Annotated in this window: 87 protein-coding genes and 2 pseudogenes; 46 read left to right on the forward strand and 43 right to left on the reverse strand. The window is 49.5% G+C overall.

Translation table 11 applies throughout. The features are described from left to right. Positions 1-805 (forward strand): RHS repeat-associated core domain-containing protein (locus ACO0LD_RS27030; RefSeq protein WP_423011804.1); only part of this gene is annotated, 805 nt, incomplete at its 5' end. 121 nt (positions 806-926) lie between these two features. Beyond that, the gene (locus ACO0LD_RS27035) at positions 927-1,274 is read left to right on the forward strand and encodes a hypothetical protein (protein WP_423011806.1); all 348 of its coding nucleotides are present in this window, start codon (positions 927-929) and stop codon (positions 1,272-1,274) included. Between the two features lie 258 nt (positions 1,275-1,532). On the opposite strand, the gene ACO0LD_RS27040 is transcribed toward ACO0LD_RS27035, so the two are convergent. From ACO0LD_RS27040 to ompR, 3 genes are all read right to left on the reverse strand, one after another. Beyond that, positions 1,533-2,474 (reverse strand): retroviral-like aspartic protease family protein, encoded by a 942-nt coding sequence (locus ACO0LD_RS27040; protein WP_423011808.1) that lies wholly within the window; start codon positions 2,472-2,474, stop codon positions 1,533-1,535. Positions 2,475-2,634: 160 nt separating this feature from the next. Next, positions 2,635-3,996 (reverse strand): ATP-binding protein, encoded by a 1,362-nt coding sequence (locus ACO0LD_RS27045; protein ID WP_423011810.1) that lies wholly within the window; start codon positions 3,994-3,996, stop codon positions 2,635-2,637. 50 nt (positions 3,997-4,046) lie between these two features. Then, entirely contained in the window at positions 4,047-4,814 is a 768-nt protein-coding gene (ompR, locus tag ACO0LD_RS27050) for a two-component system response regulator OmpR (protein WP_423011812.1), read from the reverse strand. Positions 4,815-5,046: 232 nt separating this feature from the next. On the opposite strand from ompR, the gene ACO0LD_RS27055 reads away from it, so the two are divergent. After that, positions 5,047-5,409 carry a hypothetical protein gene (locus ACO0LD_RS27055; protein WP_423011814.1) on the forward strand — a complete coding sequence of 121 codons (363 nt, stop codon included), beginning with the start codon at positions 5,047-5,049 and terminating at the stop codon, positions 5,407-5,409. A gap of 19 nt (positions 5,410-5,428) precedes the next feature. Here ACO0LD_RS27055 and smpB read toward each other — a convergent pair whose 3' ends face one another. After that, the gene (smpB, locus tag ACO0LD_RS27060) at positions 5,429-5,878 is read right to left on the reverse strand and encodes an SsrA-binding protein SmpB (RefSeq protein ID WP_110253677.1); all 450 of its coding nucleotides are present in this window, start codon (positions 5,876-5,878) and stop codon (positions 5,429-5,431) included. Positions 5,879-5,989: 111 nt separating this feature from the next. Here smpB and ACO0LD_RS27065 point away from each other — a divergent pair, with 111 nt between their 5' ends. Together ACO0LD_RS27065 and ACO0LD_RS27070 are read left to right on the forward strand one after the other, a co-directional pair. Next, the gene (locus tag ACO0LD_RS27065) at positions 5,990-6,421 is read left to right on the forward strand and encodes a type II toxin-antitoxin system RatA family toxin (protein WP_423011961.1); all 432 of its coding nucleotides are present in this window, start codon (positions 5,990-5,992) and stop codon (positions 6,419-6,421) included. Further along, positions 6,414-6,710, forward strand: a complete 297-nt coding sequence (locus ACO0LD_RS27070) for an RnfH family protein (RefSeq protein ID WP_423011817.1) — start codon at positions 6,414-6,416, stop codon at positions 6,708-6,710. Before ACO0LD_RS27065 ends, ACO0LD_RS27070 begins: the two co-directional genes overlap by 8 nt. A 10-nt stretch (positions 6,711-6,720) precedes the next feature. Here ACO0LD_RS27070 and ACO0LD_RS27075 read toward each other — a convergent pair whose 3' ends face one another. Then, on the reverse strand, positions 6,721-7,233 hold the full coding sequence (locus ACO0LD_RS27075) for a DUF4124 domain-containing protein (RefSeq protein ID WP_423011819.1): 513 nt from the start codon (positions 7,231-7,233) through the stop codon (positions 6,721-6,723). Positions 7,234-7,338: 105 nt separating this feature from the next. Here ACO0LD_RS27075 and guaB point away from each other — a divergent pair, with 105 nt between their 5' ends. From guaB to guaA, 3 genes are read left to right on the forward strand one after another with little or no spacing between them, the layout of a single operon-like run. Beyond that, positions 7,339-8,799 (forward strand): IMP dehydrogenase, encoded by a 1,461-nt coding sequence (gene guaB, locus ACO0LD_RS27080; protein WP_423011821.1) that lies wholly within the window; start codon positions 7,339-7,341, stop codon positions 8,797-8,799. 55 nt (positions 8,800-8,854) lie between these two features. Further along, positions 8,855-9,904, forward strand: a complete 1,050-nt coding sequence (locus tag ACO0LD_RS27085; protein WP_423011823.1) for a GGDEF domain-containing protein — start codon at positions 8,855-8,857, stop codon at positions 9,902-9,904. Between the two features lie 3 nt (positions 9,905-9,907). Beyond that, positions 9,908-11,500, forward strand: coding sequence for a glutamine-hydrolyzing GMP synthase (gene guaA, locus ACO0LD_RS27090; protein WP_423011825.1), 1,593 nt, complete (start codon positions 9,908-9,910; stop codon positions 11,498-11,500). A gap of 455 nt (positions 11,501-11,955) precedes the next feature. On the opposite strand, the gene ACO0LD_RS27095 is transcribed toward guaA, so the two are convergent. Further along, positions 11,956-12,837 (reverse strand): LysR family transcriptional regulator, encoded by an 882-nt coding sequence (locus ACO0LD_RS27095; RefSeq protein WP_423011827.1) that lies wholly within the window; start codon positions 12,835-12,837, stop codon positions 11,956-11,958. A gap of 106 nt (positions 12,838-12,943) precedes the next feature. On the opposite strand from ACO0LD_RS27095, the gene ACO0LD_RS27100 reads away from it, so the two are divergent. From ACO0LD_RS27100 to ACO0LD_RS27150, 11 genes and pseudogenes are all read left to right on the forward strand, one after another. Continuing rightward, complete coding sequence (locus tag ACO0LD_RS27100; RefSeq protein ID WP_423011829.1) at positions 12,944-13,876, forward strand: NADP-dependent oxidoreductase; 933 nt, start codon at positions 12,944-12,946, stop codon at positions 13,874-13,876. Between the two features lie 140 nt (positions 13,877-14,016). Continuing rightward, positions 14,017-14,886 (forward strand): SDR family oxidoreductase, encoded by an 870-nt coding sequence (locus ACO0LD_RS27105; RefSeq protein ID WP_423011831.1) that lies wholly within the window; start codon positions 14,017-14,019, stop codon positions 14,884-14,886. Between the two features lie 173 nt (positions 14,887-15,059). Next, on the forward strand, positions 15,060-16,127 hold the full coding sequence (locus ACO0LD_RS27110; RefSeq protein ID WP_423011833.1) for an alkene reductase: 1,068 nt from the start codon (positions 15,060-15,062) through the stop codon (positions 16,125-16,127). A gap of 50 nt (positions 16,128-16,177) precedes the next feature. Beyond that, a pseudogene (locus ACO0LD_RS27115) lies at positions 16,178-16,435 on the forward strand (GMP synthase (glutamine-hydrolyzing)); the annotation flags it as partial. Positions 16,436-16,516: 81 nt separating this feature from the next. Further along, positions 16,517-16,877 (forward strand): annotated as a pseudogene (locus ACO0LD_RS27120) (tyrosine-type recombinase/integrase); the annotation flags it as partial. Continuing rightward, a complete protein-coding gene (locus tag ACO0LD_RS27125; protein ID WP_423011835.1) occupies positions 16,855-17,796 on the forward strand; it encodes a hypothetical protein in 942 nt (313 codons plus the stop codon). The pseudogene ACO0LD_RS27120 and the gene ACO0LD_RS27125, both read left to right, overlap by 23 nt. Before the next feature lie 256 nt (positions 17,797-18,052). Continuing rightward, on the forward strand, positions 18,053-18,670 hold the full coding sequence (locus ACO0LD_RS27130) for a hypothetical protein (protein WP_423011837.1): 618 nt from the start codon (positions 18,053-18,055) through the stop codon (positions 18,668-18,670). 308 nt (positions 18,671-18,978) lie between these two features. Further along, the gene (queE, locus tag ACO0LD_RS27135) at positions 18,979-19,614 is read left to right on the forward strand and encodes a 7-carboxy-7-deazaguanine synthase (protein WP_423011839.1); all 636 of its coding nucleotides are present in this window, start codon (positions 18,979-18,981) and stop codon (positions 19,612-19,614) included. Positions 19,615-19,620: 6 nt separating this feature from the next. Continuing rightward, positions 19,621-20,064 carry a 6-carboxytetrahydropterin synthase QueD gene (gene queD / locus ACO0LD_RS27140; protein WP_422941532.1) on the forward strand — a complete coding sequence of 148 codons (444 nt, stop codon included), beginning with the start codon at positions 19,621-19,623 and terminating at the stop codon, positions 20,062-20,064. Next, positions 20,064-20,624, forward strand: a complete 561-nt coding sequence (gene tadA / locus ACO0LD_RS27145; protein ID WP_423011841.1) for a tRNA adenosine(34) deaminase TadA — start codon at positions 20,064-20,066, stop codon at positions 20,622-20,624. The genes queD and tadA overlap by 1 nt, the downstream gene beginning before the upstream one ends. A gap of 8 nt (positions 20,625-20,632) precedes the next feature. Further along, positions 20,633-21,538, forward strand: coding sequence for an LD-carboxypeptidase (locus ACO0LD_RS27150; protein ID WP_423011843.1), 906 nt, complete (start codon positions 20,633-20,635; stop codon positions 21,536-21,538). Positions 21,539-21,614: 76 nt separating this feature from the next. On the opposite strand, the gene ACO0LD_RS27155 is transcribed toward ACO0LD_RS27150, so the two are convergent. Continuing rightward, positions 21,615-23,279, reverse strand: a complete 1,665-nt coding sequence (locus ACO0LD_RS27155; protein ID WP_423011845.1) for an MFS transporter — start codon at positions 23,277-23,279, stop codon at positions 21,615-21,617. A gap of 395 nt (positions 23,280-23,674) precedes the next feature. Between ACO0LD_RS27155 and ACO0LD_RS27160 the strand changes: the two genes are divergently transcribed. The 11 genes from ACO0LD_RS27160 (at position 23,675) to ACO0LD_RS27210 (ending at position 34,260) form a co-directional block, all read left to right on the forward strand. Then, complete coding sequence (locus tag ACO0LD_RS27160; RefSeq protein WP_423011847.1) at positions 23,675-24,853, forward strand: acetyl-CoA C-acyltransferase; 1,179 nt, start codon at positions 23,675-23,677, stop codon at positions 24,851-24,853. Positions 24,854-24,943: 90 nt separating this feature from the next. Next, a complete protein-coding gene (locus ACO0LD_RS27165) occupies positions 24,944-26,761 on the forward strand; it encodes an acyl-CoA dehydrogenase (protein WP_423011849.1) in 1,818 nt (605 codons plus the stop codon). 108 nt (positions 26,762-26,869) lie between these two features. Next, entirely contained in the window at positions 26,870-27,652 is a 783-nt protein-coding gene (locus ACO0LD_RS27170) for an SDR family oxidoreductase (protein WP_423011963.1), read from the forward strand. Beyond that, a complete protein-coding gene (locus tag ACO0LD_RS27175) occupies positions 27,649-28,116 on the forward strand; it encodes a PaaI family thioesterase (protein WP_423011851.1) in 468 nt (155 codons plus the stop codon). The genes ACO0LD_RS27170 and ACO0LD_RS27175 overlap by 4 nt, the downstream gene beginning before the upstream one ends. A gap of 137 nt (positions 28,117-28,253) precedes the next feature. Next, positions 28,254-29,504 (forward strand): serine hydrolase domain-containing protein, encoded by a 1,251-nt coding sequence (locus ACO0LD_RS27180; RefSeq protein WP_423011853.1) that lies wholly within the window; start codon positions 28,254-28,256, stop codon positions 29,502-29,504. A gap of 7 nt (positions 29,505-29,511) precedes the next feature. Further along, entirely contained in the window at positions 29,512-30,522 is a 1,011-nt protein-coding gene (locus ACO0LD_RS27185) for an NADP-dependent oxidoreductase (RefSeq protein ID WP_423011855.1), read from the forward strand. A 35-nt stretch (positions 30,523-30,557) separates the two neighbouring features. Continuing rightward, on the forward strand, positions 30,558-31,490 hold the full coding sequence (locus tag ACO0LD_RS27190; protein ID WP_423011857.1) for a glutathione S-transferase family protein: 933 nt from the start codon (positions 30,558-30,560) through the stop codon (positions 31,488-31,490). Positions 31,491-31,551: 61 nt separating this feature from the next. Continuing rightward, the gene (locus tag ACO0LD_RS27195) at positions 31,552-32,451 is read left to right on the forward strand and encodes an SDR family oxidoreductase (protein ID WP_423011859.1); all 900 of its coding nucleotides are present in this window, start codon (positions 31,552-31,554) and stop codon (positions 32,449-32,451) included. 32 nt (positions 32,452-32,483) lie between these two features. Beyond that, the gene (locus tag ACO0LD_RS27200; RefSeq protein WP_423011861.1) at positions 32,484-33,380 is read left to right on the forward strand and encodes an alpha/beta fold hydrolase; all 897 of its coding nucleotides are present in this window, start codon (positions 32,484-32,486) and stop codon (positions 33,378-33,380) included. Between the two features lie 5 nt (positions 33,381-33,385). After that, entirely contained in the window at positions 33,386-33,829 is a 444-nt protein-coding gene (locus ACO0LD_RS27205; protein ID WP_423011863.1) for an acyl-CoA thioesterase, read from the forward strand. Next, positions 33,826-34,260 carry a GNAT family N-acetyltransferase gene (locus ACO0LD_RS27210; RefSeq protein ID WP_423011865.1) on the forward strand — a complete coding sequence of 145 codons (435 nt, stop codon included), beginning with the start codon at positions 33,826-33,828 and terminating at the stop codon, positions 34,258-34,260. Before ACO0LD_RS27205 ends, ACO0LD_RS27210 begins: the two co-directional genes overlap by 4 nt. Before the next feature lie 110 nt (positions 34,261-34,370). On the opposite strand, the gene ACO0LD_RS27215 is transcribed toward ACO0LD_RS27210, so the two are convergent. Next, positions 34,371-34,703, reverse strand: a complete 333-nt coding sequence (locus ACO0LD_RS27215) for an Mpo1-like protein (protein ID WP_423011867.1) — start codon at positions 34,701-34,703, stop codon at positions 34,371-34,373. 435 nt (positions 34,704-35,138) lie between these two features. Between ACO0LD_RS27215 and ACO0LD_RS27220 the strand changes: the two genes are divergently transcribed. The 4 genes from ACO0LD_RS27220 (at position 35,139) to ACO0LD_RS27235 (ending at position 39,813) form a co-directional block, all read left to right on the forward strand. Continuing rightward, positions 35,139-36,884, forward strand: coding sequence for a methyl-accepting chemotaxis protein (locus ACO0LD_RS27220; protein ID WP_423011869.1), 1,746 nt, complete (start codon positions 35,139-35,141; stop codon positions 36,882-36,884). A 62-nt stretch (positions 36,885-36,946) separates the two neighbouring features. Then, positions 36,947-37,651, forward strand: a complete 705-nt coding sequence (gene cysC, locus ACO0LD_RS27225) for an adenylyl-sulfate kinase (RefSeq protein ID WP_423011871.1) — start codon at positions 36,947-36,949, stop codon at positions 37,649-37,651. Between the two features lie 20 nt (positions 37,652-37,671). After that, the gene (locus ACO0LD_RS27230) at positions 37,672-38,682 is read left to right on the forward strand and encodes a hypothetical protein (protein ID WP_423011873.1); all 1,011 of its coding nucleotides are present in this window, start codon (positions 37,672-37,674) and stop codon (positions 38,680-38,682) included. Positions 38,683-38,742: 60 nt separating this feature from the next. Then, positions 38,743-39,813 carry a sulfotransferase family protein gene (locus tag ACO0LD_RS27235; RefSeq protein WP_423011875.1) on the forward strand — a complete coding sequence of 357 codons (1,071 nt, stop codon included), beginning with the start codon at positions 38,743-38,745 and terminating at the stop codon, positions 39,811-39,813. 125 nt (positions 39,814-39,938) lie between these two features. Here the strand turns inward: ACO0LD_RS27235 and ACO0LD_RS27240 are convergent, their stop codons facing one another. From ACO0LD_RS27240 to ACO0LD_RS27250, 3 genes are read right to left on the reverse strand one after another with little or no spacing between them, the layout of a single operon-like run. After that, positions 39,939-40,562 carry a LysE family translocator gene (locus ACO0LD_RS27240; RefSeq protein ID WP_423011877.1) on the reverse strand — a complete coding sequence of 208 codons (624 nt, stop codon included), beginning with the start codon at positions 40,560-40,562 and terminating at the stop codon, positions 39,939-39,941. Between the two features lie 5 nt (positions 40,563-40,567). After that, complete coding sequence (locus ACO0LD_RS27245; protein WP_423011879.1) at positions 40,568-41,374, reverse strand: alpha/beta fold hydrolase; 807 nt, start codon at positions 41,372-41,374, stop codon at positions 40,568-40,570. A gap of 1 nt (position 41,375) precedes the next feature. Further along, on the reverse strand, positions 41,376-42,686 hold the full coding sequence (locus tag ACO0LD_RS27250; protein WP_423011881.1) for an O-acetylhomoserine aminocarboxypropyltransferase: 1,311 nt from the start codon (positions 42,684-42,686) through the stop codon (positions 41,376-41,378). 177 nt (positions 42,687-42,863) lie between these two features. Between ACO0LD_RS27250 and ACO0LD_RS27255 the strand changes: the two genes are divergently transcribed. The 3 genes from ACO0LD_RS27255 (at position 42,864) to ACO0LD_RS27265 (ending at position 44,660) form a co-directional block, all read left to right on the forward strand. After that, positions 42,864-43,313 carry a CBS domain-containing protein gene (locus ACO0LD_RS27255; protein WP_162041529.1) on the forward strand — a complete coding sequence of 150 codons (450 nt, stop codon included), beginning with the start codon at positions 42,864-42,866 and terminating at the stop codon, positions 43,311-43,313. Positions 43,314-43,395: 82 nt separating this feature from the next. Continuing rightward, positions 43,396-43,593 (forward strand): hypothetical protein, encoded by a 198-nt coding sequence (locus ACO0LD_RS27260; protein ID WP_423011883.1) that lies wholly within the window; start codon positions 43,396-43,398, stop codon positions 43,591-43,593. A 74-nt stretch (positions 43,594-43,667) separates the two neighbouring features. Then, positions 43,668-44,660 carry an NAD(P)/FAD-dependent oxidoreductase gene (locus ACO0LD_RS27265; protein ID WP_423011885.1) on the forward strand — a complete coding sequence of 331 codons (993 nt, stop codon included), beginning with the start codon at positions 43,668-43,670 and terminating at the stop codon, positions 44,658-44,660. 23 nt (positions 44,661-44,683) lie between these two features. Here the strand turns inward: ACO0LD_RS27265 and ACO0LD_RS27270 are convergent, their stop codons facing one another. The 6 genes from ACO0LD_RS27270 to ACO0LD_RS27295 all read right to left on the reverse strand — a co-directional run bounded on the left by ACO0LD_RS27270 (position 44,684) and on the right by ACO0LD_RS27295 (position 52,879). Further along, on the reverse strand, positions 44,684-45,157 hold the full coding sequence (locus ACO0LD_RS27270; protein ID WP_423011887.1) for a cupin domain-containing protein: 474 nt from the start codon (positions 45,155-45,157) through the stop codon (positions 44,684-44,686). A 129-nt stretch (positions 45,158-45,286) separates the two neighbouring features. Next, the gene (locus tag ACO0LD_RS27275) at positions 45,287-47,074 is read right to left on the reverse strand and encodes an ABC transporter ATP-binding protein (RefSeq protein ID WP_423011889.1); all 1,788 of its coding nucleotides are present in this window, start codon (positions 47,072-47,074) and stop codon (positions 45,287-45,289) included. 85 nt (positions 47,075-47,159) lie between these two features. Continuing rightward, positions 47,160-48,701: a lysine--tRNA ligase gene (lysS, locus tag ACO0LD_RS27280; RefSeq protein WP_423011891.1), complete on the reverse strand. Its 1,542-nt coding sequence runs from the start codon at positions 48,699-48,701 to the stop codon at positions 47,160-47,162. 91 nt (positions 48,702-48,792) lie between these two features. Continuing rightward, positions 48,793-49,897, reverse strand: a protein-coding gene (gene prfB, locus ACO0LD_RS27285) for a peptide chain release factor 2 (RefSeq protein WP_423011893.1) whose coding sequence is annotated in 2 segments (ribosomal slippage) — positions 48,793-49,815 and positions 49,817-49,897 — 1,104 coding nt in all. Because the reading frame shifts where the segments join, the coding sequence is not laid out codon by codon here. A 197-nt stretch (positions 49,898-50,094) separates the two neighbouring features. Then, complete coding sequence (locus ACO0LD_RS27290) at positions 50,095-50,376, reverse strand: hypothetical protein (RefSeq protein WP_423011895.1); 282 nt, start codon at positions 50,374-50,376, stop codon at positions 50,095-50,097. A gap of 175 nt (positions 50,377-50,551) precedes the next feature. Further along, positions 50,552-52,879 carry a YgiQ family radical SAM protein gene (locus ACO0LD_RS27295; protein ID WP_423011897.1) on the reverse strand — a complete coding sequence of 776 codons (2,328 nt, stop codon included), beginning with the start codon at positions 52,877-52,879 and terminating at the stop codon, positions 50,552-50,554. 312 nt (positions 52,880-53,191) lie between these two features. On the opposite strand from ACO0LD_RS27295, the gene dcd reads away from it, so the two are divergent. Both dcd and ACO0LD_RS27305 read left to right on the forward strand, forming a co-directional pair. Beyond that, complete coding sequence (gene dcd / locus ACO0LD_RS27300) at positions 53,192-53,758, forward strand: dCTP deaminase (protein WP_186945400.1); 567 nt, start codon at positions 53,192-53,194, stop codon at positions 53,756-53,758. A 37-nt stretch (positions 53,759-53,795) separates the two neighbouring features. Further along, complete coding sequence (locus tag ACO0LD_RS27305; protein WP_423011899.1) at positions 53,796-54,716, forward strand: glutaminase; 921 nt, start codon at positions 53,796-53,798, stop codon at positions 54,714-54,716. A 61-nt stretch (positions 54,717-54,777) separates the two neighbouring features. On the opposite strand, the gene ACO0LD_RS27310 is transcribed toward ACO0LD_RS27305, so the two are convergent. From ACO0LD_RS27310 to ACO0LD_RS27405, 20 genes are all read right to left on the reverse strand, one after another. Beyond that, a complete protein-coding gene (locus ACO0LD_RS27310; RefSeq protein ID WP_423011901.1) occupies positions 54,778-56,229 on the reverse strand; it encodes a DUF1501 domain-containing protein in 1,452 nt (483 codons plus the stop codon). A 12-nt stretch (positions 56,230-56,241) separates the two neighbouring features. Then, positions 56,242-58,728 carry a DUF1800 family protein gene (locus ACO0LD_RS27315; protein WP_423011903.1) on the reverse strand — a complete coding sequence of 829 codons (2,487 nt, stop codon included), beginning with the start codon at positions 58,726-58,728 and terminating at the stop codon, positions 56,242-56,244. Positions 58,729-58,942: 214 nt separating this feature from the next. After that, a complete protein-coding gene (locus tag ACO0LD_RS27320) occupies positions 58,943-59,851 on the reverse strand; it encodes a flagellar brake protein (protein ID WP_423011905.1) in 909 nt (302 codons plus the stop codon). Positions 59,852-60,034: 183 nt separating this feature from the next. Beyond that, the gene (locus ACO0LD_RS27325; protein WP_423011907.1) at positions 60,035-62,305 is read right to left on the reverse strand and encodes an Orn/Lys/Arg decarboxylase N-terminal domain-containing protein; all 2,271 of its coding nucleotides are present in this window, start codon (positions 62,303-62,305) and stop codon (positions 60,035-60,037) included. A gap of 325 nt (positions 62,306-62,630) precedes the next feature. After that, the gene (locus ACO0LD_RS27330; protein ID WP_423011909.1) at positions 62,631-63,419 is read right to left on the reverse strand and encodes a MipA/OmpV family protein; all 789 of its coding nucleotides are present in this window, start codon (positions 63,417-63,419) and stop codon (positions 62,631-62,633) included. 21 nt (positions 63,420-63,440) lie between these two features. Next, a complete protein-coding gene (locus ACO0LD_RS27335; protein WP_423011965.1) occupies positions 63,441-64,010 on the reverse strand; it encodes a DUF4337 domain-containing protein in 570 nt (189 codons plus the stop codon). A gap of 7 nt (positions 64,011-64,017) precedes the next feature. Then, positions 64,018-64,500, reverse strand: a complete 483-nt coding sequence (locus ACO0LD_RS27340; RefSeq protein ID WP_423011911.1) for a dihydrofolate reductase — start codon at positions 64,498-64,500, stop codon at positions 64,018-64,020. 17 nt (positions 64,501-64,517) lie between these two features. Continuing rightward, positions 64,518-65,312, reverse strand: coding sequence for a thymidylate synthase (locus ACO0LD_RS27345; RefSeq protein ID WP_423011913.1), 795 nt, complete (start codon positions 65,310-65,312; stop codon positions 64,518-64,520). Positions 65,313-65,464: 152 nt separating this feature from the next. After that, positions 65,465-67,078 carry a sensor histidine kinase gene (locus tag ACO0LD_RS27350; RefSeq protein ID WP_423011915.1) on the reverse strand — a complete coding sequence of 538 codons (1,614 nt, stop codon included), beginning with the start codon at positions 67,076-67,078 and terminating at the stop codon, positions 65,465-65,467. A 269-nt stretch (positions 67,079-67,347) separates the two neighbouring features. Next, positions 67,348-67,542 carry a Fe-S cluster assembly protein IscX gene (gene iscX, locus ACO0LD_RS27355; RefSeq protein WP_423011917.1) on the reverse strand — a complete coding sequence of 65 codons (195 nt, stop codon included), beginning with the start codon at positions 67,540-67,542 and terminating at the stop codon, positions 67,348-67,350. A gap of 70 nt (positions 67,543-67,612) precedes the next feature. Then, complete coding sequence (fdx, locus tag ACO0LD_RS27360) at positions 67,613-67,951, reverse strand: ISC system 2Fe-2S type ferredoxin (RefSeq protein WP_423011919.1); 339 nt, start codon at positions 67,949-67,951, stop codon at positions 67,613-67,615. Positions 67,952-68,030: 79 nt separating this feature from the next. After that, the gene (gene hscA / locus ACO0LD_RS27365) at positions 68,031-69,896 is read right to left on the reverse strand and encodes a Fe-S protein assembly chaperone HscA (RefSeq protein WP_423011921.1); all 1,866 of its coding nucleotides are present in this window, start codon (positions 69,894-69,896) and stop codon (positions 68,031-68,033) included. Between the two features lie 73 nt (positions 69,897-69,969). Next, complete coding sequence (gene hscB / locus ACO0LD_RS27370; RefSeq protein ID WP_423011923.1) at positions 69,970-70,473, reverse strand: Fe-S protein assembly co-chaperone HscB; 504 nt, start codon at positions 70,471-70,473, stop codon at positions 69,970-69,972. Positions 70,474-70,484: 11 nt separating this feature from the next. Further along, entirely contained in the window at positions 70,485-70,808 is a 324-nt protein-coding gene (gene iscA, locus ACO0LD_RS27375; protein ID WP_110253627.1) for an iron-sulfur cluster assembly protein IscA, read from the reverse strand. Between the two features lie 68 nt (positions 70,809-70,876). After that, positions 70,877-71,272, reverse strand: a complete 396-nt coding sequence (iscU, locus tag ACO0LD_RS27380; RefSeq protein ID WP_186951509.1) for a Fe-S cluster assembly scaffold IscU — start codon at positions 71,270-71,272, stop codon at positions 70,877-70,879. A 70-nt stretch (positions 71,273-71,342) separates the two neighbouring features. Next, positions 71,343-72,596: an IscS subfamily cysteine desulfurase gene (locus ACO0LD_RS27385; RefSeq protein ID WP_423011925.1), complete on the reverse strand. Its 1,254-nt coding sequence runs from the start codon at positions 72,594-72,596 to the stop codon at positions 71,343-71,345. A 16-nt stretch (positions 72,597-72,612) separates the two neighbouring features. Continuing rightward, on the reverse strand, positions 72,613-73,095 hold the full coding sequence (gene iscR / locus ACO0LD_RS27390) for a Fe-S cluster assembly transcriptional regulator IscR (protein WP_423011927.1): 483 nt from the start codon (positions 73,093-73,095) through the stop codon (positions 72,613-72,615). Between the two features lie 104 nt (positions 73,096-73,199). Next, complete coding sequence (locus ACO0LD_RS27395) at positions 73,200-73,496, reverse strand: helix-hairpin-helix domain-containing protein (protein WP_423011929.1); 297 nt, start codon at positions 73,494-73,496, stop codon at positions 73,200-73,202. A 135-nt stretch (positions 73,497-73,631) separates the two neighbouring features. Further along, on the reverse strand, positions 73,632-75,143 hold the full coding sequence (locus tag ACO0LD_RS27400; protein WP_423011931.1) for an aldehyde dehydrogenase family protein: 1,512 nt from the start codon (positions 75,141-75,143) through the stop codon (positions 73,632-73,634). Between the two features lie 144 nt (positions 75,144-75,287). Further along, entirely contained in the window at positions 75,288-76,379 is a 1,092-nt protein-coding gene (locus ACO0LD_RS27405) for a saccharopine dehydrogenase C-terminal domain-containing protein (protein WP_423011933.1), read from the reverse strand. Positions 76,380-76,542: 163 nt separating this feature from the next. Between ACO0LD_RS27405 and ACO0LD_RS27410 the strand changes: the two genes are divergently transcribed. Beyond that, positions 76,543-76,989: an Lrp/AsnC family transcriptional regulator gene (locus ACO0LD_RS27410; protein WP_423011935.1), complete on the forward strand. Its 447-nt coding sequence runs from the start codon at positions 76,543-76,545 to the stop codon at positions 76,987-76,989. Between the two features lie 50 nt (positions 76,990-77,039). On the opposite strand, the gene ACO0LD_RS27415 is transcribed toward ACO0LD_RS27410, so the two are convergent. Together ACO0LD_RS27415 and ACO0LD_RS27420 are read right to left on the reverse strand one after the other, a co-directional pair. Continuing rightward, entirely contained in the window at positions 77,040-77,378 is a 339-nt protein-coding gene (locus tag ACO0LD_RS27415) for a hypothetical protein (protein ID WP_423011937.1), read from the reverse strand. Positions 77,379-77,499: 121 nt separating this feature from the next. After that, complete coding sequence (locus tag ACO0LD_RS27420; protein WP_423011939.1) at positions 77,500-77,814, reverse strand: hypothetical protein; 315 nt, start codon at positions 77,812-77,814, stop codon at positions 77,500-77,502. A 226-nt stretch (positions 77,815-78,040) separates the two neighbouring features. On the opposite strand from ACO0LD_RS27420, the gene ACO0LD_RS27425 reads away from it, so the two are divergent. Together ACO0LD_RS27425 and ACO0LD_RS27430 are read left to right on the forward strand one after the other, a co-directional pair. Further along, positions 78,041-80,110, forward strand: coding sequence for a hypothetical protein (locus ACO0LD_RS27425; protein ID WP_423011941.1), 2,070 nt, complete (start codon positions 78,041-78,043; stop codon positions 80,108-80,110). Positions 80,111-80,257: 147 nt separating this feature from the next. Next, a complete protein-coding gene (locus ACO0LD_RS27430; RefSeq protein WP_423011943.1) occupies positions 80,258-82,747 on the forward strand; it encodes a TonB-dependent receptor in 2,490 nt (829 codons plus the stop codon). Positions 82,748-82,782: 35 nt separating this feature from the next. On the opposite strand, the gene ACO0LD_RS27435 is transcribed toward ACO0LD_RS27430, so the two are convergent. Genes ACO0LD_RS27435 through kbl form a run of 3 tightly spaced genes read right to left on the reverse strand, consistent with a single transcriptional unit; the run spans position 82,783 to position 86,397 of the window. Further along, positions 82,783-84,165, reverse strand: coding sequence for an L-serine ammonia-lyase (locus ACO0LD_RS27435; protein ID WP_423011945.1), 1,383 nt, complete (start codon positions 84,163-84,165; stop codon positions 82,783-82,785). A 36-nt stretch (positions 84,166-84,201) separates the two neighbouring features. Then, positions 84,202-85,182 carry an NAD-dependent epimerase/dehydratase family protein gene (locus tag ACO0LD_RS27440; RefSeq protein WP_423011947.1) on the reverse strand — a complete coding sequence of 327 codons (981 nt, stop codon included), beginning with the start codon at positions 85,180-85,182 and terminating at the stop codon, positions 84,202-84,204. A gap of 9 nt (positions 85,183-85,191) precedes the next feature. Beyond that, a complete protein-coding gene (gene kbl / locus ACO0LD_RS27445) occupies positions 85,192-86,397 on the reverse strand; it encodes a glycine C-acetyltransferase (RefSeq protein ID WP_423011949.1) in 1,206 nt (401 codons plus the stop codon). A gap of 206 nt (positions 86,398-86,603) precedes the next feature. Between kbl and ACO0LD_RS27450 the strand changes: the two genes are divergently transcribed. From ACO0LD_RS27450 to thrC, 4 genes are all read left to right on the forward strand, one after another. Continuing rightward, on the forward strand, positions 86,604-87,176 hold the full coding sequence (locus ACO0LD_RS27450; protein ID WP_423011951.1) for a helix-turn-helix domain-containing protein: 573 nt from the start codon (positions 86,604-86,606) through the stop codon (positions 87,174-87,176). 132 nt (positions 87,177-87,308) lie between these two features. Beyond that, positions 87,309-89,615: an FdhF/YdeP family oxidoreductase gene (locus ACO0LD_RS27455; protein WP_423011953.1), complete on the forward strand. Its 2,307-nt coding sequence runs from the start codon at positions 87,309-87,311 to the stop codon at positions 89,613-89,615. A gap of 11 nt (positions 89,616-89,626) precedes the next feature. Continuing rightward, on the forward strand, positions 89,627-90,742 hold the full coding sequence (fdhD, locus tag ACO0LD_RS27460; RefSeq protein ID WP_423011955.1) for a formate dehydrogenase accessory sulfurtransferase FdhD: 1,116 nt from the start codon (positions 89,627-89,629) through the stop codon (positions 90,740-90,742). 119 nt (positions 90,743-90,861) lie between these two features. Next, complete coding sequence (gene thrC / locus ACO0LD_RS27465; RefSeq protein WP_423011957.1) at positions 90,862-92,322, forward strand: threonine synthase; 1,461 nt, start codon at positions 90,862-90,864, stop codon at positions 92,320-92,322. Positions 92,323-92,430: 108 nt separating this feature from the next. On the opposite strand, the gene ACO0LD_RS27470 is transcribed toward thrC, so the two are convergent. After that, a complete protein-coding gene (locus ACO0LD_RS27470; protein ID WP_423011959.1) occupies positions 92,431-92,901 on the reverse strand; it encodes a DUF6265 family protein in 471 nt (156 codons plus the stop codon). Positions 92,902-93,360 lie beyond the last annotated feature (459 nt).

Raw genomic sequence — 93,360 nt, forward strand, 5'->3', positions numbered from 1 at the left:
CGCAGTGACGGCCAATACACCGAAGGCGTATGATATTCATGCGGATCATCTCAATACACCGAGGGTGATTACGGACGCGACAGGAACAGAAGTCTGGCGTTGGGATAGTGCGCCGTTTGGGGAGACGTTGCCGAATGAGCAGCCGCAAGGCAATCAACAAACCAAGTTCACTTTCAATCAGCGGTTTCCGGGGCAGTACTTTGATGCGGAGACGGGGCTGCACTATAACTACTTTAGGGATTATGATCCGCTATCAGGTAGATACGTTCAGTCTGATCCGATTGGATTGAGAGGTGGGATTAATACTTTTGGCTATGTGGGTGCCGATCCATTAAGTGGATTTGACCCAAAAGGACTTATTAAATGGGAAGGAACAATGCTGTTTGGTACATTTAATTTGATGAAAGGGGGGCCGGGCGGCGGAATAATTTCCGGCGGTATGTATTCGGCTGAGTTTACTCTTGTTTCGGCTTGTCTAAGAGGTCAAAAATGGATTGTGGTCGTAGGGTCAGATGGATGGGGCTTTGGTGCTGGTAGTGGTATGACGGGAAGAGGTTCTGGAGGATTGACAACAACAAATCTAGATGATGGACTTGATTATATTAATCCGTATGTTTTTAACGGGCGATTCGAATATATCACTGCTGGTGGTTTTCAATATAGCCCCTATGCTGCCTACAATCTTGGGGAAGCCGCTGGGGATGCTAGTGGGTGGGGACTATCTACAGATAAGTATGGGTTAGGTGTATATTCGGGCATGGCACGTGTGAAAAGCGCAAAAGTGGTTAAATGTGATTGTAAATAATTATTCTTTAATAATTAACGAATTGCTTGGTCATAACTAAGGTGTTTTTAAAATCGCAAGCATTTTATTTATATATGCACAGCACAATTTCATATATTACCGTTATTCTTGGATCATCTAAATGATAGAACTAAACGTTGTTACGGCAGTCCCCATAGGCTCATTTGCCGCAGCGATATGGGCGGTTGTACTTATCCGCAGATTCTTACGTTCTTCCAAATTTGATTGCCTTTCTAGTAAGCAGCGTTTGATGGTGTGGGGTGTAGCTTTATTTGTATTTCTCCCGGCATTATTTGTATCTTTTATGTGTGCAGTAGCGCTGTCAGCAATTACAGTTAAACCAGGTTCGAATCATAGAGCGCTTGCTCTTACTGTTATTTTTAGTTTAGGTATATTTGGAAGTACGATTACCTGGGCTCTGGCGAAATTTGTAGCGTTTATTATTACAAAGCGCAGAATAAACGAATAAATAGCAAAAAGAATGGGTACACCCGCGTAGCTCCGATTAACGAAGTGTAATCGGAAACATGGCTTGGGCGTACCGTTCCCGGTAGTCAAGTAGCCGAACAACATACTTGCAACACACTGCGATAAGCTCATCTACTGGAATTGGCGTACTACATTGTTCTTAATCCAGCGCGTGCCGGGATGGTTGCTTTGCCAGAGCAATGACATCGGAGTTTTATTATTTCTGCGTGCGCCATGCTTAGCGCATGTGCAGCAACCTCTACCGCAATTCCAAGGTCAAAAACTCCACACCTTGCGTCTTGGATGACACCATATTGAATTGCGACAGTGAACCCTGGCCCAACAGGGGTTTGCAGGTCTTGCATACGACTGCAGTGACTTTGCGTAATTCAAATGGGCCTACCTTCATATTGTCGATGGTGACAACACGAGCTTGTACATTTCGTCCATCAGCAGTTTGCATATTCACGAGAGGCTTTACCACCTTGTAGCTTGCTTTGGAGTCGCTAAGCATATCCTCGTTGAGCGTAGTTTTGGTGGCACCAGTGTCGACCATGAAAGCTTCTATCTTGTTGTCGCCAAGTTTAACTGGCGCGTAAAAATGCTCTTTCGTTTTTGGCAGACGCATGCTTTTTGCAGTCGCGGTGATGGTTTGTCCCTGGCGTTCCAGTGACGATTCTATGGCGATGCGTTGGCCATCAAAATAATGACCGTGGCCCTGTGCTTCCAGCGATGAATCGAAAGAAGCGAGCAGGGTCAGTGCTTCGAATTCACGTTTGCGCATGACCAGGTATTTGGCGACATCGCCGCGCACGTTGACCAGATTGGGCAGTATGGCCAGGGTTTTATAGCCCCAGTCTATGGCTTCTTCTATGCGGCCAGTTTTTGCCAGACTTTCGGAATAAGCTGCGAACAGGTCATAGGTGCCTTCACCCATGCTGATAGCTTTTTCAGCTTGAATTATGCTGGCTTCTGGTTTGTCTGCCCAATGGTAGGTGATCGCCAGACTGGCGATGGCTTTTGCATCGGTAGGACGCATTTTGATGTACTGGTTCCAGTTTTTTTCTGCGCAATCATAGCTGCGTACTTGCATGCACTTTACGGCACCATCTTTATAGGCTGAGGGTGGATAGGTTTCTGCAAAAGCGGGCAGGCTGATGGCGACACAGGCCGCGAACAGGACTTGGAATTGGTTACGCATGAGTTTATTTGTCTTTAAAAGCCCTGAAATTGGCGGCAATTGTAACATTTAAATTTTTTTGTAACAGCTGACTTTTATCAATGAAAGCGAGGCATGTCGGCCACATTGAACCTGTTTTTAATGCGGGTGAGTCAGGCACATTGAGGTCTGTGCATCAGGTTCAAGCTTCCTTCGCTTCCTGCAACGCAATCACGATAACAAACCCACCCTCAGCGTGATTGTAGATACGCAATTTGCCACCATGGCTTTTGATGATGCGGTCGACAATGGCCAAGCCCAGGCCGGAGCCATTGGCCTGGCTACGAGAGGCATCGCCGCGGGTGAAAGGGCGCAGCAGGCGGACCAGGTCCTGTTCTGCCACACCTTGTCCGTGATCGCGGAAGCTGATTTGTATGGACAGCTTCCTATCCTTGTTCTTGCGCGAGCATTGCACGTCCAGTGTGATGACGGGTGAGCCTGGGGTTTTGCCGTAACGGCAGGCGTTTTCTACTATATTGTTGAACAGGCGCCTGAGTTCAGTCAGGTTACCATTGACATAGATGTCAGGCTTGATGGCAGTGCGCAGGCGCAAGTTTTGAAAACGGAATGCTTCATCCATGACCTGTTGTATGACTTCGCTGACATTGATGCGCTCGAATTCGACTTTGTCCAGCGGTTTGGCATAGTCAAGAAATTGGCTGATGATGTCATCCATCTGCTGCAGGTCGGATTGCATGCCAGTTCTGGCATCGTCATTAAGACTGGCCATTTCAACTTCGAGTTGCATGCGTGCCAGCGGGGTACGCAAGTCATGCGAAATACCGGCCAGAATGATGGAGCGGTCAGTTTCTATCCTGACCAGATCTTCCATCATGGTATTGAAGCTGACGTTGGTTTCGCGGATTTCTTTTGGGCCCTTTTGTGGCAAAGGCGGCGGCTGCTTGCCCATGGCGACAGCGCGGGCAGCATTGCTGAGACGTGACAATGGGTCATTAATCAGCTTGGAAATGATGGCCGCACCTAGCAGCGTCAAAAACAGGGTGAGAATAGCCCAGCTGAACAACTGCTGGCCTATGGGTGGGTCCAGCCTGTCTTGTTCGAGTCTTAGCCAGTAATGATCATCTTCAATATCAAAGCTGATCCAGAATCCACTTATATTATTCAACTTGCTGGCAAAACGGGTGGTTTTGCCCAGGCCGCGCAACATCAGGGGTTTGGATTCGAGAAAGAAGGGTGTGGCTTCGGGTTCTTCGATGTGGTCGGTATCTTCCAGAAGGTAAATCTGTACACCTTCTTTATTAGCCAGGTCACGCAAGAGTTCCTGGCGTTTTTCAGGTGCAGAATGGGTGAGGGCGGCGCGGGTGATGGTGACGATGGAGACGATTTGTGCCGCCATCTGTTGTGCTCTTGGTGCTGTCTCAAGTGTGCGGAAGTTGGACATCCACGCCAGCATGCTGGCGGTGACAAGCACGGCCAGCATGAGGAAGGTGCGCCAGAACAGTCCGCTTTTTAGCCATTCCAGACTGTTGAGGTAGTCACGCATTCAAATTTTGCAAAGAAAACAATTAGGAAAGTGCAAAAGTATTTCAACTCTTAATGCGACTGACCGTCAGGGATGAACACATAGCCCAGTCCCCATACCGTTTGTATGTAGAGCGGGTTGCTGGGGTCGGGTTCTATCAGTTTGCGCAGACGTGAAATTTGTACATCCAGGCTGCGGTCAAATACTTCATATTCGCGACCGCGTGCGAGCTCCATGAGTTTTTCTCTGGAGAGTGGTTGGCGGGCATGACGGGCAAAGACTTTTAATACTGAAAACTCACCTGTGGTCAATGAGATATTGTCATTGTGCTTTTTCAGGGTGCGGGTGCCTAAATCAAGTACGAAGTCGCCAAAGGCGAAGGTTTGTGGTCCATCAGATGGTGCGCCTGGCAATTCGTCCGGCGCTTTGCGCCTGAGTACGGCATTGATGCGGGCAACAAGTTCGCGTGGGCTGAATGGTTTTGGCAGGTAATCATCCGCACCCATTTCCAGGCCAATGATACGGTCGACTTCTTCACCTTTGGCGGTCAGCATGATGATAGGTGTCTTGTCGCCAGCGCCACGCAGGCGGCGGCAGATGGCCAGACCATCTTCTCCAGGAAGCATGAGGTCAAGCACCAGCATGTCGTAGCGTTCACGTATCCAGAGTTTGTTCATGGCCTGGGCGTTTTCTGCACTAACGACCTGGAAGCCTTGTTCTGTCAGGTAACGGCGCAGCAAATCGCGCAAACGCAGGTCATCATCAACAACAAGGATTTTGGCCTTGGGGTTGCTGGTAGTGGTGTTAGTTGAGTCTGGGGTAGGGGGCGTAGTGTTCATGGGCTTAATAGTACTGTCATAGAGTGAGCTTGCAAACAAAATTAATATTCTGGATTACAAACTGTTACACACTTTACGGAATGGGACTGCGCATTTGTTGCGGCTATCGTAAACTAATTTCATACAATTTGATGCTAGCAAGCCATAGGCATTTACGCATAGAATTGCAATCCATTTATATGTTTTTGCTTGCCTCATTGTTTTGCTCGCAAGTCCATTCGTTTTCAAGTCGATGAATATACCGTACAAAAAAATTTCTGTCCTGATGTTGTCGCTGGTCGTGGCTGGCAGCGCTATGGCAGATAATAAGGGTAACGGTGGTTCGGCTCTGTGGGGACGGTTCAATAATAACAATGCGCAGCAAAAAAATGATGCAGTGCGCAAAGAAGAAAAACAGCGCGAACGGCAACTCAACAAACAAGCTGAAAAAAACAGTTTGCTTGAACGCTGCAATGACACGCGCCATATAGGTGAACGGGCTTGCGGCACTGCTGAAGATAGTAAAAAAACTGGTCGACTTACGCCAGAAGAAAAACGCGCTTTGCGCCGTCAGATTCAAGACGTCGGTCACGAATTGTACCGTCCGGCTCGCTAGTTCCTCTCCTTCCCAAATATCAGCGTCTGTTCTGCTTCATGATTTTTTGTTGCTCACGCTGCCAGTCTTTTTCTTTCTCGGTATCACGCTTGTCATGCTGCTTTTTACCTTTGGCCAGGCCGATCTGGCATTTGATACGACCCTTGGTAAAGTGCAGGTTGAGCGGCACCATGGTGTAGCCAGAACGCTCCACTTTGCCTATTAGTTTGCTAATTTCCGCCGCATTTAACAATAATTTACGTGTTCGGACAGAATCGGGATGAATGTGAGTGGATGCCGTTGGCAGGGCACCAATATGCGCGCCGAATAGGAAGATTTCGCCATTCTTGACGATGACATAGGCCTCTTTCAGCTGCGCGCGGCCTGCGCGTATGGCTTTGACTTCCCAGCCTTGCAGGACGATGCCGGCTTCGTATTGTTCCTCGATAAAATAATCGTGGAATGCTTTTTTATTATCAGCGATGCTCATGTAGGATGAAAATTGGTCAAATTAGAGTGTGGAAATGCATGAATGCATTTTGGTACTGCCTATGACTCGGTTAAAATGCGAACCTGTGATTCTACCAAATGGTTCTTCTTGATGGCAGTTGTACATAAAACAGTTTTCGTAGCTTACAGCACAGAGCAAATGTTTGCTCTGGTTGATCAAGTAGAAAATTATCCTCAATTTTTGCCTTGGTGCGGTGAGGTCAGGGTGGCTGAGCGCACTGAACATGAATTGGTTGCTACACTTTCCATCAATTATCATGGTTTAAAGCAACAATTCACGACCCGTAATAGTAATCAGCGTCCCCATTCAATTGAGATGAGTCTGGTCGAAGGGCCTTTCAAGCAATTGTCAGGTTGCTGGAAGTTCACTGAATTAAGAGTGGATGCCTGCAAAATTGAATTTGAGCTGAACTATGAATTTTCCAGCAAATTGCTTGAGCATTTGATCGGACCAGTTTTTTCCAAGATTGCCAATAGCTTTGTCGATTCTTTCTGCGCCCGTGCCGAGGCATTGTATGGCTGAACAGACTAACATGCATGTCCAGATTTGTTATGCCGGGCTGGATACAACAAGTTTGCTGGATTTGCAGGTGGCTCTTGATGCCACGGTGCTGCAAGTGATACAGCAAAGCGGCATCATGGAAATTCATCCTGATATAAATGTCGGCCTTCTCAAGGTCGGCGTTTTTGGCAAACTAAAGGCACTTGATAGCGGTTTGCATGCAGGGGACAGGATAGAAATTTACCGTCCCCTGATCGCTGACCCTATGGAAGCGCGCAGGCGCAGGGCCAAAAAACAGGCGCAAACCTGAATCTTTTTTGCTACTTGCAATCGGTCAGGGCTTTTTTCACTTCACTTGCTTCCTGTTGACGCTCGGCATCAGAGAGTATGGATCGCTCGCCATTCTTATCAGTACGGCTGAGACGCGCACCAGAATTCAGTGATTGTTGATAGTTGCGGGCTCTTTCGCAATTCTTTGCCTTATCTGCGGCGGCCGTTTTTTCTTCTTCTGCTTTCTTATCTTTTTCAGCCTGTTCAGCACGGCGCTTGTTGAAGTCCTCATTCTTGGTGGTTGTCGTTACCACCTTTTCCAGTTTGGGTGCAGGCTGGCTGGCGGAAGCTGCCTTGTCATCTGCTGTTGGCGCAGGTGCAACTTTGTTGCCACCTGGAGCTTTAAGGATCTTATCCTTAGGCACTGATTTGGGCGGCGGCATGTCTGAAAACTGCTTGTTGCCTTTTTCATCGATCCATACATATTGAGCATGTGCCACAGCGCAGAATGCGAAAGACAGCAGAAGTGCAGAGCTTAGTCGTGATATTCGTAAGATGGACATAATTTGCTTTCAAGAAAAACATGGGATTATGCAAGAGTTTTACACGGAGCAAGACGACTTCGCAAGTTTTCTGTATAATTCGGTTTTGCGCCTATAGGAAATACTATGCGTTTACTCCAAAAAGCACTCACGTTCGATGACGTGCTACTCGTCCCTGCATACTCGAACATACTCCCTAAAGATACCTCTCTTGCGACTAAATTGACTCGCAACATCAATCTGAATATCCCTTTGGTATCAGCTGCGATGGATACGGTCACTGAAGCGCGCCTGGCAATTGCCATGGCTCAAGAAGGTGGTATCGGTATTATTCACAAAAACTTGACGGCAAAAGAGCAAGCCCGCGAAGTCGCCAAGGTCAAGCGTTTTGAATCTGGCGTATTGCGTGATCCTATCACCATCCCGCCTGGCATGAAAATCCGCGAGGTCATTGCGCTGTCACAGCAACACGGCATCAGCGGTTTTCCTGTGGTTGAAGGTAAAACGGTGGTTGGTATCATTACTAACCGCGATTTGCGTTTTGAAGAAGAATTGGACGCAGAAGCCCGCGCCAAAATGACGCCACGTGAAAAGCTCGTCTACGTTAATGAAACAGCAGATCTGGCAGAAGCCAAGCGCCTGATGAACAAGCACCGTCTGGAACGTGTGCTGGTTGTCAACGAGGCATTTGAGTTGCGTGGCCTGATTACTGTCAAAGATATCCAGAAATCAACAGAGCATCCTTTTGCATCCAAAGATGATCAGGGCAAATTGCGCGTAGGCGCAGCTGTTGGCGTAGGGGTTGATAATGAAGAGCGCATCGACTTGCTGGCAAAAGCCGGTGTTGATGTCATCGTTGTTGATACTGCTCATGGTCATTCCAAAGGCGTGCTGGATCGCGTGCGTTGGGTGAAAACCAATTATCCCCATATTGAAGTCATAGGTGGCAATATTGCTACTGCTGCTGCTGCACTGGCGCTGGTTGAGCATGGTGCAGATGCAGTCAAGGTTGGTATCGGCCCCGGGTCTATTTGTACTACACGTATCGTTGCTGGTGTTGGTGTGCCGCAAATTACTGCGATTGCGAATGTGGCCAATGCGCTTAAAGGTACTGGTGTGCCTTGTATCGCTGATGGTGGCGTGCGTTTCTCTGGTGATGTCTCCAAAGCCCTGGCGGCTGGTGCCTCAACAGTCATGATGGGTAGTATGTTTGCCGGTACTGAAGAAGCACCTGGTGAAGTGATCCTGTTCCAGGGACGTAGCTATAAGTCATATCGCGGCATGGGTAGTCTTGGCGCGATGGCTGATGGTTCTGCTGACCGTTACTTCCAGGATGCTGCCAATAATGCAGATAAATTGGTGCCTGAAGGCATTGAAGGCCGTGTTCCCTACAAAGGCAGCGTTCTCGCTATCTTGTATCAACTGGTTGGCGGTGTTCGTTCTTCCATGGGTTATTGTGGTTGTGCTTCGATAGACGACTTGCATACCAAGTCTGAATTCGTTGAAATTACTTCTGCTGGTATGCGTGAATCACATGTCCATGACGTGCAAATCACTAAAGAAGCGCCAAATTACCGTGCTGACTAATGCTTGAGAAGTGCTTGAGAAGCATGGCCCGAATTGAGGATGCCTGGAGAGTGGAATGTCAACGAACTTAGATCGTTCAGGCCCAACGACAACGACACCTATCAGTTCGGGTTTTGAGCGCATGGTTTCCGAAAAGATGGAATTGCGCATAGGCCGCTTTGAACGACTTGGTATCAAGTTGTTCAAAGTAGCCAATTGCCTGGTCAGTTTCGGCAGGCTGGTACCAAGGTTTGATCATCTGGTGCATTCCATTACCAATATGGAAGCCGAGTTCTGTGATGCTATTCCACCAGTGGACGAAATCCTCGTCATACCTGACCTGCGCCTGCATGAACATCTGGGCAAGCATCCCCTGGTCGCTGGTCCTGCGTCCATGCGTTTCTTTGCTTCTCACCCCATCTTTGATCATGGCAACCAATTGATTGGCAGTGTCATCCTGATCGATTATCAGCCGCGTGATCTCGATGATGAAGAAAGACAATCTCTCGCCGATCTTGCCTCCATGGCTGAACGCGAAATGGCGTTCAGTGCACTGTATCAATCGCAACTCGAAGTCATCAAGCAAAACCGTAATCTTAAACGTGATTCACTGATTGACCCCTTGCTGGGCACCTGGAATAAATCGGCCATCATCCGTTCTTTGAAGCTGGAAATGGAGCGCTGTGCCAAAGCCATGAAACCACTGGCCTTACTGATTGCCAGCGTGGATCAGATGGAGCATTTGCGTGAATTGCATGGCATCGCCATCACCGACATGATCCTGGTGAAGACGGTTAGCCGCGTTCGTTCTTGCGTGCGTCCATTTGATGCGCTTGGGCGCTTTGGTACTGACTTGCTGTTGGTGGTATTGCCCGGTGCCTCGCATCTGGTAGTAACGGCAGTAGGGGAGCGCATACGTGCCTCTGTACTCATGCACCCAGAAAAAATGAATGACGTGGACACGCCATTAACCATCAGCGCCGGTACTGCATCGACCGATCTTTTCCCGGATGCTGAACCAGAAACTTTAATTAGCCTCGCAGAAAAAGCCCTGCTTTCCGCCAGAAATGCAGGAAACAATTGTGTTGTCCAGGCCTCGCCTGCACAACCTGACATGATAATTTGATTTATGCACTCAAAAATTCTTATCCTTGATTTTGGTTCCCAAGTCACGCAATTGATCGCCCGCCGCGTTCGTGATGCAGGTGTTTTTTCTGAAGTTCATCCATATGACGTCAGTGATGAATTCATCAAAAATTATGGCGCAGCCGGCATTATTTTGTCGGGTGGCCCCAGCAGTGTGACCGAAGGCGATACCCCACGCGCACCTATGGCTGTGTTTGAAGCCGGTGTGCCAGTACTGGGTATTTGCTACGGCATGCAAACCATGGCCGAACAACTCGGCGGCAAGGTTGAAAACGGTCATGTACGCGAATTTGGCTATGCCGAAGTTCGTGCCCGTGGCCATACTGCACTGTTCAAAGACATTAATGACTTCGTGACCTCAGAAGGCCACGGCATGCTCAAGGTGTGGATGAGTCATGGCGACAAGGTCAATGAAATGCCGCCAGGTTTTAAACTGATGGCATCTACAGACAATTGCCCTATTGCTGCCATGGCAGATGAAGAGCGCCGCTTTTATGCCGTGCAATTCCACCCTGAAGTCACACATACATTGAAGGGCGAAGCCATCATCAGTCGCTTCGTTCACGAAATTTGCGGCTGCCAATCTGACTGGAACATGCCTGACTACATCTCAGAAGCTGTCGCGTCCATACGCGCCCAGGTCGGTGATGATGAAGTCATACTTGGCTTGTCCGGCGGTGTCGACAGCAGCGTTGCTGCTGCCCTGATACACCGTGCCATAGGTGATAAACTCACTTGCGTATTCGTAGACCATGGCCTGTTGCGCCTGGATGAAGGCAAGATGGTCATGGAAATGTTTGCCAACAACCTGGGCGTCAAAGTCATCCATGTTGATGCAACTGCACAGTTCATGGGTCATCTGGCGGGTGTTTCTGATCCAGAAGCCAAGCGCAAGATCATAGGCCGCGAGTTTGTCGAAGTTTTCCAGGTTGAATCTGGCAAACTCAGCAATGCCAAATGGCTGGCACAGGGCACGATTTACCCTGATGTCATCGAAAGTGCCGGCAAGGGTAAAAAAGGTTCGCACACCATCAAGAGCCACCACAATGTCGGCGGCTTGCCGGACACACTGAACCTGAAGCTGCTGGAGCCTCTGCGCGAATTGTTCAAGGATGAAGTGCGCAAACTGGGCGTTGCCCTGGGCCTGCCGCACAGTATGGTCTATCGCCATCCTTTCCCCGGCCCGGGCTTGGGTGTACGCATCCTCGGTGAAGTGAAAAAAGAATTCGCCGATCTGCTGCGCCGTGCCGACGCCATCTTCATCGAAGAATTGCGCAACACCTTCGTTGACCCGCAAGCAGAAAAACCGCAAAGCTGGTACGACGCCACAAGCCAGGCATTCGCCGTATTCTTGCCAGTCAAGTCAGTCGGCGTCATGGGCGATGGCCGCACTTATGAATACGTCGTTGCTTTGCGCGCCGTACAAACCCAGGACTTCATGACTGCCCACTGGGCGCATCTGCCGCATGAGTTGCTGGGCAAGGTCTCTAACAGGATCATCAATGAAGTGCGCGGTATTAATCGCGTTGTCTATGACATCTCGGGCAAACCGCCTGCGACGATAGAGTGGGAGTGATTTAAGGTCCTTCAGGGTCTATCGTTAGTTATCGAAAGACAGATGTAGCGTATTGTTTTTTAAGAAATATGTCACGGAAGCTATCGATGACTATCGACTGCCAGCGGGACCGGTTGGCGGTAGGCGTCGGTAGTTCGATCACGTCCCTCCTGTTTTATTGTCGTCCAGACCAATCCGGTCTTTGACGTTAAATGTCTCCTCGAGAAAGCCTGTTCTGTGCGGATCTCCCAGCATCAGCAGCCTCCTGACTGCTGACGGTATGCGCGCGCGAAAAACTTATCGATGCCAAGAAGGCCGTAGCCCAGGGCAAGTGTCCCGCGCTAGAAAAGCAGCGCGAGAAGTGTTCTCTGACCACAGCCATGACCTTTGGTGATGGCTGGCCGGTGAACAGCGCGTGGACCATCTACAGGCTAATTTCTCGCATCGGCGTTTTGTTCGTCTCGCAGCAACAAAAGTTAAGATTGAACGACGAATGATCCATTTGGATACTGGGCACACATGAATTCCACGAAGGCCCGAACTTTGGGACTCTGCAAGCGGCGAGAGGTGTGCAGAACCCACAACTCAACTTCATTGCCGGAAATACCCCATGAGACCAATGTACCCTTTTCAAGCATGTTTCCAATGATGGATTGCGGCAACATCGCGGCCCCCGCGCCGGCAGCAATGGCATCGCGTACCATCAGCAGCGAAGACAGACGCAGGACAGGCTGTGGCTCAATGGTGAACTGACCATTGTTGACGGACCAAACATCTCCTTCGCGATAGGATGGCGTAACGACTGCCGGAACCTGAAAAGGTGTGTCTTTGGGCCCCATCGGCATCTGAACGGATGGTGCGGCAGCAAGCACCATCCTGTCTTTGGCAAAACACCTGCCAACCAAGGCGCTATCCTTCGGGGGATTAATGCGGATGGAGACATCAAAATGTTCTTCAACGAGATTGACGAGGCGATCTTCCGCCACGGCTTCAATTTGTACTTCTGGATAGTTCGTCACGAACTGTGCAGTAATCCGCCCTAGTGCCAGTTGAGAAAATAGCAGTGGTGCTGCAACACGCAAACGACCTCTCGGCGTTGCAATGCTGTCTCGCGCCGCCGCGACTGCTTCGGCAACCTCGTGCATCGGCCCCTCCGTTCTGCGCAGTAGCAAATGGCCGGCTTCTGTCAACTCCAGACGCTGGGTACCTCGCTCGATAAGCCGAATGCCCAGTGCCTCCTCAAGATCGGCGACACGCCGTGACAGGGTGGCCTTGGACCGGCCGCTGGCGCGGCTGGCCTTTCCAAAACCGCCGTGAGTTGCCACTAGCTGAAAGTCCCCAAGGGCATTTAGATCCATAGCGTCTCAATTTTGATACGATAAGTCTCAATTTTAGAGTCTTTTCATGAAATATGAAACACATTATTGTGAGGTCTTACTCAACCACACATCAAAGGTGTTTCTTATGAATAGCATTCGTGCATTGGTACTTAACGAATACGGTGGCCCCGACGCCCTCAAGGTTTCGTCAGTCGCGCCGCCGGTGGCCGGGGCAGGGCAAGTGCTCGTTCGTGTCCATGCTGCCGGCGTCAATGGACTGGACTGGAAGCTGCGTGAAGGCTATCTCCAGAAGGCTTTTCCGTTGCAATTACCGACCGTTCTGGGCATCGAACTCGCTGGCGTCGTCGAAGCGGTGGGCGCGGGTGTTAATCGGCTGCGCGTAGGTGACCGTGTCATGGGGGCGATCGGTGGCTTGGGCGCTTATGCCGACCTGGTGGCGGTGAATGAGGCCAATCTCAGTCTGGTGCCCGACGCGTTGAACTTCGTGGAAGCAGCCGCTTTGCCCATCGCTTCAGTCGCTGCGTGGAAAAGCCTCCATTTTGTTAGTCCCGTTCATGCCGGACAGCGCATTTTGATTCACGGCGCGGCCGGCGGTCTGGGCGGTTTCGCGGTGCAGTACGCACATCAGGCTGGCGCCGTGGTGTATGCCACAGTCCGGAGCAATAACATCGACTATGTTCGTGGTCTTGGTGCAGATCACGTCGTCGCCTATGACCAGCAACAGTTCGAAAACCTGGTGAGCGATATTGATCTCGTGCTCGACTATGCTGGTGGCGAAGTGCTGAGTCGCTCGTGGGCCGTGCTCGCCAAAAATGGCACCATTGTCAGTACTGCGTCTCCCGATATTGTGGCAAACACCCCTGTGGGTCGTCGCGGTCTCTGGTTCCAGAACACGCCGGATGCAGCAAGGTTGCAAGCGATTGCCGAGGACGTGTCACACGGTCGCTTGCAGTCCAGGGTCAGCGCTGTTGTGCGCCTTGACGAACTGCCCGCGGCAATCGAACGCTACCGAACGCATCCACACATCGGCAAGACCGTAGTGACGCTTTTCGACTAAATCAACGTTTCAAAGGGCATTGACCATGAGCATAACTTGCTCCAGTCACGCCTGCGATGAGTTGCTCGGCAGATGTTAAGAGATCAACCGTAGCTTCTTAATTTAATAAAAAATTCATACTCCAACGAAGGATTATCATCATGACCATACTCGTAACCGGATCTACCGGCGCTGTCGGCCGTCAAGTTGTAGAACAACTCGTCAAGCGCGGTGCCGATGTGCGCGCTCTTGTCCGCGACCCGGCGAAGGCCAACTTCCCGGCTGGCGTTGGTATCGTCCAAGGCGACATGCTGGATGTCGACTCACTGCTTAGCGCTTTCTCAGGCGTTTCGACGCTGTTCCTGCTCAACGCCGTGGTGCCCGACGAATACACCCAGGCACTGATCGTGCTGAACGTCGCCCGTGAGGCCGGCATAGAGCGGATCGTCTACTTGTCGGTTATTCATAGCGATCGCTACCTGAACGTACCGCACTTTTCGGGCAAGTTCGGCGTTGAGCGGATGATCGAGCAGATGGGGCTCAACGCCACCATCCTGCGTCCAGCCTACTTCATGAATAACGATCTCACGGTCAAGGACGTGGTGACCGGATACGGCATCTATCCCATGCCGATCGGCAGCAAGGGCCTGGCGATGGTCGATACGCAAGACATTGCCGAGGTTGCGGCAATTGAACTCATCCGTCGCGAACATGCTGCTGTTCCGCTTCCCATCGACCGCATCAACCTTGTCGGTCCCGACACGCTGACCGGCGCGGATGTTGCCGCGATCTGGACGGAAGTCCTGGGGCGCCCGATTACCTATCCAGGTGATGACACCGCCGGGTTCGAGGCGAATCTCCGGCAGTTCATGCCGAGCTGGATGGCTTTCGACATGCGCTTGATGAGCGAGCGTTTCCTCACCGAGGGAATGATCCCCGAGGCTGGTGACGTCGAGCGCCTAACCGCACTTTTAGGCCGTCCCCTGCGTTCCTATCGCGACTTCGCCTCCGAAATAGCGGCTTCAGCCTGACCGTCTAGCGACACCAAGAACCACGACAGTGAACATGCAAGGCGGGCAGGCGTAGTTCGGTAGCGACAAGGGTTGCAAGACTTCATGTCAACGCAGAAACGCACTCGCTAACGGCACGCTCCGAAAACGGGTGTTCCCCTTTTCTCCAAATAATGTATCCAAGGAAATATGAAATGAATAATATCTGGTCCCCCATTAACGTCGGCACCATGCAACTGCCTCATCGACTTGCCATGGCCCCGATGACCCGCAGCCGGGCGAAGCCTGACGGAACTCCTAGTGATTTGGCGCCGGAATATTACGCCCAGCGCGCTACCATGGGCCTTCTGATCACCGAGGGCACCCAGCCCTCCGACGACGGGCAGGGCTATCTTGCCACGCCCGGCATCTACACCGACGAACATGTCGCCGGTTGGCGCAAGGTTACGGATGCGGTTCATGCCGCCGGCGGCCGCGTGTTCGTGCAACTGATGCATGTGGGACGAATATCGCACCCGGAGAACACGCCGCATCGTCGGCAACCTGTCGCGCCTTCGGCGATCGTACCCGGGGTGGACATGTTCACGATGAAAGGCACGCAGGCCATTCCCGAGCCGCGCGAACTGACGAATGCCGAAGTCAAGCGAACCATAGCCGACTTCGCTCATGCTGCCGCACGCGCTATCGAAGCGGGCGCGGATGGCGTGGAAATACACGGGGCGAATGGATATCTGGTACACCAGTTCCTCGCTCCCGATGCCAATCAGCGCTCCGATGAGTACGGCGGTTCTATGGAAAACCGTGCGCGCTTTGCAATTGAAGTAGTTCGCGCGGTCGCTGATGCCATTGGTCCCGAGAAGACCGCTATCCGCGTATCGCCAGGAGCACTCACCGGCGGTATCGCCGAGGGAAGGAATAATGATAATCTTTACCGCTACCTCGCGGCTGAGTTCGCCAAAATGGGTATTGCTTACCTGCATGTCCTCCATGCGGGCAACGAGGCGCTCCTGGCGGACATCCGCAAGTTGTTCGGCGGCGTGTTGATCGTAAACCGTCCAGGTCGCAAGCGCGAGCAGATTGGCTCGGACGTGGCCGGAAGCCTTGCCGATATGGAGTCTCTAGGTGTAATGGCGCTGGCCAATCCGGACCTCGTCGTGCGTTTGAAAACGGACGCGTCGTTTAACGAGGTGCGGTCGCAACTGTTCTATGCGGGCGGTGGCACGGAAGGCTACATCGACTATCCCACTGCCGAACCCGCTTAACGGTCCGGAGGGTGCACGCGGGCATGCTCCTTGGAGAGCGCCTGGTCTGATACGACGCCACCAGTCAGGCATTCGCGGTATTTTTGCCAGTCAAATCTGTAGGCGTCATGGGCGATGGCCGTACCTACGAATGCGTGGATGCTTTACGTGCCGTACAAACCCAGGACTTCATGACAACCCACTGGGCACATTTGCCACATGAACTGCTGGGCAAGGTATCCAACCGTATCATCAATGAAATGCGTGGCATTAACCGCGTAGTCTATGACATCTCGGGCAAGCCGCCTGCGACGATAGAATGGGAATGATTTCAGGTCTGGCAATAGCAGGCAACTGAAGGCACGAAACACTTTTAAAGCCCGCGTCATTGCGGGCTTTTTTTTGCATTTTTGACCAACGCCACCTGGAGTAAGATTAATTTTACTGATCGCGTTTGGACCATAGTTAAAGAAGCGCATGAAAAGACGTAATCCGCACCTGGTCTTTCTGTCTAACCAGATAATGGATATTCTTATCGCTCTCAAAACATTCTCTGGTGGTTCAGGTTATGTTCTTCCGTCTCGCTATGATTCTGACGCAACTATGAGTCAGGCCACGCTTAACCATGTGTTGTCGTTGACATATATGCTGGCGCAGAAGGATGGCAAAGACTTGCAAAATTTGGCACGCAACAAAGCTGAGTACCGTGAACAGCACACGGCTATGTTGCAGGATTGGGCAGATATGATTGACGGGTGGACAAGGAAGTAAATTAGGTGTATTGCATTATTTGCATTGCTCAACTACGTTAAATTTCATAACAAAGTTTGCATGTAAAAACATTGAAATAGGAATTGCTCATATGGAATTTGTTGATATCTACCCTTCACTTACCATCACTGGAATGTTTGCTGGTGCGCTATGGTTGTGCAAAGACGTTATTTCTACGCGACTTAAAAAAAGTGTAGAGTATGAATTTAACAAGAAGATCGAAACTGTTCGCTCTCAAATTCGGGATAGTGAAGAGCGGCTTAAGGCTGAGATTCGTATAAAAGAAGTCGAAATTGCAGCGTTGAGAAGTGGTGCATTGTCAGCATTGGCAAGTCGACAGATTGCACTAGACAAGAGACGACTCGAAGCTGTTGATCAACTTTGGGAATCGGTTACGGCACTTGCGCCTGCTCGCGGCTTAGTCGGATTACTTTCGACTATTTCATTTGAAAAAGCCGCTAATGAAACTGAGCGAGATCCCAAAGCGAAAGAAGCAATTGCTATGATGGGCAATACTTTTGATTTATCAAAACTAAATTCTAGCGGAGCGTCAAAAGCACGACCATTTCTAACTCCAATGGTATGGGCAACATATTCAGCTTTGCTTGCGGTGGTTACTCATTCCACAATGCTTTGGTTTATGCTAAAGAGCGGTCATGGAAATAAAGATTTTACAGATAATGAGGCTGTTTTTAAACTTATAAAGGTGGCTTTACCTCATTATTCAAACTACATAGATGAATTTGGATCAAGTGTGTACCATTACGTTTTACAAGCGCTTGATGACCAATTGCTTTTGGAAATTCAAATCATGCTTTCTGGTGAGGAGATCGATAGAGCGAGCATTGATAGGGCTGCTGAGATACTCAAGCAATCCAATATAGTGAGTTCTAAAATTACAGATATAAATGCAGGCTAATTTTTTTGCGTTATAACGGGCAAGATCTGCGAAAAATAATATTGCCTTTGACTTCAAAATTTCCTCTACTCATTACAACCAATTTGTATTTCAATCAAGATGAGGTGGTCGCCTAAAATCGAATCGTGTGATTCATAGACATCATTTCAACTAAAATGATGCAATGAATGACGAAATCCGAAAACGGCTTTTTAAATAGAATGAACATAGCGGTGCAGGTTTTCAATAATTGGCTCTTGCTGAGGATGGGTAGAAATTGAAATTAGAAAAATTAGAACAAACAGTGAAAAATCACACTGGGATATTTAATTGTGTGCAAATACATGATGAGGAGAATGCGAAGACAGTATCGTTTCAGCATGAACATACTTCTCCTATTTTCTCTGAAGAAATTCCCGTTTTTGGCAAATTGCGCGATTTCTATGAAACATTTGGTAGCTTGCTGCTTTATTCTTGTACAAAAAGCGATGAAGCTGCTGCCTATATAGGTGCTCCAGGTGAATGGGAGTCTCTGCGGGCCGGTTTTAATGATTGGACAGACGGCTTATGTGAAGAGGAGAGAAGAGATTATTTGCCTGAATGGGTGAATACTTGCATAGTAGTTGGTGAAATACCAAGAACCGGCAATTACTTATTGATGGCAACTAATGGTGCTGAGACTGGACGTATCTTTGAATTTGAGCATGATGGATTTGAATTTATCGAACACGCACAAGATATCGAAGAATATGTCTATAAAATGCTCAGGCCTGACGGATCTACCTTGGTAGGTATTGCTTCCCATATGCGCTTTATCGAGGGTGATAGTAGAAGTCAGTGGTGGATTAAGGAGTTGGTGACCAATGACGGCTATGTTGTGACCACAGAAAAATAGGGTATTTATAAAAAAGTGCCTGTCAGGTATGGTTGAGATGAATAAAGCCCGTAATGTGAGCTTCATGTCTTGTCGTTTGATTACTTTTTCGATGATGGCGATCAATTTTGTCCCAGAAGAATAGTGGTCTTGATCAAAGCAGCTAATTCTGATCGCGGCGCCATGATATTATGTGCGCCTTTTGTGTTTTAAAAACAAAATTCATATACTGTCTTTATCCGCAGTAAGCATTTGCGACATACTAAATCCGGGTAAGCTCACTTTGGCAGCCCGTGAGTCGCTATTAAATAACCAAGTGGGAATAAGACGTGACTTATAGCGTCAAAGAAATTTTTTACACTCTACAGGGCGAGGGCAATCATGCCGGACGCCCGGCGGTGTTTTGCCGTTTTTCTGGCTGCAATTTGTGGTCGGGGCGGGAAGAAGACAGGGCGACTGCGGTTTGCCAGTTTTGTGATACCGATTTTGTTGGTACAGACGGCGAGGGTGGTGGCAAGTTCAAGCAGGCCGAAGCGCTGGCTGCGACGATCAACGCTTTGTGGCCATTGTCCTATACTGCAAGCAAGTATGTGGTGTTTACCGGTGGCGAACCCTTGTTGCAACTTGATGCGGCCTTGATTGAAGCAATGCACGCAGCGGGTTTTGAGATCGCCATAGAAACCAATGGCACTTTGCCCGTGCCTTCAGGCGTGGACTGGATTTGTGTCAGCCCAAAAATGGGTTCAGAACTGGTCGTGCGCAAGGGTAGTGAGCTCAAGGTGGTTATCCCCCAGTTTGGTCAGGATATGGCGGCATATGCAAATCTTGATTTTGAACATTACTTTGTACAAGCCATGGATGGCCCTTTAAGAGACGATAATTTGCGTCTCGCAATTGAATTCTGCAAACAGCATCCACAATGGAAGCTGAGTTTGCAAACCCATAAACTATTACAGATTCCTTGAGTTTTCATGTTAACGATTACCAGAAAGTTGGAGTTCGATGCAGGTCATCGCATTCCCGATCACGGCAGCCAGTGTCGCAATTTGCACGGTCACCGCTATACCTTGCAAATTACCTTGACCGGTGATGTCGTCCAGAAGGATGGCGAGTCGGATAACGGCATGATCATGGATTTTGGTGATATCAAGGCGCTGGCCAATGAACATCTGGTGAATCTGTGGGATCATTCCTTCATCGTCTACGAGAAGGATTACATCATCAAGAATTTCCTGGAGAAGCTGCCAGGTCACAAGACTGTGGTGATTGACCGTGTACCGACGGTGGAAAATCTGGCCAAGATCGCTTTTGATATTTTGAAGGTGGTCTATCACGGCAGGTTTGGCCGTACCCTGGAATTGACCAAGGTTACCCTCTATGAAACCCCGAATTGCTGGGCAGAGATAGACGGATAATGGCTGAAGAGCAAAATCTGCCACCGCAAGGTGATCAGAACCAGCAGAGCCTGCGTGATATCCAGTTCATGCAGGCGGCCTACCAGCAAGCCTTGCTGGCCAGAAATGAAGGCGAAGTGCCGGTTGGTGCTGTAGTCGTCAAGGATGGCGTGATCATCGCCAGCGGCTATAACCGCCCCATAGGTAAACACGACCCCACTGCCCATGCCGAAATCATGGCCCTGCGCGCAGCCGCTGAGTTAATCGGCAATTACCGACTGCCCGGATGTGAACTCTACGTTACCCTTGAACCTTGCATGATGTGCGCCGGAGCAATGATGCACGCCAGGCTGGCGCGCGTCATTTATGCTGCCAGCGACCCCAAGACTGGTGTGGCAGGTTCTTTGCTGAATGTATTCGAGAACGGGCAATTGAATCACCACACGCAAGTGACCGGTGGCGTATTTGCAGACGAATGTAGTAGTTTGCTGAAAGATTTTTTTGCCAACCGGCGTGCTGCTGCGGCACAAAAGAAACTGGTTGCTAACACTAACAGCAGTACCTTTCCCACACAAGACTGAAATACACCATGCCTGAGCAAAGCACGCAAACCGGAATCGCCATCATAGCCCCTAGCGGTGCTCCTTTGGATGACAGCCTGATTGAACGTGGTTTGCAGCGTTTGGCTGGGCAAGATTTTAAGGTGCACAGCTATTATGAAGCTGATGCCAAATTCCAGCGCTTTGGAGCAACTGACGTCGAACGTGCCAGGCAAATTCATGGGGCTGCGAAAAATCCTGATGTGCAGATAGTCATGGCCTTGCGTGGTAGCTATGGCATGTCAAGACTGATGCCATTGATTGATTTTGACTTGTTGGCGAATAGTGGCAAGTGCTTTGTCGGTTATAGTGATTTCACTTTGGTTCATCTGGCAATGCTGGCGCGTGGCCGCACAAGTATTGCCGGCCCCATGCTGTGTGATGATTACATACGTGAGCAGCCTGTTGAATATACGCTGCAGCAATTCAAGGCTTGTGTCAGCAATACTACGCATACCGTTGAGTTTGAAACTGAAGCGGGCCACGAACTGCATGCGCAGGGAAAATTATGGGGCGGCAATCTTGCCATGCTGACGCATGCAATCGGCACGCCGTATTGGTCAGAAGTTGAAAGTGGCATATTGTTCCTGGAAGATATAGGCGAGCACCCATACCGCCTAGAGCGCATGCTGCTGCAATTGCATTTTGCTGGCGTTCTTAATAAGCAAAAAGCCATCGTACTTGGAAATTTTTCTGCTTATAAACTGGCAGAGCATGATAACGGCTATGACTTCAATACCATGCTTGCTTACATTCGTAGCTTGATTGATGTGCCGGTCATTACTGGTTTGCCGTTTGGCCACATCTCCACCCGTGCCAGCCTGGTGGTTGGTAGTGAAGCAAAATTAGATGTGTTAGAGGGGCGGGCGAGTTTGGTGATGAGCTATTCCTTGTAATCTTCAGATATAAAAAAAGCCCACCCGTCAATTTGACGGGTGGGCTTTTTGTTTAGTGTTTCTTAGTGCTTAATACTTAATCGGCTGCATAGATATCATTGTCTTTGGTTTCTTTAACAAAGAAGAAGCCAATCACTGCAGTGACGCTTGCAATGATAATTGGATACCATAGTCCATAATAAATATCACCTTTCGATGCCACCATGGCGACGGCAAAGAATGGCAGCAGGCCGCCGAACCAGCCATTCCCGATATGGTAAGGCAGTGACATCGATGTGTAACGGATGCGTGTCGGGAACATTTCCACCAGCATGGCAGCAATTGGTCCATATACCATCGTCACATAGATCACCAGAACGGTCAGTAATAACACTACCATCACGTAGTTGATTTGATCGCTGTCAGCTTTCTCAGGATAACCCGCGGCCTTAATCGCTGCAGCCAATTCTTTAGACAAGGCCTTGTCTTTTGCAGTTGCATCTGCAGCTGGCATGCCCTTGGATATAAAGGACTCAATGACAGTATCACCAACCTTGACGGATGCAATCGTGCCAGCAGGTGCTTCTACATTGGTATAGTTGACCGATGATGCTGCCAATTTTGCTTTGATAATGTCGCAGGAAGACGTGAATTTCTTGGTGCCGGTAGGATTGAACTGGAATTGGCAATCAGCAGGATCTGCTGTGACAACAACTGGAGAGTTTTTAAGTGCTTTTTCCAACGTTGGATTGGCAAAATGTGTAATGGCGCCAAAAAGAGGGAAGTAAGTGGCTGCCGCAATAACACATCCAGCCAAAATGATTGGCTTTCTGCCTATCTTGTCGGACAGTGTCCCAAAAACGATGAAGAATGGCGTGCCAATCAACAGGGCTGCGCCCACCATCATGTTGGCCAGGGGACCATCAACTTTCAATACTTTTTCCAGGAAAATCAAGGCATAGAATTGCCCGGTATACCAGACGACAGCTTGTCCAGCGGTGAGACCCAGCAAAGCCAGAATAACAATCTTCAGATTTTTCCATTGACCAAAAGATTCTGTCAGAGGAGCTTTTGACGTTTTGCCTTCTGCTTTCATTTTTGCAAAAGCAGGCGACTCATTCATGGACAAGCGTATCCATACGGAAATCGCCAGCAAGAAAACAGATACGAGGAAAGGAAAGCGCCATCCAAATGAGGCAAAGTCTGCTTCACCCATCATCTTACGAATGCTCAGGATCACCACTAAGGACAGGAACAAGCCCAATGTAGCCGTTGTCTGTATCCATGCAGTGTAGGCACCACGTTTGCCGTTGGGGGCATGTTCAGCAACATAGGTGGCAGCGCCGCCGTATTCGCCACCCAGAGCCAGACCTTGCAGTACGCGCAGCAATACCAGGATGATAGGTGCAGCTACACCAATTGTTTCAAAATTTGGCAATAAGCCTACGCAAAATGTAGAGCCACCCATGATCAGGATAGTTACCAGGAAGGTGTACTTGCGACCTATCATATCGCCCAGGCGACCAAAGACGAGGGCGCCGAAAGGACGAACGATAAAGCCAGCTGCAAAGGCGAGCAGGGCGAGAATAAAGCCCGTATTTGGGTCTGTACCTTTAAAAAATTGTTGTCCTATGATGGATGCAAGTGCTCCATATAGATAAAAATCGTACCATTCAAAGACGGTTCCCAGCGAAGAAGCAAAAATAACCTTGCGTTCTTCGGATGTCATGCCGCCTGACGTTGCGATAGGTGCTGTCGCCATGCTTGTCTCCTGTTTTAAGTATATTTTAAGTATGCCAAAAAAATGGTCAGAAACACACAATCACATTTCCGACATAATTTTTATTGCAAGCAAAGTGTGCAAGCTGAAACTTACGGCTTGCTTGCTCGAAACTTACAGAAACTTACAAAAGAGTTATCCTGAATATGTAAAGAAGAGCAATATTGAAGAGTGGCATGAGATGAAATAAATTTACGAACGGTCGTACTAAAATGTGATATTCTAGTTTTTGAGCTTGAGGATATGCGCTTTTAATTCAAGCAAAAAGGCTATGGAAGTTTGTTCCTGTATCTTGATTTGCAAAGAGCAAATTACTACTTATGATGGTATCAGCAGTTCCAGCCTGTACACATACTTATATTAACTAGGAGATCTACATGTCTGACGCAGTTATCGTATCCACCGCTCGTACCGGCCTGGCAAAATCCTGGAAAGGTGCTTTCAACATGACGCATGGCGCCACCATGGGCGGTCATGTGTTGAATGCAGCTATAACCCGGGCAAAAATTGAAGCGGGCGAAGTGGAAGATGTCATCATGGGTTGCGCTACGCCAGAAGGTGCGACTGGCAGCAATATCGCCCGTCAAATCGCTTTGCGCGGAGGTTGCCCAGTGACCACGGCTGGCATGACTGTCAATCGCTTTTGCTCTTCCGGCCTACAGACTATTGCCATGGCAGCACAAAGAATTATCGCGGGTGAAGGCGATGTCTATGCGGCGGGCGGCGTTGAATCTATTTCTTGCGTACAAAACGAAGCCAATAGCCACATGATCGTCGAAACCTGGTTGAAGCAACACAAGCCAGAAGTTTATTGGCCTATGCTGCAAACCGCAGAGACTGTTGCCAAGCGCTATGGCATCCCACGCGAACGTCAAGATGAATACGGCGTACAAAGCCAGTTGCGCGCAGCCGCAGCTCAGGCTGCAGGCTTGTTTGATGCCGAGATCGTACCGATGACCACTGTCATGGGCGTCGCAGATAAAGCGACCGGCATGCTGATCACTAAAGAAGTCACTATTTCTGCTGATGAAGGCATACGTGCAGATACCACGCTTGAAGGCGTCTCCAAAATCCGTACAGCAGTGCCAGGTGGAGTCATTACCGCTGGCAATGCCAGCCAGTTCTCAGACGGTGCATCTGTTGCCATTCTGATGAACAGCAAACTGGCTGAAGCCAAGGGCCTGCAACCATTGGGTATTTTCCGTGGTTTTGCCGTCGCTGGTTGTGAACCTGATGAAATGGGTATAGGCCCGGTCTTTGCCATTCCCAAATTATTGAAAAAAGTTGGCCTTAAAGTTGAAGACATTGGTTTGTGGGAGTTGAATGAGGCATTTGCCGTGCAAGTCTTGTATTGCGCGGACAAACTCGGCATCCCTCTGGATAAATTGAACGTCAATGGTGGCGCGATTGCAGTGGGTCATCCATATGGAGTATCAGGTGCACGCCTGACTGGCCATGCGCTGATAGAAGGCAAACGTCGTGGTGCAAAATATGTGGTTGTGACCATGTGTATTGGTGGCGGCCAGGGCGCTGCAGGTTTGTTTGAAGTAGTCTAAGCTGGATGCATGTCGGGTGCCCGGACTGCATGATGCTGTCATGCGGTTTGGGCAAAATGAGTACCTCATCTCTTTTGTCCAGATAAAGCCATGCAATCTAAAATTCTTTCCCGCCGTGATCTCGAATTCATGCTGTATGAATGGCTGAATGTAGAGTCGCTGAATCAAAGGCCACGTTTCGCCGATCATAGCCGCGAAACTTTCAATGCCGCCCTTGATACCTGCGAACAAATAGCGACAGATCTGTTCGCCACCCACAATAAAAAAAATGACCAGCAGGAGCCGCACTTCGATGGTGAAGAAGTGCACATGATTCCTGAAGTGAAAATAGCTCTGAAAGCATTTTGCGAAGCAGGCCTGATGGCGGCTGGGCAAGACTTTGATGTCGGCGGCATGCAATTGCCCTGCGTCGTTGAAAAAGCTGGCTTTGCCTACTTCAAAGGGGCGAATGTAGGGACGGCATCCTATCCTTTCCTGACCATCGGTAATGCCAATACCCTGCTCAAATGCGGTACGCCAGAGCAGATAGAAACCTTCGTCAAACCCATGCTGGAAGGCCGCTTCTTTGGCACCATGTGTTTGTCTGAACCACAGGCTGGTTCCAGCCTGTCTGATATCGTCACCAGGGCTGAGCCGCAAGAAGATGGCACTTATCGATTGACTGGCAACAAGATGTGGATATCGGCAGGCGAACACGAACTTGCCGAGAATATCGTACATCTGGTGCTGGCCAAGGTGCCGGATGCAAATGGCAAGCTGATACCTGGCGTCAAAGGCATCTCACTTTTCATCGTGCCCAAAAAACTGGTGAATGCTGATGGTAGTTTAGGCGAACGTAATGACGTGGTGCTGGCTGGCCTGAATCACAAGATGGGTTATCGCGGCACCACTAATTGCATGCTTAATTTTGGTGAAGGTAAATTCAAACCGCAGGGTAAAGCGGGTGCGATAGGATATCTGGTGGGTACCTTGCACCGTGGCATGGCAAACATGTTCCACATGATGAACGAGGCACGCATAGGTGTAGGCCTGGGTGCTGTCATGCTGGGTTATACCGGTTACTTGCATGCGCTTGATTATGCCCGCAACCGCCCACAAGGTCGTGCACCATTGAACAAAGATCCGGCTGCGCCACAAATACCTATTATTGAGCACACCGACGTCAAACGCATGTTGCTGGCACAAAAAGCCTATGTTGAAGGTGGCCTGGCATTGAATTTATTCTGCGCCCGCCTGGTCGATGAAGAGCGTACCGCGCCGTCGCCGGAAGCACGCACTCATGCAGCGCAGATGTTGGAAATACTGACACCGATTGCCAAATCCTGGCCTTCACAATGGTGTCTCGAAGCGAATAACCTGGCGATACAGGTGCATGGTGGTTATGGCTATACTCGTGAATACAATGTAGAACAGTTTTACCGCGACAACCGCCTCAATCCCATACACGAAGGCACGCACGGCATACAAGGGCTGGATTTATTGGGCCGCAAGGTCGTCATGCAAGACGGTGCTGCGCTTGAGGCTTTGGGCGAAATCATGCACAAGACGCTGGCGAGGGCAGCTACCCATCCTGAATTGCTGGCATATACCAAATCACTGGCGCGTGTACTGCAGAGACTGGCCAGTGTTACCCAGCAATTGCACGGCGCTGGTGATGCCAATAAAACCCTGGCGAATGCCTCGGCTTATCTTGAAGTATTTGGCCATGCTGTTGTCGCCTGGATGTGGCTGGAACAAGCAAGCTTATGCCTGAACAAAGAAAATCACCATGATGCTGATTTCTATGCGGGCAAACTACAGGCTTGCAAATACTTCTTCCACTGGGAATTGCCGCGTGTTCATCCACAACTGGATTTGTTGTCGAATATCGATATGACGACTTTCGAGATGCAGGATGCCTGGTTCTGAACCATAGCCTTGAAATAATCAACAAGACATATAACAAACGATGCCCTTCCTGTCTGCGCGCAGACAGGCGGTAGCCGTACATACTGGAGACAAAAAATGAGCAAAGCAATTCGTACCGTACAACAATTATTTGACCTGCATGGCAAGACCGCCCTGATTACTGGTGGCTCGCGTGGCCTGGGCCTGCAAATGGCAGAAGCGCTGGGTGAGCAGGGCGCTAAAGTGGTGCTGTCTTCACGCAAGCAATCTGACCTGGATGAAGCCGTTACCCACCTGAAAAGCCGTGGTATAGATGCCAGCGCGATCGCTGCTGATTTGTCCAAAGAAGCAGCGGTACAACCGCTGGTGGATGAAGCACTGGTCCGCCTGGGGCATATTGATATCCTCATCAATAATGCTGGTGCTACCTGGGGCGCACCGGCGGAAGATTACCCGGTTGATGCCTGGGACAAGGTCATGAACCTGAATATCCGCAGCATATTCCTGATTTCGCAGGCAGTTGGCAAGCGCTCGATGATACCGCGCAAGTATGGCCGCATCATCAATATCGCTTCTATCGCTGGTCTGGCTGGCAATGCACCAGGGACCATGCAAACCATCGCCTATAACACCTCAAAGGCTGCCGTCATCAATTTCACTCGCACCTTGGCTGGTGAATGGGGTGTGCATGGCATCACAGTCAATGCAATTGCACCAGGATTTTTCCCCTCCAAGATGACCAAGGGCATACTGGAAAACCTGGGTGAAGAAAAACTCGCCAAAGAAGCACCTCTGCAACGCATAGGTGATGATGAGGATTTGAAGGGCGTCGCCATGCTGTTTGCCAGCGATGCGGGCAAACATATCACAGGCCAGACCCTGGCAGTGGATGGCGGGGTGTCTGCTGTATGACAGAGGCCAAGTCTCCTGTGGCGCTTCCCATTGCGCAACCAACACCGGTATTGAATCCTTTTTTGCATGACTTGGGCGTTGAGTTCCTGGAAATGGAAAATGGTCAGGCACGATTGGCTCTGGATTTGACCGGGCGTCATATGAACAGCTGGCAAATTGCCCACGGTGGCGTGATCATGACCATGCTCGATGTGGTCATGGCCATGGCTGGCCGATCTATGAGCAGTGACCTCAAGGGTGTCGTCACGGTAGAAATGAAAACCACTTTCCTGCAACCAGGCGGTGTGCCGGGTGGCCGCATGGAAGCGCGTGGCAAGGCTTTCCATCAATCCACCACCATGTGCTTTTGCGAGGGTGAGATCTGGAATGGCGACAAGCTCATTGCCAAAGCCATGGGGACATTCAAATACCTGCGACGCTTGAAGTCTGGCGAAAATATGAAAAAACTTTACGGTAGTGATTAAGGTCTCGTGAATTTTAATAAATAGTAAGTGGTAAAAATAGTAAGTAGTGCTTGCAAGTCCAATAAAAATAAATGGAGACAAACATGCAGCAGACTCGCTTTGCAATTCTTTTCTTTGCTTTACTTGGTGGACCATTCATGAGCATGTCTTCGGCACAAACAGCCTTGCCTGATGCTGAGGCAAGTGATCCACAAAAAATGGGCTGGATGCAGGGCTTTCCACCAGCGCCTGACAAGCTCATCAAATTTGCCAATGGCAGCAATTATCAGTTTCCGCGAACCCGCTGGTCGTTTTCTCATGGGCGTGAACTGGGGCCTACCAGCAATGTCTGGCATGGCGCAGGGCCGGTTTCAGTTTTGCCAATGGCTTTGCGCGATCTTGATAAATTGCGGTTTGCAGATGAAAAGGGCAGCGAGATTGGCTGGGCCGATATGCAGGCTCGCACTTATACCGACAGCATGCTGGTGCTGCATAAAGGCAAGATAGTTTACGAGCGCTACCTCGGCATTACCAAGACCTACTTGCCGCATATTGCCATGTCGGTCACCAAGTCCTTTGTTGGTACGCTGGCTGCTGCTCTGGCGGCAGAGGGCAAACTGGATCCCAGCGCTGCTGTTACGCAGTATATTCCTGAACTCAAAGACACCGCCTATGGTGACGCCACTGTGCGTCAGGTCATGGATATGACCATAGGTGTGCAGTATTCTGAAAATTATGCTGACCCGAAAGCAGAAGTCTGGGATTACGCCAGATCAGGTGGCTTGCTGCCAACAGCCGCAACTTATGACGGGCCTAAAACCTTTTATGACTTCCTGGTGAAGTTGAAAAAAGAAGGCAAGCATGATGAAGCCTTTGCTTACAAGACAGTGAATGCTGAGGTGCTGGCGTGGATAGTTAAACGGGCAAGCGGTCAAAATTTGTCTGATCTCTTGTCTGAACGTATCTGGCAAAAACTCGGTACCGAGAATGATGCCTATTTTGCTGTGGATAGTGTAGGCACCGAGCAGGGCGGTGGTGGCTTGAATCTGACCTTGCGCGATATGGCACGCTTTGGCGAAATGATGCGTTTGAACGGCAAGTTCAATGGTCAGCAAATCATACCCGCTGCCGCAGTGGAAGATATACGCAAGGGTGCCGACCCAGCCAAATTTTCAAAGGCAGGCTATGCCACCTTGCCCGGCTACTCTTACCGTAATATGTGGTGGGTAGGACACAACAACCACCAGACATTTGAAGCCCGTGGCATACACGGACAACGTATCTACATCGACCCGGTGGCCGAAATGGTCATCGTTAAATTTTCTTCCCATCCCATTGCTGCCAATGGCGCGACTGACCCTGTCACTTACCGCGCCTTCCAGGCTTTGGCAAATCACTTGATGAAATGAGCAAATCATGACTACTAATTCTCAACTTTCTTATCAACGTATCGTACTGGCCTCTCGCCCTAAAGGCCAGGTTGTGCCAGAAAATTTCCGCCTTGAATCTCTCCCTGTTCCAGAACTCAAGGATGGCGAGCTTCTTGTGCGCAATCACTACATGTCGCTCGATCCTTACATGCGTGGCCGCATGGAAGATGCAAAAAGCTATGCAGCCCCACAAGTGATAGGCGAAACCATGATAGGTGGCACCGTAGGTGAGGTGGTCGCCAGCAAGAACGCCAAATTCAATGCTGGTGACAAGGTTATAGGCATGCTGGGCTGGTCAGAAATGGGCGTCTCTGATGGCTTGTTATTGCGTAAAGTCGATACCACCCACATTCCTTTATCAGCCTACCTGGGTTCAGTTGGCATGCCCGGTCTGACAGCCTGGTATGGCCTGACACAGATCATGCAACCCAAGGCTGGTGAAACCATCGTGGTATCTGCTGCCAGTGGCGCGGTGGGCAGCGTAGTCGGTCAACTGGGCAAACAACTGGGTTGCCGTGTGGTTGGCATAGCCGGTGGCGCAGATAAATGTGCTTATGTCGTCAATGAACTGGGCTTTGATGCCTGTATTGATTACAAGGCAGGTAATCTGGAAGCCGACCTGGCAGCAGCAACACCGGATGGTATTGATGCCGTATTTGAAAACGTCGGTGGTGAAATCTTTGATGCCAGCCTGGCACGCATGAACCCCTTTGGCCGTATCGCACTGTGTGGTTTGATTGCCGGTTATAACGGTGAGCAACTGAGCATCAAGAATGCCCGGGTATTTCTGACCATGCGTTTGACGATGCGTGGTTTCATCGTCTCTGAACACATGGATTTGTGGCCGCAGGGCTTGAAGGAACTGGGTGGCCTGGTTGCGACGGGCAAATTGAAGTTCCGTGAATCTGTTGCTGAAGGAATTGCTGCTGCGCCAGAAGCATTCATCGGCCTGTTGAAAGGCAAGAACTTCGGCAAGCAGTTGGTGAAGCTGATTTGAGTTAATCGTATAAACCAAAAGAGCACAGAGCAATCATGTCCGATCTTATTTTCCATAATTTTGCAGTATCTCCATTTTCAGAAAAAATCCGCCTGATTTTCGGCTTTAAACAATTAAGCTGGAAATCAGTCACAGTACCTATCATCATGCCCAAGCCAGATGTGACGGCATTGACGGGTGGTTACAGGCGAACGCCAATACTGCAAATTGGCGGGGATATTTATTGCGATACTTCCCTGATTGCCGAGGTGCTTGATAAACGCTCACCTGCACTGACGCTGTATCCCGCTGCCATCAACGGCATTGCGCGCAACCTGGCGCAATGGGCGGATACTACCTTGTTCTGGACATCTATCCCCTATGCATTTCAGCCAGCATCCATTCCTTCCATACTCGGCAATATCAGTGCCGAGGAAATGCAGGCCTTTAGCGCAGACCGTGCCACCATGCGTGGCAATATGCCACGCACCAGCATGGGAGAAGCCAAAGGCCAGCTTTGCGAATATTTAAGGCGTCTGGAAAACATGCTCAGTGGCGATACGCCATTTTTGCTGGGTGTGCAAGCCAATATTGCTGATTTTTCTGTCTACCAGGCGCTGTGGTTGATTCGAATAGCACCAGCAATCAATCCTGTTTTCGATGCTTATCCGAAGCTCTCGAAGTGGATGGACCGAGTTGCTGCTTTCGGCCATCACCAGTCTGAAGCTCTAAGCAGCACAGAAGCACTGGAGATCGCCAAGAACGCGCAAGGTTTTGACACTGATGGGCGTAACTTTGTTGACAGCCATGGCATAGCGCTGGGTGAGCCGGTTGCCATCATGCCGACTGATTATGCGCTCGACCCGGTAGTGGGCGAACTGGTTATCGCCAGTGAAAATGAATTAGCCGTGCGTCGTGAAGATGAGCGAGCTGGAACTGTAGTCGTTCACTTTCCGCGTGTAGGCTTCCAGATGAAACGCACAAAATAAATTGAAACAAAATAAATAAGCTTAAAAAAATGAACTTAATACATTACATACAGGAGACAACATGAAAGTATTCAAAGACAGGGTAGCCGTGATTACCGGTGGAGCAAGTGGTTTTGGTCGTGAGTTTGCGATTATCGGCGCGCGTTTGGGTATGAAGCTGGTGCTGGCTGATGTGCAGCAAGATGCCCTGGATAAAACCAAGGCCGAGCTGGAAGCGCAAGGTGCCCAGGTGCTGGCCATGCGTTGCGATGTACGCCATGCAGAAGAAGTGCAGGCGCTGGCTGATGCCACCATGGAAAAATTTGGTGCTGTGCATCTGGTATTCAATAATGCCGGTGTTGGTTCTGGCGGCCTGATTTGGGAAAATACCCAGGCTGACTGGGATTGGGTGATAGGTGTGAATCTCTGGGGCGTCATTCACGGCGTGCGCATCTTCACTAACCTCATGCTGGAATGTGCAAAGAAAGACCCGCAATTTGAAGGGCACATAGTCAATACAGCATCCATGGCTGGTTTGCTCAATGCACCTACCATGGGTGTGTATAACGTCTCCAAGCATGCAGTTGTATCGCTGTCAGAATCCCTGTACCAGGATTTGAAACTGGTTGAAGCACCGATAGGCGCGTCTGTATTGTGCCCTTATTTTGTACCTACCGGTATTTCACAATCGCATAGAAACCGCCCTGAAGATGTGCCAGGTTCTGCACCAACCGCCAGCCAAAGAGCAGCACAGGCGATGTCAGACAAGGCCGTGAATTCTGGCAAAGTAACGGCAGAAGAAGTGGCTGAAAATACCTTCAAGGCAATCGCTGATGAACAGTTCTACATCTTCTCTCATCCTGGTGCCTTGGGTAATGTGCAGGAACGCATGGAAGACATAGTCCTGCAACGCAATCCAGGTGACCCTTACAAGGCAGCGCCGCATATCCGTGACATGCTCAGAGCCAAGCTCAAGGCCTGATTATCACTTTCAAGCATCAGGGAGACGCATCGATGACAGCAGAAATTCAAAGTAATCAGTTTGCCACACTGGAGAATGGAACCCGCCTGCATTTTGCCAGTGCTGGCGAGCGCGGCAGGCCATTGATTTTGTTCGTGCATGGCTTTCCAGAATTCTGGTACGAATGGTCGGCGCAACTGGCTGAGTTTGGACAGGATTATTTTGCCGTGGCACCAGATTTACGTGGCTTCAATCTGTCAGACATGCCAGCTGATGTTACTGCTTACAAGGCCAGGCATATCGTTGATGACCTGCGTTTGCTGATCGCCCACCTGGGTTATCAGCAAGCCACGGTCGTCGCGCATGACTGGGGTGGGGCTGTATGTTGGAATATGGCGATTGCCTTGCCTGCCTTGTTTGAAAAACTGATTATTATCAATTCTCCTCATCCTTACCTGTTCATGCAGGCACTGGCGACTGATCCTTCGCAAAGGACTTCCAGTGAATACATGAACTGGCTGCGCAATCCCGGGTCTGAAGAAGCACTTGCCAAAGATGATTTCGCCCTCATGGATGGCTTTTTCAATGGCATGGGGCAGGGTGAGGCAAGCTGGTTTGATGCTGAGACTCAGGCGGCTTACCATGCTTGCTGGGCGCGCGGTTTGACCGGTGGCGTCAATTACTACCGCGCTTCACCATTGCACCCACCGACAGAAAAAAATCCTGGGCCGCTGCAATTGAATCTGAACCCGGCTGATTTTCAGGTCAAGGTACCAACCCGCATCATCTGGGGTGAAAATGACAAGGCCTTGCCCAAGACTTTGCTGGATGGTCTGGAGAATTTTGTCGATGATATCCAGATACAGCGTATTGCTGAGGGTTCACACTGGGTTATTCATGAGCAACCGGAACGTGTTAATTGTCTTATTCGTCAATTTTTGCAGAGTTAGGGATTATGGCCAAAGCAGATTTTGCTTTCTTTCACCGCTTGCGGGTACGCTGGTCAGAAGTCGACATGCAAGCCATCGTCTTCAATGGCAATTACCTCAATTATTTTGATGTAGCCTTTACCGAATACTGGCGTGCTAGCGGCTTGCCGAATGTGATTACCCAGGCAGCCGAGAGTAAAGAGTTGTTTGCCCGCAAATCCACCATTGAATACATGGCACCAGCCAGGTTTGATGATGAACTGGATATTGGCGTGCGTTGTGCCAGCATTGGCAGGTCTTCCTTGCAGTTTATCCTCGAAATTTATCTTGGTGAAAATCATTTGATATCCGGTGAGCTGGTGTATGTCTATGCCGATACAGAAAAACGCAAGGCAGTTGCTGTCTCAGATGCATGGCGTGCGATAATTTCATCCTTTGAAACGCAAATACCTGCTGATACCCGAACATGAATACTGAAAACCTGCGCCTGGTTATTGCCGACTGGGCTACGCTGCAAAAAGATGCTCAGGCCATACGCTATGCCGTCTTTGTTATTGAACAAAAAATCCCCGCTGAATTAGAGTGGGATGCTGCTGACGCGCAATGTGTGCATGCAGTTGCTTACGATGCAAATGGCAAGGCTGTGGGAACGGGCCGTCTTTTACCGGATGCACATATAGGTCGCATGGCTGTGTTGACGACGGCACGTGGCTTGGGTGTAGGTGCAAAGATTCTGCGCGCTTTGATGGCAGAGGCACAGGCAAGGGGTGAGCCGGCGGTGCGTTTGAACGCGCAACAGTCCGCAGAAAATTTCTATCTCAAGGAAGGTTTTGCCCGTGATGGCGAGATTTTTGAAGAGGCTGGCATTCCCCATGTCAGCATGGCCTACCATTTTTCCTGATAGACTGGACTACAGCAAAACAGCCTCAACTGTGGTGCAGGGATAATTTTTCTTGAGTAATGGCAAGTTTCAATGCCGTTCAGCACATGTGGCAGGACGGCATTTTTATTTCAGGCTTTACGCACATCATCTTGCTGGGAAAAACTTATTTTCCCAATCAGTAATTGCCAATACATGACCCAGTCCCCCATGAGAGAAAACAAGGGCTGCTTGAATGATGCCGGGCGGTTTTTTTCGAAAACAAAATGTCCGATCCAGGCAAAGCCATAGCCGCAGATGGGTGCTGCGAGTAAATACACCGCATGACCGGTGACGATAAACGTGACGATACTCAAGATCACCAGGCTGCTTCCAAGAAAATGCAATTGCCTGCAAATTTTATTACTGTGTTCAGTCAGGTAAAAAGCGTAAAACGCTGAAAAGTCAGTGTATTTCTCTGCCATTTTTGTCTCCCTCTCGCTCCCGTATCTATTAGTGAACGGATCGCTTTATTATAGCTATCTTAGGACAAGTATCAACTTGGCGTCAGCAAATTTATAAATCTTCAAATGATTTATCAAATTGTTCATTGAGGTGGCGCAAATAGTGGTAAATTGCAATATTGACATTGTAAAAATATCTACTATTATTCAAGTTGATATATCTTTAAGAAATAACTATATATGATTTTTGCTACTAAGCATGGTCTTGTGATAGTTATATTTAATGGCATAAGTGTTTGAAGTTAAAAGCTTTATTTAAAGACACAATTTTTAATAATTTCCTTGTGGCATTAAAATTCGTGTGGCAATATGAGTTTGTCGAACAAACTTATGCAAGCCCTGAACATTCAAACCAAGTCAAACATTTTTGCCGCTGACAACGTTTTTGGGGGAATCATGAACATCGAGAATTCGAAAGTCTCAACCCGCCTGATCACTGGTTTTGGCTTGGTTTTGGGTTTGTTACTGGTTGTCCTGCTTCTGGGAACAACTTATATGGCGAAGATGCATCAGCGTCTGGAAGAAATCGCCAACGTCAATAATGTACAGTCCAAACTGGCATCAACCATGTATCTGACCGTGACCGAACGGGCACTGGCTTTGCGCAATCTCATTTTATTGTCAGATGAAGCAGAAATCCAGATTGAAGTGAAAAGGATAGCCGCACAGACCAAGAGATATGCCGAGGCTGAAGATAAACTCACACAGATGCTGAGAGCTGATCCAAACGCCACGCCAGAGCAAATTGCTTTGCTGGGCAGGATCAGGGATCAGGCTAAATTATCTGAACCTTTTATCGCCAAAGGCGCGGAGTTGGGTGTCAATAAACAAGGTGATGAAGCTTATAAATTACTGCGCTTCGAGTTCCGCCCGATACAAAAGAAATGGTGGGATTTGCTGAATGATTTTATTTCTGACGAAGAAAAACAAAATTCTGCGGCCATTGCCCAGGCCCAGCAAGATTATACCGACGCGAAAAAACTCATGTATATGTTTGGTGCTGCGGCCTTGTTGGTTGGCATGCTGGCAGCCTGGCTTATCGTCAAGGGATTGCTGAAACAACTGGGTGGTGAACCACGCTATGCAGTGCAAATTGCCGAAAGAATCGCTGCGGGTGATTTGTCTGTTCCTATCAAACTGGCAGAAAAGGACACGCATAGCCTCATGCATGCCATGCATGAAATGCAAAAAGGATTGGCAGACATTGTTGGTATGGTGCGTTCAGGCACTGATACGATTGCTACGGCATCCAGGCAAATTGCCTCAGGCAATATGGATTTGTCTTCCCGCACCGAGGCACAAGCGGGTTCTTTGGAAGAAACAGCATCCTCCATGGAAGAACTGACTTCTACCGTCAAACAAAATGCCGACAGTGCCAGGCAGGCTAATATCCTGGCGCAATCTGCCTCTGATGTTGCTATCAAGGGTGGTACTGTGGTTTCTGAAGTTGTTCAGACCATGGGTTCCATCAATACGTCTTCACGCAAGATTGTTGATATCATCGGTGTTATCGACGGCATTGCTTTTCAAACCAATATCCTCGCCTTGAATGCCGCTGTTGAAGCTGCCCGCGCCGGCGAGCAAGGCCGCGGCTTTGCTGTGGTTGCGACAGAAGTCCGGAATCTGGCGCAGCGCTCAGCCGAGGCTGCACGTGAAATCAAGCATCTGATTGATGACTCGGTCACCAAGGTGGATATCGGCGCAAAACTGGTTGATCAGGCTGGGCTGACCATGGATGAAATTGTGGTCAGTATCAAGCGTGTGACTGGCATCATGAGCGAGATCATGCTGGCCAGCCAGGAACAGACTGTAGGTATAGAACAGATCAATGAAGCCATCGTACAGATGGATGATGTCACCCAACAAAATGCTGCTCTGGTGGAAGAGGCCGCCGCCGCCGCTACTGCCTTGCAAAATCAGGCTGATGACTTGTCAGAATTGGTCAGTACCTTCCAGTTGGCGACAGAAAAAACTGGGCAACCTGCATGGCGTGAACCAGCAGTGACAGATAAAAAAATCGTTCCTCTGATTAAAAAAGTCGCTCATCAGGATAAAAGTAAAAGCGCTGTGAAACAGATCAAGCGTGTGGCGAATGCCAATAGTAATCCTCAATCCGGCAATGCTGATTGGGAAGAGTTTTGATGAACTGAATTAAGTTGGATACGTAGTAAAACCAGGAGCAGTACCAGTGCCAGGAGCAACTTATGCAAGCGAATACGAGCATATTGGAAAGCAAGCCTGAAATTGAGCAGACGACAGTCAGGGTAGAGCGCAGAACGCAATTTGGTCGCTTCGTGCAAAGCCCTCACACGAGTGGAGTGGATATCAAATGGCATTATGGCGTCGTCAATTCCAATGCGCGTGAACGGTTGATGCGGCAAAGTCCGGCCACTTTGTGGCTGACCGGTTTGAGTGGAGCGGGTAAATCCACACTGGCTTATGCACTGGAAAAGATAATGCTGGAACGTGGTCACTGTTGTTTTGTCGTCGATGGCGATAACCTGCGCCATCACTTGAACAGTGACCTGGGATTTTCTGCCCACGACAGACGCGAAAACATACGCAGGGCAGCGGAAGTTGCCCATCTCATGAATGAAGCAGGGATGATTGCCATCACTGCGTTCATCTCACCATTTCGTGATGACAGGGCAATGGCGAAAGAAATAATAGGCCAGGAACGCTTTGTCGAAGTACATGTCAGTACACCAGGGATAGTGTGCGAAAGGCGTGATCCCAAAGGCCTGTATGCAAAAGCCCGCAGAGGTGAAATTCCCGAATTTACTGGCGTCTCTGCTCCCTACGAAGCACCTTTGGACCCTGATCTGGAAATCAATTCTGAGCAACACACCATAGAAGAAGCTGCAGAGAAACTCTACAGACACCTGATAGGATTGTGCTATATCAAATAGCGGCGAATAGTGGAAAATTCATGTCAGCAGAGATCAACAATTCAGTGCAGGCCTATGATGTATTTAATGGTGACGCCGATGGCATTTGCGCCTTGCACCAGTTAAGGCTGGTTGAACCCCGTACAGCAGAACTGATCACTGGCGCCAAGCGGGATATTGATTTGCTCAGTCGCTTTGAAACCAGGAGTGGCGACAAGCTGACAGTCCTGGATATTTCACTGGACAGCAATATCTCAGCATTGCGCAAGCATCTGGCTGCCGGTGCAGAAATTACTTACTTCGATCATCACAATGCAGCACTGGCCTTTGAGCATGAACATCTGCATTTGCATTGCGACATGGCTGCCGGCGTATGCAGCAGTGTTCTGGTCAATCGCCATCTGAATGGTCAGCATTGGCAGTGGGCAGTAGTCGCCGCGTATGGTGATAACTTGCCAGCAATCGCAACGGCGATGGCAAGCGAGGCTGGCTTAAATAAATCGCAACGCGACCAGTTACAAGAGCTTGGTACTTTGCTCAACTACAACGCCTATGGCGAATCAGTGGATGATTTGCATTTTCACCCTGCTGTTTTGTACCGGGCTGTGCATGAGTATGTTGATCCCTTTGATTTTTTGAATAGTGCCGGGCAATTTGTAGTGCTGCGTAATGCCTATGCCAGTGATATGGCATTCATGCAAGGTTTGCGTGCTTACAGTCAAAGTGAATTAACGTCCATCTATATCTTGCCTGCTCAGTCATGGGCCAGACGTGTCTCAGGCATTCTGGCAAATCAATTGACACAAGAGCAGCGTGGAAAATCTTTCGCAGTGCTGACCGCAAAACCTGATGGCAGTTATGTTGTCAGCGTGCGTTCAGGTAATGCAGATAGCTGTCCGGCCAGTCAATTTTGTTCCACGTTTTCTACCGGTGGCGGGCGACGTGGTGCAGGCGGTATCAACAATTTACCCGCATCAGAAGTAGACGGTTTTATTCAAGCATTTATAGCTTATTTCGACAAAATGGAAAAACCACAACTCAGCTTGTCATGACCTGGCAAGTTAGCAAGGTGGTTCTTCCAGATCCAAACCTTTATGCAAGGGGAGAGCATCATGGCAGAATCAGAGAGTGTAAGCAGCATACAAAAAGTGGTCACTGCCAGTAAGCGACCAACTCCCGTACTGATGATACCCTTGCGCCGCTGCGGCAGTCATGCCTTGCGTTTGCGCCTGAATAACAGCAAGGAATTTTATTCGCCTTATCCCCTGCATATTGTTGACTTCATGCCCCTGGTGCCGCGCTATGGCGATCTGAATGATGATGAATCTTACTTCCGGCTGGTTGTCGACGTCGTCGGTTTGCAAGCCGCCAGTATGGTGAAATGGAAGGGCATGGTATTTGATCCGGTGGATGTGTTTGAGTCTATCAAGAATGATCGACGCAGCGTACACAGGATATTGTGGGAATTGCTATTGCGCACGGGTGAGCATCACCATGCCAGTATCGTCATGGATAAGTCGCTCGATAGCGTGCATTATGCAGAAGAGCTTTTGCAGATATTCCCGAATATGTTGTTCCTGAACGTAGTCAGGGACCCAAGGGCGCAGGTTGCTTCGATGAACAAAGCCATCATCCATGATTATGATTCCACATTGAATGCCATGGCCTGGCTGGAAGCGCACCAGTTATCGCGCGATATTATCAAGCTTCACCCAGATCGGGTGCTGACGATACGTTATGAAGATTTTTTGAGTAATCAGGAAACTGTACTGAGGGCGATTTGCGATTTCTTTGGCATGCAGTTCTTGCCAGAGATGCTGGATGTGACCCATTCCAGCGAAGCGCAGCAAATATCCCAGATGTCTGCACTATGGGCGACCAACCGTTTCCCACCTGTCATGGCCAACAAGGACAAGTTCAAGCAGCAACTGAGCATGCAGGAAATTGAAGTCATAGAAAGCCTGACCAAAGAATTCATGCAATTATACGGCTATGAAATGATGACAGATGCGAGCCTGGAATTGAGTCCCGAAGTTCTGGCTGCCGCAAAGGACAAGTCCAGCAAGGGCAGGGTAGAAGCCTGGGATAGCCTGAAGCATGACAATTACAAGGATTATGTCTTGCGCCGCTTCAGGGCAGATTACCTGGCAAGCCTGAATCAGCGCCTGCCTGTGCATGCATAGAAATTAAAAGCTAAGAGGCTGTTGCGAAATTAAGATGGCTAGGCGTCGCCGACGCAGACAGTACTTTAGTACCGGGTTTTACATTTTGGAGGCGCAACAACGCCAGGTTAATTTCGCAACAGCCTCTAAACCAGTGCGACCATGATGCCGGCACCTGTCACCAGGGTGCCTGCAATTCTTTCTGTAATCACCGCATACCTTTCCTGCGTTGCCCAGTGACTGGCTTTACTGGCCAGCATGCCATATCCCAACAGGATAAAAAATTCAGGAATGATGGAGCAGGCTGCCAGTATCAGCATTTGCACACCTATCGGTTCCTTAGGGTCTATGAATTGCGGCAATATCGCCACAAACATCAACAGGGTTTTGGGATTCATCAATTGCAGCATCAGCGCGCTGCTGAATATCTTCCTGCCACTGAGTACTACTCCATCCAGTTTGGATATGGTCAGCGGTGATGGCTTGCCAAAGATGGCCGACAAACCAAGATAGACCAGGTAAGCCGCACTCAGATATTTGATCGCCATAAATACTTTAGGTGACGCCAGTATCAGCGATCCTATGCCTGTTGCTGATACTGCAAAGTAAATGGCATTACCCGTCAATATGCCCAGCGTGACAAACAGGGATGTACGCCATCCTCTGGCTATACCATATGCGACCACCATCATGACAGCCGGACCTGGTGACAGCGACAATGCCGCTTCTGTGGCTGTGAATAATACCCAGCTTTCCAGATTCATTGCCATCGCTGTTATACCTTCACAAAATCATGAATGGCCGTCAAAACCTGGTCAGCCTGCTCAGACATCAGTGAATGGCCGCAATTATCTATGATCTTTTGCTGGCTGTTCACGATGGCTTTGCTCAGGATCAGGCTGGCCTTTGCTGGCGTCATCATGTCTTTTTTGCCGAGTATGAACAAGCCGGGGCATGTCACTGATTGCGCGGCTGCTCCGCCATTGGCATATGCATTGCAGGCAGCAAAATCAGTATAAAAAACCTTGTCTGGATTGATGGCAGAGATGCGCTGCATCAGGCGCTGGCTGACACCCATCACATAAAATCCAGGACCAGGGCAGGATGGTTTGTGCGCGATGGAAGTGTGTGACCAGATATTCACCATATCAATTGCTGTTTGCTCTTCATCGCGGGCGGCATTGAGCAGGGTGTCTGATACTTTCATGGGGTAGGCTGTACCAACCATGATGAGTTTGCTGACACGTGAATTCGCTTTGAAGCAGGTTTCCAGTGCGATCAGGGAACCCATGCTATGTCCGATCAGCGTGGCTTGCGCTACGCCTGCCACATCCAGCAAGGCGAGCAGCCAGTCGGCCATTTGCTCCACGCTGGTCAGTGCCTGGCCTTTGCTGCGACCATGGCCGGGCAGGTCGACTGCCAGTACATTGAAACCGTGATGTGCCAGATAGCGGGTCTGCAAACCCCAGACCGAGTGATCATTTTGCGCCCCGTGGATGAACACCAGCGTGGGCAGGGCAGGCTGGTAGGCCTTGCCACCGGTATAGCAATAGGCTACGTTGCCATTGACTTTAAATAACATCTCAGGCTCCCTTCTGTGCAGCTTTGAGGCCACGTGACAAGTCTTCGATCAGGTCCTCGACATTTTCCAGGCCTATGGATAAACGCATGGTTCCCTCGGTAATGCCGGATGCCAGCAATTGCTCCGCAGGCACACGGAAATGTGTAGTTGATGCCGGATGTATCGCCAGCGACTTGGCATCGCCCACATTGGCCAGATGCGAAAAAATATTCAATGATTCAATAAAGCGCTGTCCCGCAGCACGATTGCCCTTGATGTTGAATGAAAATACTGCACCGCAACCTTTGGGTAGCAAGGTCTTTGCCAGTTCATAGTCAGGGTGATTCTCCAGTTCGGGGTAAGAGACAGAATCGACTGCCGGATGTGTGACCAAAAATTCGACCACTTTGCGCGTGTTCGCCACATGTCTGTCCATGCGCAGGCCCAGGGTTTCTATGCCTTGCAAAATGGTGAAGGCATTGTGCGGGCTCATGCAGGCACCAAAGTCGCGCAAGCCTTCCCGTCTGGCTCTGAGTGAAAATGCAGCAACGGTTGACTCTTCACTGAATACCATGCCGTGGAAGCCATCATAAGGCTCACAAAGTTCAGCAAAGTGTCCGGTCTTTTCGTAGGCCGCCTGCCAGTCAAAAGTACCGCCATCGACCAGCAAACCACCTATGGCTGTGCCATGGCCGCACAGGAACTTGGTCGCTGAATGAAATACCAGATCAGCACCATGATCAAATGGTTTCAGCAGATAAGGCGTAGTAAAGGTCGAGTCCAGCATTAGCGGCAAATAATGCTCATGCGCAATTTCTGCAACTGCTGGGATGTTCAGCACATCAAGACCCGGGTTACCCAGGGTTTCGGCAAACAGCACCTTGGTATTTGGGCGTATGGCAGCGCGCCAGGCATCCAGATCACGTGGATCGACAAAGGTGGTTTCTATGCCAAAACGCTTCATGGTGTAAGCCAGCAGATTTTGTGAGCCGCCATATAAGGCTCGCGAAGCGACAACATGAGAGCCAGCACCGGCTATGGTTGTCAGGCCCAGGTGCATGGCTGCTTGCCCACTGGCAACGGCGATACCTGCTACACCACCTTCCAGGGCTGCAATTCTTTCTTCCAGTACAGCATTGGTGGGGTTGGAAATGCGTGAATAGACATGGCCAGCTCTTTCCATATTGAAAAGCGAAGCTGCATGATCAGAATCCTTGAACACAAAAGAGGATGTCAGGTAAATTGGGGTGGCACGTGCGCCTGTGGCAGGATCGGGTGCAGCGCCCGCGTGCAGGGACAGGGTGTCAAAGCCGTGGTATTTAGGGCCGCTCATCAGTGAGAGTCTCCATATTGTGAGGCAGCAATGCTACCATCGCTGATGCCTAAGGTGCAAAAGGCAGGCAAAATGCGCGTGAATTCATGAATAAAATATTTTACATGCTGGATTTTTTGCAAGGCTTGCGATACATTGCAATGAAGGTCCACATAAATGTATAAGAGGAGGGGCATCATGAAAGTTTCAGAGATACTTCAAGTGAAGGGTAATATCCTTTTCACGATCACACCTGATATCCCTATTACAGAAGCCGTCAGCGTCATGGAAGAGAAAGACATAGGTTCTCTGGTCGTGATGGAATACGGCGATCTGGTTGGCATACTGACTTTCCGTGAAGTCATACGCGCGATTCATAAAAACCAGGGCTCACTTGGTAATGGCACCGTACGCAAATACATGGATGACCATCCGCTGACTGTGACACCAGAAACCGAAGTCAATGAAGTGCGTCGCATGATGTTGGAAAAACATTCCCGTTACCTGCCTGTCATGGACGCAAAAACCCTGTTGGGCGTGATCTCATTCTATGACGTAGCCAGAGCCGTGCTGGAAGCGCAAAGCTTTGAAAACAAGATGTTGAAAGCCTATATTCGTGACTGGCCTGTTGAAGAAAACGAGCAGTAATCATCAGTGACATCACCAGTGACTTAGGTGATTGAAGTAATTGATTAAATACAGCATGTTGATCTCTAATTCAGGATAGCGAATGAAGCCAGACAGTTGCACAGCAAAGCCAGACTTGTACGGCCCCCGCCGTATGAAAGCCATGCTGCGCGAGCTCGATTCAAGGGTTTACAGGGTGTTGCGTCTGGTCAGGGGCAGTATCCCTGATTGCACAGCACGCCACGCCAGCCTGCATGGCCGTGAGAACGCTGTCCCTAAAGTAGATATCAATATGCACTAAACCAATTGACGCCCGCAAGCTTGTATAGCGGGCGTTTTTTATTGTCTGTTTGGACGCTAGATAAGGAAAATAATATGCAAATCGCTGTTGTTGGTGCCGGATTAGCAGGTTTGACAGTTGCGCGTCAATTGCAGGCGCAAGGTCATCATGTCACTGTGTATGAAAAGAGCATGGGTGTCAGTGGCCGCATGAGTACCAGACACACAGAGTTAGGTGGTTTTGATCATGGGGCGCAATATTTCACCGCCAGCTCTGACCGCTTTAAAAAAGAAATTGCAGACTGGAAAAAATTTGGCTGGGTCGTTCCCTGGACGGCCAAGCTGGCAACGCTGGAAGCCGGTACTAGCAAGCCTGCGGGGCGCAGTGGTACACGTTATATCGCTGTACCTGGCATGAGTTCCCTGGGCAAGCAACTGGCGCATGGTCTTGACGTGCGTGCAGAGCAGCAGGTGAGTGCACTGGAAGCGCATGGCAAGCAATGGTTGCTGTCCATCCGCTCAGCAACGGTACCGATTGCTGCAACCGCCGGGCCGTTTGACGCGGTGATACTGGCGATACCTGCAGACCAGGCCGAACCTTTACTGAGCGTGGTGCCAGCCCTGGCCAAACAGGCCAAGCAGGCGCATCTGGCACCGTGCTGGACCTTGATGCTGGGTTTCCAGACTTCACTGGACCTGCCTTATGACGGTGCCTGGATCAATAATTCCCGCCTTGGCTGGATAGCGCATGATGATGCCAAGCCTTTGCACAGGGCTGGCGAGCGCTGGGTTTGCCATGCAAGCCAGGCATGGAGTATTGAGCATCTGGAAGATGACGACGAGAGGGTGAAAGAAAAACTGACCAAGGCCTTTCATGAAGCCACAGGTTCGTGGATACAACCCATCCATGCTGTTGTGCATCGCTGGCGTTATGCCGAGGCAGTAAAGCCAGTGGATTCTGATTTCTTATGGAATGGCAAGCAGGGTATAGGCGTCTGCGGAGACTGGTTTGCCGCTGGCCTTGACGGTGCAGGCAAGGTGGAAAATGCCTTCCTTAGTGCGTTGGCACTGGCAAAGGCAATTCCCTGACTTGCTGCTGACTTATTGTCGGCTTATTTGAGCAAGCTGGCGAGCCCGCGTGCGGGTTTGCCAGCGTCGTGCAGGGTCCAGCTTTTGCGTATACCTTTGGGTACATGCCAGAGTGCTGTCGTGCCAGCGCGGAAGAGTACGGTATCGCCTGGCTTCAGGGAAAACTTTTTCCCTTCATATTCAATATCCACGCCACCTTCAAGCACATAGATGCTTTCATCAAGCTGGTAATGCCATTCGAAGGTAGATGGGCCATCGCACTCGAAGATTCCCGAACTGGTATCGCCATCATGTGATTTGAAAAATTCTGCCGCACGAAAATTTGGCTTGCCTTCCTTGATCCAGGAGGGATCAACCTCAAAGGGTTTGACCGGCAAGTTAACAGCCGTAGCACTTGCTGGCTGTGCCTGCGTGACATAGGCGATAGCCTGGTAGGAGGTGACCCCCAGCAAGGTAAGCAAAGCTGCTGCTACGCCTATCGTCAGTGATTTTTTCATGCTTTATGCTCTCCTTGTTGTAAGAGTAACACTGAGTTTTAATGCAGTATGAAAAACAAAGTTAAATTACAAGCAGTTATTTAATAATATTGTAATTTTCACATTGACTCAAATTATCACTGACTCAAATTATATATGAGCACGTTCACCTGTTTGCAAACGCCACAGGGCAGCATAGCCGGCATCCAGCGCCAGCAATTCCTCATGCGTGCCACTTTCCATGATTTTGCCGGCCTCCAGCAAATGTATGCAATCTGCCTGACGTACCGTGGATAAACGATGGGCGATGACGATGGTGGTGCGGTTGCGGCTGACGACATCAAGACTGCGTTGTATCGCTGCTTCGGTTTCATTGTCGACGGCACTGGTGGCTTCATCGAGTATCAGTATGGGCGGATTTTTTAAAATAGCTCTGGCCAGTGCCAAGCGCTGACGCTGGCCCCCGGATAATTTCTGGCCACGCTCACCGATGCGGGTAGCAAAACCCAGCGGTAATTTGGAAATGAATTCCATGGCTTCTGCTGCCTGCGCAGCATCTCTGATGGCGGCATCATCCGCATCTTGCATGCCATAGGCAATATTGTCAGCTATCGTGCCATCGGTCAGGAAGCTGTCTTGCGCGACATAGCCTATGCAGCGACGCAGGTCTTGCAGGTTGATATCGTTGATCTCTGTGCCATCGAGTGTGATTTTCCCGGCTTGCGCAGAATAAAAACGCAAGAGTAATTTCACCAGGGTGGATTTGCCTGAGCCAGTGGAGCCGACAAAGGCGACTGTCTTACCTGCTGGTATATGCAGGCTGATTTGCTGTAATGTCTTTTGGTCGCCATAGGCAAAGTCGACTTTATCAAACTGCAAGTCGCCTTTGATCTGTGCTGGTGCAACATGTTTACCCTCATACGGGATATTGATTTTAGTGTCCAGCAAACCCATGGCGCGATCTATGGCAGACATGGAGCGCTGGTACATATCAGCTACTTCTGCCAGCCCTGTCATGGGCCACAACAGGCGCTGCGTCAGGTAGACTAGTACTGAATAAGCACCGACAGCCAGCTCACCCTGTAAAGTCAGCCAGCCACCGTAGACCAGGGTAGCGGTAAAGCCAGCCAGAATCGCCATGCGAATTACTGGTGTAATGGCGGCACTGATGGCAATGGCATTGCTGTTGGCCTGGCGATAGGCATTACTGGCTTCGGCGATATGGTTTTTTTCAAAGCTTTCTGTGGCAAAGGCTTTGATGGTCGCCAGGCCCAGCAAATTATTATTCAGGCGGGCACTGACGTCGCCAGCAGCTTCGCGCACTTCAGAATAGCGCGGTGCCAGGCGTTTTTGAAACCAGAATGCGCCTATCAATATCAGCGGTACTGGCAATAAGGAGATAACAGCAAGAGAGGGCTGTAAAGTGAAAAACACCGCGCTGACCATGACGGAGGAGCAGATAACCTGGATGATCTGGTTTGCCCCTCCATTGAGGAAGCGCTCCATCTGGTTAATGTCTTCATTGAGGATGGACATCAGGTTGCCAGTGCGCTGGTTTTCAAAATAAGCCATCTCCAGTTTTTGTACATGGTCATAAGTATCCAGGCGTAAATCATGCTGCAGGTTTTGCGCCAGCTTGCGCCACTTGATGGACAGCAGATATTCAAACCAGGATTCACCACCCCAGATCAGGGCATTGACAGCGCCAAGAAACATCAATTGATGCCAGGTGTCGGTAACGCCAAAGCCACCAAGTACCCGTTTTGCCAGAAAACTCTTGTCACCATTGATGACGATGTCGACTGCAACACCAATCAAGACTTCTGGCAGTACATCGAAGAATTTGTTCAATATCGAATAAATGGTCGCCAGGCGCAAATCTGTTTTATAGGCCTTGGCATAATTCAAGAGTTTTTTAAGCGGGTGGATTGGTGGCATGGCAGGATTTACTTGATTGCAGAAAACAAAAAGGGACTGCAAATTCTACAGTCCCTTCGTCATTTATGCTTGACTATGTCAATTATTAATCTTCCCGGCGCAGATGCGGGAACAGAATTACGTCACGGATGTTAGGTGAGTCAGTAATCAACATCATCAAACGGTCTATGCCTATGCCGCAACCACCAGTCGGTGGCAGGCCATATTCCAGGGCGCGGATGTAATCTGCGTCGTAGTACATGGCTTCTTCATCGCCAGCATCTTTTGCCGCAACCTGTGCCTGGAAGCGTGCTGCCTGATCTTCTGCATCATTCAATTCCGAGAAGCCATTTGCTATTTCACGACCTGTCATGAACAGCTCGAAACGCTCAGTGATGCCGGCAACTGTGTCAGATGCGCGTGCCAGCGGCGAGACTTCAACCGGGTAATCAACGATATACGTCGGGTCCCACAATTGTGCTTCTGCGGTTTCTTCAAACAGGGCCAGTTGCAATGCGCCCAGACCAGCTGTGGCAAAAGGCTTCGCGCCAAATTTGTGCAATTCTGTCTTGATGAATTCAGCATCATGCAATTGTTCGTCGGTGTAACCCGGCGCATATTTATTGATGGCACCAACGATAGTCAGGCGCTGGAAGGGTTTGCTCAAGTCCAGTTCGCGACCTTGATAAGTCAATACGGCTGTGCCATGTGCATCTTCCGCAGCTTTGCGGATGACTTGCTCAGTAAAGTCCATGAGCCATTTGTAATCGACATAGGCTGCGTAGAATTCCATCATCGTGAATTCTGGATTGTGGCGTGGTGACACACCTTCGTTGCGGAAGTTGCGGTTGACCTCGAATACGCGATCAAAACCACCAACCACCAGACGCTTCAGATACAACTCGGGCGCGATACGCAGATACATTTGCATGTCCAGCGCATTGTGGTGGGTGATGAAAGGCTTGGCTGCTGCGCCACCAGGTATCACGTGCAGCATTGGTGTTTCCACTTCCATGAAATCATTGCTGTTCATGAATGTGCGGATAGAGTTCATGGCTGCCGTGCGCGCCTTGAAAGTGCGGCGAGTGTCTTCGCTCATGATGAGGTCGACATAACGCTGGCGGTATTTGGTTTCCTGATTGGCCAGGCCATGGAATTTATTTGGCAAGGGGCGCAGGGATTTGGTCAGCAGGCGCAAGGTCGTGACCTTGACTGTCAATTCGTCGGTTTTGGTTTTAAATAGAACACCTTCTATGCCCAGGATGTCGCCCAGGTCGTAGTGACGGAAGGCTTCCATTTCCGCTTCGCCAGTTTTGTCGGTGGTGATGTATAGCTGAATGCGGCCATCTGCCTTGGTGCCTGAGGCATCTTGCAATGTCGCGAATGCTGCTTTTTTACCTGCAGGACGGCTGAGCATCATTCGGCCAGCAACACTGACTTCAATATTCAGTGTTTCCAGTTCTTCACGGCTCATTGCGCCATATTTATCTGCTAGGTCCGCAGCCTTGTGTTGCGGGCGGAAATCATTCGGAAATGCTACTCCTTTGGAGCGGATAACATCCAGTTTTGCTCGACGAATTGCCATGATGGAATTTTCATCAACGGGTACTTCTTCGGCAGGTGCCACACTATTATTTATTTCAGACATAATTTTCCCTAAGGGAGGGCAGGCATCTGGCCTGCAGGTTTTGATTCTTTAAGGCTGCGCAGGCGATCGCCTGCGCACTGTAAGCAATGTATTAAACGCCTTGCTTTAAGGATGCCGCGATGAATTCATCCAGGTCACCATCCAGAATTGCTTTGGTGTTGCCTGATTCAAAATTCGTGCGTAAATCCTTAATGCGGGATTGATCCAGTACATAAGAACGGATCTGGTGACCCCAGCCTACGTCGGTCTTGGAGTCTTCCAGGTTTTGCTTTTCACTCATGCGCTTGCGCAGTTCGAGTTCAAACAGTTTGGCCTTCAACATTTCCCAGGCTTCAGCACGGTTCCTGTGCTGGCTGCGGTCATTCTGGCATTGGACAACGATGCCCGAAGGGCCATGCGTCAAACGAACAGCGGAATCGGTTTTATTAATATGCTGACCACCGGCACCAGAGGCGCGGTAAGTATCGGTACGCACATCTGCCGGATTGATATCGATCTCAAACGAGTCATCTACTTCAGGGTAGACAAACAGGCTGGAGAAGGATGTATGACGGCCATTGTTGGAGTCAAATGGTGACTTGCGTACCAGGCGGTGTACACCGGTTTCTGTGCGCAGGTAGCCATAGGCGTATTCGCCTTCCACTTTCAACGTGGCAGTCTTGATGCCAGCGATGTCGCCGTCAGACTGTTCCATGATTTCGACTTTGAAACCCTTGCGTTCGCAATAGCGCAAATATTGACGCAACAGCATCGATGCCCAATCCTGTGCTTCAGTACCACCAGCACCAGCCTGGATATCGATAAAGCAGTTGTTCGGGTCCATGGGGTTGTTGAACATGCGGCGGAATTCCATGCCTTCAACCAGCTCACGCAATCCTTGCGCGTCGACTTCTATGGCTTCCAGCGTATCGTCGTCATTTTCTTCGCGCGCCATGGCGAACAGGTCATTCGCATCACGCAGGCCGCTATCCGCTTTGATCAGCGTATTGACGACAGTTTCCAGGGATTTTTTTTCTTTGCCTAATTCCTGGGCGCGTTTGGGATCATTCCAGACGGCAGGGTCTTCTAGTTCAGCGTTGACTTGTTCCAGTTTCTCTGACTTGATATCGAAGTCAAAGATACCTCCGGAGTTCGGCTTCGCGGACGGTCAGGTCGGCGAGCAGGGCGGACAGGCTATTGAGGCGTTCAGCTTCCATGATAGGTATACTTTTCTAATGCAATCAAACCTTGCATTATACCTTGCTGTAACACGCTTGATGCAAATTGCTCACTTGGATATGCTCTAATTGGATAAAACCCCCGACAGATTTGCCAGGGTCTAATGGATTATTTGCCAAGACGGTGTTTAGTTCATCACTCAGCCCAGTATTCAGCCTGGCACTCAACTTATAAGCTACCAGACTGAATTGGTAACGGTAGGCTTGGTTTCCCTGTGGCTTTCCATCCACTTAGCCAGATGAGTTTTGAAGCAAGATGGGCAAATATGGTATTGCGTCTGGGTTGACTGGCCGCCATGGGGGAATGATTCTTCCTCTTCCAGTTGTACGGTGGTGATGGACTTTTCATGCTCTTTCGCAGCCCAGTTCTCATCCCATTTGGATTCTGCGCCACAAACATCACAGGTAAGCTTGTCGAAAACCTCTTCAGTATGCTCAAGTATTAATACTGTTTTCATGTGTTTCATACTTCCTCCCTGTAGTGTTAGTGCAGGCCAACTGGACTTGGTGGCAAGTGATGATTTGATTCTACATCAGTGGCGAGGTATGAAAAGAGTCAGGTCAAAAAAAAGCTGTGTTGACCGATACAGGTCAACACAGCTTTCATTCTTTTGTCAGATTGACCTTGCTTTATTAGCGTCGACCGGTCTTGCTGGCTGCAGTTTTAGGTTTTGCCGACTTGTATGCAAGGCCAGGCCTTGCTGAACTGGTCGCTGCGGGTTTGCCCGGTGTCGTTTTTGCATTTGCTGCAGCACGCGCATAAGATTTTTTGCCAAAAGTATCGATTTTTGGCGCCGCTACCCGTTTGCCATTGGCAATGCCGCTCTCATCTATGGTAATCGGGATATGGGGCTGGCGCAGGGGTATCAGATGCCTCGGCCCGCTACCTATCAGGTCACGTCTGCCCATACGTACCAGGGCTTCATGGATGATTTCCCAGTTTTCTGGTGCGTGATAGCGCAGCAAAGCTTTGTGTAGCTTGCGTATCTTGCCTGAGCGTGCCGTTTCCACCACTTCAGAATCCGCAGTAACTTTCTTGAGTGGATTCTTGCGGGTGTGGTACATGGTGGTTGCCAGCGCCATAGGGGTAGGCATGAAGGTTTGCACCTGGTCCAGCTTGAAATCATTTTTCTTGAGCCAGACAGCCAGATTCACCATGTCTTCATCGGTAGAGCCTGGATGGGCCGCGATAAAGTAAGGGATCAGGTATTGTTCCTTGCCAGCTTCTTTCGAATACTTTTGGAACATGGCCTTGAACTCATCATAGCTGCCTATGCCGGGCTTCATCATTTTGGATAAAGTGTCAGCTTCGGTATGCTCAGGCGCAATCTTCAGCAGGCCACCGACGTGATGGGTCACCAGCTCTTTTACATATTCTGGTGAGCGTACTGCCAGGTCATAGCGCAGGCCGGAGCTCACTAAGACCTTCTTGATGCCAGGGAGCGCGCGTGCCTTGCGATAAATCGAAATCAGCTTGCTGTGATCAGTGCCCAGGTTGGAGCAGATACTCGGGTACACGCAAGACAGGCGGCGGCAGGATTCTTCTATCTTCTTGTCCTTGCAGGCCAGGCGGTACATATTCGCTGTCGGGCCACCAAGGTCGGAGATAGTGCCAGTAAAGCCTTTGACCTTGTCACGGATTTCTTCTATCTCGCGCAAAATCGATGGTTCAGAGCGGCTTTGTATGATGCGGCCTTCATGTTCGGTAATTGAACAGAAAGTACAGCCACCAAAGCAGCCACGCATGATATTGACAGAGAAACGTATCATTTCCCAAGCCGGTATGCGGGCCTTGCCATAGGCAGGGTGGGGGGCGCGTGCATAGGCGCGGTCATACACGCCATCCATTTCATCCATGGCCAGCGGCAATGGTGGCGGGTTTAGCCAGACATCGCGGTCACCGTGGCCTTGTACCAATGCCTTGGCATTGCCGGGGTTGGCTTCGAGATGGAATACGCGAGAGGCATGGGCATACAGCACGGCATCGTCCTTGACTTCATCAAATGACGGCAGGCGTATGACCGATTTATGCTGCTTATTGCGCAGCATGAGCTGGCGCTCTTCGCGACTCATGATACGTATTGCTTGCAGCTGTACAACGTCAGCCTTAACTTCGGGTTTGGCTTCCGTAGAGATGGCGGTAGCAGCAGGCGCATCGCCCGTGGCGCATTTCGCCTCTTTTTCGGGGATCATTGCATACGGATCTGTATGCGTCTCGACTTTGCCAGGCGTATCAATTTTGACAGAATTGATTTCTGTCCATTCTTCATCTGGCAGCCAGCCACGTGGCGTCATGAAGGCGGTACCGCGTAAATCGCGAATATCCTTGATGGCTTCGCCATTTGCCAGGCGGTGCGTCAGATCAATGAGTGCGCGTTCTGCATTGCCAAACAACAGGATGTCGGCTTTTGAATCAGGCAAGACGGAACGTCTTACCTTGTCAGACCAGTAATCATAATGCGCAATACGACGCAGACTGGCTTCTATGCTGCCAGCGACTATATTGGCATCAGGGTAAGCTTCACGGGCACGCTGAGCGTAGACAACCAGGGCGCGGTCCGGGCGTTTGGTGCGGTCGCCATCCGGAGTATAGGCATCTTCAGAGCGAATCTTGCGGTCAGCCGTATAACGGTTAACCATGGAATCCATATTGCCGGCAGTAACGCCAAAATACAGATTCGGCTTACCCAGTGCACGGAAGGCATCGGCAGATTGCCAGTCAGGCTGGCTGATGATGCCTACGCGGAAACCATGATGCTCCAGCAGGCGGCCGATGAGTGCCATGCCAAAGCTGGGATGGTCGATATAAGCATCGCCAGTGACGAGGATAACGTCGCAACTATCCCAACCCAGCACATCCATTTCGGCGCGTGACATAGGGAGAAATGGTGCAGTATTTTTCCCGCCAACTTCTGGACGGAAACGGGGGAAGGAGAATAGATTTTTAGGCTGAGCGTTCATTGGAGGAATTGTACCGGAAAGCTGCCGGTTTTGCGCGACGATGAGGAAATTCTTCTGAAAAATCAAAAGCTTGCATGCAAATGCGATGACATATTTGTTAATAATTTATTCTTGTGATTCAAGGATCTGGTAAGCCTTGCCCGATTTTGGATAATTGCCAGAGTTGCTTTAAAGCGTCTCTACGATCACGCTACATGGACTGATTGATGCAAATTTTTTCGAATTTGTTTATCTTTTTAAGAGCTAATTCCATATTAGATATAGCTGTTTTCGCGTAAAATCGCGCCAATATCAATTTGGCAGGAGAAGTACATGAGCATCAAATCAGACAAGTGGATACGCCGTATGGCAGAGCAAACTGGCATGATAGAGCCGTTTGAGCCTGGCCAGGTACGTGAACGTGATGGTAATCGCATCGTCAGCTATGGCACTTCTTCATATGGTTACGATATACGCTGCGCAGACGAATTCAAGATTTTTACGAATATCAACAGCACCATTGTTGATCCAAAAAATTTCGATGAAAAATCCTTTGTTGATTTCAAAGGTGATGTTTGCATCATCCCTCCAAATTCATTTGCGCTGGCACGCACGATGGAGTATTTCCGTATTCCGCGCAGTGTATTGACAATCTGCCTGGGCAAATCGACCTATGCGCGCTGCGGCATTATCGTCAATGTCACACCGTTCGAGCCTGAATGGGAAGGTTATGTGACGCTGGAGTTTTCCAATACCACACCATTGCCCGCCAAGATTTATGCAGGTGAAGGATGTGCCCAGGTACTGTTCTTTGAAAGTGATGAAGTTTGCGAAACATCCTACAAAGACCGTGGCGGTAAATATCAGGGACAAGTTGGCGTAACTTTGCCGAAAACCTGAATTCAAGACTGAATACAAGACTCAATACAAGAAATTCATGCAGCCGGATTACGCAGCCATACTTCAGACCATTTTTTCTGAAGTCCAGCCTTTATTGTCTCAGGGGGAAGTGGCTTCCTATATTCCTGAATTATCCAAAGTGTCGGCCCAGCATTTTGGCATGGCAGTGTATTGCCTGGATGGCCGCACCTACACTATTGGTGATAGCCAGCAAAAATTTTCATTGCAAAGTGTGACCAAGCTGTTTGCGCTGGCGCTGGCATTTTCCCGTGAAGGCGATGCAATTTGGGAGCGGGTAGGGCGCGAGCCTTCCGGTAATCCCTTCAACTCGCTGGTGCAGCTTGAATATGAACGTGGCAAGCCGCGTAACCCATTTATCAATGCGGGTGCGCTGGTCATTGCCGATATTTTGTCGGCTCGCTTTGTGCAGTCGGACATTGCCGTCCAGCAGTTTGCCAGAACCATATCGGGCGAACCTACTATCGATTTTGATGTCGCAGTGGCCCAGTCTGAACGTCAGACCGCGCACCGGAATTATGCGATAGCGCATTTGATGAAGGATTTTGGCAATCTGCATAATCCTGTCAAAACCGTTATCGACAGTTATTGCCGTCAATGCTCACTGACCATGACTTGTACTGAATTGGCCAAGGCAGGTAGCTTTCTCGCCAATCATGGCAGTGTACCCTGGAGTGGGCAGCAAATTCTGGATGCCAGTTCATCCAAACGCTTGAATGCATTGATGCTGACTTGTGGCACCTATGACGCAGCGGGTGATTTTGCTTATCGTGTGGGTTTGCCAGCCAAGAGTGGTGTAGGCGGTGGTATTTTGGCATTGGTGCCGGGGGAGCTTGCTGTAGCGGTCTGGTCACCTGGGCTGGATGCAACCGGCAACTCGCTGGCGGGTACTTATGCGCTGGAACGTTTTACTACCCTGACGGCCAGGTCTATATTCTGATTTCTTGTGGTTGGCGCTGAGTTGCCACTGCATGCCCCAAGCACGCAATGGCAGGTACTACTTAAGCCAGGAAACCCAGATTGCGGTTAGAAAAATTAATGATATTCGGGAAAATATCATTAATCTGGCTTGTGCTCAGTCCGAACCAGTTCGCCAGCGTAGCGCCATACTGATCGACCGAAACCTGTGGCAGCAAGCTGCCCGAGCCTACATCCAGGCTATGTTTGAGCCCTGTTACCGGGAAATCGCCATAAATGTTGTTGCCTTTGACCGCGCCGCCCACGATAAAGTGGTGTGAGCCCCAGCCATGATCGGTACCATCGCCATTACTGGTAAAGGTTCTGCCGAAATCCGAAGCCGTGAATAATGTCACTTGCTTGCGCATATCCGTGCCCTGCAAGTTACCCATGACGCCATCAAAATAACTGATGGCGTGAGCCAGTCTTGCCATCAAATCCGCGTGTGCAGTACGCTGGAAATCATGCGTATCGAATCCACCCAGACTGACAAAGAATACTTGTCTTTGTGCGCCCAGGGCGCTACGTCCGGCGATAATCCTGGCGATGGTCTGTAGCTGGGATGCGAGACCATTGGTCGCCAGGTTACCATTGTTAGGATTGGTATATTGGGTAGGGTTGGGGACGCCAGTGGCCCCTGCAGGAGCCATTGCAGGGCTCAGCAAGCTTTGTGCGTTGATGGAGCGGTTTGTGACTGCTGCATGTTCTTTCTGGAACAGATTGGCAGTGTCCGCCGCGATGATATTCTTTAAGGGATTACCAGCTGCGCTGGAACCAAACAGGCTGCCGGTCAGGCCACCGATAGGCACTGCGCCCGACGCGCTGACTTGATACTGATTGATGGTGCGTCCAGCGAGGAAAACGGCATTACCAGAAGTTGATATCGCCGTAAACACCGGATAGGCATTGCTGGAAGCCAGCATGTCGCCCATGCGTCCGCCCCAGCCATAAGCCGCGCCCTCTGGTGCATAGGCTTGCCACAGTGATTGTTGGTCATTATGGGAAAACAGTTTTGGTGGCAAGGGTACACTGCCAGCCTTGTATTGCGCCAGGGTGGTTGGCACGATCAAAGGGCCGACATTACTTAATATAGCTGCACGGCCACTGTCAAACAAACTCTTTAACGGCCCCAGTTGTGGGTGTAGTCCAAAACTGCGGCCAGCCTGGGATGTCGTCGGGCTGATAGGTAAAACACCGCCATTGCTGCCGACAGCGGGCAGGGCTATTGATCCTGCCTCGTTGGTGGTACGCACGGTCGTGTATTGACTCCAGGACGTGCTATCAGTTGCCAGCACCGTGTTCGCATGATCATTGGCGCCATACAGGAACAGGCACACCAGGGCCTTATAACCACCGGATGAAGTTTGTGCAGCTGCAGAGCCCATGGTTGCCAGGTTGATGGCAAAGGGCAAGCTGGCGGCACCAGCAGCACCAGTAGCACCAAGGGCAGTAGATACGCGTAAAAACTCGCGGCGCGAAGCATTCACTTTAGTCATGATGGATCCCGTTCATTTTTGGACCAGATATTCAGGTGAAGCCATAGTCAGGAAAATTGACAGGTAGACACGATTCTTTTTCGCTGTATCTGCATTGGCTGTGTTGTTGGTCGGTATGGTGACCGAATTTGCCGCTGTCAAAATCTGGCTGCGTAAATCGCTGCTCATCTGATTCGACATGAGTGTCAAATTCAGCTGATCAACTAATTGATCAGGTGTTGCGGCTAAAGTGATCAGACTGCTGTAATCCGCTTTAACATCACGCGATGAGCCTGTGCCGTTCGGAATAACATCACGCATGAAGTTCAGATAACCGACGACCGAAGTTTCACCCGTAATTTGCATTTCCGGCGATACCAGACCCGCATTGGCGATGCCAGAATTTGGTGGTACATAACCTGGACGGTAGAAGTTGAATACCGTAGGTGAACGCATAGGCGTTTCTGATAAGCCGCTTAAAGGATCATCCATGCTGGTTATCAGGAAGCGACCGGAAGTCGAGTTCACATTAAATGCCCGCATCCAGTTCGCCAGTCGCAATACGGGTTCCCTGAGTTTGCCAGTATTGGCGAATGTCAGGGTTGTATCATTGCGGGCTTCGTTATCCAGCAAAATTGCCTTGATGACTGCACGCATATCGCCCCTGACACCTGAACCATTGTTGTTGAAGGCAGCAGCAACCCTGGAAATATACTGAGGACTAGGATTGCTTGTCACCAGACGCTGTATCAATTGCTTGCCTATGAAGGGGCCAACATTGGGGTGATTGAACAGGGTATCCAAAGCAGTTTTTAAACTGGCTTCCGGGTTGGCTGGTGATTGTGCTGGAATAGTCACACCCAGAAAGGTCTTGGCAGAGACAGAGTGGTATTTGGGATAGCTTTGCATAGGCAGCCAGTCGCGGTTAGCATCAGGATTGCCGCCAAAAAAGCGATTGTCACTCTTGTCCGGGCCTGCCCAGCTCCATCCGGTGAATACCTTGGCCAGACCTTGGATATCCGTACTGGAATAGGTTTCAACTGGTTTTCCACCGCTCAGGACATAAGTACCGTCCTGATTCAACTGATACAGGCCTATGGTGAAGAGTTGCATGACTTCACGGGCATAATTTTCATCAGGAACCTGAGTGCCCGATTCTTTTTGATTCCGCAAGGACGTCAGGTAGTTGCCCATCATGGGATGCAGGCTGACAGATTCCAGTAAATTGCGGAAATTGCCAAAGGCATTGGCCCCAAGGGTATCGTAATAACTAGCAACACCACGCGGGTAGTTGGCAACATTACTATCCTGGAAGGACACCACAAGTATTTGCGAAAGCGCAAAGGTGACGCGCTGCCTTAACTGGTCATCCCCTTTGATCGCTTGCTGCCAAAATGATTCAAAGAAGTTATTTTGGCTTAAATCACTCAAACCATTGATGAAGCCGGCGGCTTGTGCATCCATATAACTGCGATGCAATTTTTGTGGCATGGCCAGCTGTTTGTCTATCCAGGCGCTATAGCTGCTGCCGGTCAGGCTATTGATCTCTGTGGTGTTGGCGCCAAAGCTGGCTTGTGCCAAAAAGCGTGATGCCTGCGCTGGAGTAGGTGCATTGCTATTGGTGGATTGAAAACCGACCAGGGCTTGTATCATGCCATTGGCAATACTGGAATCTGTAGGTGTGACTGTTGAAGCCAGCGCCATTCCCTTGGTGATGGAATCTTCTGTACGAAGATAAGTAAACCCCTGTTGTATCGCAAAATTCTTGGCAACATTGGTTTTATTGTCGAGCAGGCTGCTTACCCAGCCATTGACTGCATCACCTGCATAACCATGGGCGGCGATCAGCATCGAACGCACCACTATGCCACGCGTTACCGTGCCATTGGCCAGACTATTTACCCAGTAATCCAGACCAGCCTTATCCGGCGGCGAACGACTCAATACATTGCGATAAACATTGGTAACGAAATCAACATTGGTGGCGTTTGGTGAATAACCTGTCAATGCCGCATCTTGTATGGCTGCGACATAAAAGGAGTTGCCAATCTGTTCTATCGTTGCGCCATTTTTGAATTGGGTAATCCAGTAAGCCAGGCCATTGGCATCAGGAACGCGGTTGAAATAGGCAATATACAACTCAATGATGTTGTTCAAATCGTTGGCGGCAATGCTGGTCGACAGACTGGCGATCTGCAGATTGACTGAGACATCTTTAAAGATCAGTTGCTGAATGCTGGCGTCAACACTGGTTGTACCATCGGTGCCAATATTGTCTTTGACCGAGTAGCCAAAACTGGTTGGCGTAATGGTGTAACTTGAACGATTACCGCCAAAGCTGATAGTCGTGCTGGTCACTACGGGTGCGGGCGCAAACAGTCGTTCTAATACCGTCGGGGGGGCTGCTGCAGGTTCGCCAGTTGTTGAGCTGGTTTTTTGATCGCCACCACAGGAACTCAGTAAGAAAACAGATAAAACAAGCAAGCATTGCCTGATTGCGGGTAGCTTGATGATTGGCATGGTGACTCCTAATTGTCCATACTCAGATTTTACATTCTGGTAGGCAATTCTAAACCAAGCACATACGGCCACATACCATAAAGTGTAACAAACAGTTAGGCATCACATAAACCACCAATAATGGTAAGCAAATGTAATGCGGTAGCTATTTCTATGTCGGTTTTGCAAGCCCAGGCCAGCACTAAGATATTAAAAGTTTATTTGACTCGCTGGATTAATCCATCTCGGCCAGAGTCTGGTGAACAAAGGCGGACAGTATTAGCTTGGATTGTGCCGAGACATCGACGAATTCAAAACCGTGTCGGTATTCCAGGCCATTTTCTGTTGGGGCCTGTGAGCGCAAGATGACATTCAAAGTCAGGTACTCATCATTTCCTGCTGCGCTGACCTTGAATTTTATGATGCCTACATCGCCTTTTTTTCCCACTGCTTTTTTCATTACACCAGAAGCGCCGCCCATACTCAAATCGCCCAGTGTGGCCGCGGCGGTTTGCTCCGGGTCGCCAATGGTGACGGACGCAATGATTTTCACGTTTGCGCGTGAGCCCTGGCGTATGGTGGTGCAGCGAACTTGCTTGGGGTAAGAAATATGCAGGTAAGAGTGGGGTGAATAGACAGATTTGATGGCGGATGCTGTAAATGCATACGCTTTTTTGCCTGGGAATGCACGTACGATAAAGGTTTGCCCATCACGAATAATGACTGCTTTGCCATCTATGGTAGGTGCCGTTACCATGATGGACATATTTTTGACAAAGCCGATCAGCTTGACCGTGTAGCGCACAGCAGTATGGTCATGGACTTGCAGATACAGGATTTCGCCCACATTCCAGCGCACGCTGTCCAATTCCATCAATATATCTTTGGGTGCGTCTTGCACAGCTGGGCTTGCCGCTTGCGCTGGCTTGGAAATCGGTGTGAGTTTTGATGGTATGGTGTCCCACATTGCATCGGGATTGCAATAACCATGTGCAAGCAAGCCTTCCAGCTGGTTCTGGCTTTCTATTCTGACGCCGGACGCCATCAGCAAGTGGCCCTGCTCATCATAGATGGGCCAGGGCGCAGTTTGACCTACGCTGATTTCAGCATGCTTGATCGGCATTAGTCCTGTTGCACCACCCATTTCCCGTATCCATAATCTTAATTGTCGATCTGATTGTATATCGAAAATTGGAGCAAATTAAGCGACTTGTTGTGTGTTTGTATAATAAAAAGCACTTATTGCCAGTGAATGGCAATAAGTGCTCTGTCAGGCTGAAAAAAATCAAGGCTCAGTGTGACTTGCCAAGCCTTGTCGATTGTTGCCTTATTTGCCGCTTTCTGCTGTGGAGTTGACGCAATCAACAAAATAACCGCGTTTGCCATCTACTTCTGCTTTGACCAGGCCATGGCAATCAGTTTCAAAACCGGGGAATCTTTCATTGAAGTCACGGACGAAGCGCAAGTAATCAACAATAGTACGGTTGAAGCGTTCGCCAGGGATCAGCAGTGGAATACCCGGTGGATATGGTGTCAGCAAAATCGCAGTGACGCGGCCTTCGAGCTCATCAATCGATACCCTCTCGGTTTCGCGGTGTGCCATCATGGCAAAAGCATCAGACGGTTTCATGGCTGGCTGCATGTCAGACAAATACATCTCCGTCGTCAGGCGTGCCACATCATGGCCTTTGTAGGCTTCATGTATGCCCTGGCAAAGGTCCTTCAGACCTACGCCTTCATAGCGAGGGTTTGCAGCAGCAAACTCTGGCAAGATGCGCCACATAGGCTGGTTCTTGTCATAGTCGTCCTTGAATTGTTGCAAGGCAGTCAGCAAGGTATTCCAGCGGCCTTTGGTGATGCCGATGGTGAACATGATGAAGAACGAGTACAGACCGCACTTCTCGACAATAACGCCATGCTCGGCCAGGTATTTGGTCACGATAGAAGCGGGGATGCCAGTTTCGCCAAATTTGCCTTCCAGCGACAAGCCTGGTGTCACGATGGTGGCCTTGATCGGGTCCAGCATATTGAAGCCTGGTGCCAGTTTGCCAAAGCCATGCCAGTCATCTTCGGCGCGTATCATCCAGTCTTCGCGTGAACCTATGCCATCGGCAGAGAATTCTTCTGGACCCCAGACCTGGAACCACCAGTCCTTGCCCCATTCCTGATCTACCTTGCGCATGGCGCGGCGGAAGTCCAGGGCTTCGAGGATGGATTCTTCTACCAGTGCTGTGCCGCCTGGTGCTTCCATCATGGCTGCTGCGATATCGCAAGAGGCAATGATCGAATATTGAGGCGAAGTCGAGGTATGCATCAGATAGGCTTCATTGAAGCTGTCGCGATCCAGTTTGCGCGTCTCGGATTCACGCACCAGAATTTGTGATGCCTGCGAAATACCCGCCAGCAGTTTGTGCGTAGACTGCGTCGAGAAGATCATCGATTTCTTGGCACGTGGTCTGTCTTTGCCGATGGCATGCATGTCTTTATAAAAGTCATGGAAGGTCGCGTGCGGCAACCAGGCTTCGTCAAAGTGCAGGGTGTCGATTTCGCCATCCAGCAAGTCTTTCAATACTTCGACGTTGTACAGCACGCCATCGTATGTTGATTGCGTGATGGTGAGGATGCGCGGTTTTTTGTTCTTGGCTTCGCGTGCAAAAGGATTGGCTTCTATCTTCTTCTGTATGCTTTCCATGCTGAATTCTTCCAGCGGGATAGGGCCGATAATGCCAAGGTGATTCCGCGTAGGCATCAGGAAAACCGGTATCGCACCACACATGATGATGGAATGCAAAATGGATTTATGGCAGTTACGATCGACCACGACGATATCGCCAGGTGCAACCGTGGAATGCCAGACCATCTTGTTGGAAGTCGAGGTGCCGTTCGTCACGAAGTAGCAATGATCTGCATTGAAAATGCGAGCCGCATTGCGCTCGGACGCGGCAACCGGGCCGGTATGATCCAGCAGTTGCCCCAGTTCTTCTACCGCATTACAAACGTCGGCACGCAACATGTTTTCACCAAAGAACTGGTGGAACATCTGGCCTATAGGTGACTTCAGGAAGGCTACGCCGCCCGAGTGACCAGGGCAATGCCAGGAGTAAGAGCCATCATTGGCATAATGCACCAGAGCGCGGAAGAACGGTGGAGCCAGGCCATCGAGATAAGAGCGTGCTTCACGGATGATATGGCGGGCCACGAATTCTGGCGTGTCTTCAAACATATGAATGAAGCCATGCAATTCGCGCAGGATGTCATTCGGGATATGGCGTGAAGTACGGGTTTCGCCGTACAGGTAAATCGGGATGTCCGCATTCTTGTAGCGAATTTCTTCAACGAAGGCACGCAGAGACTTCAGTGCATAATCTGTCTCTTCATCAGTGCCGTCGCCGAACTCTTCATCATCGATAGACAGGATGAAGGCAGAAGCGCGCGATTGTTGTTGGGCAAACTGGGATAAGTCACCATAGCTGGTCACACCCAATACTTCCATGCCTTCGGTTTCTATGGCGTCTGCGAGTGCGCGTATGCCAAGGCCAGAGGTGTTTTCAGAACGGAAGTCTTCGTCGATGATGACGATGGGGAAGCGGAATTTCATGGAGGTCTCCAAAAAAGCTTGTTACAAGGGAGACGCCTGGGCAAGTTAAATCAACCGCTTGCGCGCCGAAAATTCAAAGAAGCGAATTCTCTCAGATATGTGGGGGCTGATGTTAAAAAAACTCAGTTTTTAGCCATGAAAAGCAAAATTTCATCTGATTGTCATCAAATCAGGAATAGCACCGTATCTTGCATCGCCAAACGTGGCTCAAAATGAATTTTATTTAATTAATCACCCTTGATTTGCGTACTTGGCTATGCGTAAAAGTAAAAAGAGTACTTTTGCAAGCACTCTTTTGTCCAGGCAAGTATTGCAATAACAGACGTCAGAAGCGATAACTTGCTGCAGAAAAGATGGTGACGGGATTTTTCTGGAACACAAATGGACTTCTTCCAGCATCGCCATTCAGACGGCTAACGGATGCACCGGTAGTCAGTGACCAGTTGTTATCAATATTCCAATGCCAGCTGGCACCAAGTTTGATATCAGCAATGCCGGAGGAGGGGGTGTACTGTGCATAACCGCTGGAGACAGATTGTGCAGCCGTCACGCCGAAGTAAGACTGCATATAGGCAGAATTAACCCAGTTGGCACCGATACTGGCAGACAGCCTGTGTTGTGGGCTCAGCAAGGTAGTTGCGCGGGCGCCAAAACTGACTTGTACGCCATTGTGATCCAGCCCAGAACCATAACGTACAGACGATGCCAGGGAGAAATTCTGGTCTATGTTGTAATTCAGGAAAGCGCCTGGCTCAATTGAGGTGTTAACGTCACCCAAGCCGCGAAGTTTCCCTGAGCGTGACTCATCACGAGCAGCTTCCAGCGACATACGCAGGCCATACTGGATGCTGGCATCTTTGGAAAAATTATAGCCTAAACCGTTCACTGCACTAAAGAATGCACCATTCTTCCATTGTGCGTCGAACATAGGGTAGGCCGCCAGGCGACGCTCATCAGAGCCTGTGTATTTCGGCAAGCTAAGTGCTGCTGCGCCAAGGGAAAAATTCACATCCTTGGGTAAATAGCTAGTGGGAACCAGTTGCACAAATTGCGCGGTCTGCGCTCCCGCTGAGCAGGCCATCGCCAATAATGTGATACCCAGTATTTTTTTCATTATTTTTCTTTCACTCTTATACTATTTGTGGAACCAGGCAAGTACAGCCAGTACAACACCAACTCCAGCTACGCCATATGATGCATATTGCAACCATTTTTTCTTGGTCAGCAAAGTAATTGCTGCCAGGGAAATGGCGATTTGCACAGCTGTCATGGCCTGAGCCCAGCGATGGTGTTGATGCAATGCTTCTTTAGACTTCTCTTCCCACTCCAGACTTTCTTTTTCCAATGCCTCTGCTTTTTTCTTGATTTCTTCTTTTTCTAGCTTATAGCGTTCAACTTCTGATTTGTATTTCGTTGCATCAGCGCCGGGGATAACCATTGCCAATTCTGCCAGGTTTTGCTTGTTGGACTTCGACTGATAAAAATTCCATTGGTTCGATGCTTCTGTTTTTTTGATGGCGGAATCATTCTTATGCATGGCAGCATCGTTTTGCGTTGCACCACCCTCATATCCAAACAGTGCGCCTACTGTTGCCATAATGGCAGTCATTACTGCGATTCTGCTGGCGAAATCATCATTGCCGTGGGCCGCATGTTCCAACTCATGGTCATGTGGTCCGTGTACGTGAAAACCGTGTCCTGACATAGTAATCCTAAATCTTTTTGTAAGTGACAAATGCGAAGTGTAAATTATTTGCTTCGGAGTAATGTTTTTCTCTTCCCGTCTCTTTCCATAGTAGCGGATTGATCATGGGGAAAAAAGTATCACATGCAAATTCCTGTTGTATCTCAGTCACGATCAGTTCGTTGGCCAGATCCATGCTTTGCTGGTAAATCTCGGCACCGCCGATAATGAAAGCCAATTCTTCGTTCAATAAATCCCTTGCAGCGTCCAGCGATGCAACAGCTTCAACTCCAGCATGCTGCCATTCATGATTGCGTGTGACTACAATATTGCGTCTGTTTGGCAATGGACGGCCTATGGACTCAAAAGTCTTCCTGCCCATGATAATGGCGTGACCGCTGGTAGTGCGTTTGAAATGGGCAAGATCCTCTGGCAAACGCCAGGGCAATTTATTGTCCACGCCTATACCCAGCTTGGAATCAGTTGCAACAATAATACTTAAAGATGACATGCTCATGAATCCAGGGCTTAAACTGCAACAGGCGCTTTGATCGCGGGATGGAATTGGTAATTGGCAAACTCAAAATCATCAAATTGATAATCAAAGATGGACTCAGGTTTGCGCTTGATGACTAATTGACCCAGTGGCAAAGTATTACGTGATAACTGTTCGGTAACTTGGTCCATGTGATTGGAATACAAGTGGCAGTCACCACCAGTCCATATAAAATCACCAACTTCCAGACCAGTCTGCTGCGCTACCATATGAGTCAGCAAGGCATATGAAGCAATATTGAAGGGCACACCCAAAAAGATATCGGCACTGCGCTGATATAACTGACAGGACAGCTTGCCATCAGCGACATAGAACTGGAACATCATATGGCAGGGCGGCAGTTTCATCTGTGGAATGTCAGCGACATTCCAGGCAGAGACGATGAGCCTGCGTGAGTCAGGATTATTGCGTATCTGTTCTATGACTTGCTTGATCTGGTCTATGTGTTCGCCTGTTGGTGTAGGCCAGTTGCGCCATTGCGAACCGTAGACCGGGCCAAGATTGCCATTTGCATCGGCCCATTCATTCCAGATCGAGACACCATTGTCCGTCAGGTATTTGATATTGGTGGAGCCAGCCAAAAACCAGATGAGTTCATGGACGATGGACTTGAGGTGCAGCTTCTTGGTCGTGACCAGTGGGAAGCCCTTGCTCAAGTCAAAGCGCATCTGATAACCAAAGACAGACACTGTGCCAGTGCCGGTTCTGTCGGTTTTTTGAGTGCCGTGTTCTTTCACATGGCGCATGAAGTTAAGGTATTGGTGCATGGTGCTTAATAAATTGCTATCTTGAATTGATAACTTGTCCAGGCAATAGTATACCTTAGGGCAAGAGAAAACACTTGATTGGATTGTAAGTAGTCTGAGTAGTCTGGCCCAGTGTGCGCCTAAGCCAGACTTTTGCGGAGCAGCTTGTCGGTTTAGCGTTTGCTCAGCAGGGGATTGCTGGATTCAGGCTCACCTGGCGCCACCAGTGGCAGTTTGATCTCAAACCGGGTCCCCTGACCAACCACACTGCTTGCATGAATACTGCCACCGAGTACATTGGTAATAATATTGAAAGTAATACTCAGACCCAGACCGCTACCACCCTGGCCAAATTTGGTGGTAAAGAAGGGTTCGAATATCCTGTTGATAATCTCTGCCGAAATACCTTTGCCGTTGTCGTCAAAAATGATGATGACATGCTCACCCAGTTGTGTGGCTGTGCAACGCATATGACCCTCTTCACGTCCTTCCAGTCCATGAGCCACTGCATTATTGACCAGGTTGGTAAAAACCTGGCCCAATAAACCCGGGTAGCTGTCTAGCTGTATCTCGCCAGGGATATCAAGTTCCAGCGTGAACGGGGTTTTACGCAAGCTTGAATGCAGCAGGGCCGTGAGCTCCTGCAGCATGACCAGCAAGGCAAATTGCCGACGCTGGGCACTGGATTGATCAACGGCCACTTGTTTGAAGTCGCCAACCAGATGGGCAGATTGCTGCAGACCGCGCAATAACAGCTTGGTGGAGTCTACAGCCGTGGTTGCATAGCGTGTCAGGTCAGAACGTTTCATCTTGCCTTCTTCGACCATCCTGACCAGATTGCGGGTTTCTTCTTCCAGGGTGCTGGCAACCAGCAGACAATTGCCCAGCGGAGTATTCAACTCATGCGCCACACCTGCCACCATGGAACCCAATGCAGCCATGCGTTCTACCCTTGCCAGTTCTGCCTGCGCAGAATTCACGTTATTCAGGGCTGCTTCCAGATTTTGGTTCACGGTTTCCAGTTCTTGCGTACGTTGACGCACCTTGGATTCCAAAGTGCCTGAGTATTCAAGCAATTGTTGATTCTTGATTTCCAGCTCGCCAAACGACCTTTGCAAAGCTTGTCGGGTGGCTTCCAGACTGGTTGCCAGATGGCCCAGTTCATCTTCACGGTTCAAGGCAATAGGGTCATTCAGTTCACCATTTGCCAGCCGGTCAGATTCACCCATGAGTATCCTGACTGGCTGCACCAGGCGCCATTGCAATACCACAAGAATGAACAGGATGGCCAGTATCAGTGAAAGTACAGCTGTAGTGACATAACGCCGGAAATCAGATGCGAGGCTTTCTTGCAGCAAATCTTCTGCCAATGTCAGTCTGACCTGGCCAATTACCTGTCCACCATGCTTGATCTCCCTGACCATGCTGGTGAATGGCCCTTTCTGGGTCTTTTTCCTGGTGTCGTTCTTGATGAATTCCTTGCGGTCGGGCAGGGTGATGACTTCTATAGTGGCTACCCTGGGGTCGGAATACACTACTTCGCTGGAGATGTTGGCAATCTCGGGCGTGATTTGCCACAAAGGTTCGCTCAAGATGACAGAAAGGATTTCTACCAGGCGATTATGATCTTCTGCGTTCCTGAGCTGAGCTGCAGTTTCTATTGTATGCAGGTGATAAGGGATGAGGATGGCAGCGGGGACGGTTAATCCGAATACAACAGCCAGAATAATCGCCAACCTTAGCGTGATTCGGCTGCGTATCGCAGATAAAAGATGTCGAAACTGCATTGCGAGGTCCTTGTGCAACACTTCCCGGAGGGTATAGTCAGGCGGTGCAGAATGCATTTTCTCACCAGACATTCATTTACAGATCAGACATGGATAATTACGCTTGATGATCGCACAAACAATTCTAAAATACTAAAAGGTTTTTTGCGTTTCAGCAAGTTATGATTCTTGAGTGTTCACTCTGTGTGTTCAAATGTCCAAAAACGGACAAATTGTTGTTGAGACGTTTATTTCACGAGTGTATTTCGGCAAAGAGAAAGTACGTGGAATTACTTGGTTTCCTCTATCCAGGCCATTTGTATGGCTTCCAGTATTTTTTCGCCACCGCGTGAGTGATCGTCATCGAACTCTTCCAGATCGACGATCCAGTTATGCAGGTCAGTAAAACGTACCGTCAGTGGGTCAACGTCTGGAAATTTGTCGCAAAGTGCTTCGGCGATTCTGAAGGTGTCGGTCCATTTCATGTCGAGCCCACTTTCTATTGATGCTATTGCGATTGCACATAGCTAATCACAAAGGCGTGAAAAACGGGAGTTAATGATTTTCGCGCGCGTGGTTGATGGTGTATTTAGGGATTTCTATGGTGATGTCCTGCTTGCCCAGTTTGACCTGGCAAGACAGGCGCGAAGTTGCCTCCAGTCCCCAGGCTGCATCCAGCAAGTCTTCTTCATCATCAGTAGACCCATTCAACGAATTAAAACCTTCGCGCACGACTACGTGGCAAGTGGTGCAGGCGCAAGACATTTCACAGGCATGCTCGATTTCCACATCGCTTTCAACCAGGGCTTCGCACAGTGATTTGCCTTCCGGTGCATCAATGACGGTTCCTTCTGGACAAAGCTGAGGGTGCGGCAAGACAATAATTTGTGGCATGTTGTTCTCGTAATCTAGCTATTCAATATATATGGGTGCTGCCTGTAGTGATGTCTGACGTGGTGTCTGACAATGCCGGTCAGGCAATCTCATCCAGTCTTTTTCCAGCCAGTGCACTGCGCACGCTCTGGTCCATGCGGCGGGCGGCAAATTCTTCTGTGCCATCGGCGAGCGCGCTGATGGCTGCATGCAATAGCTGATGATCTTTACCATCCTTCAGCTTGGCGACCTGATCCATCAATGCTTTGATCTGTTCTTGCTCTGCGTCATTGAGCAATTGGGCGTCGCCATTCAAGGCAGATTGGGTCGCCAATAAAATGCGTTCAGCTTCCACCGCTTCTTCACGCAATGCACGTTCTTGCATGTCGGCATCTGCTGATGTGAAAGAATCTTGCAGCATGCGCGTGATTTCATCATCGGCCAGGCCATAGGATGGCTTGACAGTAATCGCTGCCTCTACGCCAGAGCGCAGTTCACGCGCCGAGACAGACAGTAGCCCATCTGCATCCACCTGATAAGTGATACGTATACGTGCAGCGCCAGCGGCCATGGCAGGAATGCCTCGCAGCTCAAAGCGTGCCAGCGAGCGGCATTCACTCACCAGTTCACGTTCGCCTTGTACGACATGGATGGCCATGGCGGTTTGCCCGTCTTTGAAGGTGGTGAACTCTTGCGCACGCGCGCAGGGGATGGTGGAGTTGCGCGGGATGACTTTTTCAGCCAGTCCACCCATGGTTTCCACACCCAGCGACAGCGGGATCACATCCAGCAACAACCAGTCATCACCAGGGGCGCGATTACCAGCCAGCAGATTGGCCTGTATCGCGGCACCGAGTGCCACTACCTTGTCAGGGTCAATATTGGCCAAAGGTGTAGTCTGAAAGAAATCGCCAACAGCCTTGCGTACATGCGGCATGCGCGTCGCACCGCCAACCAGTACCACGCCGTCGATATCATCTACCGTCAGGCTGGCATCGCGCAGGGCTTTGCGGCAAGGTGTGGTAGTTTTCGTTACCAGGTTTTGCGTCATTTCGGCAAATACTGCCGCGCTGATCTGCAAATGTACGGATTCGCCAGAATTGAGTTTTGCATCAATGTAAGTGCTGGGCTTGCTGGACAAAATCTCTTTGGCTTCACGCGCTTTCACCATCAGGGTGCTGGTGTCTTCATCAGACAAAGGTGCCAGTTTGGATTCTTGCAAGATCCAGCAAAACAGGCGGTGATCAAAATCATCGCCGCCCAGGGCAGAGTCGCCGCCGGTAGACAAGACTTCAAATACGCCCTTGCTCATTTTCAAGATGGAGATGTCAAACGTACCACCACCCAGATCATAGACGGCATAGATGCCTTCTGACGAATTGTCCAGACCATAAGCAATTGCCGCAGCGGTAGGTTCATTCAACAAACGCAAGACATTCAGGCCAGCCAGTTTGGCGGCGTCTTTGGTAGCCTGTCTTTGTGCATCATCAAAATAAGCCGGGACGGTAATCACGGCGCCTACCAGGTCATCTCCAAGAGCATCTTCTGCCTGTTGACGCAGGGTGGCCAGAATTTGTGCCGATACTTCTACCGGGCTTTTGATGCCAGCCACAGTCTTGATCTGTACCATGCCGGGTTCATCATGAAAATCGTAAGGTAAATTTTCAGCGTAGGCGATGTCTTTCAGACCGCGGCCCATGAAGCGCTTGACAGAGGCTATCGTATTCCTGGGGTCATTGGTTTGCTCTGCCTGCGCCTTGAAGCCAATATGCGCATGACCATTCGGCAGATAACGTACTACCGAAGGCAGCAGAGGGCGGCCTTCTTCATCATTCAATACTTCAGGGATACTATTGCGTACGGTTGCAACCAGTGAATTGGTAGTGCCCAGATCTATGCCTACTGCCAACCTGTGCTGGTGTGGAGCGGTGGACATGCCAGGTTCGGAAATCTGCAGTAATGCCATGATGAAATGGGGGATGGCTAAGCATCTAAAAAAGGGCAAAACAGCATAGCCGTATTTGCCGGGTTATTCGAAATTACTCTTCGAGCGCAGCGATGTCGGCAATAAATTTTTCCAGAAACATGCAGGTACGAATTTGCAGCGCAGCTTCTTCAAAGTTACCCAGGTCTATCGAGTTGCCAACTGCATGTAATTGCGTTCTTAGTGCGCTGTTCAGTTCGCGCTCCAGACGTAGCAAGGCAGCTTCGTTATTATCCTGACGTGCGTCATCAAAGGATTCGCGCCATTCCATCTGCTGCATTAAAAATGCGCCGGGCATGGAAGTGTTGGATTCTGTCTGTAAATCCACACCCTGCAATTCACAAAGATAACGTGCGCGTTTCAGCGGCTTTTTCAGTGTCTGATAAGCTTCATTGGCCCTGGTTGCCCATTGCATGGCGACACGTTTTTCAGCTTCGCTGGCTTGCACGAACTTGTCCGGGTGCACCTGGTTTTGCACCTCGCGGTAAGCTGCATCCAATTGTCCCTGATCAAGTGCAAACTGCTGCGGCAACTGAAACAGCTCAAAATGATTCTGCATCTGCGCCAGCCTTAAATCCTGAAACTTTCGCCACAGCCACATTCGTCTTTGACGTTGGGGTTGTAGAATTTAAAGCCTTCGTTCAGGCCTTCGCGGGCAAAATCCAGCTCGGTGCCATCAATATAGGGCAAGCTCTTAGGATCAACAAATACCTTGACGCCATGTGATTCAAAAATCTGGTCGTCATTGCCGACTTCATCCACATACTCAAGCTTGTAAGCCATGCCCGAGCAGCCAGTTGTACGTACCCCAAAGCGCAGGCCTATGCCTTTGCCGCGACGTTCCATATAACGGGTCACATGTTTTGCTGCTTTTTCTGTGAGTGTGATAGCCATATTTATTCCAGTTTTTTGCTACTAAACTTTTGTTGCCGGTTTTCTTGAAGCGAATCTTGAAACTAATTTCAGGCGCTTTGTTCAGCGCTGTGCTTGTTTTTGTAATCCAGCACAGCAGCCTTGATCGCATCTTCTGCCAGAATGGAGCAGTGGATCTTGACTGGTGGCAATGCCAGTTCTTCAGCAATTGCCGTGTTCTTGATTTCCAAAGCCTGATCCAGTGTCTTGCCCTTGACCCATTCAGTTACCAGGGAAGAAGAGGCAATCGCAGAGCCGCAACCATAAGTCTTGAATTTTGCATCCTGGATGACGCCATCAGCGCCGACCTTGATTTGTAATTTCATGACGTCGCCGCAAGCAGGTGCGCCGACCATGCCGGTACCTACCGTATCGTCGCCTTTTTCAAAAGCGCCGACATTGCGTGGGTTTTCGTAGTGATCTAAAACTTTTTCAGAATAAGCCATTTTGATGCTCCTTAATATGCTTCAAATACCTTGTTTCAAATGCGTTTTTAAATACGCATTCAATATTGAATTAATGCGCAGCCCACTGGATAGTGGAGATATCGATACCGTCCTTGTACATATCCCAGAGAGGTGACAATTCACGCAGCTTGGCAACCTTGGTCTTCAACAGGTCTATCGTAAAGTCGATATCTTCTTCTGTCGTGAAACGACCGATGGTGAAACGTATCGAGCTGTGTGCCAGTTCATCGCTACGACCCAGTGCGCGCAATACATAAGAAGGTTCCAGGCTGGCAGAGGTACAGGCAGAACCGGACGATACTGCGATATCCTTGATCGCCATGATCAGGGATTCGCCTTCAACATAGTTGAAGCTGACATTCAGGTTGTGGGGTACACGGTGTTCCATGTCGCCATTGACATAGGTTTCTTCAATTTCTTGCAAGCCTTTTGCCAGACGGTCACGCATGGTGCGTACATGCGCCAGTTCGCTATCCATTTCTTCCTTGGCGATACGGAAAGCCTCACCCATGCCAGCAATTTGATGCGTAGCCAGTGTACCAGAACGGAAACCGCGTTCATGGCCGCCACCGTGCATCTGTGCTTCCAGACGTACACGTGGTTTGCGACGTATGTACAGCGCGCCTATGCCTTTCGGGCCATAGGATTTGTGGGCAGAGAAAGAGACCAGATCAACCTTGGTATTTTCCAGATCGATATGTACCTTGCCAGTTGCCTGGGCTGCATCGGAATGGAACACGATGCCTTTTTCACGGCATAGTTCACCAATTTCAGCGATAGGCTGGATGACGCCAATCTCATTATTGACCCACATGACGGAAACCAGAATGGTGTCTGGACGGATAGCTGCTTTCAACTGCTCTACTGTAATCAGGCCATTGTCGCCAGGTTGCAGGTAAGTAGCTTCAAAGCCCTGACGTTCCAGTTCACGCACGGTATCCAGCACAGCCTTGTGCTCGGTTTTGACCGTGATGATGTGTTTGCCCTTGGCCTTGTAGAAGTTTGCAGCACCTTTGAGTGCCAGGTTATTGCTTTCTGTCGCGCCGGAAGTCCAGATAATTTCACGCGGATCAGCATTGACCAGGTCAGCCACTTGCGCGCGCGCATCTTCTACGGCTTTTTCTGCATCCCAGCCATACATATGGCTGCGTGATGCAGGATTGCCGTATTGCGCACGCAAGAAGGGAATCATCTTGTCCGCAACACGTGGGTCAACCGGCGTTGTCGCCGAATAATCCATGTAAATAGGGAAATGCGGTGACTTCAGTGTATCCAGCAGGTTTTTTTCCAAAGGGGCGTTCATTCAAAACTCCAAATATTCAAGAGGCAATGTGGCTGGCATGCGAGTGGTGCATGACGACTACATGGTTTTCTGATGCTTTTTGTCTTTGCTGATTGACTAAATCCTGGAGCGAAACAGAATCCAGGTAATCGACCATTTTGGCGTTCAGCGTCGCCCACAGGTCGTGCGTCATGCAGTGCAGGCCATTTTCATGGTCGCTGCCATGACAATTGCCTTTGCCACCGCATTGTGTTGCATCAAGAGGCTCATCAACGGCGATGATAATATCGGCAACGGTGACATTTTGTGCCTTGCGGGCAAGATTATAGCCGCCGCCAGGTCCACGCACGGATTCAACGATTTCATGGCGACGCAGTTTCCCAAACAATTGCTCAAGATAGGACAGGGAGATGTCCTGGCGCTGGCTAATGCCGGCCAAAGTCACTGGTCCCTTATCCTGGCGCAAGGCCAGGTCTATCATTGCCGTCACGGCAAAACGTCCTTTGGTGGTCAGTCGCATATGTTACTCCGGGGATACTCCACGCAAGAAAAAGCCGAATGCCCTGAGTTGTTGAGCATTTTAGTCAAGTATAGCAAACTTGAGTAATCTTGTCAGGAATAGGCTTATAGTGAGGAGGGGGATGCCAGGTGAGCTTTGCGTTCGGCGGTGTAGTGCCACCAGGCCAGAGGTGGCTCGCCATCCATGAATTTTACTATGGAAATGAAAACGTCGTAGACACAGGGGTCATGCCTGACTTTGGTCCCGGCACAAAGTTCATCGTACATCTGGTAAGGATTGCGCCCTTTTAATTGCTGAGGATCAGTAATGCCCAGTACATGTAAGTCGGCAACCGTTGCCTTGCCGACGTTTGGCAATTGTTCCAATTGACTGATGTCAGTGCAAGTAAGTGCTTTTTTCATAAATCTTTTGCTGCTCCTGCCAAGCGATTTCCTAATTAAGAAATTGTAAGGCGAATTCTCGACGCTATAAAGTCAAAGACCGCCAAAAGGCGGTCTTCTTAAAACTAATCAATTTGATCTGGATCACATATCAAATCAAATATCAAAGCTGATACCTTGTGCCAATGGCAATGAGTTGCTGTAATTGAAGGTATTTGTAGTGCGACGCATATAGGCTTTCCATGCATCGGAACCAGATTCACGGCCACCGCCAGTTTCTTTCTCTCCACCAAATGCGCCACCAATTTCTGCGCCTGAAGGGCCGATGTTGACATTGGCTATACCGCAGTCACTGCCAGCAGCAGAGACAAAGGTCTCGGCTTCACGCAGGTCGGTTGTGAATATCGAAGATGACAAGCCTTGCGGCACTTCATTATTCAAGTTGATGGCTTGCTGCAAATCGCTGTAACGTACGATGTACATGATGGGCGCAAATGTTTCATGGTGCATGGACGCCGTCTGGCATGGCATTTCTACCAGCGCCGGGCTGACGTAAAAGCCGTCTTCATTGCCCGCAACTACGGTGCGTTCGCCGCCAAACACTTGACCTTGCTCGGATTTCGCGATAGCCAGTGCACTTTGCATGGCATCAAAAGAACCTGCATCAATCAATGGGCCGACCAGAGTCGTTTTCTCGAGAGGATTGCCGACTGGCAGACCTGCATAGATTTTCTTCAGGCGCGGCACCAGCGTGTCATAAATACTGTCATGCACGAACAGGCGGCGCAATGTAGTACAGCGTTGTCCAGCCGTACCGACCGCTGAAAAAGTGATGGCACGAACAGCCATTTCCAGGTCCGCACTAGGCGCAACGATCATGGCGTTATTGCCACCCAGCTCAAGGATGGTACGAGTCAAACGCTTGGCGCAGACTTCAGCAACCTGGCGGCCCATACGGGTGCTGCCAGTGGCGCTGACCAGGGCGACGCGCTTGTCTTCTACCATTTGTGCGCCAGTATCGCGTCCACCTATGATCAGTTCTGCCAGGCCTGTCGGAGCATCGCTGCCAAAGCGGGCAACTGCCTTCATGAACAGGGCATGGGTAGCGATGGCTGTCAACGGGGTTTTTTCAGACGGTTTCCAGGTCACGCTATTGCCGCAAACAAAAGCCAGTGCTGCATTCCATGCCCAGACCGCGACCGGGAAATTGAAGGCAGAAATCACGCCGACTACACCTATAGGGTGCCATTGTTCCATCATGCGATGGCCAGGGCGCTCAGACGCAATAGTCAGGCCATACAACTGGCGCGACAGGCCAACTGCGAAATCGCAGATATCGATCATTTCCTGTACTTCGCCCAAGCCCTCTTGCAGGATTTTGCCTGCTTCCAGTGTCACCAATTGGCCCAGTGCCAGCTTATGAGTGCGCAATTCTTCACCGAACAGACGCACCAATTCACCGCGGCGCGGTGCCGGTACATTACGCCATTGCAAAAATGCAGCATGGGCGCGGTCTACGCGTTGTTTGACTTCTGCCGCAGTGTCAGCGCGCAGGCTGGCCAGGTTTTTGCCATCTATAGGGGAGATGCTGTGTATGTCGCTACCCTGATAATCGCTTAAATTGATATCAAGCTCTTTCAGGATTGCTTGCAAAGTGGTGTTTTCCATCTTGTTTGCCTCGGTACGTTTTTAGCAAATACAGGCTTTCTTTTGGAAAGCCTGTATTTAAGCAGTTTATTGGGTAGGCTCAATGCCGTGGCCGTATTGTAGCTCTGCCAGTGATCTTGTGCCCAGTTCAGTAATGCCAGCTGACTACGCGGCGTAGTATTGACCAAAGCGATTTGCCAAAAAGTCTGACAGATCCGCTTGTTCCTGACGTACCAGGCCATGCTGTGGCAATTTGCCAGTGACCACCAGGTCAACCATGGCGCAAATGCCAGAGGCAGTTGTCAACTGTATGGCCGACAACAATTGGCCATTGACTTTTTGCGCATAGATTTTCTTGGCATAGGATTCTTGCTCCAGACGACCATCACGCATGCCGACAACGCTGACAAAGACCAGCACCACATCCTGTTTGGTCATAGGGATAGCGGTTTCCATGACTTCTTTCAAGATAGGGCGGCGCTCCAGTTTGCCCAGTTGCAGGTCGCGTATCAAGACTTTGACGATGTCGCGGTGACCAGGGTAGCGCACGGTCTTGTAATTCAGGTTTTGTACCTTGCCTTCCAGGCTTTCGCACAAAGTGCCCAGGCCGCCGGAAGTATTGAAGGCTTCGTAGTCTATGCCATCCAGGGAGAAATGCTCGATTTCTTCGAGAGCTGCAGTTTCACGCAATTCGCCATCAACTATGGCTTCGCAAGGATTGCAATATTCATTGATCAGACCGTCAGTGCTCCAGGTTAGATTGTATTTCAGTGCATTATTCGGGAAGGTGGGCAGGGCGCCAACGCGCATGCTGACATCGCGCAGGGTTTCAAAACGCTTGGCAACATCATTGGCCACGATAGAGATAAAGCCTGGTGCCAGGCCGCATTGTGGCACGAAGGCACAATCTGCGCCTTCGGCCAACTGCTTGACGATGCGTGTGCTTTCCACGTCTTCAGTCAAATCAAAATAATGGGAATTTGCTTCACGCGCTGCACCAGCGATGATGGGCGTCAAAAAGTAAGGGCAGGCAGACATGGTGACTTTGTGACCACGTATCAATTCTGTGACTGCCGCTTTATCGCCCAGGTCGGCTTGTACGATGCGGGTATTCGGGAAGCCGGCTTGCTCTACATATTTCAGGCGTTCCGGGTCACGGTCTGCAACTGTGATTTCATAATCGCCAGTATGGGACAGCAAATTGAGAATAGCATCACCGATTTTGCCTGCACCCAGAAGTATTAGTTTGGTTGTCATGTTTGTCTCCAGTATATGTTTGTGTTGTAAATGAGTTGTGAATGGAAATGCAAGATTGATACTGAAGTCTAGGCCGAAGTTTTGTCAGTTAATAGCAGCAAAGTTATCGTCATATTGTGTATTTGCGAGATAATATGTCTAAATAATTGGACAATATGACGATATGAAACCTGATCTTGATGAGATAGATGACAAAATCCTGGCCTTGCTGATGGATAACGCACGCCTGCCAGTCACCAGCATTGCCAAATCGGTAGGCATAGCGCGGACCACGGTAATCGCCCGTATTGCAGCGTTGGAGAAGCGCGGTGTCATAGCCGGTTACGGCTTAAAGCTGAACCAGAAAATGGTGCAGCCTGCTGTCAGGGCTTATGTTGGTTTGTCGGTAGAAGCGCGATATGCAGCTGGCTTGATCAAATACCTGCAGCAATTGCCCGAGACTGAGACCTTATGCGCAGTCAGTGGTGCCATTGACTATATGCTGACACTGCGGTGTGGCAATACAGAAACTTTGGATAAATTGCTGGATCAGATAGGTGCACTCGATGGTGTCAGGCAGACTTCAACATCGGTCATACTGAGTAAAAGAATAGACCGCGGAGCGCTGTAGGGATGGAGAGATACCCGAATAAGGCAATATTCGGGATGACGGAAGCGGGATTAAGTGCTGCTGGCCGACTTGGCTTGTGATTTTTTATCTTCTGAAGCAGTCTTTTTAGCCGCCGCAGGTACTGGTTGCGGATTGTCAGTAAAGCGCTGATTCGATTGCTGCAGTATTTGTAAATGCACGGATGCGCGATCAACTCCGCTTCTGTCCAGTTGCAGTGGGGCTGGGCTTGCCGATGTTTGCGCTGGCGCTTCTTGCATCACTTCTGTTGTCTTGTCCTGATCTTCATTCTGGGTAGGAATGGACGGATCGAACATAAAATCTTGTGAAAAGGCAATGCCAGCCAACAAGGTGGAAGACAGCACGCACAAGAAAATAGATTTTTTTAACATGATTGCCTGCAAATTAATAAGTGCTGCGGGTGTCAAAACCATTATCACTACAAACACTCAATAAGCCGTGAGTGAGCTTTACGCTAATTTTTGCAAAAGTAAATCTTTTGGATAGGAAATTTTAAACAAGCAATTGCGGTTTTTTATGTACACGCACTTTTGCCTGTTGGGTTTGTCTGTCTTGCTGGTCAAGTGCGAATTTTTCTTCAGTGCTGAGGCGTTTTGCAGCAATGAAGACAGTTTGCATCGTATTACCAGCTTGTTCGACGTCAAAAGCTATCTTTTGTTGTTCTGTCAGTCTTTGCGCTGTTATTGTGACTGTGGAGATGCTTGTTTTTTCAGTAAGTTTATTAATATATGTAGCCACTGGCACTATGGTAGCAGCAAATGCAAAAATGGTTAAGAGTGTTAAATTGGTTTTCTTGACGATATTCATTTTTTTCTCCCTGATTCTTCATGTGGTCTTGCGATATAAGCACTTTAAGCAAGTTGCCCTGTGCTTGCCATGCGTTTGCGATGAAATGCAGAAAGCAGGGGACGAAATTCAAGAATTGAAACATGAGCAGTGAAGCCCGTCCTAAAAAAGGCAGGCGATTTTTGCAATTTTATGCAGGTGTGAGGGATACTGTAGCTCTGTCAGGAAATAGGGGCTTGGAGCCGGCATGCTAGCAAAACAGAATATAAAACAGTTTTTATTGATACTCGGCATTTGGCCAGTATTTGCCCATGCCCAGTTGCAAGCCTGGGGTGATTACCCAGCCTTACCCAGACAGGCGGCGACTGGGCAAACTGAAGCGGTGGCTGACCCATACCGTTTTCTGGAATCCTTAAGTGACACTCAAGTCCGTGCCTGGATGAAGAAGCAGACTGATTTTGGCAACGCCGTTCTGGCACGCATCAGCGGGCGCGATGCCTTGCTGAAGCGCCTCAAGGTTTTACAAAGTACAGAATTTGGTGAAGGCAGGTTGATCGAGGTGCGTGGCATGCAGTTTTTTACCCGTACTACAGCTGATAATCGGCAACAGTTATTCATGCGTAACGCCGCCACGAATGCCGAACGCCTGCTGCTACTGACAGAAGCAGGACAGGGCATAGGATTTTTTACGCCTTCTCTGGATGGCAGTCATGTCGCTGTCGATTTGTTGAATAGCGGACGGCAGCGGCACAGTCTGCGTATTATCAAGACTACTGACGCAAGCATGCTCAAGGACAATCTGGATAATATTGCTGCTGACAGCAAGGAAATTGCCTGGAAACCTGATTCGACCGCGATTTACTATCGCAAGTCCCCAGTCAAGCCAGGCGCAGATCGTGGCGCGGTCTGGCAGCATGTGCTGGGAAGCAAGCTGGAAACAGATTTGCCACTCATAGGTCCGGGTGTCAGCAAGAGCCGGCGGTTTGCTGCCAGCGATGTGGTGTCGATTAAAAGCAGCATGAATTCTCCTTATCTGTTGGCCGAGGTTCAGCACGGGCAAAGTCAGGATCGCAGCTTGTATCTGGTCAAGCAAGATCAGCTAAAGGGTGCGGCAACTGCCTGGCAACGACTGGCTGGTCCAACAGACAAACTCAGGAATGTCTGGCTGGCAGGTGAGCAGTTCTATCTGCTATCAGCAAAAAAGAAAAGCACAGGAGCAATCCTGAAGCTGGATTTAAAAACGCCACAGTTGAGTGCTGCGAAGGAAGTGGTACCAGCTACGAGCGATGAGTTGTTGAGTATGGCAGTGGCAAAAAATGCGCTGTATATGCATGTGGCAGAAGCTGGTTATAGCAAGCTCATCAAAACTGAGCTGGATGGCAGCAAAAAGGAAGAGCTGACTTTGCCTTATTCTGGTCGTATCAGTGAATTGAATGCGGATATAGACACCGATGGTGCTTTGTTTATATTGGAGGCGGCGAATGCTGCACCCTTGTCTTATCGAGCTCTGGCAGGTGGGCAAGTCAAAAATGTAGAAGTTTTCCGTTCGCCGCAAGTTGGTTTTCATCGCATCGCCAGCAAAAACCTGAGCATCACCAAACCGGGCAGCAATAAACAAATTGCACTGACACTCTTATATCCGCAAGGCATGGAGCTCGATGGTAAGCATCCCTTATTGCTGACGATGGAAACTGGTACGGGTTTGTCGAAGTTGGCGAAATTCGACGCCTTGCGCCTGGCCTGGCTGGAGCAGGACGCTGTGATGGCGATAGTCTATGTCCCTGCAAATGAGAGTCTCAAGCAAAAAAGCGCTAACGATGGGCTTGATGAATTTCTTACGGCGGCAGATTATCTGGTCAGTGAAGGCTATACCAGTTCCGGGAAACTGGTCACGCAAGAGTCTGGCCCGGGTAAGCGCTGGCTGGCACAAGCAATCAGCCAGCGTCCAGAATTATTTGCTGCGATACAAAGTGCAGCTTTGCAGTCTGAGTCAACAGGCAATGGTAAATCCAAAAAAATGACTGCGGCAGACAAGGCCAGGCTTGTAAACGGCAATCCCTATCTTAGCTTGCGCGATGGTCAGTCTTATCCTGCTGCCCTGATCTCTGCACGTTTTGGTGTTGCTGATACACCGATCTGGATGAGCAGCAAATTTGTCGCACGCTTGCAGGCAGCAAATGTGATTAAGTCCAAACCAGCATTATTCCGTACTGATTTCGCGAATGCCTGGAAGGCGGATGTCCTGGCTGAGCAGGCAGACAACTGGGCATTCCTGCTTTGGCAGGCGGGGCAAAAGGGCTTTTCTTTGCAGCCCTGATATAGAGCTGCCGTCAATTACTAATTATAGTTTGTCCACATTTCTCAAATGTCACTCTGAGGCCACACTTGGGGTGAATTTTTTTGTCTATTTCTTATTTATTGTATTATATATAATTAAATTAATAAAATAGCAAATGTGTGGACTATGGATTCCTTGCTTTTCCCCAAACCCCTGTTCTGTGTTTTTGCCCTATCTCTTTCCGGCCTCGCTGATCAGGCCGGTGCTGCTACTGAAATCATCATCAGTCCTCCAGTGGAAATCATAGGCATCACCGCCTTGCCTGGCACGGGCTTAAATAAGGAGCAAATCCCGGCCGCTGTGCAAACTGCCAATAGCAAAGATATGGAGAAAAGCGGAGCGCTGAATATTTCTGATTTCTTTAACCGCTATCTGGGCAGCGTGCATGTCAATGATGTGCAGGGCAATCCCTTCATGAATGATGTGAACTACCGTGGCTACACCGCATCGCCATTATTGGGTACACCACAAGGATTATCTGTTTATCTGGATGGCGTGCGTATGAATCAGCCATTTGGCGATGTGGTGATGTGGGATTTGATTCCAAAATCAGCTATTTCTTCCGTGACGCTGATATCGGGAGCAAACCCTTTATTCGGCCTCAATACACTTGGTGGTGCTTTATCGCTGCAAACCAAAGATGGCGGGCATGATGCCGGAACTTCGCTGGAGCTAGGCGCAGGTTCGTACGCACGCCGCAATCTCAGTATTGAGCATGGCGGCGCAAATCAGCAAGGCCTGGACTGGTACTTTACTGCTAATAAATATCGGGAAGATGGTTGGCGGGATGCCTCTCCATCAAAACTCAGGCAATTCTTTGGCAAGCTGGGCTGGCATGACAGCAAAAGCGAACTCAAGCTTGGCTATGCATGGGCCAGCAGTGAGATGACAGGTAATGGGTCGCAGGAACAACAGTTGCTGGATAATCGCTATGCAAGCGTGTTCACACTACCAGATGTGACAAAAAACCGGGCCAGTTTCATCAATCTGGAAGCCAGAACAAATCTCGGTGACAAGTTGCAGTTATCCGGAAATGCCTACTACCGCAATACCCATACTGCCACCATGAATGGTGACCTGAATGAGGAAGCCCTGGGTGAATCCCTGTATTACACCGGACAAACGGCTGACAAGAACTGGCTGCAGGCGCATGCTTATAATCCGGTGATTGAAAGTAGCAACAGCAGGACCAGCTCTGCTTTCTCCTTTCCTAGTCTGCGCTGTATTGCCCAGGCGGGTACGAATACTGAGCCCAATGAAAAATGCACAGGCATTATTACCAATACCAACACCCGCCAGCAAAATTATGGTCTTAGTGCGCAATTGAGTTCACTAACCAAGGCACCTGGATATAGTAACCAGATGGTCTTCGGTGCTGCTTATGATGCCAGTCGCACCAGCTTTAATCAGGCCAGCCAGTTTGGCTATCTGAACCCTGATCGCAGCATCACCGCTGTCAATGCTTATGCAGATGGTACACAGAATTCTGAAAATGCTTTTGACCAGCGCGTCAATCTGGATGGGCAAACAAGGACCTGGAGCCTGTTTGGCAGCGACACCCTGACGTTGGCAGATGCCTGGCATTTGACGATGTCAGCCCGTTACAATAACACCAGCCTCAAAAATACTGACCGACTTTACCCCTATAACAACGCCACGACCAAGGGTGCTCAACGTGGTTCCCTGGATGGGGATCATGTTTTCAGGCGGTTTAATCCGGCTGTCGGTGTCAGCTATGTGGCAAATCCCGCCATGAATATCTATGGAGGTTATAGCGAGAGCAGCAGGGCGCCAACCTCCATAGAGCTGGGTTGTGCTGACCCTGACTTTGGCTGCCGCTTGCCAAATTCCATGGCGGGTGACCCGGCATTGAAGCAGGTGATTTCCAAAACCTGGGAAGCTGGCCTGCGTGGTAAGTTGCCTGGCAAGATAGTATGGAATGCAGGTGTTTTCAGGGGCATCAACGAAGATGACATCCTGTTCGTGGCCAATTCTGCCGCGACTGGCTACTTCAAGAACTTTGGACAAACCAGACGGCAGGGCTTTGAGGGAGGTGTTGCGAGCAGCCAGGATAATTTCAGTTATGGGTTGAATTACACCTGGATGAAAGCAAGCTACCAGAGTACAGATATCCTGGGTTCGCAAAATAACAGCCTGGCAAATGCCAATGCCAATATCAGCGTTAAGCCTGGTGACTTGATACCACTGATCCCTCAACAAATTTTTAAAGCTCATGCAAATTATGAATTCAATGCACAAACCTCGGCCGGCATTGAAGTGTTGGGTGTAGGCAAGAGTTTTGTGCGAGGCAATGAAAACAATGCCCATGTACCTGATGGCCTGAAAAATTTTGGCTCGGGTAATATGCCGGGGTATGCAGTCGTCAGCCTGTCTGCGAGCTATAGACCAAACCCGCAATGGAAATTCTCTGTCAATGTCAGCAATCTGTTTGATCAGCGTTATTACACGGCTGGACAGCTTGGCCCTTATGCAATCGCAGCTAATGGCGGTTACAGTAATTCTGACAGCAAGGGGACGACTTTCTATACCCCCAGTGCGCCACGCATGATATGGCTGGGTGTGCGTTACAGTTTTGGAGCTAAGGGCAAGGAATGAAGCACTGGTGCAGTGCTTCATTTGACTTTGAGATATCAGCAGGCTGCGTAGTTGACGGTGACTACATGCACTGCCAGGCCACCCAATGAAGTTTCCTTGTATTTGGCCTGCATGTCGAAACCGGTCGCACGCATGGTTTCTATCACGTCATCCAGGCTGACATGATGTGTGCCATCGCTGCGCAAAGATAGTGACGCAGCCGTAATGGCCTTGACTGCTCCCATGCCATTGCGTTCTATGCAGGGGATTTGCACCAGGCCGCCGATAGGGTCGCAAGTCATACCGAGGTGATGTTCTATGCCAATTTCAGCGGCTGATTCGATTTGCTCATTGGTGCCGCCCAATGCAGCGGTCAGGCCAGCAGCAGCCATGGCGCATGCTACGCCGACTTCACCCTGACAACCAATTTCAGCACCAGAAATGGAGGCATTGGTTTTGCATAGCATGCCTATGGCAGACGCTGCCAGCATGAAATTGCGTATGCCCTGTTCTGGATGGCTGGGTTTGCAGTCTTCTGCGTAATAGCGCAACACCGCCGGGATAATGCCAGCTGCGCCATTGGTAGGAGCAGTGACGACACGGCCACCAGCAGCATTTTCTTCATTCACTGCCATGGCATACAGGCTGACACGGTGCAGGCCATCATGCGGCAATACGTCAGCAGTTTCATTGGCCGCGCGCCATAATTTGGCAGCGCGGCGCTTGACGTGCAAGCCACCAGGCAATTCACCGGATGTTTGCAAGCCGCGTGAGATGCAGCCTTTCATGACAGACCAGATTTTATCCAGGCCAGCATCCAGTTCTTCATCCGTGCAATATACATTTTCATTAGCGCGCAACATATCCGTGATGGATAGGCCAGTACGCTTGCCATGCGCCAGCAATTCTGCCATGGTCGCGAAAGGATAGGGCAAGGGTTTTTTATCGGTATTCTCAGAGGTATTGGTATTCGCCAGTTCTTCTGCGGAATAAATGAAGCCACCACCGGTAGAGTAATAGATTTTTTCAAAACTGCTGCCATCATTGCGGCTCAGTATGAACTTCATGCCATTCGGGTGGCCAGGCAATACTTCTTGCTTGAACCACAGAATATCTGCGGCTACATCGAACTTGACGGGGTACTCACCCAATAAATTCAATTTTCCTGACGTCGCCAGGTTAGCGAGTTTTTCGTCTACGCTTTCAGGAACCACGTCCTGTGGCGTCTCACCCATCAGGCCTAGCAACACTGCTTTGTCAGTCGCATGTCCATGGCCCGTCAAGGCGAGTGAGCCATACAGCGCTACCTGTATTTTGGATGCTTTGTACAGATCGGCAGATTCAAGTAAAAAACGGCGGGCCGCCAGCATGGGGCCTACCGTATGGGAACTGGACGGACCCACGCCTATTTTAAATAATTCGAATACACGCATGTCCATCAATTCACCTCTTTTTTACTTGTCTCTGATAATTATTTATGCGGCCTGGTTCAATTCCTTCAACTCCTTTTGATCGACACGAATATTCTTCAGCATGTCTTCCACCAGTTGTTGCAGGCCCACTTGTGCTTGCCAGCCCCAGTCTGCTCGCGCTACTGTGTCATCCAGACTCTGTGGCCAGGATGCGGCGATTGCCTGACGGCTGTCAGGCGCGTAGTGTATGTCAAATGCAGGCAAATTTTGTTTGATTGCAAACGCTAATTCCCGTGGATTAAAGCTTAAACCCGCAACATTGTAAGAAGAACGTATAGAAAGTTTGGCCGCTGGCGCATCCATCAATGAAATAGTGGCGCGTATCGCATCTGGCATGTAGATCATGGGCAAACTGGTTTCTGATTCCAGGAAGCATTCATAGGTTTCGCCACGCAGAGCTGAATGGAAGATCGCTATCGCATAGTCAGTGGTGCCGCCGCCCGGGGGTGATTTGTAGCTGATGATGCCTGGGTAACGTATGCTGCGGACATCAACACCATATTTCTGGAAGTAATATTCGCACAGTCGTTCGCCAGCCAGTTTGCTGATGCCATAGATGGTGCTTGGGTCCATCACTGTGTATTGTGGTGTATTGACTGGCGGCGTGTTCGGGCCGAATGCAGCAATCGATGATGGCCAGAATACTTTCAGGGGTTTGCCAGCTTCATTGCGGGTGCGTGCCAGTTCAAGTATGTTGAGCAGGCCATCCATGTTCAAGGTCCAGGCTTTCAACGGCGCTTGTTCACCAGTGGCTGACAGCATGGCTGCCAGTTGGTAAACCTGGGTGATGTCGTATTGAGTGACGACTTGCGCCAGTCTTTCTGTATTTAATACATCAATGACTTCATAGATTTTTGCGCCATACAGGCTCTCTGGCCTGATGTCGGCGGCGATGACGTTATCTGCGCCATGCTGGTTTGCCAGTGCTTCGACCAACTCACTGCCGATCTGGCCATTGGCACCGATCACTAATACTCGTTCCATGGATATCCCTTACTTAATGATGTTTAATTCGCGACCAGCCTGGGCAAATGCAGCCAGGGCAGTATTTAATTGTTCAGTTGTATGTGCGGCGGACAGTTGTACACGCACGCGGGCTTGTCCCATGGGAACTACCGGGTAAAAGAAGCCTGTCACCAGTACACCAAGTTCATACAGGCGTGCAGCAAATTTCTGTGCAACCGGCGCATCAAACAGCATGACGGGAACGACAGGATGGGTACCCGGCTTGATGGTAAAGCCTAAAGCCTCAATTTCACGGCGGAAATGCGCTGTATTCGCGTGCAGACGGTCACGCAGCTCGGTGGAGCTGGACAGGCGTTCCAAAACAGACAGCGAGGCACCGGCTATGGATGGCGCAAGAGTATTCGAGAACAGGTAAGGCCGGGATTTTTGACGCAGGGTGTCGATGACCTCCTTGCGTGCTGCCGTGAAACCGCCCATGGCGCCACCCAGCGCTTTGCCCAAAGTGCCTGTAATAATATCGATACGATCCAGGACATTGTGATGTTCATGGGTGCCGCGACCAGTCGCGCCCATGAAGCCGGATGCATGGCATTCATCTATCATGACCAGTGCATCATATTTGTCAGCCAGGTCACAAATCTTGTCGAGCTGGGCAATCGTGCCATCCATGGAGAACACGCCATCAGTTACGATGATGCGGTGGCGCTTGTCAGCGGCAGCTATCAATTGTTTTTCCAGATCCGCCATGTCGTTATGGCTATAACGGAAACGTGCTGCCTTGCACAGGCGTATGCCATCAATAATGGAAGCGTGATTGAGTGCATCGGAGATGATGGCGTCGTTTTCATCAAACAAGGGTTCAAATACGCCACCATTGGCATCAAATGCTGCTGCGTACAGGATGCAATCTTCAGTGCCGAGAAAGCTGGAGAGTGCTTTTTCCAGCTGCTTGTGCACCGTTTGTGTACCGCAGATAAAGCGTACAGACGACAAACCATAGCCATATTGCTCAGTCGCCGCAATGGATGCCTGCACCATGGATTCATCGCCAGACAAGCCCAGATAATTGTTGGCGCACAAATTGATGAGCTTGCGGCCATCATCGCAAGTGACTTCAGAGCCCTGGCGGGAGGCGATCACGCGCTCTGCCTTGTACAAACCTTGTTCGCGCAAATTGCCCAGATTGCCAGCTAAACTGCTGATGAAGTTTGTTCTGGAAGTGTTCTGACTCATGATGTCCCCTGATTCTGTCGTGTTGCTGTACGGATTGATTATTTGCAGCTAATTGGATGAATTGCTGGCAATTTCATGCTTGCATATCAATGGCACTGTTACACTATTGTTGGAAATTTCTAAAATAATTGAATAATTCAATATCTAGAACTGAAGTTCGATATATCGAATATTAAGCTAGCTTTTTTACTGATGCAAGAGTCTCTATGAAAAAAGTTTTACCCAATACCCCACCAGAAGTGGGCGCGACTTTGCAAAAAATGCGTCTGGAACGTGGCCTGACGCTGGAGGATTTGTCGCGTACGGCTGGCGTGTCAAAGTCCATGCTATCCCAAATAGAAAGAGAAAAGGCTAATCCCACTATAGCCGTTGCGTGGCGATTGGCAAATGCCCTGGGTGTCAGTATCGCGGAGCTATTGTCATCAGAATCACCCAAGCTTGATACGATACGGGTATTGGAATCCCATGAAACACCTACCTTGCCGGGTGAGCATGCAGGCTATATCCTGCGCATACTTGGTCCTATGGAGTTGGCGGGTAAATATGAGTGGTATGAGCTGACCCTGGCACCGGGCGGCGCGCTGGTGTCGAATTCTCATGACCCTGGTGCATCCGAACATTTGACTTTACTGCATGGCAGTATTGAAGTTGAAGTAGATGGCGTGTGTAAAAAGCTGAAACTGGGAGCAACTGCACGTTATAACGCTGATAAGAACCATGCGATACGCAATTTAGGTAAAACCGAGGCCAAGGCTTTGCTGGTAGTTATTCATCGGTAACTAGCAATAGCTATGCTGCGTTATGGATTCTGGTAACATTTGGGCTTAGAAACTTGTTCGCCACGCAATATTTGCCATCTGACTGCAATAATGGTGGTTGCATCAAGCCCAATTGCGTGGAGATTAAGCAGTATGAGTAAGAATGAAACAATTAAAGTTTATGACAGGCCAGCAGGTGGCTGGGGCGCATTGAAAAGCGTTGCCCAGCAAATCATAGAGCAAGGCATACCCGGCAAAGGGGCGTTGACGCTGCTGTCCGCCAATCAACCAGATGGTTTTGACTGCCCGGGTTGTGCCTGGCCAGACGCCGATCACACATCGACCTTTGAATTTTGTGAAAATGGTGCCAAGGCAGTGGCGGCTGAATCGACAGCACGTCGCGCCACGCCAGAATTGATTGCCAGTTTAACGGTCAGCGAGCTGACGGAAAAATCCGATCACTGGCTGGAAGCGCAGGGGCGTTTGACCCACCCCATGCAATATGACCGCCTCAGCGACAAATATAAAGTCATTAGCTGGGATCAGGCTTTTGAGTTGATCGCGACTCGCCTGAATGCCTTGCCAACGCCTGATGATGCAATTTTCTATACCTCAGGCCGTACCAGTAATGAGGCTGCTTTCCTGTACCAGTTATTTGTGCGTGAATTTGGTACCAATAATTTCCCTGATTGTTCAAACATGTGCCATGAGCCTTCTGGCTTTGCCATGCGGGAAGCCATAGGTGTGGGTAAGGGGACGGTATTGCTGTCTGACTTCCAGATTGCTGACGCGATTTTGATTTTTGGGCAAAACCCTGGCACCAATCACCCGCGCATGTTGGGCGAGTTGCGTTCTGCCGCCAAGCGTGGCGCTGCCATTGTCTCTTTCAATCCCTTGCGTGAGCGCGGCCTGGAAAAATTCCAGAACCCGCAAAATGCGCTGGATATGCTGACAGATCAGTCTTCGACTATTTCATCTGATTATTTCCAGTTGAAAATTGGCGGGGATCTGGCAACCGTCAAAGGCATGATCAAATGTGTACTGGAAGCGGATCAACTGGCTCAGGTAGAAGGGCGCGCCAGAGTCATTGATGCAGAATTCATCGCTGAGCACACGGCCAATTTTGAGCAGTTTGCTACCGAGGCGCTGGCAGAATCATGGGATGTCATTATCCGCGAGTCCGGCCTCGACAGGGCGCAGATACAACGTGCAGCAGATACTTATATGGGCGCTGGTAAGGTCATCGCCTGCTGGGGCATGGGCATCACCCAGCACAAGCATTCTGTGGCAACCATACAGATGATAGTTAATCTGCTGCTCTTGCGTGGCAATATCGGTCGCCCTGGTGCGGGCCCATGTCCAGTGCGTGGTCACAGTAATGTGCAGGGCGACCGCACCATGGGCATCATAGAAAAACCGAAGCAGGCATTTCTAGAGCGCTTAGGGCAGGTATTTGATTTTACGCCGCCGCAAAAACATGGTCATGATACCGTGGGTGCTATTGAGGCCATGTTGGGTGAGGGCGGTAAGGTGTTTTTTGGCATGGGCGGGAATTTTGCTACTGCGACACCAGATACAGAAGTCACTCACAAAGCCCTGAAAAATTGCGCTTTGACCGTGCATGTCACTACCAAGCTCAACCGTAGTCATTTGATTTGCGGTCATGAAGCGATAATCCTGCCTTGCCTTGGCCGTACGGAAATAGATATTCAAGAGACTGGTCCGCAGGCGGTGACCGTGGAAGATTCCATGAGCATGGTGCATCTATCATCTGGCATCAATCCACCAGCGTCAACAGATTTGCTGTCCGAAGTGGCTATTGTTGCGCGTCTGGCGCAAGCTACCTTGAAAGAGCGCAGTAAGACGCCGTGGGCATGGTTGCTCGCTGACTATAGTCGCATACGTGACAAAATCGCTGCCGTGTTTGATGATTTCGCCGATTTTAATGCACGTGTCAAAGTGCCGGGCGGCTTCCATTTGCGTAATACCGCCGCTGAAAGACTATGGGTAACAGCAACTAACAAAGCTAATTTTAATACTCATGCTGTGCCGGTTGACTTGCCCATACATAAGGCTCGCAAAAGCAGGCAGTCGCCAGTTTTCAATCTGGCCACCATGCGTTCGCATGATCAATACAATACGACCATCTATGGCATGAATGACCGCTACCGTGGCGTATTCGGTGAGCGTCGCGTGCTTTTCATAGCTCAGGAAGATATCAATGCTCTGGGCATGCAGGCAGGTGACTGGGTAGATATGGAAAGCCTGTGTGACGACGGTGTAAAGCGTCAGGCAAAGCGTTTCATGCTGGTGGCCTACAATATTCCCCTGGGTTGTCTGGCAGCCTATTTCCCGGAAACGAATGGCCTGGTAGCTTTATCAAGCTTTGCTGATCACGCACGTACGCCCACATCCAAATCGATACCCGTGATCATTCACGCGCATCAAGTGCAGGTTTAATGCGGGTTTCAATGGAAGCACTTAATTATTCGCAGGATCAACTCAGTCATGCCTTGATGGCAGAACTGGCCCAGCATAAAGAAGCTTTGTCATTGCCACGTCTGTGCAAAAAGCTGGGAGTACGGCAAAGTACTTTGCTGCGTTGCATAGCGTATCTGGGTGAAAAATCTATCGGCCAGCACAAGGGGGCAGGATGGATTCATCTGCAGCAAGATGGTGAACGTAGTTTACTGAGCCTGACTGAAGAAGGGCGGCGGGTTTGCGAATCAACAGCGGACCAGTCTGATGGTGAGCCTGAGATGCAGACAGGCGTCGTAAGTCGCAAGGTACAAAGGCATGCTTTTTCAAACCAGATTGCTGACGAGTTGATAGACCAGATTGCGCAAGAAATACCGATTGCCCTGGTGTATAACGGTATTTCCCATGCAGTCATGCTGGCTACTCCTTTGGATCTGGAAGATTTTGCCCTTGGCTTCAGCTTGTCTGAGGCCATTGTCGACCATGCCAATGAAATCTATGACATGGAATGCCAGTCAAATCCAGAAGTGCAGGGCATAGAGGTGCAAATGCAGGTATCGGCAGCGAGGTTTGCTGCATTAAAAGAGCGTCGCCGTCATCTTGCAGGTAATACTGGTTGCGGTTTATGTGGCAAAGATAGTCTGCAGGCTTTGCAAATGGATATCCCAGCGATCAAAACTAAATCTGTTCAACAATTATCCAAGGCCAGTTTATTAAGAGCACTGGAGGGTTTAAGTTCTTTGCAGTCCATTAATTCACGAACTGGAGCTGTGCATGCCGCTGCCTGGGTCAATATGCAGGGTGAAATTCTGGTGTTGCGTGAAGACGTAGGTCGGCATAATGCTCTGGATAAATTACTTGGTGCTTTGGCAATTGCAAAAGTAAAAACCAAGTTGCAAATTGAAGGTTTCGTCCTGATGAGTAGCAGGCTTAGTTATGAACTGGTACAAAAAGCAGCGCGTGCCAATATTGCCATTTTAGCCGCATTATCGGCACCAACTGCGCTGGCCATTGATCTTGCAGAGCAGGCTGGGATTTGCCTGATCGGCTTTGTACGGCAACATGGTTACGTGGTTTACACGCATCCAGAAAGACTACTGGCCGAATGAAGCAGGGATGAAATTGGATTTTCACCAAATTTACAGAGGTTTTGGGCCTGTAAGAAAGTTATAATAGGAAGAATATTCGTTCTATCCTTCCAATCAATCTTTCTTCATCCTGTCGACTTATGCAATACGCTTCAACACGCGGGCATACCGCAGCACAAAATTTCTCGGAAATTCTCTTAGGTGGCCTGGCTCCCGATGGTGGCCTTTATCTGCCCACAACTTACCCTCAGGTAACTGATGTAGAACTCGATGCGTGGCGCAAACTATCGTATGCCGGGTTGGCGTTTGAAGTTTTGAAAAAATTTGCCACAGATATTCCCGAAGTCGATTTAAGGGCGCTGGCAGAAAAAACTTATACGTCAGATATCTACAAAAATGCCCGCAGCGATGAATCCGCCGCGCAAATTACACCCTTGCGTGTATTGCAAGACAAGGATGGCCGCAAGCTGGTATTGCAAGCCTTGTCGAATGGCCCAACCCTGGCATTCAAGGATATGGCCATGCAATTGCTGGGTAACTTGTTTGAATATACCCTGGCCAAGAATGATGCAGAGTTGAATATCTTTGGTGCCACTTCTGGTGACACTGGCAGTGCTGCTGAATATGCAATGCGTGGCAAGAAGGGCATACGTGTTTTCATGCTGTCTCCGCACAAGAAAATGAGTGCCTTCCAGACTGCCCAGATGTTCAGCCTGCAAGATCCAAATATTTTCAATATCGCTGTCGAAGGCGTGTTTGATGACTGCCAGGACATGGTCAAGGCAGTGTCAAATGACCTGGAATTCAAAAACCGCCAAAAAATAGGTACGGTCAATTCGATTAACTGGGCACGGGTAGTAGCGCAGGTAGTGTATTACTTCCGTGGTTATTTGAGTGCGACGACCAGCAACGAGCAAAAAGTCTCATTCACTGTACCGTCTGGTAATTTCGGTAATATCTGCGCCGGTCATATTGCCCGCATGATGGGTTTGCCTATCGATAAACTGGTCGTGGCGACCAATGAAAACGATGTGCTGGACGAATTTTTCCGCACCGGTATTTATCGCGTACGCAAATCGGCAGAAACCTGGCATACCACCAGCCCATCCATGGATATCTCCAAGGCGTCGAATTTTGAACGTTTTATCTATGACTTGCTGGATAGGGATTCTACCCGTGTTGCTGCCTTGTTCAAAAAAGTTGAAACCGAAGGTGGCTTTGATTTGTCAGGTAAGCCAGGCAGTGATGGCGATGAATTCAACAAGATTGCCAAGTTTGGTTTTGTGTCAGGCAAATCCGTCCATGCAGACCGCTTGCAAACCATACGCCAGGTAGAGAAAGAATTTAACATCACTATTGATACGCATACTGCAGATGGCGTCAAAGTCGCATTTGAGCACCTGCAAGAGGGTGTGCCTATGGTTGTACTGGAAACAGCCTTGCCAGCCAAATTCAATGAAACGATCAAAGAGGCATTGAATCGCGATGCTGAACGCCCGGCTGGCTTTGAAAATATAGAATCGCTGCCGCAACGATTTGAAGTCATGACTGCCGATGTAAATGCGATGAAGGCCTATATCGCAAAAAATACCGGTCTGTAATGAAAGTATTCTGGTCGCAGTATCCAATAAACAAACACCCAATAAAAAAACCGCATCGCGCGGTTTTTTTATTGGGTGTTTATTAAACGCTGGAAAAGCAATTCAATATTACTTATTGCAGCTAATCTTTTGCATGGGAAAATCAATCCCCTTTTCCTGATCTTTCATCTTGCCCTCTATGCGTCCTAGCAAACTGCCGTCTGCATTGAGTTGATAGATTACACGCTGAGGGAATTCAGGCCTGGGGTTTTCAAAAACCACTCTTTGCTTATCTAGTGACAGTAATTGAAAACTGGCTTCTTGTTTACCCGAGGGGAGGGCAGTAAAAACCAGGCTATCTGCATTTTCTTGTATACGCATGAATTCCCATGCGACGGTTTTGGATTTGCGCACTGTACGACCCATGCCCAGCATGGAGCCACCTGCCGGTGCCAGCCAATGTTCTTCCGAACCTGCTTCTGCACCTGCCGCTTGCCAGCAGCCTTGCAGCCATTGCACATCTTGTATGCTATTCGCAGCCCAGCTTGTATTTGCAGATAGTATTGCTACGCCAGCGGCTGCCATTAATTTCAAACGCATGCTTCCTCCCCCTATTGACGGTGATTTGGCTTAGTTATAGTCGTTTATAGTCGTTTAATTTTAGTATATATCTATGAGAAATTTTTATATTTGAAAAAGTATACGGAAATTAAAGTGTGATTATTAAAGGTGCAAATAAAACATGAAATTCGATAGAAATGAAGTAAATATCTGTAACATTGTGAGTTAATGTGACTGGCATCACATTGAAAAATAATGTCACATGCTAATCTGCGTTCGCAAATTAATAAGATCTTCAAATCTATTTAATGCTTGAAATCACTGGATAGTACATTTTTTTAATATTAACAATAATCAAACAGGACACTTAAATGGCCAACACAGCAGCAGACATCCAAAAGCTTTACATCGCCTACTTCAACCGTCCTGCAGACCCAAATGGTCTGACGTACTGGATGGCCCAAGGCCTGACACTGGGTCAAATCGCCGACAGCTTCT

The organism is Undibacterium sp. Ji83W (assembly GCF_049340385.1).
Classification (GTDB): Bacteria; Pseudomonadota; Gammaproteobacteria; order Burkholderiales; family Burkholderiaceae_D; genus Undibacterium.

What these genes read in the sequence shown, in the direction of transcription:
- ACO0LD_RS27035 (WP_423011806.1), top strand. Translation starts at nt 927, where the DNA reads ATGATAGAACTAAACGTTGTTACGGCAGTCCCCATAGGCTCATTTGCC.
- ACO0LD_RS27040 (WP_423011808.1), bottom strand. Translation starts at nt 2,474, where the DNA reads ATGCGTAACCAATTCCAAGTCCTGTTCGCGGCCTGTGTCGCCATCAGC.
- ACO0LD_RS27045 (WP_423011810.1), bottom strand. Translation starts at nt 3,996, where the DNA reads ATGCGTGACTACCTCAACAGTCTGGAATGGCTAAAAAGCGGACTGTTC.
- ompR (WP_423011812.1), bottom strand. Translation starts at nt 4,814, where the DNA reads ATGAACACTACGCCCCCTACCCCAGACTCAACTAACACCACTACCAGC.
- ACO0LD_RS27055 (WP_423011814.1), top strand. Translation starts at nt 5,047, where the DNA reads ATGAATATACCGTACAAAAAAATTTCTGTCCTGATGTTGTCGCTGGTC.
- smpB (WP_110253677.1), bottom strand. Translation starts at nt 5,878, where the DNA reads ATGAGCATCGCTGATAATAAAAAAGCATTCCACGATTATTTTATCGAG.
- ACO0LD_RS27065 (WP_423011961.1), top strand. Translation starts at nt 5,990, where the DNA reads ATGGCAGTTGTACATAAAACAGTTTTCGTAGCTTACAGCACAGAGCAA.
- ACO0LD_RS27070 (WP_423011817.1), top strand. Translation starts at nt 6,414, where the DNA reads ATGGCTGAACAGACTAACATGCATGTCCAGATTTGTTATGCCGGGCTG.
- ACO0LD_RS27075 (WP_423011819.1), bottom strand. Translation starts at nt 7,233, where the DNA reads ATGTCCATCTTACGAATATCACGACTAAGCTCTGCACTTCTGCTGTCT.
- guaB (WP_423011821.1), top strand. Translation starts at nt 7,339, where the DNA reads ATGCGTTTACTCCAAAAAGCACTCACGTTCGATGACGTGCTACTCGTC.
- ACO0LD_RS27085 (WP_423011823.1), top strand. Translation starts at nt 8,855, where the DNA reads ATGTCAACGAACTTAGATCGTTCAGGCCCAACGACAACGACACCTATC.
- guaA (WP_423011825.1), top strand. Translation starts at nt 9,908, where the DNA reads ATGCACTCAAAAATTCTTATCCTTGATTTTGGTTCCCAAGTCACGCAA.
- ACO0LD_RS27095 (WP_423011827.1), bottom strand. Translation starts at nt 12,837, where the DNA reads ATGGATCTAAATGCCCTTGGGGACTTTCAGCTAGTGGCAACTCACGGC.
- ACO0LD_RS27100 (WP_423011829.1), top strand. Translation starts at nt 12,944, where the DNA reads ATGAATAGCATTCGTGCATTGGTACTTAACGAATACGGTGGCCCCGAC.
- ACO0LD_RS27105 (WP_423011831.1), top strand. Translation starts at nt 14,017, where the DNA reads ATGACCATACTCGTAACCGGATCTACCGGCGCTGTCGGCCGTCAAGTT.
- ACO0LD_RS27110 (WP_423011833.1), top strand. Translation starts at nt 15,060, where the DNA reads ATGAATAATATCTGGTCCCCCATTAACGTCGGCACCATGCAACTGCCT.
- queD (WP_422941532.1), top strand. Translation starts at nt 19,621, where the DNA reads ATGTTAACGATTACCAGAAAGTTGGAGTTCGATGCAGGTCATCGCATT.
- tadA (WP_423011841.1), top strand. Translation starts at nt 20,064, where the DNA reads ATGGCTGAAGAGCAAAATCTGCCACCGCAAGGTGATCAGAACCAGCAG.
- ACO0LD_RS27150 (WP_423011843.1), top strand. Translation starts at nt 20,633, where the DNA reads ATGCCTGAGCAAAGCACGCAAACCGGAATCGCCATCATAGCCCCTAGC.
- ACO0LD_RS27155 (WP_423011845.1), bottom strand. Translation starts at nt 23,279, where the DNA reads ATGGCGACAGCACCTATCGCAACGTCAGGCGGCATGACATCCGAAGAA.
- ACO0LD_RS27160 (WP_423011847.1), top strand. Translation starts at nt 23,675, where the DNA reads ATGTCTGACGCAGTTATCGTATCCACCGCTCGTACCGGCCTGGCAAAA.
- ACO0LD_RS27165 (WP_423011849.1), top strand. Translation starts at nt 24,944, where the DNA reads ATGCAATCTAAAATTCTTTCCCGCCGTGATCTCGAATTCATGCTGTAT.
- ACO0LD_RS27175 (WP_423011851.1), top strand. Translation starts at nt 27,649, where the DNA reads ATGACAGAGGCCAAGTCTCCTGTGGCGCTTCCCATTGCGCAACCAACA.
- ACO0LD_RS27180 (WP_423011853.1), top strand. Translation starts at nt 28,254, where the DNA reads ATGAGCATGTCTTCGGCACAAACAGCCTTGCCTGATGCTGAGGCAAGT.
- ACO0LD_RS27185 (WP_423011855.1), top strand. Translation starts at nt 29,512, where the DNA reads ATGACTACTAATTCTCAACTTTCTTATCAACGTATCGTACTGGCCTCT.
- ACO0LD_RS27190 (WP_423011857.1), top strand. Translation starts at nt 30,558, where the DNA reads ATGTCCGATCTTATTTTCCATAATTTTGCAGTATCTCCATTTTCAGAA.
- ACO0LD_RS27195 (WP_423011859.1), top strand. Translation starts at nt 31,552, where the DNA reads ATGAAAGTATTCAAAGACAGGGTAGCCGTGATTACCGGTGGAGCAAGT.
- ACO0LD_RS27200 (WP_423011861.1), top strand. Translation starts at nt 32,484, where the DNA reads ATGACAGCAGAAATTCAAAGTAATCAGTTTGCCACACTGGAGAATGGA.
- ACO0LD_RS27205 (WP_423011863.1), top strand. Translation starts at nt 33,386, where the DNA reads ATGGCCAAAGCAGATTTTGCTTTCTTTCACCGCTTGCGGGTACGCTGG.
- ACO0LD_RS27210 (WP_423011865.1), top strand. Translation starts at nt 33,826, where the DNA reads ATGAATACTGAAAACCTGCGCCTGGTTATTGCCGACTGGGCTACGCTG.
- ACO0LD_RS27215 (WP_423011867.1), bottom strand. Translation starts at nt 34,703, where the DNA reads ATGGCAGAGAAATACACTGACTTTTCAGCGTTTTACGCTTTTTACCTG.
- ACO0LD_RS27220 (WP_423011869.1), top strand. Translation starts at nt 35,139, where the DNA reads ATGAACATCGAGAATTCGAAAGTCTCAACCCGCCTGATCACTGGTTTT.
- cysC (WP_423011871.1), top strand. Translation starts at nt 36,947, where the DNA reads ATGCAAGCGAATACGAGCATATTGGAAAGCAAGCCTGAAATTGAGCAG.
- ACO0LD_RS27230 (WP_423011873.1), top strand. Translation starts at nt 37,672, where the DNA reads ATGTCAGCAGAGATCAACAATTCAGTGCAGGCCTATGATGTATTTAAT.
- ACO0LD_RS27235 (WP_423011875.1), top strand. Translation starts at nt 38,743, where the DNA reads ATGGCAGAATCAGAGAGTGTAAGCAGCATACAAAAAGTGGTCACTGCC.
- ACO0LD_RS27240 (WP_423011877.1), bottom strand. Translation starts at nt 40,562, where the DNA reads ATGGCAATGAATCTGGAAAGCTGGGTATTATTCACAGCCACAGAAGCG.
- ACO0LD_RS27245 (WP_423011879.1), bottom strand. Translation starts at nt 41,374, where the DNA reads ATGTTATTTAAAGTCAATGGCAACGTAGCCTATTGCTATACCGGTGGC.
- ACO0LD_RS27250 (WP_423011881.1), bottom strand. Translation starts at nt 42,686, where the DNA reads ATGAGCGGCCCTAAATACCACGGCTTTGACACCCTGTCCCTGCACGCG.
- ACO0LD_RS27255 (WP_162041529.1), top strand. Translation starts at nt 42,864, where the DNA reads ATGAAAGTTTCAGAGATACTTCAAGTGAAGGGTAATATCCTTTTCACG.
- ACO0LD_RS27260 (WP_423011883.1), top strand. Translation starts at nt 43,396, where the DNA reads ATGAAGCCAGACAGTTGCACAGCAAAGCCAGACTTGTACGGCCCCCGC.
- ACO0LD_RS27265 (WP_423011885.1), top strand. Translation starts at nt 43,668, where the DNA reads ATGCAAATCGCTGTTGTTGGTGCCGGATTAGCAGGTTTGACAGTTGCG.
- ACO0LD_RS27270 (WP_423011887.1), bottom strand. Translation starts at nt 45,157, where the DNA reads ATGAAAAAATCACTGACGATAGGCGTAGCAGCAGCTTTGCTTACCTTG.
- ACO0LD_RS27275 (WP_423011889.1), bottom strand. Translation starts at nt 47,074, where the DNA reads ATGCCACCAATCCACCCGCTTAAAAAACTCTTGAATTATGCCAAGGCC.
- lysS (WP_423011891.1), bottom strand. Translation starts at nt 48,701, where the DNA reads ATGTCTGAAATAAATAATAGTGTGGCACCTGCCGAAGAAGTACCCGTT.
- ACO0LD_RS27290 (WP_423011895.1), bottom strand. Translation starts at nt 50,376, where the DNA reads ATGAAAACAGTATTAATACTTGAGCATACTGAAGAGGTTTTCGACAAG.
- ACO0LD_RS27295 (WP_423011897.1), bottom strand. Translation starts at nt 52,879, where the DNA reads ATGAACGCTCAGCCTAAAAATCTATTCTCCTTCCCCCGTTTCCGTCCA.
- dcd (WP_186945400.1), top strand. Translation starts at nt 53,192, where the DNA reads ATGAGCATCAAATCAGACAAGTGGATACGCCGTATGGCAGAGCAAACT.
- ACO0LD_RS27305 (WP_423011899.1), top strand. Translation starts at nt 53,796, where the DNA reads ATGCAGCCGGATTACGCAGCCATACTTCAGACCATTTTTTCTGAAGTC.
- ACO0LD_RS27310 (WP_423011901.1), bottom strand. Translation starts at nt 56,229, where the DNA reads ATGACTAAAGTGAATGCTTCGCGCCGCGAGTTTTTACGCGTATCTACT.
- ACO0LD_RS27315 (WP_423011903.1), bottom strand. Translation starts at nt 58,728, where the DNA reads ATGCCAATCATCAAGCTACCCGCAATCAGGCAATGCTTGCTTGTTTTA.
- ACO0LD_RS27320 (WP_423011905.1), bottom strand. Translation starts at nt 59,851, where the DNA reads ATGGGTGGTGCAACAGGACTAATGCCGATCAAGCATGCTGAAATCAGC.
- ACO0LD_RS27325 (WP_423011907.1), bottom strand. Translation starts at nt 62,305, where the DNA reads ATGAAATTCCGCTTCCCCATCGTCATCATCGACGAAGACTTCCGTTCT.
- ACO0LD_RS27330 (WP_423011909.1), bottom strand. Translation starts at nt 63,419, where the DNA reads ATGAAAAAAATACTGGGTATCACATTATTGGCGATGGCCTGCTCAGCG.
- ACO0LD_RS27335 (WP_423011965.1), bottom strand. Translation starts at nt 64,010, where the DNA reads ATGTCAGGACACGGTTTTCACGTACACGGACCACATGACCATGAGTTG.
- ACO0LD_RS27340 (WP_423011911.1), bottom strand. Translation starts at nt 64,500, where the DNA reads ATGTCATCTTTAAGTATTATTGTTGCAACTGATTCCAAGCTGGGTATA.
- ACO0LD_RS27345 (WP_423011913.1), bottom strand. Translation starts at nt 65,312, where the DNA reads ATGCACCAATACCTTAACTTCATGCGCCATGTGAAAGAACACGGCACT.
- ACO0LD_RS27350 (WP_423011915.1), bottom strand. Translation starts at nt 67,078, where the DNA reads ATGCAGTTTCGACATCTTTTATCTGCGATACGCAGCCGAATCACGCTA.
- iscX (WP_423011917.1), bottom strand. Translation starts at nt 67,542, where the DNA reads ATGAAATGGACCGACACCTTCAGAATCGCCGAAGCACTTTGCGACAAA.
- fdx (WP_423011919.1), bottom strand. Translation starts at nt 67,951, where the DNA reads ATGCCACAAATTATTGTCTTGCCGCACCCTCAGCTTTGTCCAGAAGGA.
- hscA (WP_423011921.1), bottom strand. Translation starts at nt 69,896, where the DNA reads ATGGCATTACTGCAGATTTCCGAACCTGGCATGTCCACCGCTCCACAC.
- hscB (WP_423011923.1), bottom strand. Translation starts at nt 70,473, where the DNA reads ATGCAGAATCATTTTGAGCTGTTTCAGTTGCCGCAGCAGTTTGCACTT.
- iscA (WP_110253627.1), bottom strand. Translation starts at nt 70,808, where the DNA reads ATGGCTATCACACTCACAGAAAAAGCAGCAAAACATGTGACCCGTTAT.
- iscU (WP_186951509.1), bottom strand. Translation starts at nt 71,272, where the DNA reads ATGGCTTATTCTGAAAAAGTTTTAGATCACTACGAAAACCCACGCAAT.
- ACO0LD_RS27385 (WP_423011925.1), bottom strand. Translation starts at nt 72,596, where the DNA reads ATGAACGCCCCTTTGGAAAAAAACCTGCTGGATACACTGAAGTCACCG.
- iscR (WP_423011927.1), bottom strand. Translation starts at nt 73,095, where the DNA reads ATGCGACTGACCACCAAAGGACGTTTTGCCGTGACGGCAATGATAGAC.
- ACO0LD_RS27395 (WP_423011929.1), bottom strand. Translation starts at nt 73,496, where the DNA reads ATGAAAAAAGCACTTACTTGCACTGACATCAGTCAATTGGAACAATTG.
- ACO0LD_RS27400 (WP_423011931.1), bottom strand. Translation starts at nt 75,143, where the DNA reads ATGGAAAACACCACTTTGCAAGCAATCCTGAAAGAGCTTGATATCAAT.
- ACO0LD_RS27405 (WP_423011933.1), bottom strand. Translation starts at nt 76,379, where the DNA reads ATGACAACCAAACTAATACTTCTGGGTGCAGGCAAAATCGGTGATGCT.
- ACO0LD_RS27410 (WP_423011935.1), top strand. Translation starts at nt 76,543, where the DNA reads ATGAAACCTGATCTTGATGAGATAGATGACAAAATCCTGGCCTTGCTG.
- ACO0LD_RS27415 (WP_423011937.1), bottom strand. Translation starts at nt 77,378, where the DNA reads ATGTTAAAAAAATCTATTTTCTTGTGCGTGCTGTCTTCCACCTTGTTG.
- ACO0LD_RS27420 (WP_423011939.1), bottom strand. Translation starts at nt 77,814, where the DNA reads ATGAATATCGTCAAGAAAACCAATTTAACACTCTTAACCATTTTTGCA.
- ACO0LD_RS27425 (WP_423011941.1), top strand. Translation starts at nt 78,041, where the DNA reads ATGCTAGCAAAACAGAATATAAAACAGTTTTTATTGATACTCGGCATT.
- ACO0LD_RS27430 (WP_423011943.1), top strand. Translation starts at nt 80,258, where the DNA reads ATGGATTCCTTGCTTTTCCCCAAACCCCTGTTCTGTGTTTTTGCCCTA.
- ACO0LD_RS27435 (WP_423011945.1), bottom strand. Translation starts at nt 84,165, where the DNA reads ATGGACATGCGTGTATTCGAATTATTTAAAATAGGCGTGGGTCCGTCC.
- ACO0LD_RS27440 (WP_423011947.1), bottom strand. Translation starts at nt 85,182, where the DNA reads ATGGAACGAGTATTAGTGATCGGTGCCAATGGCCAGATCGGCAGTGAG.
- kbl (WP_423011949.1), bottom strand. Translation starts at nt 86,397, where the DNA reads ATGAGTCAGAACACTTCCAGAACAAACTTCATCAGCAGTTTAGCTGGC.
- ACO0LD_RS27450 (WP_423011951.1), top strand. Translation starts at nt 86,604, where the DNA reads ATGAAAAAAGTTTTACCCAATACCCCACCAGAAGTGGGCGCGACTTTG.
- ACO0LD_RS27455 (WP_423011953.1), top strand. Translation starts at nt 87,309, where the DNA reads ATGAGTAAGAATGAAACAATTAAAGTTTATGACAGGCCAGCAGGTGGC.
- fdhD (WP_423011955.1), top strand. Translation starts at nt 89,627, where the DNA reads ATGGAAGCACTTAATTATTCGCAGGATCAACTCAGTCATGCCTTGATG.
- thrC (WP_423011957.1), top strand. Translation starts at nt 90,862, where the DNA reads ATGCAATACGCTTCAACACGCGGGCATACCGCAGCACAAAATTTCTCG.
- ACO0LD_RS27470 (WP_423011959.1), bottom strand. Translation starts at nt 92,901, where the DNA reads ATGCGTTTGAAATTAATGGCAGCCGCTGGCGTAGCAATACTATCTGCA.